The organism is Caballeronia arvi, from assembly GCF_001544695.2.
Taxonomy (GTDB): domain Bacteria; phylum Pseudomonadota; class Gammaproteobacteria; order Burkholderiales; family Burkholderiaceae; genus Caballeronia; species Caballeronia arvi.
On record NZ_FCOM02000028.1, the window covers coordinates 1 to 96,570 of the forward strand.

At 62.9% G+C, this 96,570-nt stretch carries 83 protein-coding genes and 1 pseudogene; 47 read left to right on the top strand and 37 right to left on the bottom strand.

Annotated elements, in window-relative coordinates:
* Nucleotides 1–216: pseudogene (locus tag AWB74_RS25850) on the top strand (ATP-dependent zinc metalloprotease FtsH); the annotation flags it as partial.
* Between the two features lie 200 nt (nucleotides 217–416).
* Here AWB74_RS25850 and AWB74_RS25855 read toward each other — a convergent pair.
* Nucleotides 417–1,883: a UvrD-helicase domain-containing protein gene (locus tag AWB74_RS25855; protein ID WP_061149519.1), complete on the bottom strand. Its 1,467-nt coding sequence runs from the start codon at nucleotides 1,881–1,883 to the stop codon at nucleotides 417–419.
* A 257-nt stretch (nucleotides 1,884–2,140) separates the two neighbouring features.
* Nucleotides 2,141–2,350: a hypothetical protein gene (locus AWB74_RS45765; RefSeq protein WP_143749311.1), complete on the bottom strand. Its 210-nt coding sequence runs from the start codon at nucleotides 2,348–2,350 to the stop codon at nucleotides 2,141–2,143.
* Nucleotides 2,351–2,604: 254 nt separating this feature from the next.
* Between AWB74_RS45765 and AWB74_RS25865 the strand changes: the two genes are divergently transcribed.
* Entirely contained in the window at nucleotides 2,605–3,219 is a 615-nt protein-coding gene (locus tag AWB74_RS25865; RefSeq protein WP_061149521.1) for a hypothetical protein, read from the top strand.
* Nucleotides 3,220–3,244: 25 nt separating this feature from the next.
* Here AWB74_RS25865 and AWB74_RS25870 read toward each other — a convergent pair whose 3' ends face one another.
* From AWB74_RS25870 to AWB74_RS25880, 3 genes are all read right to left on the bottom strand, one after another.
* A complete protein-coding gene (locus tag AWB74_RS25870) occupies nucleotides 3,245–3,865 on the bottom strand; it encodes an SEL1-like repeat protein (RefSeq protein ID WP_061149522.1) in 621 nt (206 codons plus the stop codon).
* 184 nt (nucleotides 3,866–4,049) lie between these two features.
* Nucleotides 4,050–4,526: a transporter substrate-binding domain-containing protein gene (locus AWB74_RS25875; protein WP_061149523.1), complete on the bottom strand. Its 477-nt coding sequence runs from the start codon at nucleotides 4,524–4,526 to the stop codon at nucleotides 4,050–4,052.
* Nucleotides 4,527–4,883: 357 nt separating this feature from the next.
* Complete coding sequence (locus tag AWB74_RS25880) at nucleotides 4,884–5,459, bottom strand: TetR/AcrR family transcriptional regulator (protein ID WP_061149524.1); 576 nt, start codon at nucleotides 5,457–5,459, stop codon at nucleotides 4,884–4,886.
* Between the two features lie 129 nt (nucleotides 5,460–5,588).
* On the opposite strand from AWB74_RS25880, the gene AWB74_RS25885 reads away from it, so the two are divergent.
* From AWB74_RS25885 to AWB74_RS25900, 4 genes are all read left to right on the top strand, one after another.
* Entirely contained in the window at nucleotides 5,589–5,921 is a 333-nt protein-coding gene (locus AWB74_RS25885) for a carboxymuconolactone decarboxylase family protein (RefSeq protein WP_061149525.1), read from the top strand.
* A 35-nt stretch (nucleotides 5,922–5,956) separates the two neighbouring features.
* Nucleotides 5,957–6,505 carry an OsmC family protein gene (locus tag AWB74_RS25890; RefSeq protein WP_061149526.1) on the top strand — a complete coding sequence of 183 codons (549 nt, stop codon included), beginning with the start codon at nucleotides 5,957–5,959 and terminating at the stop codon, nucleotides 6,503–6,505.
* A 35-nt stretch (nucleotides 6,506–6,540) separates the two neighbouring features.
* On the top strand, nucleotides 6,541–7,362 hold the full coding sequence (locus AWB74_RS25895) for an enoyl-CoA hydratase/isomerase family protein (protein ID WP_061149527.1): 822 nt from the start codon (nucleotides 6,541–6,543) through the stop codon (nucleotides 7,360–7,362).
* Nucleotides 7,363–7,458: 96 nt separating this feature from the next.
* Nucleotides 7,459–9,108, top strand: coding sequence for a long-chain fatty acid--CoA ligase (locus tag AWB74_RS25900; protein ID WP_061149528.1), 1,650 nt, complete (start codon nucleotides 7,459–7,461; stop codon nucleotides 9,106–9,108).
* Nucleotides 9,109–9,134: 26 nt separating this feature from the next.
* On the opposite strand, the gene AWB74_RS25905 is transcribed toward AWB74_RS25900, so the two are convergent.
* From AWB74_RS25905 to AWB74_RS25925, 4 genes are all read right to left on the bottom strand, one after another.
* On the bottom strand, nucleotides 9,135–9,497 hold the full coding sequence (locus tag AWB74_RS25905; protein ID WP_087039195.1) for a MaoC family dehydratase: 363 nt from the start codon (nucleotides 9,495–9,497) through the stop codon (nucleotides 9,135–9,137).
* A gap of 330 nt (nucleotides 9,498–9,827) precedes the next feature.
* Entirely contained in the window at nucleotides 9,828–10,565 is a 738-nt protein-coding gene (locus AWB74_RS25910; protein ID WP_061149589.1) for an SDR family NAD(P)-dependent oxidoreductase, read from the bottom strand.
* A gap of 34 nt (nucleotides 10,566–10,599) precedes the next feature.
* Nucleotides 10,600–11,397: an isocitrate lyase/PEP mutase family protein gene (locus AWB74_RS25915; protein ID WP_061149529.1), complete on the bottom strand. Its 798-nt coding sequence runs from the start codon at nucleotides 11,395–11,397 to the stop codon at nucleotides 10,600–10,602.
* Nucleotides 11,398–11,908: 511 nt separating this feature from the next.
* Nucleotides 11,909–12,811 carry a LysR family transcriptional regulator gene (locus AWB74_RS25925; RefSeq protein ID WP_268811203.1) on the bottom strand — a complete coding sequence of 301 codons (903 nt, stop codon included), beginning with the start codon at nucleotides 12,809–12,811 and terminating at the stop codon, nucleotides 11,909–11,911.
* Nucleotides 12,812–12,910: 99 nt separating this feature from the next.
* Between AWB74_RS25925 and AWB74_RS25930 the strand changes: the two genes are divergently transcribed.
* Nucleotides 12,911–13,414, top strand: coding sequence for a DUF1993 domain-containing protein (locus AWB74_RS25930; protein ID WP_061149532.1), 504 nt, complete (start codon nucleotides 12,911–12,913; stop codon nucleotides 13,412–13,414).
* A 6-nt stretch (nucleotides 13,415–13,420) separates the two neighbouring features.
* Here AWB74_RS25930 and AWB74_RS25935 read toward each other — a convergent pair whose 3' ends face one another.
* Entirely contained in the window at nucleotides 13,421–14,299 is an 879-nt protein-coding gene (locus AWB74_RS25935; protein WP_061149533.1) for a LysR family transcriptional regulator, read from the bottom strand.
* Between the two features lie 186 nt (nucleotides 14,300–14,485).
* On the opposite strand from AWB74_RS25935, the gene AWB74_RS25940 reads away from it, so the two are divergent.
* The 10 genes from AWB74_RS25940 (at nucleotide 14,486) to AWB74_RS25985 (ending at nucleotide 23,101) form a co-directional block, all read left to right on the top strand.
* Nucleotides 14,486–15,286, top strand: coding sequence for a sulfite exporter TauE/SafE family protein (locus tag AWB74_RS25940; protein ID WP_061149534.1), 801 nt, complete (start codon nucleotides 14,486–14,488; stop codon nucleotides 15,284–15,286).
* Between the two features lie 58 nt (nucleotides 15,287–15,344).
* The gene (locus AWB74_RS25945; protein WP_061149535.1) at nucleotides 15,345–15,626 is read left to right on the top strand and encodes a UxaA family hydrolase; all 282 of its coding nucleotides are present in this window, start codon (nucleotides 15,345–15,347) and stop codon (nucleotides 15,624–15,626) included.
* A 52-nt stretch (nucleotides 15,627–15,678) separates the two neighbouring features.
* On the top strand, nucleotides 15,679–16,854 hold the full coding sequence (locus AWB74_RS25950) for a UxaA family hydrolase (protein WP_061149536.1): 1,176 nt from the start codon (nucleotides 15,679–15,681) through the stop codon (nucleotides 16,852–16,854).
* A 159-nt stretch (nucleotides 16,855–17,013) separates the two neighbouring features.
* Nucleotides 17,014–18,285, top strand: a complete 1,272-nt coding sequence (gene dctA, locus AWB74_RS25955) for a C4-dicarboxylate transporter DctA (protein WP_061149537.1) — start codon at nucleotides 17,014–17,016, stop codon at nucleotides 18,283–18,285.
* 99 nt (nucleotides 18,286–18,384) lie between these two features.
* Nucleotides 18,385–19,104, top strand: a complete 720-nt coding sequence (locus AWB74_RS25960; RefSeq protein ID WP_061149590.1) for a succinate dehydrogenase/fumarate reductase iron-sulfur subunit — start codon at nucleotides 18,385–18,387, stop codon at nucleotides 19,102–19,104.
* Nucleotides 19,104–19,451 carry a succinate dehydrogenase gene (locus tag AWB74_RS25965; protein ID WP_061149538.1) on the top strand — a complete coding sequence of 116 codons (348 nt, stop codon included), beginning with the start codon at nucleotides 19,104–19,106 and terminating at the stop codon, nucleotides 19,449–19,451. The genes AWB74_RS25960 and AWB74_RS25965 overlap by 1 nt, the downstream gene beginning before the upstream one ends.
* Entirely contained in the window at nucleotides 19,451–19,804 is a 354-nt protein-coding gene (gene sdhC / locus AWB74_RS25970; RefSeq protein WP_061149539.1) for a succinate dehydrogenase, cytochrome b556 subunit, read from the top strand. Before AWB74_RS25965 ends, sdhC begins: the two co-directional genes overlap by 1 nt.
* Before the next feature lie 48 nt (nucleotides 19,805–19,852).
* Nucleotides 19,853–20,728 carry a fumarate hydratase gene (locus AWB74_RS25975; protein WP_061149540.1) on the top strand — a complete coding sequence of 292 codons (876 nt, stop codon included), beginning with the start codon at nucleotides 19,853–19,855 and terminating at the stop codon, nucleotides 20,726–20,728.
* 4 nt (nucleotides 20,729–20,732) lie between these two features.
* Nucleotides 20,733–21,347: a fumarate hydratase C-terminal domain-containing protein gene (locus tag AWB74_RS25980; RefSeq protein ID WP_061149541.1), complete on the top strand. Its 615-nt coding sequence runs from the start codon at nucleotides 20,733–20,735 to the stop codon at nucleotides 21,345–21,347.
* Entirely contained in the window at nucleotides 21,344–23,101 is a 1,758-nt protein-coding gene (locus AWB74_RS25985) for an L-aspartate oxidase (protein ID WP_061149542.1), read from the top strand. Before AWB74_RS25980 ends, AWB74_RS25985 begins: the two co-directional genes overlap by 4 nt.
* Nucleotides 23,102–23,149: 48 nt before the next feature.
* Here AWB74_RS25985 and AWB74_RS25990 read toward each other — a convergent pair whose 3' ends face one another.
* Nucleotides 23,150–23,908: a GntR family transcriptional regulator gene (locus tag AWB74_RS25990; RefSeq protein WP_061149543.1), complete on the bottom strand. Its 759-nt coding sequence runs from the start codon at nucleotides 23,906–23,908 to the stop codon at nucleotides 23,150–23,152.
* 250 nt (nucleotides 23,909–24,158) lie between these two features.
* On the opposite strand from AWB74_RS25990, the gene AWB74_RS25995 reads away from it, so the two are divergent.
* The 5 genes from AWB74_RS25995 (at nucleotide 24,159) to AWB74_RS26015 (ending at nucleotide 29,501) form a co-directional block, all read left to right on the top strand.
* Nucleotides 24,159–24,428, top strand: a complete 270-nt coding sequence (locus AWB74_RS25995; protein ID WP_061149591.1) for a UxaA family hydrolase — start codon at nucleotides 24,159–24,161, stop codon at nucleotides 24,426–24,428.
* 60 nt (nucleotides 24,429–24,488) lie between these two features.
* Nucleotides 24,489–25,664: a UxaA family hydrolase gene (locus AWB74_RS26000; protein ID WP_061149544.1), complete on the top strand. Its 1,176-nt coding sequence runs from the start codon at nucleotides 24,489–24,491 to the stop codon at nucleotides 25,662–25,664.
* 145 nt (nucleotides 25,665–25,809) lie between these two features.
* Nucleotides 25,810–27,111, top strand: coding sequence for a C4-dicarboxylate transporter DctA (dctA, locus tag AWB74_RS26005; protein WP_061149545.1), 1,302 nt, complete (start codon nucleotides 25,810–25,812; stop codon nucleotides 27,109–27,111).
* A complete protein-coding gene (locus tag AWB74_RS26010) occupies nucleotides 27,108–28,142 on the top strand; it encodes an Ldh family oxidoreductase (RefSeq protein WP_061149546.1) in 1,035 nt (344 codons plus the stop codon). Before dctA (AWB74_RS26005) ends, AWB74_RS26010 begins: the two co-directional genes overlap by 4 nt.
* An 87-nt stretch (nucleotides 28,143–28,229) precedes the next feature.
* The gene (locus AWB74_RS26015; protein ID WP_061149547.1) at nucleotides 28,230–29,501 is read left to right on the top strand and encodes a cation:dicarboxylate symporter family transporter; all 1,272 of its coding nucleotides are present in this window, start codon (nucleotides 28,230–28,232) and stop codon (nucleotides 29,499–29,501) included.
* An 8-nt stretch (nucleotides 29,502–29,509) separates the two neighbouring features.
* Here AWB74_RS26015 and AWB74_RS26020 read toward each other — a convergent pair whose 3' ends face one another.
* On the bottom strand, nucleotides 29,510–30,565 hold the full coding sequence (locus tag AWB74_RS26020; RefSeq protein ID WP_061149548.1) for a LacI family DNA-binding transcriptional regulator: 1,056 nt from the start codon (nucleotides 30,563–30,565) through the stop codon (nucleotides 29,510–29,512).
* A gap of 237 nt (nucleotides 30,566–30,802) precedes the next feature.
* On the opposite strand from AWB74_RS26020, the gene hpsN reads away from it, so the two are divergent.
* From hpsN to AWB74_RS26040, 4 genes are read left to right on the top strand one after another with little or no spacing between them, the layout of a single operon-like run.
* Nucleotides 30,803–32,116, top strand: coding sequence for a sulfopropanediol 3-dehydrogenase (gene hpsN / locus AWB74_RS26025; RefSeq protein ID WP_061149592.1), 1,314 nt, complete (start codon nucleotides 30,803–30,805; stop codon nucleotides 32,114–32,116).
* A 41-nt stretch (nucleotides 32,117–32,157) separates the two neighbouring features.
* On the top strand, nucleotides 32,158–32,925 hold the full coding sequence (locus AWB74_RS26030; RefSeq protein ID WP_061149549.1) for an SDR family NAD(P)-dependent oxidoreductase: 768 nt from the start codon (nucleotides 32,158–32,160) through the stop codon (nucleotides 32,923–32,925).
* Between the two features lie 58 nt (nucleotides 32,926–32,983).
* The gene (locus AWB74_RS26035) at nucleotides 32,984–34,339 is read left to right on the top strand and encodes an MFS transporter (protein WP_061149550.1); all 1,356 of its coding nucleotides are present in this window, start codon (nucleotides 32,984–32,986) and stop codon (nucleotides 34,337–34,339) included.
* Complete coding sequence (locus tag AWB74_RS26040) at nucleotides 34,336–35,346, top strand: alcohol dehydrogenase catalytic domain-containing protein (protein ID WP_061149551.1); 1,011 nt, start codon at nucleotides 34,336–34,338, stop codon at nucleotides 35,344–35,346. Before AWB74_RS26035 ends, AWB74_RS26040 begins: the two co-directional genes overlap by 4 nt.
* A 165-nt stretch (nucleotides 35,347–35,511) precedes the next feature.
* Here the strand turns inward: AWB74_RS26040 and AWB74_RS26045 are convergent, their stop codons facing one another.
* Nucleotides 35,512–36,888, bottom strand: coding sequence for an aminotransferase-like domain-containing protein (locus tag AWB74_RS26045; protein WP_061149552.1), 1,377 nt, complete (start codon nucleotides 36,886–36,888; stop codon nucleotides 35,512–35,514).
* Nucleotides 36,889–37,007: 119 nt separating this feature from the next.
* On the opposite strand from AWB74_RS26045, the gene AWB74_RS26050 reads away from it, so the two are divergent.
* Genes AWB74_RS26050 through AWB74_RS26065 form a run of 4 tightly spaced genes read left to right on the top strand, consistent with a single transcriptional unit; the run spans nucleotide 37,008 to nucleotide 41,158 of the window.
* Nucleotides 37,008–38,348 (top strand): hydroxymethylglutaryl-CoA reductase, degradative, encoded by a 1,341-nt coding sequence (locus tag AWB74_RS26050; RefSeq protein WP_087039199.1) that lies wholly within the window; start codon nucleotides 37,008–37,010, stop codon nucleotides 38,346–38,348.
* Entirely contained in the window at nucleotides 38,341–39,279 is a 939-nt protein-coding gene (locus tag AWB74_RS26055) for a hydroxymethylglutaryl-CoA lyase (protein ID WP_061149554.1), read from the top strand. The genes AWB74_RS26050 and AWB74_RS26055 overlap by 8 nt, the downstream gene beginning before the upstream one ends.
* Before the next feature lie 23 nt (nucleotides 39,280–39,302).
* Nucleotides 39,303–39,773 carry a hypothetical protein gene (locus tag AWB74_RS26060; protein WP_061149555.1) on the top strand — a complete coding sequence of 157 codons (471 nt, stop codon included), beginning with the start codon at nucleotides 39,303–39,305 and terminating at the stop codon, nucleotides 39,771–39,773.
* Entirely contained in the window at nucleotides 39,773–41,158 is a 1,386-nt protein-coding gene (locus tag AWB74_RS26065) for a tripartite tricarboxylate transporter permease (protein WP_061149556.1), read from the top strand. The genes AWB74_RS26060 and AWB74_RS26065 overlap by 1 nt, the downstream gene beginning before the upstream one ends.
* 100 nt (nucleotides 41,159–41,258) lie before the next feature.
* Here AWB74_RS26065 and AWB74_RS26070 read toward each other — a convergent pair whose 3' ends face one another.
* Genes AWB74_RS26070 through AWB74_RS26095 form a run of 6 tightly spaced genes read right to left on the bottom strand, consistent with a single transcriptional unit; the run spans nucleotide 41,259 to nucleotide 58,534 of the window.
* Nucleotides 41,259–42,092: a hypothetical protein gene (locus AWB74_RS26070; RefSeq protein ID WP_061149557.1), complete on the bottom strand. Its 834-nt coding sequence runs from the start codon at nucleotides 42,090–42,092 to the stop codon at nucleotides 41,259–41,261.
* A 27-nt stretch (nucleotides 42,093–42,119) separates the two neighbouring features.
* Nucleotides 42,120–44,213, bottom strand: a complete 2,094-nt coding sequence (locus tag AWB74_RS26075; protein ID WP_061149593.1) for an HlyD family efflux transporter periplasmic adaptor subunit — start codon at nucleotides 44,211–44,213, stop codon at nucleotides 42,120–42,122.
* The gene (locus tag AWB74_RS26080; RefSeq protein ID WP_061149558.1) at nucleotides 44,213–45,562 is read right to left on the bottom strand and encodes an efflux RND transporter periplasmic adaptor subunit; all 1,350 of its coding nucleotides are present in this window, start codon (nucleotides 45,560–45,562) and stop codon (nucleotides 44,213–44,215) included. The genes AWB74_RS26075 and AWB74_RS26080 overlap by 1 nt, the downstream gene beginning before the upstream one ends.
* A gap of 10 nt (nucleotides 45,563–45,572) precedes the next feature.
* Nucleotides 45,573–46,358, bottom strand: a complete 786-nt coding sequence (locus AWB74_RS26085; RefSeq protein WP_061149559.1) for an efflux RND transporter periplasmic adaptor subunit — start codon at nucleotides 46,356–46,358, stop codon at nucleotides 45,573–45,575.
* Complete coding sequence (locus tag AWB74_RS26090; protein WP_087039200.1) at nucleotides 46,339–47,982, bottom strand: TolC family protein; 1,644 nt, start codon at nucleotides 47,980–47,982, stop codon at nucleotides 46,339–46,341. The genes AWB74_RS26085 and AWB74_RS26090 overlap by 20 nt, the downstream gene beginning before the upstream one ends.
* A 22-nt stretch (nucleotides 47,983–48,004) precedes the next feature.
* Nucleotides 48,005–58,534: a VCBS domain-containing protein gene (locus AWB74_RS26095; RefSeq protein WP_061149560.1), complete on the bottom strand. Its 10,530-nt coding sequence runs from the start codon at nucleotides 58,532–58,534 to the stop codon at nucleotides 48,005–48,007.
* Nucleotides 58,535–58,971: 437 nt separating this feature from the next.
* On the opposite strand from AWB74_RS26095, the gene AWB74_RS26100 reads away from it, so the two are divergent.
* The 3 genes from AWB74_RS26100 (at nucleotide 58,972) to AWB74_RS26110 (ending at nucleotide 63,100) form a co-directional block, all read left to right on the top strand.
* Nucleotides 58,972–60,657: an arylsulfatase gene (locus tag AWB74_RS26100; protein ID WP_096032032.1), complete on the top strand. Its 1,686-nt coding sequence runs from the start codon at nucleotides 58,972–58,974 to the stop codon at nucleotides 60,655–60,657.
* Between the two features lie 18 nt (nucleotides 60,658–60,675).
* A complete protein-coding gene (locus AWB74_RS26105; RefSeq protein ID WP_061149561.1) occupies nucleotides 60,676–61,959 on the top strand; it encodes an anaerobic sulfatase maturase in 1,284 nt (427 codons plus the stop codon).
* A 184-nt stretch (nucleotides 61,960–62,143) separates the two neighbouring features.
* Complete coding sequence (locus AWB74_RS26110; protein ID WP_061149596.1) at nucleotides 62,144–63,100, top strand: amidohydrolase family protein; 957 nt, start codon at nucleotides 62,144–62,146, stop codon at nucleotides 63,098–63,100.
* A gap of 42 nt (nucleotides 63,101–63,142) precedes the next feature.
* Here the strand turns inward: AWB74_RS26110 and AWB74_RS26115 are convergent, their stop codons facing one another.
* Both AWB74_RS26115 and AWB74_RS26120 read right to left on the bottom strand, forming a co-directional pair.
* Nucleotides 63,143–64,030, bottom strand: a complete 888-nt coding sequence (locus AWB74_RS26115) for an NAD(P)-dependent oxidoreductase (protein ID WP_143749313.1) — start codon at nucleotides 64,028–64,030, stop codon at nucleotides 63,143–63,145.
* Between the two features lie 33 nt (nucleotides 64,031–64,063).
* Nucleotides 64,064–65,104 (bottom strand): LysR family transcriptional regulator, encoded by a 1,041-nt coding sequence (locus AWB74_RS26120; RefSeq protein WP_200822028.1) that lies wholly within the window; start codon nucleotides 65,102–65,104, stop codon nucleotides 64,064–64,066.
* Between the two features lie 34 nt (nucleotides 65,105–65,138).
* Between AWB74_RS26120 and AWB74_RS26125 the strand changes: the two genes are divergently transcribed.
* The 7 genes from AWB74_RS26125 to AWB74_RS26155 all read left to right on the top strand — a co-directional run bounded on the left by AWB74_RS26125 (nucleotide 65,139) and on the right by AWB74_RS26155 (nucleotide 75,439).
* Nucleotides 65,139–66,461: an L-fuconate dehydratase gene (locus AWB74_RS26125; RefSeq protein WP_061149563.1), complete on the top strand. Its 1,323-nt coding sequence runs from the start codon at nucleotides 65,139–65,141 to the stop codon at nucleotides 66,459–66,461.
* 55 nt (nucleotides 66,462–66,516) lie between these two features.
* Nucleotides 66,517–67,824 carry an MFS transporter gene (locus AWB74_RS26130; RefSeq protein WP_061149564.1) on the top strand — a complete coding sequence of 436 codons (1,308 nt, stop codon included), beginning with the start codon at nucleotides 66,517–66,519 and terminating at the stop codon, nucleotides 67,822–67,824.
* A gap of 38 nt (nucleotides 67,825–67,862) precedes the next feature.
* Entirely contained in the window at nucleotides 67,863–68,891 is a 1,029-nt protein-coding gene (locus AWB74_RS26135; RefSeq protein WP_061149565.1) for a 4-hydroxythreonine-4-phosphate dehydrogenase PdxA, read from the top strand.
* 181 nt (nucleotides 68,892–69,072) lie between these two features.
* The gene (locus AWB74_RS26140; protein WP_061149566.1) at nucleotides 69,073–72,681 is read left to right on the top strand and encodes an AAA family ATPase; all 3,609 of its coding nucleotides are present in this window, start codon (nucleotides 69,073–69,075) and stop codon (nucleotides 72,679–72,681) included.
* A gap of 57 nt (nucleotides 72,682–72,738) precedes the next feature.
* Nucleotides 72,739–72,996, top strand: coding sequence for a DUF4242 domain-containing protein (locus tag AWB74_RS26145; protein WP_061149567.1), 258 nt, complete (start codon nucleotides 72,739–72,741; stop codon nucleotides 72,994–72,996).
* A 247-nt stretch (nucleotides 72,997–73,243) separates the two neighbouring features.
* The gene (locus AWB74_RS26150; RefSeq protein WP_061149568.1) at nucleotides 73,244–74,629 is read left to right on the top strand and encodes a GntP family permease; all 1,386 of its coding nucleotides are present in this window, start codon (nucleotides 73,244–73,246) and stop codon (nucleotides 74,627–74,629) included.
* Nucleotides 74,630–74,662: 33 nt separating this feature from the next.
* A complete protein-coding gene (locus AWB74_RS26155; RefSeq protein WP_061149569.1) occupies nucleotides 74,663–75,439 on the top strand; it encodes a maleate cis-trans isomerase family protein in 777 nt (258 codons plus the stop codon).
* Nucleotides 75,440–75,550: 111 nt separating this feature from the next.
* Here AWB74_RS26155 and AWB74_RS26160 read toward each other — a convergent pair whose 3' ends face one another.
* The 4 genes from AWB74_RS26160 to AWB74_RS26175 all read right to left on the bottom strand — a co-directional run bounded on the left by AWB74_RS26160 (nucleotide 75,551) and on the right by AWB74_RS26175 (nucleotide 80,219).
* Nucleotides 75,551–77,101, bottom strand: a complete 1,551-nt coding sequence (locus AWB74_RS26160; RefSeq protein ID WP_061149570.1) for a purine-cytosine permease family protein — start codon at nucleotides 77,099–77,101, stop codon at nucleotides 75,551–75,553.
* Nucleotides 77,102–77,263: 162 nt separating this feature from the next.
* Nucleotides 77,264–78,217, bottom strand: a complete 954-nt coding sequence (locus AWB74_RS26165) for a LysR family transcriptional regulator (RefSeq protein ID WP_061149571.1) — start codon at nucleotides 78,215–78,217, stop codon at nucleotides 77,264–77,266.
* 28 nt (nucleotides 78,218–78,245) lie between these two features.
* Nucleotides 78,246–79,718: an NAD(P)/FAD-dependent oxidoreductase gene (locus AWB74_RS26170; protein ID WP_200822029.1), complete on the bottom strand. Its 1,473-nt coding sequence runs from the start codon at nucleotides 79,716–79,718 to the stop codon at nucleotides 78,246–78,248.
* 153 nt (nucleotides 79,719–79,871) lie between these two features.
* The gene (locus tag AWB74_RS26175) at nucleotides 79,872–80,219 is read right to left on the bottom strand and encodes a cupin domain-containing protein (protein WP_061149572.1); all 348 of its coding nucleotides are present in this window, start codon (nucleotides 80,217–80,219) and stop codon (nucleotides 79,872–79,874) included.
* A 214-nt stretch (nucleotides 80,220–80,433) separates the two neighbouring features.
* Here AWB74_RS26175 and AWB74_RS26180 point away from each other — a divergent pair, with 214 nt between their 5' ends.
* The 6 genes from AWB74_RS26180 (at nucleotide 80,434) to AWB74_RS26205 (ending at nucleotide 86,304) form a co-directional block, all read left to right on the top strand.
* Nucleotides 80,434–81,279 carry a helix-turn-helix domain-containing protein gene (locus AWB74_RS26180; protein WP_061149573.1) on the top strand — a complete coding sequence of 282 codons (846 nt, stop codon included), beginning with the start codon at nucleotides 80,434–80,436 and terminating at the stop codon, nucleotides 81,277–81,279.
* 111 nt (nucleotides 81,280–81,390) lie between these two features.
* Entirely contained in the window at nucleotides 81,391–82,341 is a 951-nt protein-coding gene (gene speB, locus AWB74_RS26185) for an agmatinase (protein WP_061149574.1), read from the top strand.
* A gap of 19 nt (nucleotides 82,342–82,360) precedes the next feature.
* Nucleotides 82,361–83,824, top strand: a complete 1,464-nt coding sequence (locus AWB74_RS26190; RefSeq protein ID WP_061149575.1) for an aldehyde dehydrogenase family protein — start codon at nucleotides 82,361–82,363, stop codon at nucleotides 83,822–83,824.
* 194 nt (nucleotides 83,825–84,018) lie between these two features.
* Nucleotides 84,019–84,453: a hypothetical protein gene (locus AWB74_RS26195; protein WP_061149576.1), complete on the top strand. Its 435-nt coding sequence runs from the start codon at nucleotides 84,019–84,021 to the stop codon at nucleotides 84,451–84,453.
* Nucleotides 84,454–84,468: 15 nt separating this feature from the next.
* Complete coding sequence (locus AWB74_RS26200; protein ID WP_061149577.1) at nucleotides 84,469–85,821, top strand: NAD(P)/FAD-dependent oxidoreductase; 1,353 nt, start codon at nucleotides 84,469–84,471, stop codon at nucleotides 85,819–85,821.
* 240 nt (nucleotides 85,822–86,061) lie between these two features.
* A complete protein-coding gene (locus AWB74_RS26205; RefSeq protein WP_061149578.1) occupies nucleotides 86,062–86,304 on the top strand; it encodes a hypothetical protein in 243 nt (80 codons plus the stop codon).
* Nucleotides 86,305–86,358: 54 nt separating this feature from the next.
* Here AWB74_RS26205 and AWB74_RS26210 read toward each other — a convergent pair whose 3' ends face one another.
* From AWB74_RS26210 to AWB74_RS26255, 10 genes are all read right to left on the bottom strand, one after another.
* Complete coding sequence (locus tag AWB74_RS26210) at nucleotides 86,359–86,673, bottom strand: porin (RefSeq protein ID WP_327362444.1); 315 nt, start codon at nucleotides 86,671–86,673, stop codon at nucleotides 86,359–86,361.
* Nucleotides 86,674–86,696: 23 nt separating this feature from the next.
* Nucleotides 86,697–87,152 carry a DUF3788 domain-containing protein gene (locus tag AWB74_RS26215; protein WP_061149580.1) on the bottom strand — a complete coding sequence of 152 codons (456 nt, stop codon included), beginning with the start codon at nucleotides 87,150–87,152 and terminating at the stop codon, nucleotides 86,697–86,699.
* 47 nt (nucleotides 87,153–87,199) lie between these two features.
* Nucleotides 87,200–87,706, bottom strand: coding sequence for a YkgB family protein (locus AWB74_RS26220; RefSeq protein WP_061149581.1), 507 nt, complete (start codon nucleotides 87,704–87,706; stop codon nucleotides 87,200–87,202).
* Between the two features lie 14 nt (nucleotides 87,707–87,720).
* Nucleotides 87,721–88,206: a GNAT family N-acetyltransferase gene (locus tag AWB74_RS26225; RefSeq protein ID WP_061149582.1), complete on the bottom strand. Its 486-nt coding sequence runs from the start codon at nucleotides 88,204–88,206 to the stop codon at nucleotides 87,721–87,723.
* Between the two features lie 35 nt (nucleotides 88,207–88,241).
* On the bottom strand, nucleotides 88,242–88,661 hold the full coding sequence (locus tag AWB74_RS26230) for a cupin domain-containing protein (protein ID WP_061149599.1): 420 nt from the start codon (nucleotides 88,659–88,661) through the stop codon (nucleotides 88,242–88,244).
* A gap of 103 nt (nucleotides 88,662–88,764) precedes the next feature.
* Nucleotides 88,765–89,682 (bottom strand): NADP-dependent oxidoreductase, encoded by a 918-nt coding sequence (locus tag AWB74_RS26235; RefSeq protein WP_061149600.1) that lies wholly within the window; start codon nucleotides 89,680–89,682, stop codon nucleotides 88,765–88,767.
* A gap of 62 nt (nucleotides 89,683–89,744) precedes the next feature.
* Entirely contained in the window at nucleotides 89,745–90,290 is a 546-nt protein-coding gene (locus AWB74_RS26240; protein ID WP_061149601.1) for a carboxymuconolactone decarboxylase family protein, read from the bottom strand.
* Between the two features lie 88 nt (nucleotides 90,291–90,378).
* Nucleotides 90,379–91,014, bottom strand: coding sequence for a nitroreductase family protein (locus tag AWB74_RS26245; protein ID WP_061149583.1), 636 nt, complete (start codon nucleotides 91,012–91,014; stop codon nucleotides 90,379–90,381).
* A gap of 198 nt (nucleotides 91,015–91,212) precedes the next feature.
* Nucleotides 91,213–92,172 (bottom strand): AraC family transcriptional regulator, encoded by a 960-nt coding sequence (locus tag AWB74_RS26250; protein ID WP_061149584.1) that lies wholly within the window; start codon nucleotides 92,170–92,172, stop codon nucleotides 91,213–91,215.
* A gap of 92 nt (nucleotides 92,173–92,264) precedes the next feature.
* Entirely contained in the window at nucleotides 92,265–92,549 is a 285-nt protein-coding gene (locus AWB74_RS26255; protein WP_087039201.1) for a DUF3331 domain-containing protein, read from the bottom strand.
* Nucleotides 92,550–92,763: 214 nt separating this feature from the next.
* Between AWB74_RS26255 and pdxR the strand changes: the two genes are divergently transcribed.
* Nucleotides 92,764–94,173 carry a MocR-like pyridoxine biosynthesis transcription factor PdxR gene (pdxR, locus tag AWB74_RS26260; RefSeq protein ID WP_061149585.1) on the top strand — a complete coding sequence of 470 codons (1,410 nt, stop codon included), beginning with the start codon at nucleotides 92,764–92,766 and terminating at the stop codon, nucleotides 94,171–94,173.
* Between the two features lie 16 nt (nucleotides 94,174–94,189).
* Here the strand turns inward: pdxR and AWB74_RS26265 are convergent, their stop codons facing one another.
* A complete protein-coding gene (locus tag AWB74_RS26265) occupies nucleotides 94,190–96,133 on the bottom strand; it encodes an AAA family ATPase (protein ID WP_061149586.1) in 1,944 nt (647 codons plus the stop codon).
* A gap of 228 nt (nucleotides 96,134–96,361) precedes the next feature.
* A partial coding sequence (locus tag AWB74_RS47380) for a hypothetical protein (protein ID WP_235024683.1) occupies nucleotides 96,362–96,570 on the bottom strand: 209 nt, incomplete at its 5' end.

Genomic DNA, 96,570 nt, shown 5'->3' on the forward strand with positions numbered 1-96,570 from the left:
GAAGACAGCCGCGACAAGGTCGAGGCGATGACCAAGGCGCTGCTCGAATGGGAAACCATCGATGCGGACCAGATCAGTGACATCATGGCGGATCGTCCGCCGCGTCCGCCGAAGAACATGCCGCCGCCGTCCGGCGATACGCCTCCGGGCGGCAGCAGCGGCACCGAGGTCAAGCCGGGCAACGCGCCGGAACGGCCTGATGTCCACCGCGGCTAGCGTTATCTGGGGTTCGTACCTCTCGTGCAAATTCTGGCGTTGAGTTAGCGCAGACCATTATCCAGTAGGGCTTTGCCGCGCACTGGCATTTATCGAAGCTTAAACTTGCGTGCCATTGGTCAGGAAGGCATTTTCGAAACAAACCGCGAGAATATGCGCGAAAAGGTACGACTATCCCAAGATGATGCGTACTCGCAAGTTCATCGATGACCGTTGAACAACCTCAAGAGTGGTTCGCGAAGGTCGGAAATATCGAGCACGTGCTGTGCTCGCGTCACCGCGACATAGAGGAGTCGCATCTCGTCTTCGTCCAACGTGAGTCGACCATCAGCGATCATGAAGCGAAAATCGTTCACGACTTTGACGCGCTTCCATTCAAGCCCCTTGGCGCGGTGCACCGTCGAGATGACGTAATCGGCCTCGCGTTCGGGCGTTATGCGCCGCGCGAGGGTGCGAAGATAATCGGTGCCACGTTCGTCGACAATCTGGACGATCGGCAGTAAGTCTTGGCCGGCCGCGCAGCGCGCGAATGACTGGACGTCGTTCCAGCTTTCGAACAACGCAAAGGCCAGTGGGCGAAACGCACGCCGACCTGCGAGCAGTTGATCGGCGCCGTCCGCGAACGCGACGATCTCGCCGGCACTCATGCGAATGGCGGGTCGATGACCCATCTCGAGGCCTGCAGCCAATTGCCAGATGGCCGTCGCGTTCTTTCGGCACAGGATGGCATCGACCGGTGGCGAAAGCGCCGGATCTTCAACCATGATCGAGCCAATGCCTGGCTGGCCCCGGATGGGCGTGGGTTCACCCAGCAGCGCGAGCACGCGACTCGCGAGCGCCGCGAGCGTCGGTCCAAAGCGGAATGATTCAGTGAGGGGGCGCTCCGGTGCGTCGATCTGCGCCATCGCATTGATCGCACCGCGCCACTCATAAATCTGCTGATAGGGATCGCCGACGTAGATGATCTGGGCGTGGCGCTGCCGGCCGAGCACCGACAGCATGACGCCATCACTGTCCTGCGCTTCGTCGAAGAGGATGAAATCGGCGTTGATGCGGGGTTTTTGCTGCGCCCAGACTTTCAGATAAACGTCCGGCAGAATCGCGCTGCGCCCACGTGGATCGATGCTCTCGTGCCACAAGCGCACCACGCTTTGCAGCAGGTTATCGCGCAGCCAGTCGGCAGCCTCTTGTTGCACCTTCTCGTCGACCGGAATGTGCGAAGGGCGCGGAGTCGTATCCGGCGAGCGGCAAAACCGGCCCAAGCCGTCGACGATCATCCTTCCGATCTCGAAAGGCGCGATCTCGACGTCTTTGCCGGCAATGGTCGGAACTTCGATCGCACCCACTCCGTAGCGTGCGGATAACTCGTGGAGCGGCTCGGCGGTTAGGTTCACACGAGCCGTCAATGACCGGGCTACGCCCGCGTACGCAAGCGAATGCACGGTGCGCGAGCTGACGTTGGGCGGAAATCCGCGGCGCGCCGAATCTGCGATCTCCTTGTTGAACGCGAGGTACGCTCCCCGCTTGCCCGTCAGTTGATGGGCGACCAGTCGCAACGTCGAGGTCTTGCCGGCGCCGGCGTAGGCTTTGACTTTGAGATCACCGCCGCCGATGACCGCTTCCACGACTGCGCGTTGCTCAGTTGTTGGTTTGAAGGAGGTGGACATGGAGGTTGAGGCTTACGGTGCGCGCATAGTCTACAAGAGATTCTGCCCTCAAGAATTCATCACGGACGACGCAAACGAACAGGGCATCGCGCCGGGGCGAACGGCAAAACTGCCCCTTCATCTCGTCTTAATAGAAGCGGCCCAGTCGTTGGGACCGGTGCGGCAAGTGAAACGCCCGCAACTACAGTTCAATCGGCGATGTTTCAGAGAATCATTGCGTGCTGCGTGTCACGTCTTCCCCTGCGCTTTGCGGGACATCAAAACGCGGCAGCCCCATTGATTTTGCGGCGCGAGGTGCGAAAGCAGCCTAGCGCTTGCGAACTCGAGATTGGCGCAGCGGGTCGGACGAAGGCATGCCGCATCCAGGCGATCGACGCCGCGCGAATCCACATCCGCTTTTCGCGGTCGCTCAATCTCAATTCACGCTGCATGAGTCGTCTGCCGGAGCAGAAGGTGCGGTAGCTCATTGATCGGCTCTTCAACGTTGGGGAAGCGCCTCGCTTCATTGCATTGCACGGCTTTGAGCGGCGCGAGGCGAAACAAGCACGGCCGCTTCACATGATTATTCACGCGTGGGGGACGGCGGTCTCGTTGATAGCTTCGCGTTTGACCAGCGCAAGATATAGTTGATGGCGAGGAATTTATCCCGGTCCGAACGCTAACCGACGTGCATCACGGGATTGAATCAACGCCTCGAAACACCCACAACAGGAGCATCGCAATGACGATCAATAAAAAGATTGCTGACGACTACGAGACCTATGTCCCACGAGGCGAAAGCCGGCTGGCGACACATCCGGAAGGCGCCTTTGGCGGAATCGACAACGCGGCCTGGCGTGAGATGAATATCAAGTTGACGGATGTGCGGAAGGAAACATATGAGGCGTGGGTTGCTGGCTTGGTCAAACGATTCAAATCGGGCGAGTTCGATTTTGACGACATAAATACGCCGGCAGCCTTCGAAGACTTCCACGCTTCGCTGGTCGAAGACATTGTGGCGTATTGGGCGTCGCGTGGCTTGGAGGCACAGTCGCAGCACGTCGTCCTGCTCATGGTTGACTCGGCGATCAAATTCTTTCGGCATACAGAAAACAATCGCTGGCCGGTGCTGCATCAGGCCGTTCGGATGTACGGCCACGCCGTGCTGAACCAGTCGTGTCAAGGTCTGCTCAAGGAACTCTTCCCCGACGAGAAGCGCTACACGTCAGTCGGCACACTCGACGAGATTGATAAGTCTTACAGAGCACAGCAAGCCCGCATCAGCGACTTCTGCGGTCAGTATGGCGGCAGCCCGCTCGTCGTCAACGCGTATGCCCGTGATCGCCAGTCCAAATGAGATGCTGTCACCGAGGTGACGGGGTCTATCGCGAAGCCTGAATGCGGCGTTGACACCGCGAATCATCGCCCCCGCGTCGGTACATCTGTATCGCCCTTTGGCGATCTGGCCGGACGTCGGCAGACGATGAGCCCCAGACGCCTTCCCAGAAAAGGCCCAAGTTGTGGGCGGATGCCTTGTGGCCAAGATCGACGGCTCGTTCGTAGAGTGAGCGGGCGTGGTCTGCATCAGCTTCCATTCCTCGTCCCAGGCGAGCGCTATCTGCGAGGGCCGCGGCCGCGATGCCGCGGAGGGGACCCTCCGCGGTGTCATCCTTCATGACGTCGTCAAGGATCGCGTTTCCCGTTGCAAAGTCGGCGTCACCGCCCGTTGGTGTGACGAGCGAAATGGCGAGCGCAACACGCAACGTAGGACGGCGGTTTGCGCCGACGCGATCGAGCAGGCGGCGACCGAGGTGAGGCGCCCCGGGAATGGCGCTGGTCAAAAGCGCATTCGAGATAGCGGCCAGTGACTCCGCCGACAGAAATCCTGTTTTGTTCGCAGCGATCACATGTCTGAAGAATTTCTCCACATCAAGCGTGTTGTCGGCGCTGCGAAGCTGTCGCCATTCGCGCTCAATCTGTCCAACCCAGCTTTTCACCTGCATGGTGAGCGATCCTCCGGTGAAGACTGCACCTTATTCTAACTCACCTGTCGTCGCGGGAGGGATGACGGACCACGGCCGGCAGCTGGCTAAACCTGTGCGCCACCGCCAATTACTGGGGTGGCGAGACGGACGTCCGTGGTGCTGGCTCTATCGAACATCGTCCGCCACGAACTCAGCAAGCGTGTTACGGAATCCGATGCGGGCAGTCGGTACGTCCAGCGATGTCGTTCAACGCCCGGCTCAACGGAGCGCGCCCTAAGCATGTTGATGAACGCCCGCGGCCCATTGCTGCTAGGGGATGGAAAAGTCCAAAACTTTTATCCGTTCCCCCCGTCGCGGCCATACTGTTCACTACGAGATCGTATTTTCCTGTACGCAGATCATCAACGAAATTCGCCAATGTATCGGCGACAAACTGCACCTTGCCGATTCCGATCCTGAGTGCGATCTCGCGTGCCACATCAACATCGTAACCGGCCGGCTGATTATTATCGTCCAGCTGATTCCATGGCGGGTTCGATTGCGTGTTCGCAATCGGGACGACGCCCGAACCCTTTAGTATGTGAAACGAGTTGACCTGAGCGATCGCAGAATGGCCGGATAACAGGAAGGCAGCGCAAGCGGCAGCGCCGGCGAGATAACTCTGGAGAACGAAACGCATATAGCAGCCTGGGATCCTTCGCAGAGGGACGACTGACAGTCGCAGCACACTGAATGAATTAATGGGCCGAAAGCCCGGCGTGCCCGAAGCCGAAGCAGTCGACGCGTTCGCGCGATACCTGGATCCCGTCAGCGACTAGATCGAGTGCAGACGCGCCCCGAACTAAATCAACGGAAAAGATCGCGATCGGTTTCTGGTGGATCGGAACGCCACCGCGCGTGCGATGGTTCAGGCAGCGCTCTTCCCCGAAGATCGATAATCGCCGCCATCACGCTGCAACGACTTAAATCCACGCCTGCCAATGCGAGCAGGCGATTTCGTCACGCGTTCAGCGCGGAATGACGCTGCGACGACGCATCACCGCGTCTTGCAGCTCCACATCCGGACCAGCTCGTCGAAGCTCACCGTCACCAATTCGGGCTTGCCGAGCGCCCACGCGACCACCGCGCCGCCTTCGATCGCATTGAGCAGGATAGTCGCCGCCTTCCGCGCGGTAGGCGCGCCGTCCAGTTCGCCTACTTTCTTCCCTTGCTGCACGACGCGTTCGAGCCAATCCAGATGAATCTGGAAGAACGTCTTCGTCTGATCCTGCATTCGCTCGGGCAGGGCGGCCAGTTCGGCCGCGAGCGCAGTGCATAGCGGAAATGTGCCGTCGAACAGCGACGCGCTGAACAGTTCCGCATACGCGCCCAGTCGTCGCGGCGCGCTCTGGTGATGCGCAATAATTGCTTCAAGCTCTTCGCCAAAGCGCGCGAGATAGTCCGCGACCACCTCCACGCCTAACTGTTCCTTCGTCGGAAAGTGATGGTGGATGCTCGCTTTGCGAACGCCCACTTCATCGACGAGATCCGCATAGCTGAAGTCAGCGTATCCGCGAGTGCGAAGCAGCCGCTCGGCGAGCGAAAGAATTTTGGTGCGCGTGGTGATTTCCATATTCGCAGGTAGACGAGTTTTCGCGCACTGTACCATCCAGGTGGTAGGTTTGCAATTCGCGCTTTCATTCATCGACCTACCAACTAGAAGGTTTAGAATTCGCTTCACGCTACTTCAACAGGGGCTCACATGTTTGACTGGAACAAGTACCGGGGTGATCTGAACGAACGACTCGCTCAGCTCGGCAAGCTCACGCCTTCGACGATGCAAGGCGTCGCGTCGCTCGCGCAGGCCGGTGAAAAAACGAATCATCTCGATGCGAAAACGCGAGAGCTGATTTCTCTCGCGGTTGCCGTCACCACGCGCTGCGATGGATGCATCGCATTCCACGCAGCCGAAGCCAAGAAGGCGGGCGCGACCAAGGACGAACTGGCCGAAGCCCTGGGCGTCGCGATCAATCTCAACGCGGGCGCTGCGCTGGTCTATTCCGCGCGCACGCTGGACGCGTTCGACAAGGCCTGAGTGCTGCACGACAACCCTATTTTCAGGAGCGAATCATGAACATGAACGGCATTGACGTCGACGCATTGGGCGCATTCGCGAACGATGTCAAACAACGAGCCGAGACCGGAACGGCAGGCTTCAAGGTCACGACCAAGTGGGCGAACCAGACGAAGACCTCGGCCACGGTTTCGAGTTATCAGCTCGGCGGCAAGACCATCGAACGTAGTTTCGATATCGCCGCCGACGAACCGGTCGAACTGCTCGGCACCAACTCGGCGCCGAATCCGCAGGAGCTTCTGCTCGCGGCGCTGAACGCGTGCATGTCGGTGGGCTACGCGGCCAATGCGGCCGTGATGGGCATCAAGCTGGAGAAGCTCGAAATCGAGAGCTTCGGCCAACTCGATCTGCGCGGCTTTCTGGGACTCGATGCATCGGTGAAGCCGGGATACAAAGAGGTTAGCTACACAGTGCGCATCAAGTCGAATGCGCCGCGCGAGAAGCTGGAAGAGCTTCACGCCATCGTGATGAAAACATCGCCGAACTATTCGAACTTCGCGACGGCGATCCGCATGGTTCCCCGGCTCGTGGTCGAGGGTTCCTGAAAATATCCGCAACCGTTGCTCACAGGAGATGCGTCATGCAGGAAGATGCAAACGAAGTCATACGCTGTGACGTGCGAGAGGGTATCGCATGGCTCGCCATCAATCGCCCGGACAAGCTCAATGCCTTGTCGTCCACGGTGGTCATCACGATGCGGCAGTGGATTCAAAAGCTGAACGAGGACGACGCCGTTCGCGTGATCGTCATCAAGGGCACGGGCAAGGCGTTTTCGGTCGGCTACGACATCGCCGAGGAGGTCGCGGCGGGCATCGAGCGGCCGGAGGACTGGCACAACGCGCTCACGCGCAACGTGGATCTGTCGATGTCCGTCTGGGCCTCGCACAAGCCGACGATCGCCGCAGTCGACGGGTGGTGTCTCGCTGGCGCATGCGAACTCGCGATGGCCTGCGACATGATCATCGCGACCGAGCGATCCCAGTTCGGCGAGCCGGAAATCCGCTTTGGTTCGGGGCCAGTGACGATCCTGATGCCGTTTCTCATCGGCCAGAAAAAGACCAACGAACTGCTGCTAACCGGCGACGTGATCTCCGCAGCGGAGGCGGAAAAAATCGGGCTGATCAACCGCGTCGTTTCCACGGATGAACTGATCGAGACAGTCGAGAAGCTCGCGCGGAAGATCGCCGTGACACCGAACATCACGTTGAAGCTCACGAAGATCGCACTGACGCGCGCGTATGAGGCGATGGGTTTGCGTCAGGCCGTCAATGCAAACCTCGACGTCGCCGCGACGCTCAATGCAGCCTATTCGCCGGAGAAGCTCGGCTTCGCTCAGCGCGTGAAGGAAGAGGGTCTGCGCAAGGCGCTCGACTGGCGCGACTCGCGCTACGGCAAGCTTTGATCATTCGATACCCGATGTGCGGGGGGCGATCATCCGACGCCGTCCGCGTTCGATCGCGTCAAAAATAGTACGTAGTACAAATCAGCGGAGACAACGATGAAAAGTACGATGCAGGCGAATCAGCTCGGCCTTGCGCTGCTGCTGCGTCATGCGTGCCGCGTGAATGGACGGTCGCGGATCGTATCCGTCACGGCCGATGGCCTTCGCGTCGAACAGACTTTCGCCGACCTGGCGCAGCGTGCGGGACGGCTCGCGCACGCGCTCGATCAGCGTGGCTTTCCGACGGGAACGGTCGTCGGCACGTTGGCCGGGGCATCGCGCGAACATCTGGAGGCGTATCTCGGCGTGCCCGCGAGCGGCCGCATCCTGCACACGATCAACGTGAGGCTGCACGCGGATCAGCAGGCCTACATCGCGGAGCATGCAAACGACGAAGTCATCATGCTCGATAGCCAGAACCTCGAAACGTTCGCATCGTTCGCGCATCGGCTGCCGAAGTTGCGGCTCGTGGTCACAGTGGGACCACGAACGCCGAGCGCCGCGCCGCTCATGCCATGCGAAACCATCGACTACGAAACGCTCATTGCCGATGGCGTGCCGCGCATCGACTGGCCCGACATCGACGAAAACGAGGCGGCCATTATCTGCTTTACCGGCGGCACGACAGGATTGCCGAAAGGTGTCGCCTATAGCCATCGCTCGATCTGGCTTCAGGCGATGAGCATCTGCACCGCGAACTCCGTGGGCCTCAGCAGCAACGACTGTCTGCTGCCCGCCGTGCCGCTTTATCACGTGAACGGCTGGGGCCTTCCGTTCGCCGCGTTGATGGCCGGTTGCGATCTGATTCTTCCCGGCGCGTCGATGCAGCCATCGGCATTGATCGCGCTCATCAAAGCCGAAGCGCCGACGATCGCGGCCGGCGTGCCGACGATCTGGTCCGATGTCCTCGCCGAGATGCGCACGCGCGGCATGAGCGGTCTCGGCCGCCTCAAATCGGTGAGTTGCGGTGGCGCGCAAGTGCCGCAACGGCTCGTCGACGACTACGCGGCGCTCGGCATCCGAATGGTTCAGGCGTGGGGCATGACCGAGACCTCGTCCATGTCCGCGATCGCGCAAACGCCGGCGTGGGCCAGCAGCGCGGACGATCGGCGGCGTTGCGCATCGGCGCAGGGGCGAGTGGTCTGCGGGCTCGAAGTGCGCGTGTCCGATCTCGACGGCGCCACGCTGCCGGCCGACGGCGTCGCGGTCGGCGAGATCCAGATTCGCGGGCCGTGGGTCACGCAGTCATATCTGGATGTCGAAGAACGGAATCATCTGCAGGATGGCTGGCTGCGCACCGGCGACCTCGGCACCGTGGATGCCGATGGCTTCATCTGCCTCACCGACAGACTGAAGGACGCCATTAAATCGGGCGGCGAATGGATTCCGTCGCTGGCGCTGGAGAACGCCATTCGCACGCATCCATCGGTGCTGGATGCCGCCGTGATCGCGGTCGCGGACGAGCGCTGGCAGGAGCGGCCCGCCGCCATTGTCGTATTGAAGCCGGACGAGACGGCGAATGCATCGGAGCTTCGCGCGCATCTGCTCGGCCGCGTCGCGAAATGGTGGATTCCCGAGCGCTGGGCCTTCATCGATGCGATTCCCCGAACATCGGTCGGCAAGATCGACAAGAAGCGCATTCGGCAGATCGCGGGCGCGTCGATGGCGTGGACGCTCGACGCACCGGCGGCTTGCGCCGCGCGTTGATCTTTCGCGAGAACGGGCCTGATGCCTCAGGTCTGCTTCAACGGCATGGTGTAAGTCGTCGCGGTGCCGCTCAAACAAACCTCACCCTTCTGATTCGTGACGGAGACTTCCACGTTGCCGATGGGCTTGTCTTCGCGCACGGATTTCACTTCGACGCGGCCAGTGACTGTATCGCCGACGAGCACGCCCTTCGAAAACTTCAGCTCCATTCCGAGGAACACGGTGCCGGGACGGGGCAACGCCTCCGCGACGATGGCGTTCAACATGCCCGACGTGACACCGCCTTGCACGATCAGACCGCCGAGAGGGGACTGCTTCGCGAGCGCTTCGTCGTAGTTCAGCGGATTGCGATCGCCCGTGATTTCCGTGAACAGTTCGATGCTGATCATAGGCGCCGCATTCGCTGACGCGAAGCATCCAACGGCAGGAAACGCAACAGGAGCCGCCTCACGACGAGTAACGCCTGAGCGTCGCCATGACCGAGGCTACAGCAATCATCGTGAGCTAGGGCTTGGCGAGGAACAGCCTTCAGGACTTTCTCGGCAAAAAGCCCGATCGTGAAGCAGCCACGTTGTTCGTCAAACGTACTGCGTTGCCACTAAGCGCGATACCAACGATCCGAATAGAACAAGCCTGAGTGATTCAACCATACCCTCTGGAGTGAGGAGGCCGCTCGCCGGCGGTGAAACGGCCTGACCGGCAGCATGCCGCCAACGTCCTCAGGCGTTGGCGCCGCCGTCGACCGTGAGCGTTGCACCGGTGATATAGCTCGCGTTGGCGCTCGCAAGAAAGACCACCGCTTGCGCAATGTCTTCGCCTGTTCCGTAGTCGCCGGTGGCCGTCAGCGCTTTCAACGTCGCCCCGAACGGGCCTTCCACGGGGTTCATTTCCGTATTGATGGAGCCGGGCTGTACCAGGTTCGCCGTAATACCTTGCGGGCCGAGCTCTCTCGCCAGACCCTGAGTGAATGCAACGAGCGCGGACTTGGAGGCCGAATAGACACCGAGCATCGAAGCGGGAACCCGGTCGGCAAAATAGCTGCCGATCGAAATGATGCGTCCGCCCGCAGCGAGATGGGGAATCGCGGATTTCGCGGCCAGAATCGGTGCGCGTACATTGACGTCGAGCGTCGCGTCGATGTCTTCTATGGAGATGTCCTTCACATCGCCCATCCGGAGAATGCCGGCGTTGTTGACCAGAATATCGAGTCCGCCCAACGCCTCGACCGTCTTCTGCACGGACGCCTGAACCGCCGTGGCATCGGCGCTATCGGCCTGGATCGCGATACCGCGGCGGCCCTCGGCTTCGATCGCGTTCACGACGTGCGTCGCCTGTTCTGACGACTTTTCATACGTGATCGCTACATCCGCGCCGGCAGCCGCCAAACCCTTTGCGATTGAAGCTCCGATCCCGCGACTCGCTCCGGTGACCAAAGCGCGTTTTCCTTGAAGCATCATGACACTCTCCATTGTGTGTTCGTTGATACAGAATTCAGGCGAAAAGTTGCTGAATCTCGGAGTACGGCAACGGCCCGTCATCGAGTGCTTCAGAACGACCATGCGCCAGGAAGTGCTTTGCCATTGCCTTCGCCCTGCCGAGCACGACCTGCGCGATGCCGCTGCCTGCGCTGAGTCGGCGCACTCCGAGTTCTCCGAGGGCCTCCGCATCGGCCAGGCCCGGGAGCGCCATGACGTTCAGAGGCAGACGGGTTGCGCCGACAATTGCCTCGATATCGGAAGGCCGCACGAGCGCGGGAAGAAAAAGACCATCCGCGCCCGCCGATGCATACAGCTTCGCGCGCGCAATCGCTTCTTGCGGCTGCCTCGCCTTCGCGACGAGGCTGGCAAGAAATACGTCGCTGCGCGCGTTGACGAAGAGGTCGAGGCCGGCTTTCGCGAGGGCATCCTTGATCGCCTCGATCTTCGCTGCCAGAAGCGACGGGGCGTCCCGGCCATCCTCGATATTGATGCCGGCGATGCCCCGATCCACCAGTTGCATCACCTGATGTGCGACGACCTTCGGATCGTCGGAGTAGCCGTTTTCCACGTCGACCGACAAGGGCACTTCAAGGACCCGAACGATACGTCGAACCGAAGCGACGACTTCATCGAACGGAAGCATGCGCCCGTCGGGATAACCCAGCGCCCACGCAAAGCCTGCACTCGTCGTCGCAATTGCGGATGCACCTTGCGCCTCGATGAGACGCGCGCTGCCTGCATCCCAGGCATTCGGTAAGCGCAGAGGTGTCGATCGATCGTGCAAATGACGGAAGATGTTTGCTTTGGACATCACGGTTTCCTTAAAGCTCGAATGAACGGTAAATTGGACTCTGTTTTCATTGCATTGCGTGACGAAACTATAGGGGAGCCAACCGGATCGCACTACCGACCGAAACCGGGAAGCTGTTCCCCGCAAAGTGGTTAAGTTGCATGAAGCAACTTAAGTTAGGATGCGTCCGTCATGTACAGAAAACGATTCGACGCAATGGATCGCTCGATCGCTCGCGCCCTCGACGAGGTGGGCGAGCGGTTGATCGAACTGGAGATTCTCGAACGCTTCCCGATTGCGGAACGCGCGAATACATGCGGTTACCGCCTGTCGAACTCGTCGAACATGCGAGCGGAAGCCCCGTGGAGGCGATGGAGGTTCGCGGACAGGGCGGACAAGCGCTGGCCTATCGGGACGTTCGCTTCGCTGCCGGCCCTGGCGCGACGAAGAGAACGCGCGCTGTCATCGAGAACCGCAATGATCGGGTGCTCAGCGAAGAGCGCGAGGACTCATGAGCGTTATCGCCCGCGCGTTAGTGCCGTTTCTGCTTGCCGAATCGGGACAAGGATTCCCTTAGTTTCGGCGCCGCGAAATCGATGAAGTGCCGCAATTTGATCGCCATGAGGTTTCTGGACACATGAACCAGATGGACCGGCACTGGTTCGATCTCGAACTGTGGTAGAAGTACTTCGAGTCGTCCATTGCTGAGCGCTTCGTCGGCGTCGTGCTCGAACACATAGGTGATGCCTGCGTCGTCCGCTGCGGCACTCACGGCGGCGTCGGGTGACGTGACTTCGAGCCGGGGCTTCACTTCCAGCAGGTAGACCCTTTGCGTCGACGGAAGCCGAAATCGCCAGGGCGACAGGTACGGGCTATTGAAGACAACGCACGCGTGCTTCACAAGGTCGTCGGGTTCGTGCGGCGGCGTGATTCTGGCGAGGAAGGCCGGACTCGCGCACACGATCGGGCGCAATGAACCGATGCGCGTGGCGATCATATTGCTGTCCGGCAGTTCACCGATTCGCACGGCGAGATCCGCGTGCGAATCGATGAGGTCGATATTCCGGTCGGAGAGAAGGAGCCGAACCGTGATGTCCGGATACTGTGCGAGGAACTGGTTGATGACCGGTAATACATGGAGGCGGCCAAGCTGCACGGGTGCGGTGACTACCAGCTCGCCTCGCGCGGTCGCAAACTCACCTGTGGCTTCGTGTTCCTGTTCGCGCACGAGTTCGAGGATGCGGCGCGCCGCCGCGACGTAAGCCATGCCCGCGTCTGTCAACGTTAGTTTGCGCGTGGTTCGTATGAGCAGCCGGGTCCCGAGCAGCTCTTCGAGATCGGCGACCTTGCGAGTGAGCGTGCTGACAGGAATCTTCAGTTCGCGCGCTGCCGCCGACAGGCTTCCCCCGTCCGCCGCGGTCACGAGCATTTCCATGGCTTCTAGTCGGTCCACCGCGTTTGCTCACGTGGAATCAGGTTGCATATTGTAGGGGAAGTAAATTGCGAAGGTTCGCTCTCTCTCTGGAGATTCACAATGTATGCACGGGCTATCGCGCAATGCACGGAAGCAGTCAGAACGATGGAGACGTATCTCGACAAGGCGGACCGCTTCGCGCATGCGAAGAAGTTCGATGTCGCCGTCCTGCTGTCGACGCGCCTCGCTCCGGACATGGGCGGTCTGCTCTATCAGATCCAGAGCGCTTGCGACTATCTCAAGGGTGGCGCCGCGTGGCTGTCGGGACAGCAGCCTCCGCGACACGAAGATAACGAGCAAACGCTCGAAGACGCGCGTGCGCGCATCCGCAAGACGATAGAGTTTGTTGAAAGCGTTGCGGCCGATCGATACGACGGCGCGGCCAATCAGGTCGTGAAAGTATCGTGGGTGCCTGGAAAGCTCTCCGGCGAAAACTATCTGCTGCAAATCGTGATTCCGAATGTCTACTTCCATGTCGCCATGGCTTATGCGATCTTGCGCACCAATGGCGTCGACGTCGGAAAGAGAGACTTCATTGGTCCGATCGATGCCTTCGACGTTTGATGGTCATCAGCCTTGATCGAAATATTTCTTTATCGCGCCTGTGAAATTCATGCGCCCATGACTGGCGCGCTCAAGCAAACCTACATGCCGCCGAACGTCCACGCCCTCCAGCGGGAAGAGTTCGAGTGCGTCGTCCTTGTCCCATGCGACGTTCGCCAGTTTGGGAACGATCGAGATGCCGAAGCCTTGACGTACGAGGGCGATGATCGCTTCTATCGAATTCAATTCCATGGCTTCGTTCACTTGCACAGCACAACGCTTGAGCACATCCTGGACGAGGATGCCAGTCCAGGTGCTTCGCTCGAACCTCATGAAAGGCGCTGCCTCGAGCATCTGTTGCGGGTTCCCTGGGAGCTCGAAATGAGGAGACCTAGGCACGATCAGGACCATCGGCTCGGAATAAAGCGGGCACCAGTTGAGACTCGATGGAAGCGGTCTGGGTGACTGCGTGACGACGGCGGCGTCCAGTTCGCCACTCTCTACCTTGAGCGCAAAGTCGCTCGACATCCCTGCCAGCAAATGTACGTCGAGGCTCGGGTATCGGCGCCTGATGGACCATAGAGCGTCCGCGAACGCGCCCATGAGTGCGGAGACCAACGCACCAATGACGACGGTGCCGGACATCTCGCCACCGCTGACAGACGCCTCTAGCAGTTCATACTGACTCACGACCTGCTCGGCCCGGCGCACCAGCGAGCGACCAACCGGATTCAACACGACGGCCCGTGCGCTTCGGTCGAACAGTTGAACGCCCAGTTCGTCTTCGAGCGAGCGAATCTGCAATCCAACGGCGGCCGGCGTCAGCCCTACCTGGTCTCCCGCAGACGCGAAGGTGCCGCTGCGGGCGACGGTGAGAAAAATCTTCAGCGTTCTGATCGACGGCATCCCGCACCTCGCAGCGAGTTGAGCGATGCTAAAGCAAGGCTTTTGCTAAGGCCAATAATTACTCGGTTTTTCTTTATTGGCGTCCCGATCATAATCCTTCCAACACAAGAGCAAAAGCCCTACGACACTCGGAGACACCGACATGAATACACATTCCGCCTGCGCCGCCCAGCGCTCGGCACGGCCGTGATCAGCGCGCTCTTCAACACGGTCGACTCGCTCGTGTCTGCATGGCCGGGGTTCACATCAGGTCAACTGCTAATCGCGGGCTTGAGCGTCTCTGTCGGCTATTTCGTCTACGGATTGACTGGTTTCGGTTCTTCAATCGTTGCAATCCCAGTGCTCACGCAAGTCATAGCGCTCCGAACCGCGACGCCTGTGATGTTGATACTGGACCTGGCCGCTGGAGTACTCGTTGGGATGCGAGGCATTCGGCTCGTCTCAACGTCGGAACTCCGTCGATTGATGCCGTGGTTGGTGATCGGCTTGTTGTCGGGCGTGTTCGTCCTCGTCGCGGCGCCTGAGGGACCGCTGAAGTTACTGCTGGGAGGGACGCTCCTCATTTATTCGACGTGGCGTTTGGTGTCGCGCCAGAGCTTCGGCACGATCCGACCGGCGTGGTCGGTGCCGTTAGGCCTCGCCGGCGGCTGTCTGACAGCTATCTTCGGAACAGGCGGGCCGTTGTACACAATTTACCTGGCCGGTCGGCTGAGCAACGCAGACCAACGCCGGGCAACCATCAGCACGCTCATCACGATCACGGCGTTGCTCAGACTGCTCTTGTTCAGCGCATCAGGTCTGTATCAAAACCCGGAAGTGCCGGTGTTGGTGCTCTGTCTGCTTCCTTGTGGTGCGATTGGCCTGGGTCTGGGCACGTGGTTTCGTGGAAGAGTCTCGCCGACACGACTGCTCAAGACGCTGTGGTTGGTATTGCTCGTATCCGGCATAACCCTCTTCGCGAGAACCGCACTCAATCTTTTCCTTTGAGAGAAGACGCTGGAAGAAATTGAATTTGGCTAACATTTAATACGATTAGGAAAATGAAATGATTCACGCCGTTTTGCATGAAGCTAAAGATACGGTCGGTGTTGCTGTCGTCGAAGGCATCACCGCGGGGATGACGCTCAATGCCTGGATTATGGATGAGGACGAAGTCATCCGGGTAGTGGCGAAGCAGGATATTCCGATTGGCCACAAGGTCGCGCTCAAGGACATGGCCGTGGGCGACACCGTGTTCAAGTATGGCGTCGACATCGGCAAGGTGGTCGCTCCGATTACCGCTGGCGAGCATGCCCACGTGCACAACATCAAGACCAAGCGCTGGTAATCCAACCGACGCCGGATCGGATCTCACTCCCTCAATCAATTCGAGAAACACCATGAGCGTACTTCAACTGGACACTACCTTCCGTGGTTATCGTCGTGAGAACGGCCGCGTCGGCGTGCGTAATCACGTCATCATCCTTCCCGTGGACGACCTGTCCAACGCCGCCGCGATGGCCGTCGAAACCGCGATCAAAGGCACGATGGCGATTCCGCATCCGTACGGCCGCCTGCAGTTCGGCGCGGACCTCGACTTGCATTTCCGCACGCTGATCGGCGCGGGCTCCAATCCGAACGTCGCGGCGGTGATCGTGATCGGCATCGAGGAAGGCTGGACCAAGCGCGTGGTCGACGGCATCGCCAAGTCGGGCAAGCCGGTGATGGGCTTCGGCATCGAACTGCACGGCGATCACGACACGATCATGCGTGCCTCGAAGGCCGCGAAGGAGATGGTCCAGTACGCGACCGCGCTGGAGCGCGAGGAATGCCCGATCAGCGAGCTGTGGGTCTCGACGAAATGCGGCGAGTCGGACACGACTTCCGGTTGCGGCGCGAACCCGACCGTCGGCAATGCATTCGACAAGCTCTATGGTCTCGGCAACACGCTCGTGTTCGGCGAGACGTCGGAACTCACCGGCGGCGAGCAGATCGTCGCGGCGCGCTGCGCGAATGACAGCGTGCGCGAGCGCTTCCAGTTCATGTTCGACCGCTATCAGGACATGATCAACCTCTGGAAGACGGACGATCTCTCCGAATCGCAGCCGACCAAGGGCAACATTGCGGGCGGCCTCACGACCATCGAAGAAAAGGCGCTCGGCAACATCCAGAAGATCGGCAAGAAGTGCATGGTCGACGGCGTGCTCGACAAAGCGGAAGAACCGACGCATTCGGGCCTGTGGTTCATGGACTCGTCGTCGGCCGCGGCGGAAATGGTGACGCTGTGCGCGGCATCGGGCTTCGCGGTGCATTTCTTCCCGACGGGGCAGGGCAACGTGATCGGCAATGCGATCGTGCCGGTCATCAAGATCTGCGCGAATCCGCGCACGGTGCGCACGATGGGCGAACACATCGATGTGGATGTGTCCGGCATCCTGCAACGCGAGCAGAACCTCGATCAAACCGGCGACAAGCTGCTCGAATGCATGCTCGCCACGGCCAACGGCCGTTGGACCGCAGCCGAAACGCTCGGCCATCGCGAGTTCGTGCTCACGCGCCTGTTCGAAAGCGCGTAACGAAAGCGCATCAGCCCGCATTGTTCACGAGGAACATCCCAGCTAAGGTCGCGCGCCTGCGAACCGCACCGCCCTGGAAGAGGCGAAGGAGGCGCAGCACCCATGAACGCGCTCATCGCATCTCAGAGACATCGAGAGCGATGAGCCGAAGGAGACACAATGCTTCGCCGCAGCTTGAGACACATCTATGTGCAGGTGCTAATCGCGATCGTAATTGGTGTTTTGATCGGGCATTTCTTTCCGAACTTCGGCCAGTCGTTGAAGCCGATGTCCGATGCGTTCATCCGACTCGTGAAGATGATCACGCCACCGCTCATCTTCACGACGATCGTATGTGGGGCATCCCAGATCGGGGACCTCAAATCGTTGGGCAAAGTCGCGGGAAAGACTTTTATCTATTTCGAAGTGGTCACCACGCTGGCGTTGCTGGTCGGCATGCTCATGGTGAACCTGCTTGCTCCGGGTGAAGGATTGAACTTGCAGGTCGGCACGACCGACACGCATGTCCTGGCCCAGTATCAGAGTTCAGTGCAACACGGAAGCGGTGGTCTTGTCGATTTCCTGCTGCACATGATTCCCAGCAGCTTCCTGGGGCCGTTCGCTTCGGGTGACATGCTGCAGATAGTGGTAATCGCTTGTCTCTTTGCAATCGGCCTGTCGTATCTGGGCCCGAAGGGAAAGCCGCTACTTTCTTTTTTCGAGTCCGTCTCCGACGTCTTGTTTCGTATCGTCGCGTTGATCATGCGTCTCGCTCCCCTAGGGGCGCTCGGCGCGATGGGCTTCGCGGTCGGAAAATACGGTCTGTCAGCGTTGCATTCACTGGGCATGCTGCTGATCACGGTCTACGTTGCGACCATCTTCTTTCTGGTTGTTGTAATAGGAACCATCTGCCGGATGAGCGGCTTCAGTCTCTGGAGACTGATGGGCCATCTGAAGGGTGAAATCCTCCTGGTGCTCGCGACCACTTCGTCTGAATCCGTCTTTCCTCAACTCATCAAGAAGCTGGAGGCGCTGGGCTGTCCAAAGCAGGTGGTCGGCATCGTCATGCCGATGGGCTACTCGTTCAATCTGGATGGAACGTGCGTCGCTCAGGTGATCTGCGCCATGTTCATTGCGCAGGCGTATGGCGTGCCGATGTCCTGGGACCAGCAGATCGCGCTCATGGTGCTTTCCATGATCAGCTCGAAGGGCGCCGCCGGCGTATCCGGCGCGGGATTCGTCACCCTGCTCGCGACCTTGACGGCTTTCAAACACATCCCGATAGAAGGCGCGGCGTTGATTCTGGGCGTCGACCGCTTTATTTCGGAGATTCGCGCCGTGACCAACATGATCGGCAACGCCGTGGCGACGCTGGTCATTTCGGGGCTGGAGAAGGAGCGCGATGAAACAAAGATGGCGTTCGTGCAGAAGCGGCGGGCTGCGGAAACGTAAATAAAACCTTTATCTAACCCGCAGGATTATTCGCTTTTTCTTTGCAGTCCGTGCGCGCAGACTTCTTCTCAGGCGATGCACAACAATACCAGAGACGACATGAGCAACAAGACACTCCGTGTAAAGGTTTGGAGGGGGCGGACCTCCGGCGAGCTGATTGCCTACGATGTGCCACGGTTCGACAACCAGACCGTGCTGGACGTGGTGATGTACATCCAGCGCAATCTTCAACCGGACCTGGGCTTCCGATACGCCTGCCGGGTCGGCATGTGCGGATCGTGCGCGATGAACGTGAACGGCAAAGCACGGTGGACTTGCCGGACCCATGTATCGAAGGTGGCCGCCGACGGGGAGCTGGAAATCACGCCGCTCTCCAATTTGCCGGTCATCAAGGATCTGGCGACGAACATGGAGGCCTTCTTCGACAAATGGGCGGAAGCGAAGGGCCAGTTCAAAGGCGAACGAACGCGCAAAGATGACTTCAGCCGAGTCTCGCCGCAAAGCAGGAAGCGTGAGGCGGCCGATGCAGGTATCGAATGTATCGGTTGCGGAGTGTGTTATTCGTCTTGCGACGTCGTGACCTGGAGGCCCGACTATCTTGGACCTGCGGCGATGAACCGTGCGTGGACCTTGATGAATGACGAGCGAGACATCAAGGGAGCTGAGCGGCTACGCGCTGTCGCGGGAGACGCCGGGTGTCACTCCTGCCACACCCAGGGTTCCTGTACGGAGCGTTGCCCAAAACAGCTATCGCCGACCGCGAGCATTGCAGGACTGAAGCGGCTCGTGATGAAGGCTGCGATCGAGGGAGATCTTTGATGCAAACACTCACTTTGCGAACACAGGCTCGCCTGTGGTACTGGCAACGCATGAGCGCGATGGTGCTTGCCGGGTGCGTCGTTCTGCACATCGTCGTCATTATTTACGCCGTCCATAGCGGGCTTAGCGAACAGGCGATTCTCGGGCGCACTCACAGGAACTGGTTCTTCGCCGGCTTCTACTCACTTTTTGTTCTGGCGAGTGCAGTTCATGTGCCGATCGGCCTGCTAAGGATTGCAGAAGAGTGGCTCGGATGGCGCGGTCGTTCGGCTCACGTTGCCTGCCTCGTTGTCACACTTGGCTTGCTCGCGCTCGGCCTGCGAGCCGTGATGGGAGTCATCCTGTGATGAGAAAGAACGATTTCCGCGCCAAATCTCACCCTGCGTACTGGGCCTTTATCGTCCATCGCCTGTCCGGACTTGCGCTTGCCTTCTTCATTCCAGTGCATTTCTGGGCCCTCGGCAAAACGCTCTCGCATGACGGCTCGCTGGATGGCTTTCTGCACTTCACCGACAAACCGCTATTCAAGTTCGCCGAGTGGGGTCTGGTCATCCTCCTCTCACTTCATCTGATGGGCGGCTTGCGCTTGCTGGCTATCGAGTTTCTTCCGTGGAGCGGTCTGCGAAAGAACTGGCTCGCACTGGGCGCAGGAGCGAGTGCATGCACCGGGTTGGCTTTCCTCCTGGCACTCGTTCATTGATGTTCGCCTGAACCGGTACACCCCACAATCAAAGTAGGAGACGAGAACATGAGACTCGACCTGAAAGCTGTCGAGGAGACGGCCAAGGAACTCTACATTCGCGCGTTGAAGATCCTTCCGCCGGATGTCAAAGCAGGAATCGAAATGCTCGCATCGAGCGAGACGTCGCCGGTCGCGCAACGCGTGCTCGGGACGATGAAAACCAATATTCGCGTCGCGGAAGAAACGAACAATCTCCTTTGCCAGGACACGGGGATTCCAATCTATAACGTGAGCATCGGGCGCCATGTGAATTTCGACGGGGTCGAGTTGAAGGAAGCGATTCGCCGCGGTTGCGAGAGAGCGACGAAGGAACATCCGCTGCGCTCATCGGTGGTTCATCCGCTCTCGCGGAAAAACAACCATACGTCGTGCGGCATCGAGGTGCCGGTGATTCATATCGATTTCTCGGCCGAGCCGGATCATGTGTCGCTGGAAATGGTGCCGAAGGGAAGCGGCTCCGAGAACAACTCCTTCCTCAAGATGGCCGTTCCCGCCGAGGGCATCGACGCGATCAAAACGTTCGTGATCGACTGTGCCGTTTCTGCCGGTGGGAAGACCTGCCCGCCGACGATCGTCGGTGTGGGACTTGGCGGAACGTCCGACCTTTCGATTGCGTTGGCCAAGCGGGCCGCGACTCGCGAGTTGGGGACGCATTGCGAGGATCCGGAGGGCGCCGCGCTGGAAAAAGAGCTGTCTGCAGCTGTCAACAAACTCGGCATCGGGCCGCAGGGACTGGGCGGCGACAGCACGGCGTTCGCGGTGCATATCGAACTTGCGTCCACGCACATCACGATGAATCCGATCGCGGTGAACATGCAGTGCCACTCGGCTCGCCGCGCGAAGGCGGTGTTTTCAAACGAAGGCATCACTTACGGATTCTGAGGCCATGGCCCACTACGAACTCGCCACCCCGGTTGACGAAGCCACGATCCGCAAGCTGCGCGTCAACGACACGGTCACGCTGGAAACGACGCTCTACGGCATCCGCGATGCAACGCAGATTCACCTGTTCGACAAGGGACGAACGACGAACTTCGACCTGCGCGGACACGCGGTCATTCACACCGCTCCCAATGTTCGAAAGGTTCCGCCGAGCGCCGAGTATCCGGCAGGCTATCAGCCGGTCTGCATCGGAACGACTACTTCGGATCGCATGGAGCGCTTTACCCGACCGCTCATGAAACAGTACGGCGTCCGAATGATCGTGGGAAAAGGCGGCTTGCGCGACGGATCGAAAGCGGCCTTCAAAGAGCTCGGCGGTGTCTACCTTGCCATCATTGGCGGCACGGCGGCGCTGGAGACGACATGGATCGAGCGCATCGAGGCGGTGGATCTCGACGATCTGAATCCCGAGTCGCTGTGGCGATTCAAGATCAAAAGCTTCGGGCCTTTGCTCGTCGCGATGGATAGTCAAGGCACCAGTCTTTACGATGCCGTCAAGGACGAGACCGCCAGGCGTCGGGCGGCTGCCCTCGAAAGCCTCGGAGTGCATGCATCATGAACCTCAAACGAATCCAGACCGATATTCTCATTCTCGGCTCGGGCGGTGCGGGCCTCTTTGCCGCATTGCACGCACATCAGAACGCGCCGCAATTGTCGATCACGGTCGCCGTGAAGGGTCTTTTAGGCAAATGCGGCTGCACCCGGATGGTCCAGGGCGGCTATAACGTGGCGCTGGCGCCGGGAGACTCCGTCGAACGTCATTTCATGGACACGATCGAGGGCAGCAAGTGGCTATCGAATCAGGAACTGGCGTGGACGTTGGTGAGCACGGCGGTCGAGCGGGTCCGCGAGCTGGAAAACGAACTGGGCTGTTTCTTCGACCGAAATCCCGATGGGTCGATACATCAGAAGGCATTTGCCGGGCAGACCTTCGACCGGACCGTGCACAAGGGCGACTTGACCGGCATCGAGATCATCAATCGCCTTGCCGAACAAGTATGGAGCCGGGGGATCAACCGGCTGGAGGAGCATCGCGCGATCGAACTGATCAAGACGCCCGGCGGCGATGGCCTGGCCGGCGTGCTCATGATCGACATGCGAAGCGGCGAGTTCGTGTTCGTGCAGGCCAAGGCAGTATTGCTCGCGACCGGCGGCGGCCCGACCATGTACAAATATCACACGCCCTCGGGTGACAAGAGCTGCGATGGACTTGCGATGGCGCTGCGTGCGGGGCTGACGCTGCGGGACATGGAGATGGTGCAGTTTCACCCGACCGGGCTTCTTGCGGGCAGCCACACCCGGATGACCGGCACGGTCCTCGAAGAAGGACTCCGGGGCGCAGGCGGCCATCTTCTCAACGGTCGGCACGAGCGCTTCATGCATTCGTACGACGCGCGCGGTGAGCGGGCAACCCGCGATATCGTCTCGCGCGGGATCTATTCGGAGATGCGCGCCGGCCGCACCTCGCCCAATGGCGGCGTGTTCATCAAGATGAGCCATCTCGGTCCCGATAAGGTCCGCAAGCAGTTCAAAGGCATGGTCGAGCGCTGCGGCGACTGTGGATTCGATCTGGCCGGAGGCGAAGTCGAAGTCGTTCCCACGGCGCACTATATGATGGGCGGCATGGTGTTCAAGGCGGACTGCCAGACGGACCTGACCGGGCTTTTCGCCGCCGGCGAGGATACGGGCGGCGTGCATGGCGCGAACCGTCTCGGCGGCAACGGGGTTGCGAATTCGACCGTGTTCGGCGGCATCGCGGGCGACAGCATGGCCCGCTGGGTGCAGGCCAATAACAGCTATCGGGCACCCGATGAGCCGTCGATCCTCGCCGCGATCAGCGAGGCAGAGCGACCATTTGGCAAGAAGGGCAAAGATCTCGAGTTGATCCGCGAGTCGCTGTTCGAATGCATGTGGAAGGATGTCGGCATCATCAGAAGCGACGAGGGCCTCATCAAAGCCCGGGATAGCCTCTCTGGCATGCAGGCTAAGCTGATGGATACTGGCGTCGTCGATGGCGACCGCGCATTGAATGCTCAATGGCATGACTGGTTGAATCTGAGAAATCTTATCTCCGTCAGCCGCGTGATCACGGAAGCTGCGCTCGCCCGAGAGAACTCCCGCGGGGCGCATTTCCGTGAAGATTTTCCGGCCGCGGGGGATCTGGAATCGTCGACCTTCACGACCGTGAAGCTGTCGGGCGGACAAATAGAAATCGCAAAACAGCCCGTGCAGTTTGTGATCGTAAAGCCCGGCGAAACAGTGCTTGAGGACGAAGATGCCGCGGCTTCGACGCCGCCGGTCCCGGCAACCTGAGATTCGTGGGGCGGCCGTGACCGCCCCACGGCATGCAGCGCTGAGACATCATGCGTTTTCGCTGGCCTTTGTCGTATTCGCAATGTACTCGTAATGCTCCGTATTGATGCGTGTGAGCCGATACTCGACGGGTTTCTGATTGAGCGAATACGCGACCCGTTCGACTTCCAGCACCGGCGCGCCAACGTCGACTTCGAGCAGCTTGCTTTCGAGTTCGCTCGCATACGCCACGCGCAGGCGTTCATCCGTGCCCGTTACGTTGATGCCGAACGCATCCTGATAGAAGTTATAAAGAGTGTTGGAACGGCTGCGCAACATGCTCTCGGTCAGGCCGGGAAACTTCGTCTCAGGCAGCATCACCGTATCGACCACTACGACTTTTTCGTGCAGTGCAAGCGCGTTCGTGAAGACGAACAGCCGCGTGCCGTCGTCGATGTTCAGACGCGCCGCAACCGCCGGCGTGCACTTCGCGCGCTTGAAGTTGACGAGCGTGACGACCGGATAGGTCTGGTCGCCGTCGCGTCTCGCCACGCGGAAAAAGCGGAAGAAATGCCGGTCCCGCCGATGCTGGGCCACGAACGTCCCGAGCCCCTGATGGCGAATGAGGATGTTCTCCGCGCATAACTCGTCGATGGCTTTACGCAGCGTGCCGATCGACACGCCAAAGCGCTCCGCGAGCTTCTTCTCGGAAGGAATCACTTCGCCGCCTTTCCACTCCTGAGCGGTCAGCGCGGCCAGCATGGCTTCCTTCACTTCCTTGTACCGCGTTCCGCCCGGACCGACCGGCATGGCTGTGACTGTGCTCATCACGCCTCCCTCGACTTCTCTTTTTGGATGACGCCCATTGTACCCGTCCGCGACAAACATGTAACACATATAGATGAGTTAGTTGACATGGATGATATCGAAGCCTACTATTCATCTCAACGAACGGCGCCGGGCCGATCTGGCCGGTCCCTTCGGTTCATCACTAAAGGAGGAGCACATGAGTCACGCAGCGGCGGGAGCAAGCAGTGCAACGAAGGCGGAAGGCGGCGAGCGCAGAACGATCCATATCGTGCTGCATGAGGCAAAAGACACGGTGGGCGTCGCGGTCGTCGAAGGCATCAAGGCGGGATCGCAACTGAACGCGTGGATCATGGACGAGGACGAAATCGTCACGGTCCCGGCGAAGCAGGACATTCCCATCGGTCACAAGGTCGCGCTCAAGGACATGAAAGTGGGTGACACGGTGTTCAAGTACGGCGTGGATATCGGCAAGGTCGTGCAGTCGATCACGGCGGGCGAACACGCACACGTGCACAACATCAAGACGAAGCGCTGGTAATCAGCCTCGCGCAATCAGCGCTATGTCAGGCCCACTTCACCCCACATCGAGAGAAACACCATGAGCGTACTTCAACTGGACACTACCTTCCGTGGTTATCGTCGTGAAAACGGCCGCGTCGGCGTGCGTAATCACGTCATCATCCTTCCCGTGGACGATCTGTCCAACGCCGCCGCGATGGCCGTCGAAGCCGCGATCAAAGGCACGATGGCGATTCCGCATCCCTATGGCCGACTGCAGTTCGGCGCGGACCTCGACTTGCATTTCCGCACGCTGATCGGCGCGGGCTCCAATCCGAACGTCGCGGCGGTGATCGTGATCGGCATCGAAGAAGGCTGGACCAAGCGCGTGGTCGACGGCATCGCCAAGTCGGGCAAGCCGGTGATGGGCTTCGGCATCGAACTGCACGGCGATCACGACACGATCATGCGTGCATCGAAGGCTGCGAAGGAGATGGTCCAGTACGCGACCGCGCTGGAGCGCGAGGAATGCCCGATCAGCGAGCTGTGGGTATCGACCAAATGCGGCGAGTCGGACACGACTTCCGGCTGCGGCGCGAACCCGACCGTCGGCAACGCATTCGACAAGCTCTATGGTCTCGGCAACACGCTCGTGTTCGGCGAGACGTCGGAACTCACCGGCGGCGAGCAGATCGTCGCGGCACGCTGCGCGAATAACGGCGTGCGCGAGCGCTTCCAGTTCATGTTCGACCGCTATCAGGACATGATCAACCGCTGGAAGACGGACGACCTCTCCGAATCGCAGCCGACCAAGGGCAACATTGCGGGCGGCCTGACGACCATCGAAGAGAAGGCGCTCGGCAACATCCAGAAGATCGGCAAGAAGTGCATGGTCGACGGCGTGCTCGACAAAGCGGAAGAGCCGACGCATTCGGGCCTGTGGTTCATGGATTCGTCGTCGGCCGCGGCGGAAATGGTGACGCTGTGCGCGGCATCGGGCTTCGCGGTGCATTTCTTCCCGACGGGGCAGGGCAACGTGATCGGCAATGCGATCGTGCCGGTCATCAAGATCTGCGCGAATCCGCGCACGGTCCGCACGATGGGCGAGCACATCGATGTGGATGTGTCCGGCATCCTGCAACGCGAGCAGAACCTCGATCAAACCGGCGACAAGCTGCTCGACTGCATGCTCGCCACGGCCAACGGCCGCTGGACCGCCGCCGAAACGCTCGGCCATCGCGAGTTCGTGCTCACGCGTCTGTTCGAAAGCGCGTAACGAAAGCGCATAAGCGGCAAAAGCAATCCGCAGTCCCCGCCCGGTGCGCGCGCCGGTTCGCGAGCCGTCGCAGAGCGGCCCCGGACCGGGTCCGCGCGCCCGTCGTCATCTTGCAGCAGCGAGTGGAGGAGGCACCATCTTGCGCATGCTCAAGCATCTGTACGTCCAGGTTCTGATCGGCCTGGCCGCCGGCATTCTCGTCGGCTATCTCGCGCCCTCGCTCGGCGTTCAATTCAAGCCGCTCGGCGATACCTTCATCCGTCTGATCAAGATGCTCATCACGCTTCTGATCTTCTGCACGGTGTCGGTCGGTATCGCGCGCATGGAAAGCCTCAAGCAGGTCGGGCGCGTCGGCTTCAAGACGATTCTGTATTTCGAGGTCGTGACGACGATCGCGCTGATCATCGGTTTGATCGTCGCCAACGTCGTGCATCCGGGCGCAGGGCTCGATATCGATCCGAAGACGCTCGATGCCGGCGCGGTCTCGCATTTCGTCACGGAAGTGCATACGGCCGAGCACAGGAGCCTGCTCGAAGAACTCGTGCCGAATTCGGTCGTCGGCGCGTTCGCGCGTGGCGACCTGTTGCAGGTGCTACTGTTTTCCGTGCTGTTCGGCGTCGCGTTGTCGCTGATGTCCGAGCGCAGCAAGGTGCTGGCGCTTGGCATCGAGCAATTGGGCGACGCGCTGATGCGCATCGTCGAGATGATCATGCGGCTCGCGCCGCTGGGCGCATTCGGCGCGATCGCGTTCACGGTCGGCAAGTACGGCATCGGCGCGTTGCAGCAGCTCGGCTTGCTGATCCTGTGCTTCTATGTGACGAGCATTTTGTTCGTCGTGCTCGTGCTCGGCACCGCTTGCCGATGGGCGGGCGTGAGCCTGTGGCCCTTGCTGCGCTATCTGCGAGAAGAGCTTCTGATCGTGCTCGGCACCTCGACGACGGAATCCGTGCTGCCGCGTCTGATGGAAAAACTCGAACGGCTCGGCTGTCCGAAATCGGTCGTCGGTCTCGTGCTGCCAACCGGCTATTCGTTCAATCTCGACGGCGCCGCCATCTATCTGACGATGACCTCGCTCTTCATCGCGCAGGCGACCAATACGCATCTCACGCTCACGCAGCAACTCGGACTGCTCGCCATCCTGCTCGTCACGTCGAAGGGCGGGGCGGGCGTTGCGGGCGCGGCGCTGGTCGCACTGACGGCCACGCTGTCCTCGCACAACATCATTCCGGTGGCGGGCATCACGCTCATCATCGGTATCGACCGGGTGCTCAACGAGATACGCGCGCTTGTCAACATGATCGGCAATGCGGTCGCGACGCTCGTGGTCGCGCGCTGGGAAGGCGTGCTGGACGTCGACACGGCGCGTGCCATACTCGCCGATCCACGCGCCGCTCGCGAAGAGGAGGCGCGCATTCTGATCGAACCCGTGCAGGACATGCAGAAATGAACGCAACCGACGACATCATCCTCAAACCCACGGCACTGCACACGCTTGCGCGCAGGGCCTTGCTCGCAGCCGGTGCGACCGACGCCGGCGCCGAAGCCGCCGCGAAAGCGCTCGTCTATGCAGACGCACGCGGACTCTCGTCACACGGCGTCGCGCGTTTGCCGATGTACCTCGCGCAGTTGCGCAACGGCCGCGTGGATGGGGCGGCGAAGCCCGTCATCGTGCGCGACAAAGGCGCTGCGTTTCTCGTCGATGCCGCCGATGGCCTCGCGTTCGGCGCATGCGAACTGGCCGTCGCGACCGGCATCGAGCGTGCGCGCACCTTCGGCACGGCGGCGGCGAGCGTGACGCGCAGTCATCACTTCGGCGCGGGTGCGTACCACCTCGAAGCGGTCGGCGCGGCGGGACTGGTCGGCCTCGCGTTCAGCAACGCGCCCGGTTCGATGCCCGTGTGGGGCGGCACGCGTCCGTTGCTCGGCACCAATCCGATCGCCGCGGTGTTTCCCCGTGCCAACGCCGCGCCGCTGATGATCGACTTGTCCTTGTCGCAGGTCGCGCGCGGCAAGATCATGGTCGCTGCGCGCGACGGCAAGCCGATCCCCGAAGGCTGGGCCACGACCGCCGACGGCCAGCCGACCACCGATGCCCGCGCCGCGCTCAACGGCATGATGCTGCCCTTCGGCGGCGCGAAGGGCGCGGTGCTTGCCCTGATGGTCGAACTGCTCGCGGCGGCGCTGTCGGGCGCGCAATTCGGTTCGGAAGCGGGCTCGTTTCTGACCGAAGACGGTCCGCGCTCGGGCGTCGGGCATCTGTTCTGGCTGCTCGACCCGGACGCGCTCGCGGGATCACGCGTCTATCAGCAGCGCATCGAAACGCTGATCGAACTGATGCTCGTGGACGACGACGTCCGCTTGCCGGGCGATCGCCGCCATGAGATCGCGGCGGCGAGCGAACGCGACGGCATCGCGCTCGACCGCAAGCTGTTCGAACAACTTCAGGCGCTCGCCAGCAACAACGCCGACGCGATCTGAAAGCACGACGAGATTACGCACGACGCATTCATCTTCTTCCCCATAGCGACATCGATACAGGCGCCTTCAGGACGCCCGGAGACAAGCATGCGCAAGATCTTTCGTCAGATTTACGTGCAGGTCCTCATCGCAATCGTGGCGGGCGCGCTGCTCGGGCATTACTTTCCTCACGCGGGGCAGAGTGTCGCGCCTTTGAGCACGGCGTTCATCAAGCTGGTGAAGATGGTGACCGGGCCGTTGATCTTCGTGACTATCGTGCTCGGCGCGAAGGAAATGGGCGGCGCGGGCGCGCTGGGCCGCATCGGCGGAAAGTCGATCATTCTGTTCGAAGTCACGACGACCATCGCGCTGTTGATGGGCCTTTGGGCCGTGAACACCATTCAGCCGGGCGCGGGGCTCAATCTGACGCCGGCTTCCATCGACGCGAGCGTGCTGTCGGGCTATGAACGCTCGATGCACGACACGGGCGGCATCACCGGCTTCCTGCTGAACATCATTCCGGATAGCGCGGTGTCGGCGTTCGCGCATGCGGACATGCTCCAGGTCGTGCTGTTCTCCGCGCTGTTTGCGATCGGCCTCTCGCATGCGGGCAAGGCCGGCGAGACCGCGTACAAGTTCTTCGAAGGCATCGGCGCGGCGCTGTTCGGCATCGTGCGCATCGTCATGCGGCTCGCGCCCATCGGCGCGTTCGGCGCGATGGGCTACGCCGTCGGCAAGTTCGGTTTCGGCACCATGAACTCGCTGATGATGCTGCTTCTCACCGTCTATGCCGCGACGCTCGCCTATATCGTGCTGGTGCTCGGCGGCATCTGCATGATGTGCGATGTCAGCCTGTGGCGCCTGCTCAAGTACATTCGCGGCGAAATCCTGCTGGTGATCGCGACGGTGTCGTCCGAAGCCGCGTTTCCGCAGCTCGTCAGAAAGCTTGAAGCGCTTGGCTGCCCGAGCGGTGTCGTCGGTGTCGTGATGCCGATGGGCTATACGTTCAATCTCGCGGGCACGTGCGTGGCGCAGGTGATCTGCGCGGTGTTCATCGCGCAGGCGTTCGGCATTCAGTTGTCGGTTGCGGAGCAGGCCGTGCTGGTCGGCATTTCGATGCTGACGTCGAAGGGCATGGCGGGCGTCGCGGGCGCGAGCTTCATCACGCTGCTCGCTACGCTTGCGGCGTTCAAGCACATTCCGATCGAAGGCGCGGCCATCGTGCTGGGTGTCGATCGCTTCATCGCCGAAGTCCGGGCGACGACGAACATGATTGGCAACGCCGTCGCCACCGTGGCCGTCGCGCATTGGGAGCGTCAGCGCGACGACGTCTGCATGCGCGAAACGCTGGGCATGCCGCCCAAAGCGGTCACGCGATGAAGCGGAGTTCAGTTCGGCGCGGGTCCGCTCGTGCCGCGCACGACGAGTTCGATCGGCAGGCACGCATTGTCCGGCGCCTGTCCCGTTGCGAGCCATTCGAGCAAGGTGGACGCCGCGCGCTGTCCGAGTTCGTAGGTCGGCAAGAGCACGGTGGACAGGCCCGGCGTGATCTGCGAGGAAATCGGCAGATTGTCGCAACCGACGATGGACAACGCATGCGGCACGTCGATCTTCATCGATTGCGCTTCGAAGAGCGCGCCGAGCGCGAGCACGTCGTTGCCGCAGAACACGGCAGTCGGACGCGGCCGCAGTTGCATCAGATGCTTGAGCCCGGCACGGCCGCCGTCGAAGCCGAAAGGCTGTTCAATGAGGTTGGCCTCTGGCAAGCGCACGCCGGCTTCGGCCAGCGCGGTGCGAAAGCCATCGACCCGATGCCGGGCCCGATCGTTATGACGGGTCACGCCGGAAATCATGCCGAACGTCCGATGGCCGAGCGAAAGCAAATGCTCTGCCGCGAGCCTGCCGATCAACCGGTTATCGAAACCGATGAGCGGCGCCGTGGTGGTCAGTATCTCGCTCGCGGCAGCGGTGTTGGTCCAGGTGATCAGAACCGGAATCCGGCTCGCCCGCACCATGTCCCATGTTTCATGCGCGTGCTCGGCGCCGACGAGAACGAGCGCATCGACGGCGCGTTCGAGCAGCGCTCGCGCCGCTTCCGTCTCGGACGCGAGGCTGTACTCGTGCGCGGAAATCAGCAGCTGGTAGCCCGCGTTCGACAGCGTGCTCTGCAGCCCCTGAACGGCGCGCGCGAAGATGGCGTTGTCGAGCGTCGGCACGATGGCGCCGACCATGCGCGCGCGGCCCGAAGCCAGGGCGCGGGCCGCGCCGTCGGGCACGTAGCCGAGCCGCGCGATCGCCTGCAGGATGCGCTCGCGCGTGTTGCCCTTCACCATGTCGGGATTCGACAGCGCCCGGGAGACGGTCGCCGTGGACACGCCAGCGAGTGCGGCTACGTCCGAAAGTCTCGGGCGTTCGACGCTGTTCGTTTCCAGTGCATCGTTCATCGAAAGAGTCCTGCGGTCATACGGTAATTGCCAGCATCACATCGACGGGCGGGGAACGCTTCTAGGTATCAATACCGATTCAATGTTCCACCAGAGTTTTTATTATAGATGCAAGCGCTTGCATTTTCATCCGCAGGCGACATGAGCTGCCGGAACGAGACCGGCTTATTTTTCTCCCAAAAATGCAAGCGCTTGCATTTCGGTGCGACCCAGGCGATCCCAACTCAGGAGCAGACCATGACGGCGTTTTATCTGAAGAAGGCCACCAAGACCCCGGAGACCGAAACCGCGACCGCGCAGCGCGTCGTCACGGAGATGCTCGCGGAAATCGAGGCCAGCGGCGAAGCGGCCGTGCGCGCCTATGCCAGCAAGCTGGACCACTGGAACGGGGACATCATCGTGCCGCGCGAGGAGATCGAGCGGCGCGCGCGTGAAGTGCCGCAGCACATTCGCGATGACATCGATTTTGCGGTGAAACAGGTGCATGACTTCGCGGTGGCGCAGCGGCGTTCGATCGAAGATTTCTCCGTCGAGCTGCATCCCGGCGTGACGGCCGGTCAGCGCGTGATTCCGGTCAATGTGGTCGGCTGCTATGCGCCGGCCGGACGGTATGCGCATATCGCATCGGCGTATATGGGTGTGGCGACCGCCAAGGCAGCGGGAGTCAAGACCGTGATCGCGTGTTCGAGCCCGTTTCGTGGCGGCGGCATTCATCCCTACGTGCTCTACGGCTTCAAGGCGGCGGGCGCCGATGTGGTGATGACGCTCGGCGGCGTGCAGGCAATCGCGTCGATGGCGTTCGGTCTCTTCACGGGCAAGGCCGCCGATGTCGTCGTCGGGCCCGGCAACAAGTTCGTCGCGGAGGCCAAGCGCGCGTTGTTCGGCAAGGTCGGCATCGACGTGTTCGCGGGGCCTTCGGAAGTTGCCGTGATTGCGGATGACACGGCGGACCCGGCCATCGTCGCAAGCGATCTGGTCGGGCAGGCCGAACACGGCCATGAGTCGCCGGCATGGCTCTTCACCACGTCGAAAGCGCTTGCCGCCGAAGTCATGGCGCTAGTACCGCGCCTGATCGACGACCTCCCGCCGACCGCGCGCGATGCCGCGGCCGCAGCCTGGCGCGATTATGGCGAAGTGATCGTCTGCGACACCCGCGAGGAAGTGGTGGACGTGTCCGACCGTTACGCTTCAGAACATCTCGAAGTGCATGCCGCCGATCTCGACTGGTGGCCCGAAAACCTGACGTGTTACGGGTCGCTGTTCCTCGGCGAAGAAACCACCGTGGCTTTCGGAGACAAGACCAGCGGCCCCAATCACGTTCTGCCGACAAAGGGCGCGGCCCGCTACTCGGGCGGCCTTTCCGTCCATAAGTTCGTCAAGACGCTGACGTGGCAGCGCATGACGCGCGATGCGGCTCGTCGTATCGGCGAAGTGACCGCGCGGATCTCACGGCTCGAAGGCATGGAAGCCCACGCGCGCACGGCGGACGACCGGCTCCGGAAGTACTTCCCGAACGAACAGTTCGAAAAGGGCGATGCCGTACAAGTCTGAGCCGGATTCGAGGCCGAAATGCACTTACGATGGAGTGATCGATGGAACTCGCAGGCATGTTCAGTCTTGAAGGACGGGTTGCGCTCGTGACCGGAGGCAACGCGGGCATTGGCCTCGCGATTGCGAACGCTTTAGGGCGTGCCGGTGCGCGCGTCGTGCTGGCCGCCCGGCGTGAAGGCGCTTTACGCGACGCCGCGGCCACGCTCGCGACACGGGGCATCGACGCGGGTTTCATCACCGCCGACATAAGCTTGCCCGAAGCCGCGATGCGTTGCGCGGACGAGGCGCTCGCGCAACACGGCCCGGTCGATATTCTGGTGAATGCGGCCGGCGTGAACCTGCGCCAGTCCTTCGCCGATGTCACGCCCGAGACATGGCAGACGCAGCTCGCGCTCCATCTGGGCGCGCCGTTTTTTCTCACGCAGAAGCTCGCGCCGCTCATGAAAGCACGCGGCTGGGGACGCATCATCAATATCGCGTCGCTGCAGTCGTATCGGGCGTTCGCCAACAGCGCGCCGTATGGCGCGGGGAAGGGCGGCGTCGTTCAGCTCACACGGGCGATCGCGCAGGAGTGGGGGCGGCACGGCATCACCTGCAACGCCATCGGTCCGGGCTTTTTCCCGACTGCGCTCACCGCTTCCGTATTCGCGGATGAAGCGCTCGCGAACCGGCATGCCGAACAGACCTGCCTCGGCCGCAACGGAAGACTGGAGGATATCGACGGTCTCGCCGTATTCCTCGCAAGCGATGCGTCCGGCTTTATCAGCGGTCAGACAATCATGATCGACGGCGGCTACACCGCCCGTTGATCGACAGGTGGAGACAAGCATGTTGATACAGGACAGTCAGAGCCTTTCGGGTCAGGAAATGGCGCGCCGCGCGAGCCCGGGCTCGGAGAATCTTCGGGCCGTCACGCTTTCGAGCGTGCTCGGCGCGGTCATCGAGTGGTACGACTTTTTTCTCTATGGCGTGGTCGCGGGCGTCGTTTTGAACCGGCTGTACTTCCCGCAAGCGGACGCCGTGGTCTCGACCATGCTCGCTTATTCGACGTTCGCGCTCGGATTCGTGGCAAGGCCGATCGGTGGCGTGATTTTCGGGCACTTCGGCGACCGGCTCGGCCGAAAGAAAATGCTCATGCTGACGTTGCTGCTGATGGGCGGCGCAACGGTCATGATCGGGCTGGTGCCGACGTATTCATCCATCGGCATTGCGGCGCCGTTGCTGCTGCTGGCCTGCCGCATCGTTCAGGGCATCGGACTGGGCGGCGAGTGGGGCGGCGCGGTGCTGATGACCTACGAATCCGCTCCCGTGGACAAGCGCGGCTTCTACGCAAGCCTTCCGCAGATCGGCATGTCGCTCGGACTCGTGCTGGCGTCGGGCGTGGTTGCCGTGCTGTCCTACACGCTGGACGACGCCCAGTTTCTCGCCTGGGGCTGGCGTTCAGCCTTCATCGCGAGCGGCGTGCTGGTGATCGTCACCTTCTATATGCGCAAGCACGTGGCCGAAACCGACGATTTCAGCAAGGCGAAAAAGACGAAGCACGATGCGCTGCCGATCATCGATGTATTCCGCCGCTATCCGCGCACGGTGCTGGCCTGCATGGGCGCGCGTGTCATCGACGGCGTGTTTTTCAATGTGTTCGGTGTCTTCTCGATTCACTACCTCACCGAGACACTCCACTTCCCGCGCACGACCGCGCTGCTGGGCGTCGTGTTCGGCGCGGCGGTGATGTCGTTCTTCATTCCCTTCTGGGGCCGCGTCTCGGACAAGGTGGGTCAGCCCATCGTCTACGGTATCGGCGCGTTGCTGGCAGGGCTTTCTGCCTACCCCGCCTTCATGCTGATGCACGGCTCGAATGGGTCCGCATTGCCGGTCTGGATCGCGATCATCATCCCGTTCGGGGTGTTTCATGCGGCGGTGTTCGGCACGATGTCGTCGCTGTTCTCCGAGGCCTTCGAACCCGATGTGCGTTATAGCGGCATTTCCTTCGTGTATCAGTTTGCCGGCGTGTTCGCGGGCGGTCTGACGCCAGTGGCCGCGACTTATCTCACGGGCCTTCAGTCCGGCAAGCCGTGGTATCTGTGCGCGTACGTACTGGCAGCCGGAACGCTGAGCGCCCTGTGTTGTGCGTGGCTCGCACGGCACCGGAAGTCGCCGCATTGCGAGCGTGCTCGTGCACGCGACCTGACTGCAACCCGACAACACCGCATGGAGACGCTATGAAAGCGCTGGTCTATACGCAACCCAACGAGATGCAGTTGCTCGAACGGCCGGAACCCGTCGCAGAGGACGGCGAGGTCGTGTTGAAAATCGATGCTGTCGGTATTTGCGGGTCCGACATGCACGCCTATCATGGGCACGATCCTCGTCGCAAGCCGGGTCTGGTTCTGGGGCACGAATTCGCCGGCACGATTGCACAGAGCCGCGATGCGAAGTGGCAAGAAGGCACGCGAGTGACCGGCAACCCGCTAATTACATGCGGTACATGCGAGTATTGCGTGCAGGGCCGCGACAACTTGTGCGCAAACCGCACCATGGTCGGCATGACGCGCCCGGGCGCTTTTGCCGACTACATGTCGATTCCGGCGACGTGTCTCGTCGCAATTCCGTCCGGGATGCCGGCGCATGTCGCTGCGGCTACCGAACCGGCCGCCACCGCGCTGCATGCGGTGAACCTGACCATGCGCGCGTTGAGTCGACCTCTTCCCGAATGCCGGGCGCTGATCATCGGAGGCGGTGCCATCGGGCTGTTTTGCGCGTTGCTCCTGCGATCGTACGGTTGCCGTGACGTGACCGTCGCCGAAACCAATGCCACGCGACGAACATCAGCAGAGCACGAAGCCACGTGCACAACCTGCGATCCGCTCGTGCAAGAGGAACAGCCAAACCGCTTCGACTTTGTGATCGATGCCGTGGGCGCCAAGGTAACGCGGAACAGCGCTCTGGCTGCCGTCAAACCCGGGGGTGTCGTGATGCACATCGGCCTGCAGGACTGGGCCAGTGAAATCGACATGCGCAAACTGACGCTCGCCGAAATCACTTTGCTCGGCACCTACACATACACGATGGCCGACCTTCGGGCGACCGTAAACGCACTGCACGAAGGCGCCTTCGGTACTTTGACGTGGCTCGAGCATCGACCGCTCGCGGAGGGCGGGCAAGCCTTCGCTGATCTGCATGCCGGCTTGGCGAAGTCCAGCAAGGTGTTGCTCATTCCTGAAGCTGCCTGACGAACGTCACAGCGCTCGACTCTGCCTCAGGCCGCGTTCCTCACGTTGGGAGCGCAGGGAACCGGGACTGCAACGCAGTCTCGACTTTCCATGCGCGCACTCAGCCGTTTCGCGCCAAGGACGTCCAGCTCTCCGCGGAAAAAGCGCTTCGCGCGCAGCGACGTCTCAAAGCACCAGCGTCTTCTCGAATCGCGGATCGCCAAGATAAGCGACGTTGAAGCGAAACCAGGGCGACACACTGTTCGCATGCGCCGAAAAGATCGTTCCCGGCGCGAGGATCACATGCTTCTCCAGCATCTCCTTGGCGAATGCGATCGAATCGTCGCGCCCCGGCAGTCGCGCCCATAGATAAAGACTCTGATCGCTGACCTTGAAGATGGTCGCATTCAGTCGCGCCAGCGCTTCGACGCCTGTGGCCGTCGCGCGTTTGAGCCGGTCCTGCAGGCGATTCGTGTGACGCAGAAAGTGACCGTCGCTCACGATGGCATCGAGCGTGCGCTCGCAATACTCGCTGCTGCTCACGTGCGTAAGCATCTTCACATCGGCGAGATCGCTCGCGAGGTCGGCATCGCAGGCCAGAAAGCCCACACGCAGTGCCGCCGACACCGATTTCGAAAAGCTGCCGATATAAATCGTGCGGCGCAACTGATCCAGCGCACTGATGCGCGTGGCCGAGCGCGGCTTGAGATCGGCGAGCGCGTCGTTCTCGACCACGATCAGATCGTGCGCCTCTGCCAGCTGCAAAATGCGATGCGCCTTCGCCGCGCTGATGTCCGTCGCGGTCGGATTGTGCCCGACGGATTGCGTGAAAAAAAGCCGCGGCCGATGCGTCTTCAGCCGCTCTTCGAGCGCGGCGATATCCGGCCCGTCGACACCGCGCGGCACGCCGACGATATTCGCGCCCGAGAGCTTCAGCTTGCCGAACAGCGCGTAATAGCCGGGATCGTCGACGAGCACGGTGTCGCCCGCGCGCACGAAGTAGCGCACGACCATGTCCATCGCCTGATTCGCGCCGTGCGTGAGGACGATCTGCTGCGGCGCGGCTTCGATCTCGTAGCCCGCGAGCTTCTGCTGCAGATGCTGACGCAAAGGCAGATAACCGAAGCGGCTGCCGTAGCGGAACAGCGATGCGACACCGGTACGCACCACCCGCTGATGAAAGTGATCCAGCCGGGTCTCTTCGAGCCACGCGACGGGCGGAAAACCTTCGCCGAGATTGAGAAAGCCCGGCTTGCTCTGCAACTGTTCGCGCATGAGCCACACGGAATCCATCGCGCGGTCGAGCGTGGGCGCGTCTTCGTCGTGCTGCTGCGGCGTCGTCACACTCGCGACGTAGAAGCCCGCGCCGCGCCGCGGCTCGATGAGACCGTTCGACGTCAGCATGTCGAACGCGCTGATGACGGTGTTCTTCGAGCAGCCGTTCGCGTCAGCGTATTCCCTTATCGACGGAAGTTTGTCGCCTGCGCGCAGCACACCTTCGGTGATCTGTCTGGCGAGATTGTCCGCAAGTGTCGCCGACAGGCTCGGCTTCTCGTGCCGCATCGTATTGATCCATTTTGAAAGTGAACCCGCCGTATTGGGTACAGCCAGGCCACTGTTTGCCGGAATTGTACCTTTCCATTGGGTACAGTCGGCCTATTATTCGCCCATCCGATGCGTCGTTGCAAGCGGCGCGAAGAGACAGACGGAATACGCATCCATACAGCAGAGGAAGACACATGATCGATTCGAAGTTGCCGAATTTCCGCGCGATGTCGCCCGCGCAGCGCCTGACGCATGTCGCGCAGGCCGCGGGCCTCGACGACGCCGAGCACGCGCTGCTCGCAAAGCCCGGCGCGCTGCCGCTCGATACGGCGAACGGCATGATCGAAAACGTCGTCGGCACCTTCGAACTGCCGATGGCGGTCGCCGGGTACTTCCAGCTGAACGGCCGCGACGTGCTGGTGCCGATGGCGGTGGAGGAACCGTCGATCGTCGCGGCGGCGTCGTACATGGCGAAGCTCGCGCGTGAGGCAGGCGGCTTCCGCACGTCGAGCACGGGCCCGCTGATGCGCGCGCAGGTGCAGGTCGTCGGCGTGTCGGATCCGTATGGCGCGCGGCTCGCCATCCTCAAGCATCGCGACGAGCTGATCGAGATGGCCAACGCGCGCGACAAAGTGCTGATCGGACTTGGCGGCGGCTGCCGCGACATCGAAGTGCACGTGTTTCCGGACACGCCGCGCGGCGCGATGGTCGTCGCGCATCTGATCGTCGACGTGCGCGACGCGATGGGCGCGAACACGGTCAACACGATGGCCGAGACGGTCGCGGGCCGCATCGAGGAGATCACCGGCGGCAAGGTGCGCTTGCGCATCCTGTCGAACCTCGCCGATCTGCGCCTCGCGCGCGCGCAGGTGCGCTACAGCGCGGCCACTTTGCAGACCAAGGCGTATTCGGGCGAGGACGTGATCGCCGGCGTCGTCGATGCGTATCTCTTCGCGGCGATCGATCCATACCGCGCCGCGACGCACAACAAGGGCATCATGAACGGCATCGATCCGGTGATCGTCGCGACCGGCAACGACTGGCGCGCGGTCGAGGCGGGCGCGCATGCCTACGCGAGCCGCGGCGGGCGTTATACGTCGCTGACGACGTGGGAAGTCGCGAACAACGGCGATCTGGTCGGCACGATCGAAATGCCGATGCCGGTCGGTCTCGTAGGCGGCGCGACCAAGACGCATCCACTCGCGCGTCTCGCACTGAAGATCATGAACGTGAGTTCGGCGCAGGAACTCGGCGAGATCGCGGTCGCGGTTGGCCTTGCGCAGAACATGGGCGCGTTGCGCGCGCTCTCGACCGAAGGCATCCAGCGCGGCCATATGGCGCTGCACGCGCGCAACATCGCGCTGGCGGCGGGCGCGAGCGGCGCGGATATCGACTGGGTCGTCAAAAAGATGGTCGCGGCGCGCAACGTCAGCGTCGACTACGGCATGAGTCTTCTGCAAGGACCGCGCGATGAATGACATGCCGAAGCGCGTACGCATCGTCGAAGTCGGGCCGCGCGATGGCTTGCAGAACGAGCCATCGCCTGTGTCGGCGCAAGTGAAGGCGGATCTGATCGAGCGTCTGATCGATGCGGGCGTGCGCTATGTCGAGGCGGCCTCGTTCGTGTCGCCGAAATGGGTACCGCAGATGGCCGATGGCGCACAAGTGCTCGAACGCGTGCGCGACAAGGCGCGCGCCACGCGCACGACGCTCGCCGCGCTCGTGCCGAACATGAAGGGACTCGAAGCCGCGCTGGCATCGTGCGCCGATGAAATCGCGGTCTTCGCGGCGGCCTCCGAGTCGTTCTCGCAGAAGAACATCAACTGCTCGATCGACGAGAGCATCGCGCGCTTCGAACCGGTGATCGCCGCCGCGCGTGCCGCGAATGTGCGCGTTCGCGGCTATGTGTCGTGCGTGCTCGGCTGTCCGTTCGAAGGCGAGATCGCGCCGCAGGCCGTTGCGCGCGTGGCGAAGAAACTGTTCGACATGGGCTGCTACGAAATCAGTCTCGGCGATACCATCGGCGCGGGCACGCCATCGAAGACGCAAGCGATGCTCGACGCATGCAGCGCGCGCGTTCCCGTCGAGGCTTTGGCCGGCCATTTCCACGATACGTGGGGCATGGCCGCAGCCAACGTGCACGCGGCATTGCAACGCGGCGTCGCGGTGTTCGACAGCTCCGTGTCGGGTATCGGCGGGTGTCCGTATTCGCCGGGCGCGACGGGCAATGTCGCGACGGAGGATATCGTCTATCTGTGCGAGGGCATGGGCATCGAAACGGGCATCGATCTGAACAGGCTCGCAGAGGCGGGCGCGTTCATATCGCAGGCATTGAAGCGCGAGACGTCGTCGCGTGTGGCGCGCGCACTCGAAGCGAAGCGCCGCCGGCAAGCAACGCAGTGCATCTGATAACTCCAGCAAAAGGAGGGGACATGGAACAGCAACTCACCGCGCATGAACGCGGCCACGCGCCATCGCAGAGCGCGGATCGGGCGGACTACAGGCTCGTCGAGATCTGGGGCGATACCGTCGATACGCGGCATCTCGCGTGGTCGGTCGTGCTCGGCATCGCGATCAGCTATGGCGCGTTCGCGATCGCGAATCGCGTGCTCGCCGCCTACGTGCCCGACGTCGCGATGGCCCGCGCCTACGCGATGCTCGTCGGCCTCGGCGGCTGTCTCATCGCGGGCGCGGTGTGCGCGAAGCTCTTCAGGCCGAAGCGCGAAGTGATCGAGGAAGCGCACGGCGCGGCGGGCCGCGAGGAAGTGCTGAAGCAACTCGCGGGCGAAGCAGGCGGACTGGGCCGCGTCGCGGACTTGCCGCCCTCGGTCGTCGCCGAGATGAAGGAGCTCGGCTTGTACGAGCTGTTCGCAGAATACGAAAAGCGCGAAGGAGCACATTGATGGAACCGTTCGTCACTCAACTGCTGGTCGCGCTCGGCATGGCGCTCATCGGCGCGATCGTGTTCTCGGGCATCGGCCTCATTTCCGGCACCGACGAAACCACGACGCTCGCGCCGCTCACCTTGCTCGTCGTGCTGCTCGGCGTGCCGCCCGTCGGCGTGTTTTCGTTCTTCATGGCGGGCGCGGTATCGAAGCACATGACGCACGCGATTCCCACGGCCTTGCTCGGCATTCCCGGCGATACGCTCGCCACGCCTCTGCTGCAACAGGCGACGATGCTGCGCAATCTGGGCGTGCCGCACATCGCGCTGCGCAAGATGATTTCGGGCGCGATCGTCGCGGCGTTCGTCGCGGTGCCGCTCGCGGTGTTGTTCGCCGTGCTGCTCGCACCGTTCGGTCCGGCCATCACGAAGGCGGCGCCGTGGGTGTTTCTGGCGGCATCGATTCTCATCGCGTATTTTTCGTCGGGCCGATGGGCTTCCGTGTTCCTGCTCGTGCCGTTCGTGCTGGTGATCGTCGGCTTGCAGGCGCTGACGGGAAAATACGGCGTGAAGCTTTCCGTGAGCTACTTTCTCGGCATCGCGATCGGACCGCTCATCGCCGATCTGTTCTCGATTCTTTCGCCCGCCGATCGCGCCCGCATGCGCCGCGACCGCGTGCGCACGTTCTCGCTCGCGCCGGACATGAAGGGCTGGAGCGGCTATTTCCCGAATCCGATGAAAGTGCTCGACGGACAGCAACGCGGATGGGTCGCGGCCACTGCCGCCGTATCGAGCGCGACCTTCGTGTTCAGCCCGGTCGCGATGACGGTCGTGCTCGGCGAGCTCGTCGGCTCGCGCGTGAAGCATGCATATCATCGGTTGACGACCGTGATCTCCGCGCGCAACGGCGTGACGGAAGCGACATACATCGCCGAAGCGCTGATTCCGTTGATCGCATTCGGACTGCCGCTGAGTCCGGTTGCGGCGGGACCGGCCGCGCCGCTTTTCAACGCACCGCCGCGCTTTTTCGTCGATACGGCCACGGGCCACATCAACAACCTGCACACGATGATGACGACGTGGCAGTTCCTCGGCTTCGGTTTGCTTGCGGTCGTGCTGGCGGCGCTCGTCGCGTATCCGCTGTCGATGAACTACGCGCATCGCGCGGCGTCGTTCGTCGCGCGCAAGCTGAGTCACGAAGCGATCATCGCGACGTTCGTCGGCCTGATCGTCGTGATCAGCGTCTGGGAAGGGCAGTTGCTCGGGCTTCTGGTGATTCTGAGCGTGGGCTTGCTCGGCGGTCTGTTGTCGCGCAATTTCGGCTTCAATACCGGCGTGCAGTTCATGGGGTATTACACGGCGGTGTTGAGCGTGCCCGCGCTCACGAAGGCGTTCGGCGCGTGACGCAGCAATGTGGCGGGGCCGTCGACGCACGATTGCGCGCTCTCGCGAGCCTCGGCCGAGTCCGCCGCGGTGGCATTGGCTTTACATCCGCGAGCGGACATCAGAACCGGAAAGACACGTTGACGCTCGGCCCATTGAAACGCAGCGTCTGTACGAGCTGATCGCCGGAACCGTAGAAGGCGAGATACCGGTAAGTCAAACTGACTTCACCCCAACGGGCGCCGTAGCCGATGCCACCGGACGCCTGCCAGGTAAAGCGGGAAGTTCCGGTGCCGATGTCCAGATAGAACGGCACGTACCAACTGCCATCGCCGGTGAGGGACACGCGCCCGCGCACGCCGGCGAAGCCGTCGAATATGTTCTGGTTTTCGGATGCATGGATCTCCGGATTCAAACTGAGGCCGCTGTTCAGACTCGCAGAAGAAGACGCATCGAGGGCGGCGCTTACGCGGAGATAGCGGATGCCTATGATCGCGTCCACGCTCGCCCGTGTCAGAGACGCTATGGTGTATCCGCCACCCAGCTGAACCAGCGTTCCCCGCAGGCTGGTCTCGAAGTCTCGCTGCGTCGTCCCGGTGCCGAAGACGCCGTCCGTCGCGTTGACCGAGCTTTCGTGCCGTCCGAATTTCAGATAGATGGTGTCCGCGAACAGGCTCCAGGGACCCTTTCGCGCCTCACCTTGCAGCATCAATGCAAATTTCAGATGCTCCAGGTAGTTGTACGGTCCGGTCGAAGCGTCGGCTCCTCCTCCGGGGAGGGTGAATCGGAGGGAGCCGCCTACGCTCGGTAACCACAGATACGGAGTGACGGCGAACTGCCAATGATCGTTCGCATTGGCCGAGCCGGGCGGCTCATCGGCTAGCGCTCTGGTTGCTATCAGAGTGGCAAACAGAGCGGTAAGCAGAGCGGTGGCCATTTCCTTGCTGAATTTCATGGTAGGCGTCCTGCTGGCAGTCGTTTGTCAAAAGCCGCTCTGGCGAATCAGCGCGCCGATCAGATGCGTTCCGCCTTCGATCAGCAGGCTGCGCCGCGCGCCGTCGATCTGGAGTTGGCCGCGCGTTTCCCACAGACCCGGCGGCGGCCCGTCGAGTTGCACGAGCACATGAAAGAGCGCCGGATTGGGCGTCAGCGCGTCGCGCTCCGTGGACACGGTGAGCGGCCCTTTGTAACGCGACGCCAGCATCGGATGATCGAGTTGCCGCACGCGCGTGGTGTCGATGGCGAGCACGTGCCCGTGTATCGGCGCGATCTGCCCGATGGGATAGAAGCGCGCCGCGTCGCCCACCGCGATGCGCTGCACCGCATCCTGCCGCACGTAGGCGTCCGCCTGCCAGTTGCGCGGATCGATCAGCACGCCCACGGCGACCTTCGGATTGATCCATTGCCCGGCGCGCCATTGCGGATCGACATCCATCCAGCGGCCCGCAAACGGCGCACGCAATCCCAGCCGCGCGATCTCCGAATGCGCCGCCGCCGCCTCGCCGTACTCTACTCGCAGCCGCTCGCGCACGGAAGTCTCCTGGTCGAGGCCGTTCGCATCGGCGATCAGGCCCGCGAGGCGCGCCTCGTAACCGCGAATGCCCGCTTCGCTGCGGCGCATCTGCGCGGCGATGTCGGGTTCGTCCATCTCCATCAGGATGTCATCGGGCTGAACCGCGCCGGCTGGATGGATCGTCCGGATGCGCGCGGGAAACGGCACGAATACGCGCAGCGTGCGCTCGGCGCGCGCGACACCTTCCGCGTGTATCTGCATGCGCCATGGTAGCGCCAGCAGCAGCAACGCGAGCGCGACGAAGGCGCCGATCGCCAGCCGCCGTCCGCGCCGCACGCGCTTGCGGTTCGCCCACCAGTAGCCGAGTTCGCGCCACACCGGCAGCACGATGAACCAGCTCACCTCGACGACGAACAGCGCGATACCGAGCAGCTTGAAGAAGAATAGATACACGGTCACCGCGATGCCCAGAAAGAGCACGAGCCGATAGAGCCAGGTCACGAACTCGAAGGCGACGAGCAAGCGCCGCCGTGTCGCGCCGAAGGCCTCGGGCCACGGATCATCGAGGCCGAGCAGCGTACGCCGGAGCGCGACGCGCGCCAGCGCCGACGCCCGGAAGTGCAGATTCGGAAAGTCGAGCAGATCCGACAGGATGAAGTAGCCGTCGAAGCGCATGAACGGGCTGGCGTTCAGCGCGAGCGAGAGCACCCAGCTCGTCGTCGCGAGATAGAGCAGCGCGTTGCGCAGCGGCCCGGCGTCGCACAACGCCCAGGCGAGCGTCGCGAGACCCGCGAGCGACAGTTCGCACAGAATCCCCGCCGACGCGATGGCGAGCCGCTCGCGTGCGCGTCTGAGCTTCCAGCTTTCGCCCGTGTCGGTATAGAGCATCGGCCAGAGCACGACGAACGCCACGCCCATGTGCGCGACCTTCAGGCCGAGGCGCGTCGCGACGATCGCATGCGCGAGTTCATGCAGCGTCTTCGCGACGATGAGCGCGAGCGCGAAGCTCAGCAGACCGTCGAACGAAAACGATTCGACGACGGCCTTCGTGAACACATCCCATTGCTGCAGCACGAGCACGATGCCGGTGAGACTCGCGAGCGCGATGACGGCCGGTGTGACGGGTGTGAACAGCCAGTCGAGACGCTTCGCGACGAACGCGAGCGCGCGCTGCGGCCGCACGAGCGGAATGCGGAAGAACAGGTAATGATGCAGCCACCAGCGCCACGTGAGCCAGTGCGCGCGATGCGCGTGGCGCAGGCGGTCCAGTGATTCCGGACTCGGCTTCAGCAGTCCGTGCCGTTCGAGAAAGGCGCGAAACGCGACGATCTGCTCGATCACCGGCCTGAGCGCGGTTTCATCCGCGATCTCGCTGCAGATCTGCGCGGGCGGCTTGTCCCAGCGCAGCAGGCATTCGAATTCCAGCCAGCCGATGCGATAGAAGCGATTCACGACGATGTCCTGAATCACCCAGGCGGGCTCGCCGTCCCTGCCCGGCGACGCTTCGCAAAGCCGCAGATCGTCGCGCAGTGCGGGCGCGGGGTGGTCGGTGTCGGCTGGCATCACAGGCCCGTCCACGCGCGCAGCGCCGCGAGCGGTCGGCGCAGCAGATAGTACGCGAGGCTCACCGGCTTGCCATAGAGCTTCGCGGTGCCGTGCAGGCCGAGCCGCGCGTGCTCGCGTTCGCCGGCGGCATCGTCGACGCTCGCGAGCAGGCGGTACGCGACGATGTCGTCTTCGGTCGGCCGGGCTTCGTAGCTCGTCTCCACGATGCGCCCATGCAGCGGCGCGAGCGGCCACGCGGTCAGATAGAGCGTGACCTCATCGCCGGCGTCGAGCGCGATCGCGTCGGCGACGGCGAGATGCACCAGGATCGCGGGCTTGCCCGGATCGGCGAGTTGCAGGATGCGCTCGCCCGTGACGACCGGTTTGCCGATCCAGTCGTTCGGATCGCTGAACACGGCCACGCCGTTTTCCGGCGCGAAGACGCGCGTGCGCTGCAACTGTGCCGTCACCGCCGCCAGTTCGGCGCGGCGCTGTTCCGCGACGCCGTTGAGCACTGTCAGCTCGTTCTTGCTCTGCACGTTGTCGAAGGCGCGCTGGCTCGCGGCCGTCAGTTCCGCATCGGCGACGGCGACCTGTCGACGCAACACGTCGACGCGGCTTCGCAGCGAGGTTTCATCGAGCGAGAAGAGCAGCGCGCCCGCGTTCACGCGCTGATTCGGACTCACCGCGAGCGAAGCGATGACGCCATCGATCGGCGAGCTGACGATGCGCGCGTTGCTCGACACGATTTCGGCGGGCGCGAGCACCGTCTGGCGCACGGGCACGAACAGCAGCAGCGCGACGAGAGCGCACGCGATCAGCACCTGCCGCCGCGACGGGCGCCAGCCGAAGCGCCAGTTGCGCCGCGCCAGCGCCCACCAGCAATAGCCCCAAGTCTTGACCACGCCGCGCAGCACGGTCGCGAAGGCTTCGCCGGGCGGATCGTCGAGCAGCACGAGCAGGAGCGCGAGCCGCCTGCCGTCGGGCGCGTGAACCGGCACGCACCAGACGCCCGCGGGCCACCATTCGGCCCAGCCTTCGGCGATGTCGGCGGGCGGCTCGACGGCATCGCGTGCGAGCCAGCGCGGCGTCTGTGAATCGAGTTGCGCCGCGACCCAGGCGCTCGCGCGGTTCAGCCAGACGAGATAGGGCGAATCCTCGTCCGGCAGCGCGAGGCCGGAGACGCACAGCAGTTCGCGCCGCCGGCCGTGCTCGGCGAACACGAGCGCCTGACGAAAGGCCTGCACGGCGTGCAGGTCGTTGGCCATCGTGAACGCGAGCGCGTCGATCGACTCGGCGGCCATCGCGCGCTCGCGCAGCGCGTCGAGATACATCAGGAGCGGCGCGGGCGGAAAAGGCTCGTTCATCGCGGCGCGCTTAAGGGTTGCCCGCGATGCGCGCGACGCCGCTCATGCCCGGCACGAGATCCTGCGGCCCGCCGTCGAGCTGCGCTTCCAGTTCGACCGTCTGCGCGACGGCATCGACGCGCGCGTTGACCGCGCTCACATGCGCGGGATAGGTCTTGCCGGTTTCGTGAATCGTGATGTCGATACGGCTGCCCGCGCGCAGCTTGACGAGCATCGCCGAAGGCACGTTCAGACGCACCTTGAGCGCGCCGTCGCCGACCAGATCGACGATCGGCGTGCCCGCGCTCACGGTCTGATAGGGCTTCACGTACACCTTGGCGATGCGCCCGCTGAAGGGCGCGACGACCTGGCAGTAGCCGAGCTGCGCCTTCGCGAGCGAGAGCGCGCCTTTGGCTTTTTCGACATCGGTGGACGCCATCGCCACTTCTATGTCGCCTGCCGCTTTCAGCTCGCGCAGGCTGCGCTTGGCGACGAGATTCTGGTTCGCCATGCTGAGTTCCGCCTTCGCGACATTCGCGCGCGCCTGCACTTCGGCGCAATTCATCTGCGCGATCACGGCGCTCTTGGCGATCGGCTTGCCGAGCGACGCGCGCAGATCGACGACCGTGCCGTTCATCTCGCTCGACAGCGTCGTTTCGAGATTGGGCGCGAGCAGCACGCGGATCGCAGTGGGGTCGTCAGGGGCGCTGGCGCTGTTGTCGCCGCTGGCGGGCTTCGCGGCGTGCGCAGGCGCGAGCGCGAGCATCGACAGAAGGGCGGCGAGACGCGAACGGGCCTTAGCGCAACGAAGTGACATCGCTCGCTCCGGCAGGTCGTGCGACAGGTGCTTGCGGTGCGGCGGCGGGTGGGGCAGGCGTGGCAGGCGGGAGCGGCTGCCCTTGCCCGAACGGCGCGAGCGGCGCCGCCGAATCCGGGGCGGGCAGCCTCGGCAGATACGCCTCTTGCCGCGCCATCGTGCGCCTGATTTCGAGCGCGAGCGTATCGACGTCGTCCTTCGCGATTGCCTCGGGCATCACGTCGTAACCGAGCGAGTTGTAGAGCCGGCCCCAGGCCGCCTGGCAATCGGAATAGGCGGCCTCGCGCAGATAGCGCGACAGCAGGTAGCGTCCCTCCGCGCGTATGACTTCCAGTTCGGAGCCGAGTGTGACGGTGCGCGCGGCGTTGGCGTAATCGAGCAGATCGTGATCGACGCGCAGGCTGTTGTCGGCGAAATCGAGCTCCTGAAGCGCAAGCTGATAACGCAGCGAGCCGATTCGCACCTGCGTGAGAATCGCCATCGACAGCGCCATGCGCCGCGCGTTGTCGGTCTGTTCCTGCGAGCTTTGCTGCGCGTTCAGCGCGGGCAGTTGCAGCAGCCGGAACAGGTTCAGCGAGACCCGCACGCCGATCGCGGCCCAGTAGTTGTTGTAGAGATAGGCGTTGGAGTCGTAGTTCACGTTCATGTCGATGCCGATGTTCGGCCACAACTGCGCCTTGGCGATCTTGATGTCGTTCTCGTTGACGCGCTTGCGATACCACTCTTCCATGATTTCCGGCCGGTTCTGCAGCGCGATGAGTTCGAGCGTCGCTTGCGGCGCGGTCAGCGGTGGCAGCGCGCCTTCGCCCGTATCGGCGAGCACGAGCGGCAAGCCGGGCGGCAGCGACATCAGCGCGACCAGTTCGGCCTGCGCGAACTCCAGATCCTGCCTGCGCACGGTCAGCAGCGAAATGGCGTCGAGCAGCGCGCGCTGGTACGCGAGCACGTCCTGACGCGGCATGAGACCGCGGTCCTGCGCCTCGTGCGCGGTGCGCAGCGCGGCCTGTGTGCGCTCGATCAACTGATCGACTTCGGGCTTCAGCCGTTGCGCGGACAGCGCGCGCCAGTACGCGTTGCGCACGTCCTGCAGGACGTTCTGCGCGACCTTGCGGCGCCGTTCCTCGGCCATGAGCATCTGATCGGACAACTGCTGCGTGCGGTAATAGGCCATGCCGAAATCGATCAAATTCCACGTCATGCCCAGCTCCGCCACCTTGTGATAGCGCTGCTCCGAGGTCGAGGGCCGCAGGCTCACCTGGCCGTCCTCGATGCCGATCGACGTGCCGCCCGAGTCGTTGCTGCGATCCGAGTAGCCCGCCGACGCGACGAGCTGCGGCAGGAGCGCATTGGTCGAGACATCGCGCAGGTTGGAGGCGAGCGCGGCTTCCATCAGCTTGAGCCGGTAATCGAGGTTGTACTTCAGCGCGCGCGCCGCCGCCTGATAGAACGTGATCGGGCCATTGACGGGTTCCTGCGCTTCATACATCGAAAGTTGGTCGGTGACGACGCGGTCGCGAATCTGGTCGGTCGTCACAGGCTGCGGCTGGAGGGACGAGCAGCCCGCGAGGATGAACAGCGCGCAGGCTGCGGCGGCTCCGGGCAGATGCGCTTGATGTCGTGGCATGGCGCGAATCCTCGTTCGAGTGCTAACGGCCGGCGGGGTCGCCGCGCATGGCGGGCAGCTTGCGTGCCGCTTTATGCAATTGCGAAGTGAAGCCTTCGGCAGTCTTCGATGCCTCCTTCTCGACGGGCGGATGCATACCCTCGGTCAGATGGCGCGGGAGCGCGGCGAACACCGATGGATCGGCGAGCAGGCCGTCCGCATCGAGACTCACGCGGCCGTGCCGGCCGAAGATCCACGCGTGATCGAACGTGCTTGCGATCTGGCTGTCGCGGACCGCCCGGCCGACGAACTGCCCCGGCACGAGCGTGGGCGGCGTGCTCGACACGAACGCGGCGCCGGAACGTTCGAGCGGCCAGTCGACCTGACTGCCGTCCGCCTCGCGCGAAAGCTGGGTGGCCCGCAGCGCATCGGCTTCGACCACGGGCGTCACGAACACGACCGGAACGAACCGTTGCGCCGGCTGCGGGGCGGTGGTCCACGCGAGCGCCTCGCCCCAGTGCGGACCTTCGCCCGACGGCGGAATGTAGGGTGACGAAATGTCGAGGCGAACGTTCAGATTGGCTTGCGCGGTCGCGCCCGCCGTGTCGCGGACCGTGTAGGTGAACACATCCTGAAGCACCTGACCCAGGCCCGCGGCCGCGAGCACCTGCGGATTCGTCAGGTCGATCGAATAGCGGTAGCTGCCGTCCGCGTTCAGGTCGAGCGTGCCGTAGCGGCCCGCGAGCGCCTGCCCGGGCGTCGTCGCGGCGCCGCCTTGCGCCGCTACGCCGGTCACGCTGAGACGATCGTTCGCGTCGACGTCGCCATCGTTGGGAAGCACGTTGCCGCTCGTCTGCGGCGCGGGCGTCTGGTCGCTCGCAACGGCGTTGTCGTCATGCGCGACGGGTGCGTCGTCCGCGCCGTGAATCGTGATGCGCAGGCTCGCCTGCGAGGCCGCACCCGCGGTGTCGCGCATGCGATACGTGAACGTCTCGGCGAGCGTCTCGCCGTTCGTGCGCAGCGCCTGCACGGCGGCGTTGTCGTTGTCGACGACATAGCGGTAGCTGCCGTCCGCGTTCACCACGAGCGTGCCGTAACGTCCCGCGAGCGCCGTCGCCGCGCTTGCGCTCGCGCCCGTTTCGCTGGCGATCCCGACGACCTGCTTCGTTTCGCCGTTGGCGGCGCTGTCGATGTCGGTGTCGTTGGCGAGCACGTTGCCGTTCGCATCGCGCCCCGGCGTGCCGTTGGCGACGCCGCCCGCTTCGAGCCCGTCGGCGGCATCGTCATGCGCGACGGGCGTGTCGTTGCGGCCGTCGATGGTGACGCGCAATTGCGCCGTGCCTTGCGCGCCCAGAAAATCCTCGACGGCGTAGGTGAAGACATCCTGCAAGGTCTGGCCGCTCGCGCGCAGCGCCTGCACTTCAGCCGACGCGTTGTCGACGGTGTAGTGCCAGGCGCCGTCGGCATTCATCGTCAGGACGCCGTATAGACCCCGCAACGGCGCGCCGGCCGTGACGGGCGCACCGTCGCCGCTCTGCACGGTGCTGACGTGCATGGCGTCGCCGTCGGCGTCCGTGTCGTTGGCGAGCACGTTACCGGTCGGATCGACGCCGGGCGTCGCGTTGTTCAGGCCGCCCGCCTCGACGGCGGTCGCTGTGTCGTCGCGGGGAACGGGCGCATCGTTGCGTCCGCGCACGACGATCGTGAGTTGTCCCTGATCGGTGAGGTCGTTGCGGTCGCGCACCTGATACGTGAAGACATCGTTGACCGTCTGCAGCGGACCCAGTGCGATGACCACGGGATTCGTCGTGTCCACGCGATAGACGTACGTGCCGTTCGCGCCGATGAAGAGCGTGCCGTACTGCCCTTGCAGGACCGTGGCGTCGACCGTGCTGCTGCTGCCCGGCAGGAGCGTCGTGAGCGGTCCACCCGGTCCGCCTGGTCCATTCGGGCCGACGTGCACCGCGTCGCCGGTCAGCGTGTCGGTCTGATCGACGTCGGTATCGTTGGCGAGCACGTTGCCGGTCGCGTCGAAGGGACGGCCATTGCCGTTGTTCGCCGCGGCGATGGCGAAATCGTCGTGCGCGACGGGCGCGTCGAAGGCCCCGGCGATCTGCACCGTGATCTGCGCCGTGTCGCTGGCGCTCGCCGCATCGTGCATGCGGTAGGTGAAGGTTTCCTGCACGCTCTGGCCGAGGATCAGTCGCTGCACGGCGGGCAGGCTGTTGTCCACGGCGTAACTGTAGGTGCCGTCCGGATTGATCGTGAACGTGCCGTAGACGCCCGTAACAGAGGTCGCACCCGCGACGGCGATGAAGCTGCCCGGCGTGGCTTCGGCGCCTGCGCGCACGCCATCGACGGTCTTGGTGTCGCCGGCGTCGACATCGGTATCGTTCAGCAGCACGTTGCCCGCCGGATCGATGCCCGGCGTTTGATTGAGCGTGCCGCCCGCCTCGCGCGCGCCCGCGAGATCGTTCTGCGCGACCGGCGCGTCGTTTTGCCCGGTGATCACGATATCGAGTTCGGCCTGCGCGGTCGCGCCGTGCGTATCGGTGACGGTGTAGGTGAAGCGCTCGGTCAGCGTGTCGATCGTGCGGCGCAGCGCCTGCACCTGCGCGTTGGCGTTGTCGACGGTGTAATGCCACGCGCCGTCCGCGCCGAGCGTCAGGCTGCCGTATGCGCCCTGGAGCGCCTGGCCCGGTGTGCCCGCCGTCCCCGTGCCCGCCGCCGCGCCCGTGCGGATCGCGGTGACGGCGAGCGCGTCGCGGTCGGGGTCGCTGTCCGGGTCGCTGTCATTCGTGAGCACGTTGCCCGACGGATCGACGCCCGGCGTGCCGTTGCTCACGCCGCCGGCTTCCACCGCGCGGCCGATGTCCGTCTGCGGCGTCGGCGCGTCGTTCGCGCCGGTCACGGTGATGACGAGCTGCGCCTGATCCGTGAGGCCGCTCGTATCGGCGATCCGGTAGGTGAACGTCTCGGTGAGCGTCGCGCCCGCCGCGAGCGCGCGCACCGCCGCGTTGTTGCTGTCGACCGCGTAGTCGTACGAGCCGTCCGCGCCGATGCGCAGCGTCCCGTAACGCCCCGCGATGCTCGTTCCGCTCGCGGCGGTCGTGCCCGCCGCGACTGCCGTGAGCGTGCCGCCCGCCGCTTCGGCACCGCTGCGCGCGCCATCGACATGAAGCTGCGTGTTCGGGTTGTCCGTGTGATCGACATCCGTGTCGATGCCATTGCCGCCCGGCTGCGTCGGCAGGCCGGAACGGCTCGCCTGCGTGACGACGTTGCCGGTTGCATCGACGGGAATCACGCCGGTGCTCGCCGATCCCGCGCTCGCCGCGCCCGCGTCGTCGCTCGCGACGGGATTGTCGTTCGCGCCGTGAATCTGGATCCTGAGCTGCGCGAGGTCGGAGAGGCCGCCCGCGTCCGCGAGCGCGTATGTGAAGGTCTCGACGAGCGGGGCGTCGGCGGGGACGAGCGCCTGCACCTGCGCGTTGTTTTCGTCGATGACATAGCGGTACGAGCCGTCCGCGCCGATGGTCAGCGTGCCGTATGTGCCCGCGATGCGCGTGCCGCTTGCGCTCGTCGTGCCCGCCGCGACCGTCGCGAGCGGGCCGTTGACCGCGCTTTCCGGCAGATTCGTGATGCCGGTGACGCGATGCGTCTCGCCGTTGGCCGTGCTGTCGACGTCGGTGTCGTTGACGAGCACGTTGCCCGTCGCGTTGCTGCCGGGCGTCGCGTTGCGCACGCCGCCCGCTTCCGTCGCCGAGCCGGTGTCGTCGACGCCGACCGGCGTGTCGTTCGCGCCGTGGATCGTCACGGTGAGGGTCGTGCTCGCGCTCGCATTCGCGCTGTCGTCGATCGTGTAGGTGAAGCGCTCGCTCAACGTCTGGCCCGTGAGGCGCAGCGCCTGCACGGCGGCGTTGGCGTTATCGACGACATATTGATAGCCGCCGTTCGCGCCCACGTTCAACGTGCCGTATAGCCCCGCGATGAAGACGCGCCCCGCGTCCGGCACCGCGAGGCTCGTCCCGCTCTGGTTGCTGACCTGCACGACGCGCAGCGCGTCGCCGTTGGTCGCGATGTCCACATCGCTGTCGTTGGCGAGCAGGTTGCCGGTCGGATCGACGCCCGGCTGATCGTTGGCGTTGCCGCCCGCTTCGGTCGCGCTCGCGGCATCGGGCACGGCGACGGGCGGATCGTTCACCGCGATCACCGTGACGCGCAGCGTGCTGGTGGCGACGCGCGCATCGCTGGCTTCGCCGGGGATGCCGTCGCCGTCGAAATCGCCGAAGTTGCCGCGATCGTTGGTGGTGAGCGTGAGCGTGTCCGCGCCGTTGAAGTTCGCGTTGCCGAGATATTGCAGGTTGGCGAGCGCGCTGTTCAAAGCGGTGAGGGTGCCGGTCAGCGTGAGCGTCGCGGTGTGCTCGCCTGTTTCCGTCACGCCCGCGGGCAGGGCGCTCAGCGACAGCGTGCCGTGCAGCACGTTGAGCGCGACCTGAAGCGTGCCGCTGCCCGCGTCGACGTCGCTCACCGAGATGCCCGCGAGGCCGAAGGTCGTGTCTTCGAGGCCGATCGGCGCAATGGCCGGCAGCGTGTTCACGGGCGCATCGTTCTGTTCGACGTAACCCGCGTTGGCGCTCGCCGTGCCGCCATCCGCGAGCGAGATGCCGACGGTGCCGAGCGGCGTGGCTGCGTCGCTGTCGATGCGCACGGCGAGCGCGCCGACCGGCTGCGGATAGCTGATCGGGCCCGTGGGCGACACGATCCGGTACACGCCCACCGGCAGCACGCCGAAAGCGTAGTGTCCGGCCGCGTCGGTGGTGGCTGTGTAGGTGAGATTGTCGGCGGCGGTGGCGAGATCGCCGTCGACGCCCGCCCACGTCAGCGTGACGCTCTGGCCCGCGAGGCCGGGTCCGTCCGGCGTGGCGGACGCCGTCGCCGATGCCGTGTCGTCCCACAGCGTCCCGCCGATCACGCCAAGTCCCGCCGCGCTCGTGCGGATGTAGGTGTTCGGGCTTGCGCCCGCGCCGGTGCGCTCGCCTGCCGCGCTGCCCGCCGCGCCGACGCCCGATCCGCCCCAGTTCGTGAAGCTGTCGGGCAGGCTCGTCCACGTGAGGGTCGCATTGGTCGGCGCGACGGGCGCGCTGTTCGGCACGTCGGCGGAATAGAACACCTGCACCTGGCTGTTCGCGCCGAGTTCGGCGAAGGTGAGCCGCAGGCCGCCCGCCGTGTTCACGGCGGCGCCGATGCTCGCGAGCTGGGCCGCCGTGTAGGTCGTGCCGTTGAGCACGAGATGGTCGAACGCATAGCCCGTCGCGCCCGTGAAGCTGTCGGTCAGCACGACGTCGTAGGCGGGCGACGTGCCGCTTTGCGTGAAGCGCACGTCGACGTTCGCGGTGCCGCTGCTGCCGCCCACGCCCGGATCGAAGCCGTAGACCTGCTTCTGCACGCCGGTGAAGGTCGGTTCGACGACATCCTCGCGCACCGTGTCCGCGCTCGACAGCAGGTTCGCGCTGGAGCGATCGACGGCGCTCGTCGTGAGCGCGACGCCCGCGGCATTGGACGCCTGATTGGCCACGCGCGTATTGAATTCGAGCGAGATGCCTTCGAGGTCGGCATCGTTGTCCGGATTGACGATATTGCCGAGGCGGAAGGTGATGATCTGATTGCCGTTCGCGTCGGTGGTCACGGCGATGTTCGCGGCATTGAGCACGCCGGTCGGCGCTGCGCCGGAGAGGTCCGGGGTGATCGGCAGCGCTTCGGTGCTGGTTTCGTTACCGGTCTGGTTGAGTGTGCCGCCGGTGACGAGATTGGCGATATCCGTCTGGATGCCGTTGTTCGACAGGAACACGATGCGCGCCGTGCCGTCGTTGATGAATTGCAGGCCGTTTTGCAGCGTGATCTGCAGCGAGTAATCGTTGGTCGCGCCTTCGGCGAGCAGCGAGACCACGCGGTAACGAATCACTTCGCCGATGGTCACGCTTTCGTCCGCTGCGTCCGTGGGCGAGGGCGCGGGCGTGTCCGTCAGGCCGCCGACGCGCGAAATGGTCACCACCTGCGCGACCGGCACGGTCAGCGTGGCGCTCGAGCGGTAGTCGTTGAGCGTGCCGCCGTTGAGGAGACCGTCCGCGCCGGTGCGCTCGCCGGCCGGATCGGCGGCGCTCGAAGTCGCGCCGTCGAGACTCGTCCACTGCGCTGTCGCCGTGTTGTCGAAGGAGGGCACGCTCGCCGCCGACGCCAGCACCGTGCCCGACACGCGGATCGTGATGCTGCCGCCTTTCGCGATATCGACGTTCGCGCCCGCTGCCGTGCGCAACTGTCCGTTCACCAGCTCGAAATCCGGGCCGCCGTGATTGGTCGCGCCGTTCTGATACGTGACGCCCGCGATCGCGAGGCCGCCGAGCTGCGAAGGCAGCGCATCGAGAAAGCCGATGTCGAAGGCGTCGAAATCCGTCGCTGCCGTGCCGTTGCCGATCGTGATGTCGTATTCGACGGTGTCGCCCTCGTCGACGCCGAAACGTGGCAGCGCGGGCGTCGTCTGCGTCACCTGGAGCGTCGGCTCGCGGATCACGACGGTCGGCGACGCGCCGCTCTGCGCGACCGTGCGATCGAGCGCCGCCGCGCCGTTGGGCGTGTCGCCGTCCGGATCGCTGTAGACGAGCCGGCCCGGATTCGCGAGCGTCACGCCCGCCTGATTGCTTTGCGTATTGCTCGCGACCAGATGCACGCGGATCACGAACGAATCGTTGGCGGCATTGTTGTCGGCGGCCGCGCTCGAGGTCGTGAAGGTCCAGCGCGCGCCTGCGCCGTCGCCGCCGAGCTGGCCGTTGAGCGCCGCGAGGCTCGCCACGCTCACCGCACCGTTGAAGTCCGCGCCGAGCGCGGCGCTGCCCGCCGCCGTCGTGATGATCTGATAGCCCAGGCCGCCGTTGAAACTCGTGTCGAGGCGCAGGCCTGCCGGAATCAGATCGTCGATGCGCAGATTGCGCGTGCTGCCTTCGGGCAGGGTCACGACGATGTCGTAAGTCATCGATTCGCCGATCACGACATCGCTGCCCGCCGTGTGGCTCGCGCTCGAATCGGCGTCGCTGAGTGCGCCGCCGCCGTACTGCACGCTGACCGCTGGCGCGCGGATCTGCTCGTTTGCGGTGTCGGTGAGATCGGTCGGCGTGAAGTCCGTGCCGCCCTCGACGCTCGCGTAATGCGTGATCGCGGCGCTCGTTTGCAGTGTGCTGCCCGCCGCGATGTTGCCGACGACCGTTGCATCGTAGGTGATGACGACGACGTTCGAGCCCGCCTGATCCGCCGCCGTGCCCGCGCGTCCGGCGAGGAGCGTGGCGACGTTGCCCGCGTCGAGGAAGGTGATCGTGTTGCCGGCGACGCTGTAGTCCACGCCCGCGACGAGCTGCGTGCCGTCGCCGCGATAGATCGCGAGATTGGCCGCCGCGAGACTGCCGCCTGCGAACTGGAGTCCCGGCGGCAGCGTCACGCTGGTCGCGGCATCGAATGCGCCGCCGCCGCCCGAGTTTTCGATCGCGGTGGCGAGGCGCAGCGTATCGCCCGCATCGATGCCGCTCACGCTGCCATCGACCGCGGCGATATCCGTCACCGATCCGGCGAAGGGCACGCCCGTGGTGCCGGGCGCGCTCCATGTGCCGGTCGTGCCGGTGACCGTGCCCGCGCTGCCGGAGACGACGCCTTGCCGGATCGCGAGCACCGGCTCGGCGACGGAAGCGACCACGGCTGCGTCGGACGACACGAGCGGCGTATGTGCGATCGTCGTGACCTGGCTCGACTGCGCGAGCACGTCGAACGGGCGTTGATCGGCATAAGGCTGATCGCCGACACGCATCGTGAAAAGCACCTGAATGGTGCTGCCACCAATGGTGTTCGTCGCGAAGCCGCCGAAATTGAAGACGACCGAATTGCCGCTGCCTTCGCCGATGCTCACGAGCCCGCCGGGATTCGTGTTGGCCGCGCCGAACGACCACTGGCCGACGCCGCTTCCCTGCGTCCAGTTGATGCCCGACGCGCTCAGGAGCGGCAGCGGCAGATAAGCCGCGATCGAGAACTGCTCATAGTCGCCGGTCACGAGGTCATAGCGCAGGCTGAAGGTGACCACGTCGCCGGGATTGAGCTCGCCGCTCGCGGGCGGCGCGGCGCCGTTGACCGAGGTGAGTTCGATATCGACCTGATGCGTCGGCACCGTGCTCGTCGTCGACGAATCGTCGCTCACGGAACCGCCCGTCAGGTTGAGCCGGTCCAGCAGCAGCGTCGCGGCGAACGTCGCGTGATTGCCGAAGGTGTCGCCCTCGTTGATGTCGCTCTGCGCGTAGCTCGTCGCATAGCGCTGGCCGACGACCGCGCTGTAGCCGATGCGCGCCGTGGTCGCGCCCTGCCGGACGCCGTCGGAGACGATGTCGCCCGCGAGCGCGCCGGGCTGCAGTGCGCCCGCGGCGGCAAGCGACGCGCCGATGTCGAAGGTGAGCGTCGTCACGCCGTTCGCGCTGACCGTGCTCGACGAGACGAGCGCGATCGTGTGCGCGACGCCGTCCTGGTTGTAGGTGAGCGTCGGCGTGCCGGTGAGCGTCTGGCCGTCGCCGAGCTGGTCGGTGACGACGAACTGGCCCGCGCCGAGCTGCGTCTTGCCGAGCGCGAAGTAATCCGACAGATCGATGTCGAGCGCATAGCCGAGCGTGTCGCCGGGCGTGACGCCCCCCGTGCCGGTGTCGTTCTGCTCGCTCACCTGCTTTTCGAGCGTCGCGGCCTTCGCGACGAAGGTCGTGCCGGTGCCGTCCGCCGCGCCGGAGAACGCGACGCTGGTGTTCGGCGGCGTGAGATCGCGCGGATCGAGCGGCACCCACTGGCCGCTTCCCGACGCCGTGCCGAACGCGATCGTCACCGGCGCGCCCGAAGCCGGATCGATGACGCTGCGGCCCGAGGCATCGACCTGTGGCACGTGGAAGCTCACGACCGTATCGGCCGAACCCGTGATGCTCGCGTACGACACCGAGTACGAGCGGATGAACACGCTGTCGCTATTGATGGCGGCGCTGATGAGCGCCGCGTTCGTCAGGACGCTGCCGTCCTGCAGGGTCAGCGACGTGATCGTGCCGCCCGCGCCCGGCGTGATCGCCGTGACTTGAACGTTTGCGGGGATGTCCTGATTGATGATCACGTCGGTGAGCGTCTGGCCCGGCGCGGCGCTCGCCGTCACGGTTTCCGTGCGCACGAAGTTCGGGCCGGTGGCCGTTTCGCCTTCGGGCGTATTGACGGTCTGCGTGAGCGAAACGACCGTCGGATGCACGGTGAAATCCTGCAGCGCCGCTTCGACGATCGCCGGATCGGTCGTGGGATTGTCGAGCGAGTCGTTGCCGAACTGGAATCCGCCGCGCGCGCCGATCGTCAGATCGGGGCTGCCGTTGGAGAAGGCCGTGTCGGCGAGATTGCTCAGTTGCGCGTTGACCTGCACGCTGACCGCAGGCTGTCCCTGCGCGACGCTCGCATAGGGCAGTTGCAGGACGACCAGCGCGTCGCCGGCGCGCAAGCCGTAGTCGGCCGCATGGATCACGAGCGCGTTGCCGCTCGCGTCCTTCGCGAGTGGATGCACCGCGTTGCCGTTCGCATCGAAGGTGACGTTGAAGGCGGTGACCGCCTGACCGAGATAGGTCGCCGAGACGAAGCTCACGCCGTCGTTGCCGTCGCGGCCGGTAGCGGGCATCAGCAGATCGACGTACGGCCCGTAACCCACCTGGCTCGATGTGTTCGTGAACGAGACATTGAAGGTGAACTGATCGCCGAGCAGGACGTCCTGACGCGCGGTCGATAGCGTGACCGTCGGGCTGGCGTCGGCGAGCAGATGATCGTAGTGCGCGAGAGCGTAGCCGGAGAGCGCGATCGCATGGTCGAGCGTGCCGCTCGTCACTTCGAGCGTCCAGTCGCCGCCGAGCGCCGCGCTGCCCGTTGCGTCGTCCGATGCGCCGACGGCCGCGCCCGTCGCGCTCGCGAGCGTCTGCACGAGCGCCTTGCCCGACGCGCCCGCGCCGATGTCGCAGCCATACAGTTCAATATCGGCATCCGGCTTCAGATGGTCGCGCCACGCGCGCAGGGCGTCCGACATCTGGGACAGCGTCGTGCTCGTGAACACCTTGTCGCCGAGCGTGAATTGCCCCGCCGCGCCGTGCGAGAAGATCTGCACCGAATCCGCGCGGCCCATGTTGGCGAGCGCGACGTTGATGGCCGCGATCGCGTCCTGGCCCGGCTGGACGATCAGCACTTTGGTGCCGGCGGGCGCCTGCGCGAGCAGTTCGCCGCCGTTTTCGACGCGGGCATCGACCACGACAAGATTACGCGGCGTGACGGGCGCTGCGCTCGTGTGCTGCGCCGCGCTGCGCGTGTCGGATGCTTTGACGGCTTCGGATGTGTCGGCGGCGTGCGCGGGATCGGTGTGATGCTGCTGATGATCCGCTGCGACGGCGGCCGCGCCATCGAACAGAATCCGTTGCTCGAGCGCGAGCGCATGGCTTCGCGGGCGCAGGTGTTGACCGGAATGCGACGAATGCAAGAGATCGTTCATTTTCGTTCGCTCCGCAGAGCTTGACGAGTTCGAACCAGCACCCCGGATTTGATTGTTTTTTTGAAGCGGCGACCATTTCGATACGTTGAACGAAGCGGGTGCGCGTTTCGCTGTGGTGTTTTACTGATCGAATGCCTTTCGTAGAATCTACATACAAAATATATTACGATCGCCTGATCATGCAATCAGTTACGCTAATTATTCTTATTTCGGCCCCGTTTTACGATTAACGCGGCGGCATAGGACTGAAGAATATTGCTTCGAGCCTCTTCAGCCTCGGGAAAGCGTGCCAACGCGCGTCACTTTGCGCATTAATAACGCGAACCCTTAAAAAACACTTGCCACGCGGCGGCAGAACCTATATCGATTCGTATTTACGAATGCGGTGGGCTCTCGCGCGTCTGCGCGCGTGTCGGTTGATCTCTAGGGGAACGGGCATGAACCTCGGAACTTTCTTCACGACATTGGCGAGGCCCGTTGCACGGGCGCCATTCGCGCTGGTGGCCGCCGGCTTGCTGAGCGTGGCGATCAGCGGGCACGCGCAAGACAGTGCTCAACAGTCGACCAAGCCCAATATCGTATTGATCGTTGGAGATGACGTCGGCTGGGGCGATCTGGGCGTCTATGGCGGTGGCGAAGGCCGTGGAATTCCTACGCCGAATCTCGACCGAATGGCTGACGAAGGCATGACCTTCTTCGATTTCTATGGTCAGCCTAGCTGTACGCCGGGGCGAGCCGCACTCCAGACGGGCCGCAATCCGAATCGAAGCGGCATGACGACGGTTGCCTTTCAGGGTCAGGGCGGCGGGCTGCCACACGCCGAGTGGACGTTGGCGTCGGTCTTGAAACTCGCCAACTACAAGACCTATTTCACGGGCAAATGGCATCTCGGCGAGGCGGACTACGCTTTGCCAAACGCACAAGGCTATGACGACATGAAGTACGTCGGCCTGTACCACCTGAACGCTTATACCTACGCGGATCCAAAATGGTTTCCAGAAATGGATCAGCAGACACGGGACATGTTCACGAAGGTAACGACAGGCATGCTCTCAGGCAAGGCAGGCGAAAAGGCGCATGAACATTTCAAAATAAACGGGCAGTACCAGAATGAACCGGATAAGCGGATTGTTGGCATCCCGTTTGTCGATCGCTATATAGAAAAGGCTGCACTCGACGACATCGACGAGGCCGCACAAAGCGGCCAGCCGTTTTTTATCAACGTGAACTTCATGAAAGTTCACCAGCCGAATTTGCCCGATCCCGACTACATCGGAAAATCGCTGGCGAAATCCAAGTATGCGGACTCGCTCGTCGAACTCGACGCACGAGTCGGCCGCATACTCGACAAGCTGCGGGAGAAAGGACTCGACAAGAACACACTGGTACTCTTCACGACCGACAACGGCGCCTGGCAAGACGTCTATCCCGACGCTGGTTATACGCCATTTCGAGGTACGAAGGGTACGGACCGCGAAGGGGGCACGCGTGTGCCGGCGATCGCCTGGTGGCCGGGCAAAATCAAGCCTCATTCGCGAAACTATGACATTGTCGGCGGCCTCGACTGCATGGCGACATTCGCCGCAGTGGCAGGGATCAGCCTGCCAAAAAATGATCGCGAGGGTAAGCCTATTATCTTCGATAGCTATGACATGTCGCCCGTCCTGTTCGGAACAGGCAAGAGCAAACGGACTGCATGGTTCTACTTTACCGAGAACGAACTGACTCCGGGTGCGGTACGTGTCGGCCAGTTCAAAGCTGTATTCAACTTGCGTGGCGACGCTGGTGTGAAGACGGGTGGCCTCGCAGTAGATTCCAATCTGGGCTGGAAGGGGCCGGAGAGCTATGTCGCGACGGTACCCCAGGTATTCGATCTCTATCAGGATCCGCAGGAGCGCTACGACATCTTCATGAACAACTATACGGAGCATACCTGGACGCTCCCGACCTTGAGCGGCGCGGTAAAAGAAGAGATGCAGACGTACGTGAAATACCCGCCTCGTAAAGTTCAGAGCGAGTCGTACTCGGGCCTGATTACCCTCAGCCAATACGAGCGATTGAAGTACGTTCGCGACAATCTGGAGAAGAACGGCTTCAATATTCCGCTGCCGACTGGAAACTGACGCGCCAAAGGAATCGACATGCACGATCCCACCGGCATGGCATCGATACAGCCGATCTCATTCTATAAGGCGCAGCCATCACTAGAACCGGTGGCGCCCGACCAGAAAGGGCGATTTCATACGATGGCCAAGCCCATCGGTTCTACGTGCAATATCGATTGCACATACTGCTATTACCTTCACAAGGAACATCTCCTCAACCAGCAACGTGGCCGCCGCATGGAGGTTTCGATGCTGGAGCGCTACATACGTCAGTACATCGAAGCGCAAAACGGTGACGAGATCATATTTTCGTGGCAGGGTGGCGAGCCGACGATGCTCGGAATCGACTTCTTTCGAGAAATCATCGAAATTCAAAGAAAGTACGCGCCTGAAGGGCGGCGCATCTCGAATGATCTCCAGACAAACGGCACCATGCTCGACGACGACTGGTGCCTGTTCCTCAAAGAGCACGATTTTTTGGTGGGCGTCAGCATCGACGGGCCGCGTGAGCTGCACGACGCGTTTCGCCTCGATCGCAAAGGACAGCCGACGTTCGACAAAGTAATGCGTGGCATCGGCTATCTGAAAAAGCACGGCGTCAAGTTCAACACACTCACTGTCGTCAACCGCGTCAACGCGCGGCGGCCGCTCGACGTCTATCGCTTCCTGCGCAACGAACTGGATTCCCGCTATATCCAGTTCATTCCTTGCGTCGAGCCAAAGGATTTCCATAGCGTCGCGCCCCAGCACTGGCCGGCGGAATCCATGCCGATGCTCGGAAGCAGCGCGGCCAAACCGGGTAACGCAGACTCTGTCGTGACGGACTGGTCAGTCGATCCGGACGACTGGGGCTACTTTCTATCGAGAACTTTCGATGAATGGCTCAAACGGGATGTGGGCCGCGTGCTGGTCAACCTGTTCGAGACGGCCGTAGTTCAGACCAACGGTCGCGCGGCGCAGACTTGCGTAACAGCCGAGTTTTGCGGCAAAGCGCTGGCCATCGAACACGACGGCGAAGTCTACGCATGCGACCACTATGTATATCCTGACTGGTCGCTCGGTAACATCCGCGATGTGCATCTGGGAGAGATGGCCTTTTCCACGCGGCAGCAAACGTTCGGCTACGCCAAGCGCGACACGCTTCCAACATATTGCCGACAGTGCAAGCATTTGAAGCTGTGTTGGGGCGAGTGTCCAAAGAACCGTTTTGTACGGAGTCCGGAAGGCGAGCCAGGCTTGAACTATCTGTGTTCCGGCATCCGCCGCTTTCACGATCACGCAGGCCCAGAACTACGGAGGTTGGCAAAAATCGCTGTATAGCTCCGTGACCAACCGCGGAATCTGTCGAGGTTAGCCTGGCCCCGACACATATCAAATCGGATATACATCGTTAAGTTTTGACAAATGTTCGCAGGTCTCGAAGATCTGTAAAGTCACCATCGCGGCGAGAGTGAACGCGATAACACATGACTTTCAACGAGATCGGCGAATACCTATGCGAGTCATGAACAGCACGGATATCGAAACAGCGCGCGAGCGCTTTCTCGACAGCGGGGACGATCGAGACTTGCCGATCGTCGATGCTCACCATCATTTTTGGGATCTGACCGGCAATTACCATCCGTGGTTATGCGACCTGCCTCGTATTCCGTTTCGCTATGGTGATTACGAGGCGATTTGCAGAGATTTTCTGCCGCAGGATTATTTTGATCAGGCGCGCGGCCATCTCGTCGTGAAAACAGTGATGATGGAGGGCGAATGGAACCCTCTTGACCCTGTCGGTGAGGCGCGTTGGGCGACGGATCTGAATGAGCGCACCGGTTCACCCAATGCGATGGCCGGTCAGATCTGGCTCGATCGCGATGACGTGGGCGAGGTACTGTCTGCCTATCATGACCTGCCAATCGTGCGAAGCGTTCGCCATAAGCCGAAGACAGTGCCGCGCGACCAGCATCGGAACGACTTTGCCCCACCTGGATCGATGCGTTGCTCACGTTGGCGTCGCGGGTTCGAGATGCTCGCGCGAACAAGGCTCTCGTTCGAGTTGCAGGCACCGTGGTGGCACTTTGGTGAGGCTGCCGAACTGGCGAGGGATTTTCCGGGTACGAAGATCATCGTCAACCATGCGGGGTTGCCGGCAGATCGCAGCGCCGCAGCGATCGCTGCATGGGGAGACGCGCTGGAACTGCTCGCGGCTTTTCCGAATGTATGGCTGAAGATCTCCGGGATCGGAGAACCCGACGTGCGCTGGAGTGTTGAGCGCAATGGTCGGATTGTCCGTGATGCGATCGAGCGCTTCGGCGTCGAGCGTTGCGTTTTCGCAAGTAACTTCCCCGTCGATAGCCTTGTGGTTACGTTGGACGAACTCTTTACAGGCTTCAAAGAAATGGTTGCGCACCTTCCGCGCGAACAACGGCTGGCGCTCTTCCACGACAACGCGAGCAGGTTATATGGGCTATGACTGCCTTTGCATGCGGCAATTCGGTTGGAGAATCATCTGAGATCAGGTGCTGCGATAGAACTCCATGGTCGCGGCAATATCGGCATCGCCGAGACCACGCGACACCAGCCACCGGTTCAGATCCGTTGCAAGGCTTGTGAATGGCAATGGCAGTCCGACCGATCGCCCCAGATCTTGTGCGTTTTGCATATCCTTGAGCATGTTTGCGATTCGTCCCGTCGGCGTGTAGTCGCGGTTCGCAAACTTGACGAAAAACTCGCGAAGTATCACCGAGTCGGCGCGGCCGCCTGTCAGCGCGTCGACCACCCGTTGCGGGTCCAGGTTCGCAGCGCCGGCGAGCGACGCCGACTCGGACAAAGCGAAAAGCCCAATGCCGACCAGAACCTGATTGATGACCTTGACCGTCTGACCGGAGCCGGCCGGACCGAGATGCGTCATGCGGTTCGAAAGGCTCGACAAAATCGCCGTCGCTTTTTCGACATGCGACGGCTCTCCGCCGAGAAAGAGCGTAAGGCGGCCTTCCCGTGCGGCGGGCTCGCCGCCGGACAGCGGCGCATCGACCCAGCCCATGCCCAGTTCTGCCGCGCGTGCAGCGAAGGCGACGGTTTGATCCGGAGCGATCGTGGACATGTCGATGACGAGCAACCCGCGTCCGCCCGCGCTCGCCAGACCGTTTTCGCCAAACACGATGCTCTCGACTTGCGATGCATTGTTTGCGCTCACGATCACGGCGTCGCAGTTCGCCGCGATGCCGGCTGGCGATTCAGCCCACTGTGCGCCCGCTTCCAGCAACGCGGCCGCTGCCGCCGGACGGCGCGACGTGATCGTCACCGTGTGCCCGCATTGCAACAGACGCTGCGCGATCGCCGTCCCCATTACACCCAGTCCGCTTACACCAATACGTTGATTCGTCTGTCCGGTTTGTTCCATTTGAGTCTCTAAAGGATTGTTCGGTGTTTCGATTCAGCATGAGCTGCAATTGCCTTGCTCACGCAGGTGCTGCACGAGGCTCGCCACCGCGGCCGACATGGTACGCCCGCGCAGCGTCAACAGCCCCAGGTTGACCATCGGGACCGGCAATTCGACCGGCAGCATCGCCACCATCGCGTAGCGGGCATAGTATTGCGCAACGTCATCAGGGACGACGGAGACCATGTCGGATGCTTCGATCATCGCGGTCGTAGCGAGCAGGTTGGCCGTTTCGATGACGTCCAGCGTTTCCGTCATGCCGGCGAGCGCCAGAATGTTTTCCACTCTCAAGCGCATCGGACTGCCGACGGGATGAAGAATCCACGTCAGATTCACGAGTTCCTTGAGCGTCAGATTCTTGATCCGGATGGCAGGGTGCTGCGGGCGGCCGATGACGCGCATGTGCTCGGCCATGCCGAACAGTTCCACGTTGACTTCCGGATGACTGTTCCGGTCGGGCAGACGGCCGATCACCACATCGAGATCTCCGCGGATCAGCAATGGCAACAGCGTATCGCTAGTCCCCACGTCGATTGAAATTCTGACGCGCGGGTGGTTCGCCTTGAACGCCAGCAGGCTGCGCGTCACAAGCGACGGCACCGGACCGACCACGGTCCCGATGCGCGCCAGCCCCGCCGCCCCCGCCGCCAATTCCTTGATTTCGGATTCGGCATGGCCGAACTCGTGCACCACACCCTGTGCGTACCGGATGAGCACTTCGCCGAACGCAGTCGGCTCCATGCCGCGCGGCAGGCGCGTGAACAAGGGGACGCCCATGCGCTCTTCGAGTTGCTGAAGCAGAAGGCTCGCCGCCGGCTGGGTGGTATGCATTGCCGCCGCAGCCTTGCGAAGGTTGCGGAACTCATCCAGCGCATTGATCAACGTGATCTGACGACTGGAAATCTTCAGCGGCGCATGCGTCTGCGTCGCGGTGCCGGTCGGCGGGCGGAGATCCTCTGACATATCGAATTTAGTATCGATGGATATGAATCGGCAATTATTCATATATCGAGCAGAGATGTACAGTCGGTTCACTCCTTCTTCGAAACGACTTGTCTGAGTTCCTGCCATGACCACGCGAATTACCCGGATTTCGGTACACGATCTGCGCTTTCCCACGTCGAAGTCCCTCGACGGCTCCGACGCGATGAATTCCGCGCCCGACTACTCGGCGACCTACGTGGTGCTCCATACCGATTCCCCCGATGACCTGCAAGGGCACGGTCTGACGTTCACGATCGGGCGCGGCAATGAGATTTGCGTAAAGGCCGTGGAATCGCTTTCCGCGCTTCTCAAGGACCTCACGCTGGAAGAAATCACCTCCGATATGGGCGCTTTCTGGCGGCGGCTCACAGCCGGCGACAGTCAGTTGCGCTGGCTCGGCCCCGAGAAGGGCGTCATTCACCTCGCGACGGCGGCCATCGTCAACGCGGTCTGGGATCTGTGGGCCAAATCGGCAGGCAAGCCAATCTGGAAACTGCTCGTCGACATGACGCCGGAAGAGCTCGTGCGCTGCATCGATTTCAGCTACGTCACCGATGTGCTGACGCCGGAGGAAGCGATCGCGCTACTGCGAAAGCAGGTGCCCGGAAAGAGGCGGCGCGAAACCGAGATGCTGGAGCAGGGCTTTCCCGGCTATACGACTGCGCCGGGCTGGCTCGGCTACTCCGAAGAGAAGATGCGTCGGCTGGCCCGCGAAGCCGTTGCCGATGGCTGGCTGCATGTCAAGCAGAAGGTCGGCGGGAACCTAGAGGAAGACATGCGGCGTGCCGCAATCCTGCGTGAGGAGATCGGCTGGGACCGGTCCTTGATGATGGACGCCAACCAGGTTTGGGAAGTCGATCAGGCGATCGAGGCCATGCGTCGGCTGGCTGTTTTCGAACCGATGTGGATCGAGGAACCGACGAATCCCGACGATATCCTCGGGCATGCGCGTATCCGCGAGCGCATCGCGCCCGTGGGCGTTGCCACCGGCGAGCACTGCCACAACCGCGTGATGTTCAAGCAGATGTTCCAGGCGCGCGCACTCGATTTCTGCCAACTCGATGCCGCACGGCTCGGCGGCCTCAACGAAGTTCTGATCGTGTTGCTGATGGCCGCGAAGTACGGCATTCCGGTCTGTCCTCACGGCGGCGGTGTGGGCCTTTGCGAGTACACGCAGCATATCTCACTGTTCGACTATATCGCCGTAGCCGGCTCGCTCGAAAATCGCGTGCTCGAGTATGTCGATCATCTTCATGAAAACTTCATCGACCCCGTGACGATCCGCAATGGCCGTTATATGCCGCCAGGCCGCCCCGGCTACAGCATCGAGATGAAGCGCGAAACGCTCGCACGCTATCAGTATCCCGATGGACCGGTCTGGTCGGACATCGAAGCGGGCCGGGGATAACTGGATCGCGCCTTGATGCGACGACCAGATAAAACAGAAATGGACAGGAGACGAGATGACAACCCCAATCGCAGAGGCCGCTTCGGCAGCACCGGAACACGCGGCAGACGCCGCACCGACATCGGTGAGATGGCGGATCTTCGCCGTCATCTTTGTTCTGGTGATGATGAATCTGCTGGACCGCATTTCGCTGTCCATCGCCATGCCGACGATCGGCAAGGAGTTCATGCTGCAACCCGCGATGCAGGGGCTCATCCTCAGTAGCTTTTTCTGGGCATACGCAGCGCTGCAGATTCCGGGCGGATGGCTGATCGACAGATTCGGGCCGCGCAGGATTCTCACGGGATCGACGCTCCTGTGGGGGCTGTCGCAGACGATCGCGGGCTGCGCCACCGGCGCGGTGTCGTTGCTTGCTACCCGCTTCGCTTTGGGTGCCGCCGAGGCGCCGCTTTTTCCGTCGGGCGCCAAGTTGAACGCGCTCTGGCTCGCGCCGGGCGAGCGCAGCCGGGGTGCCGTGCTGGTCGATGCCGGCGGGCTGTTTGGCGCGGCGCTGGGCGGCATGGCCATTTCATGGCTGATCGTGTCGTTTCACTCGTGGCGGACGGCGTTCGTCATCGCCGGGCTCGTCACGACCGCGATGAGTTGGCTGGCCTGGCGCCAGGTGCGCGACGATCCGGCACGTCATCCCTCCGTCAACCAGGCCGAGATCGCACACATCCGTCAGGCCAGCGCGGTTTCCACGGCAAACGGGCAGGGCGACACTGCGGCCGTGCCGATGCGGGTCCGCTCCTGGTTCGGGCTGACTGTTGGACGCGCGAGCTGGGCCATGGTGAACTTTGGACTCCTGACATGGGGGCCGAGCTATCTGGCGCACGCCCGCGGCTTCGATCTGAAGCAACTCGGCATGGCCACCTTTTTCATCTTTATCGCCGGTGCGCTCGGTTGTCTGGCGAGCGGCTTTGGCGCCGATGCGCTCATCCAGCGAGGCTGGCCGAGAGCGCGCGTGCTCAAGTCCATATTGACTTTTTCGGGCCTGTGCATTTTCGCGGTTTTCATGTTGCTGCCGCACGTGGCGGATTCGGTGGAAGCGGTGATTCTGTTGTCCGCCGCGGCCTTCGTGGTCAGCTTCGGCAGTCTGTACTGGAGCATGCCCGCCATTCTCGCGGACCGCTCGCGCGTGGGCATCGTGGGCTCCATCATGAACTTCGCCGGAAGCCTCGGAGGCATGCTGATACCGATTATCGTCGGCCTGATTCTCCAGTATGTCGGCACCTACGACACCGTCCTTCAGTTCCTCGCCGGATGCGGCGTGGTGTACATGCTCTGCACGCAGTTGATCGACCTGAAGCATGCGAACGGTTAAATCTTCTTCTTGAATCCAACCTTTGATTTTCGGCGAACATGAATTCATCCACCACACGTCCGCGTATCGCGGTATTGCTCGGAGATCCCGCGGGGATCGGTCCTGAACTGATCGCCAGGCTGTTGTCGATCGACGAGAACAGGCAACGTGCCGATCTATTTCTGATCGGCGATAGAAGCGAAGTCGACGAAGGCATGCGCATTGCCGGCGTGCGCTTTCCATATGTCGAGTCTGCGACCTTCGAGGCGGCGCGGTTCGAGCCGGGCGTACCGGTTCTGATGCACTTTCGCGGCAGTGCGAAAGCCTCCTTTGACCGCGCGCTGGCAAGCGGGAACAACGGCGCTTATAGCCTCGATGCCTTTCGCGTAGCGCTGAAGCTCACGTCCAGCAACGATACCCAGGGCATGCTGTTTGCCCCGGTAAACAAGACGGCCTTGCACATGGCGGGCATGGAAACCGGCGACGAGATGGAATGGTTCGCCCGGCAACTCGACTACCGCGGCCCTTGCAGTGAATTCAATGTCATCGAGGAGCTCTGGACTTCGCGGGTGACCTCGCATGTCGCATTGAGGAGCGTGGGCGACCTCATCACCGAAGAAAAGATCATCGCAGCCATCGAACTGATCACGGAAGGCTTGCGTCACGCGGGAGTCGCCCGGCCACGCATCGGCGTGTGCGGCCTGAATCCGCACAACGGCGACAACGGCTCGTTCGGACGTGAAGAGCTCGACGTCATCGCGCCCGCCGTGGTTCGCGCGCAAAGCCGGGGGTTGCCGGTTGAAGGGCCCTTGCCGGCCGATACGATTTTCGTGCGCGCGCTCAGACGTGGCGAGTTCGACGGCGTGGTGACGATGTATCACGACCAGGGCCAAATTGCCATGAAGCTGATGGGTTTCGAGCGCGGCGTCACGGTGCATGGCGGCTTGCCGATCCCGGTGACTACGCCTGCGCACGGCACGGCCTTCGATATCTACGGCCAGGGCAAGGCGCATGTCGGCGCCACGCAGCATGCGTTCGACATCGTGTGCCGGATGGCTGCGAGCCGGATCGTTTGCACCGCTCCGTGACGCCGACGTCTCCGGATGGTCTCGGCGAGGCAGCGAATGGCGCAGTGTTCTTCGCGCATACTTAACACATCGCTTCACCTCGCCACCCGCCCGGACATTCCCCGAAACTGACGCGAAGAAGCGTGACAAGTCTCACGACCGCGCGGATGATAAACGTTGGACGGACTGCAGAGATCCAGCGATGACCGACGATCTGGCGACATGGCTGGCGCAGATTGGCCTCGGCGCGCATGCTGCGAAGTTCATCTCGCAAGGAATCGACTGGGACGTGCTCGGAGACCTGTCCGAGCACGATCTGGAAAGCCTCGGTCTTACGCTCGGCGATCGCAAGCGGCTCGCGAAAGGGCTTGTGGCGCTGACCGACACCCAGGCGTGTTCGCATCGGAAAGACTCCTCTCTGTCCTCGTCACCCGGAGCGCTCGAGGCCGAACGGCGGCAGGTCACCGTGATGTTCGTCGATCTCATCGGCTCGACAGCGCTGGCCGAGCGCTTCGATCCAGAGGATATGCGACGCCTTCTGGGCGGCTACCATCAAGCGTGCGCCCGCGCGATCGAAGCTCATGAAGGCCGTATCGCGCTATATCTCGGCGACGGCCTGCTCGTTTATTTCGGTTATCCCAACGCGCACGAAGACGATGCCACCCGTGCGGTCCTGGCCGCGCTCGCCGCCATAGCGGCGCTTCGCGAGGCGAACGATCACATCGAGAAAGAGTACGGCGTGCGCCTGCGCGTGCGGATCGGAATCGAAACAGGACTTGTCGTCGCCGGCGCGATTGGCGCTGGATCGTCGCTGGATCACCAGGCGATCGTCGGAGAAGCGCCGATCATCGCCGAAAGGCTGCAATCGCTGGCTCCGCCCGATGCGATCGTCGTGGGGCCGACGACGCAACGTCTGATCGAAGGAACGTTCAGGCTTGAAAATCTCGGCTGGCGAGAACTAAAAGGAATCACCGGTCCGGTCCGGGTCCAACGCGTTCTGGCGCAGATGGATGCGATCGATCGCTTCGAACTCAGGGCTGTCCACGGTATAACGCCGCTCGTCGGCCGGGCTGCGGAACTCGACATGATCTGCCAGCGCTGGAGGCAGAGCGTCGCGGGCGAAATGCGCTGCGTATTGCTGACCGGCGAGCCGGGTATCGGCAAATCCCGATTGCTGCGGGCGCTCTGCGACACCATCAGCGAGGAGTCGCACGCGATCGTTTCGCTGCACTGCTCCGCGTACTATCGCAACAGCCCTTTTTGGCCGGTACTGCGCTGGCTCCAGCGCGCTCTCGGGATCGGCCAGGATGTATCGGATGCGTCGGATGGCGAGCGGCTGAAAGTCGAAGTCGCAAGACTCGGGATCGATGTCGACGAGACGCTTCTGGTGATCACGAACTTGCTCGGAATCCCGGCAGGCACGCGGTTTCCGGCAGTCGACACCTCTTCCCCTTCCTTCAAGCGCCGGACGCTCGACGTGCTCGTCGCCATGCTCGAAGCGTCAACGCGCGCTCAGCCGGTGCTCGTCGTTGCCGAGGACGCGCACTGGATCGATCCGTCATCACTCGAGTTTGTCCGGCTCGTGGTCGAACGGCTGGTTTCGTCCAGGCTGCTTGTCCTGCTCACGGCGCGACCGGAGTTCGAAGCGGGATCGACTTTCCCGCATCTCGTACAACTCAATCTCGATCGGCTCTCGCGCCGCGACTGTGTGGCGATGATCGAGCGGCTGACCAGTGGCAAGCGGCTTCCCGAACTCGTGCTCGATCAGATCGTCTGCAAGACGGACGGCGTGCCACTCTTCGTCGAAGAGCTGACCAAAGCCGTTCTCCAGGGGGATTTTCTGCGCGACGCCGGCGTCGGTTACGAGTTGAAGGGCACGCCACAGACGATCGAGATTCCGGACACGCTGCAGGGCTCGCTACTGTCGCGGCTCGATCGCCTCGAGCCGAGGATCAAGGAAATTGCACAGGTCGCGTCCACAGTGGGGCGGGAGTTCGACAGAAAGCTGCTCGGCCTGATTGCATCGAAGCCGGAGAACGAACTGCAGGAAACGCTCGATCGACTGATTGCCGCGGAAATCATCGTTCCTGCGTCCGCAAAGCTCGATGACGGCGACGCCTATATGTTCCGACATGCATTGATTCAGGAGATTGCCTATCAATCGCTCCTGCTGGCGGCCCGGCGGCAATATCACGCGCGGATCGCCGCGGCCTTTGAAGAACATTATCCGGAGATCGTCGAGCGGCAGCCCGAATTGATCGCACAGAACTTCGCCGCGGCCGACCTGCCGGATCGCGCGATCGACTATTGGCAGCGTGCCGGCGAGCGGGCGCTTGCAGGTGCGGCCTACGACGAGGCTATCGCCCATGTGCAACGCGGACTCGAACTGGTCAGGCGATGCGCCCATGGTGAGCCTGACCGGACGAGCCGCCTGCTGCCGCTGCTGCTCACGAGAGGCAGGGCCGAACTTCGACTGGCACGGCGCGAGGCGATTGCGACATTCCGCGAGGCGGCTCGGATCGCCCGCGAGCAAAAATCCACGTCGTATCTCGTGAAGGCAGCGCTGGATTTCGACACTGCCGAGACGTTCCTCGAAGGCTCCGGCGATGCATCGCTTTCGTTGCTGAAAGAGGCGCTCGCCCTGACGGGCGCCGAGGAATCGGTCGACCGTTGCCGGCTGCTGAGCCGGTTCGTTCGCACCGTTCACATGACAGGCGCCCACGAACCAAGCAACGAGTTCGCCATGAAGGCCGTCGCCCTCGCGCGACGTCTCAACGATCCGCCGAGCCTGTTCGACGCATTAGCGTGCGAGTTGATGCATGTCGGCGCTCTGCCTTTGCCCGCGCAGGGGTTTGCGGAGCGCGAAAGCGTGCTGCTGGAGTTGAGGCAGATAGCGGAAGATCTCGGCGATGCGCATTCCATCGGTCATGCCTGCGCTCGATGTCTCGCAGGGTACCTGGAGATCGGCGAAGCAGACCGGTTCGAGGACGCGCTGGAGCGGTATCGGCAGATCGCCGCGAGCGGACAGCACTTCGTCGACAAGTGGTGTGTGACAGGAGCGCAGGCGATGCGGGCCATACTCGTCGGTGACTTCGCCGAGGCGGAGCACAAGACGCGCGACTCGCTGAAGATGGCTCAGAGCGCCGACGCAAATCTCGCAACCGGTGTCTACGGGATGCAGATGTTTTCGATCCGCCGCGAACAGGGCCGGCTAGCGGAGGTGGCGCCGATCTTCAAGCGTTTCGTCGATACGTATTCCGAGGATGCGACGTGGCGGCCAGGTTTCATGTTGATCTGCAGCGATCTCGGCTTCGAGGCGCAGGCCCGCGACAATCTCGACCGCCTTGCGGAATCGGAACACGGCGTCCCGATGGACAGCAAGCGGCTGGTCACGCTGACGTATCTGGCGGAGGTTGCTGCGCGCCTGCAGAATCTCAAGCATGCCGAACGAATTTACTCGCTTCTTCTGCCATTTCGGGATCAGGTCGTCACTGTTCCGGTCTTCACGCTTTGCTGCGGATCTGCCGCACGTTTTCTCGGCATGCTCGCCCATGCGCTCGGCGACTGGACAGCGGCCGAACAGCATTTCGAATACGCATTGCAGATGGACGAGCGCTTGCGAGCCTGGCCCTGGCTCGCCCATAGCCGACACGAATATGCGCTCATGCTGGCGGCGCGCAATCGAATCGAAGACAAAGCCCGAGCGCAAGATCTGCTCTCGATGGCGGCGGACGTTGCCAGGAAACTCAAGATGTTTGCGCTGGTCGAGCGCATCGGTGGTGGGCAGACCGGCGCACACACCAGAAACTAGCACGGACTATCGCACGGCTTCACGTACAGCGTGCCGTCACTATCGGAGGAGGATGCCATGCCACGTTTCATGATTGAACGTAATTTCGCAGAACAACTCGAGGTCACGGCCGACAGTGCGACGAACGTGAAGAGAATCAACGACGAGGAGGGCGTCGAGTGGCTTTTTTCGTTTCTCAGCGCGGACAAGAAGAAGACTTACTGCCTGTACGAGGCACCCAATGCCGACGCTATTCGCGCCGCCGCACGCCGGGCTAATTTGCCGGCCGATGTGATCATCGAGGTAAGCGATTTGCGGCCCGAGATGTTCAGCTAGATGACGCGGCACCGATTTCCTGAACGCAGTTGCACACCCCGCCGGGCAGGGTTGGCGAAAGCTTGATGCAATAGAATTCCAATCTCTCAAAAAACGCCGGGACCGGAATACCGGTCGCGTCACGACATGGCTGGCGCTGTCATGAGACGGCGCTTCTCCTATCGACCTTGCATCGCGGCGACGGCGACCGCCTGTAGCCGGAGCATGCATGCGCGCCGGGAAAACCAGCCCAAACCGAGAGTCATTCATGACCCATCTGGACATACAGTTGTTGCTGACCGCGCTGGTCAGCGTGTTGTTGTTGGTCGCGCTCATCGTGTCGCGCGTCAAGATGCACCCGCTGCTCGCGTTGCTCGTCGTTTCCGTTGGCGTCGGCTTTGCAACCGGCATGGAGCCGGGAAGCATCGTCAAGCATTTGATCGATGGCGCGGGCAAGACATTGGGCGCGGTGGGCGTCGTCATCGCATTAGGCGCCATGCTGGGCAAGATCCTGGCCGATGCTGGCATCACCGAGCAAATCGCCGAAGCCATTCTGCGACACGCTTCCGATCGGATGATCCCGTGGGCCATGACGCTGGTGGCCTTTATCGTGGGCATTCCGATGTTCTTCGAGGTGGGTCTGGTGGTCATGTTGCCTCTGATATTCAGCGTGGCGCGCAAGCTGGAAAGCCACGCTCGCTTCAAAGGCTCGGCTTACGTGTACGTCGGCGTTCCCGTGATCGCGGCGCTCGCCGCCATGCATGGCATGGTGCCGCCTCACCCCGGGCCTTTGACAGCCATCGCCACCCTCAAAACGTCGGTGGGCCCCACCATGCTGTATGGCTTCCTTGCAGCCATTCCGGCGATGATTCTGGGCGGCCCGCTCTATGGCGCGCTCATTTCGCCTCGCATGAGCACCAAACCCGATCAGGCTCTGCTGGACCAGTTCACCGTCACCGGGAGGGCCGACGGCGGCGAGCGGCCCGGCGTCGCGCTCGGCGTGCTGGCCGCCTTGCTACCCGCCATCCTGATGCTGGTTCATGCCGTCGCCGAAATGGTGCTGCCGAAGGGCACCGCGGCCATGCATGTGGCCAGCTTTCTGGGCAATCCTCTGATCGCCATGCTGCTGGGTGTGCTGTTCGCCATCGTGGCCCTGGTCATCGCGCGCGGAGGCGATGCCGACAAGCTGCGCGACGCGCTCGGCCAGAGTCTCAGGCCGATCGCTTCCATCATCATGATCATCGCCGGAGGCGGCGCCTTCCAGCAGATGCTGACCAGTGCCAAGGTGGGCGATGCCATCGTGCATCTGACGCAGCAGTTCGCCTTTCCCCCGCTGATCCTGGGCTGGCTGATCGCCATGCTGCTTTCCGTCTCCACCGGCTCGGCCACCGTGGGTATCGTGGGCGCAGCCGGCCTGCTCGCGCCGCTGGCCGGCGTCGACCCGAGCCTGAACCTGCCTTTGCTGGCGTTGTCCATTGGCTGCGGCTCGCTGTTTTTCAACTATGCCAACCACGCTGGCTTCTGGATGGTCAAGGAATCGTTCGGTATGACCATGGGCGAAGCCACCAAAACAATCTCGGTGGTTCAGTCCATCGTGGCTGTGGTGGGATTGATCATGGTGCTGGTTTTCAACGCGGCGCTTCCTGTTCATTGAATCGTCGGCGAGATCTAACTGGAGGAAAGGCTCATGTGGCAGGCTGATGGTTTCAGCACGACGCGCATCGGTGTTCTTACCCCGCACGCAGACGTGGTCCCCGAGTCGGAATTCAACGCGATGAGGCCAGAAGGCATTTCTATTCACGCTGCCCGAGTGCCTCTGGGGGTGTACAAGCCCGGAGGCGTTATGGACACCGAAATTGCCGATGATCCTGTTCGTGCCTTCGCTGAACCGCCGCTTGTTGACGATGCTGCAGAGATGCTCGCATCAGCGCCTCTGCATGCAATCGTCTATGCGTTCACCAGTAGCAGCTACGTGCGGGGCCGCCCCGATGACGCCAGACTGAAACAGCGGCTGGAAGCTCGCACGCGAGGGATTCCTGTTGTTATTTCCAGTGCGGCCGCGGTCGCCGCCCTCGAGAATCTCAACGTCACCAGGCTTGCGTTGATCAGTCCACCTTGGTTTTCGGCGGAAATGGACCGGCAGGGCGCCCGATACTTTCAAACATGCGGGTTCGACGTGGTAAGCAATGGACCCGCCGGATTACCATCCGACCAGCACGCGATTCAACCCGGCGAGCTATTCGAATGGGTCCGCACCCATACGGCCAAGAGCGCGCAGGCTGTGTTCATCGGTGGCAATGGCTTCCGTGCCGTTGGCGTCGTCAAGGCTCTTGAAGAAGCGCTCGGGATTCCAGTTCTCACCGCAAACCAGGTCTCGTTCTGGCAAGCCCTCATCCAATCGGGTTCGCAGGCGTCAATCACGAATTATGGGCACATATTCGGCCTTCGACCGCCCGCTCATTAGCCGAAATAGCTCGTTCTGAACGGCTCATCTGTCGATGTCGAATGTGAAACGCGCTGGACGGAGCGCGAGACGCGCGTCGCGCGCCCGCGCTTCTGGTTTTGAACTGCAGTGTTACTCAGCCTGCTCGCGACTGCCCGCGAGGTTATGCACGCGCGGGCTCATGGCGACCGGCACGGCGTTGCGCGCACGCTGTTGCTGTGCGCCGAAGAACCGGCGTCCTTGCGGGCCGTACACGGCGTCGGGTTCGGGAAAGCACCACAGCATCGCCAGATACAGCACGCCGCCGACGGCGAACGAGACCGGCACGCTCAGATCGCAGCCGCCCGCGAGCGCGCCGAGCGGCCCGACGAACTGCCCCGGCAGGTTCACGAACGCGAGGCCGACGAACGCCGCCGGCAGCCACGCGCCCATCGCGCGCCAGTTCCAGCCATGCGTGAACCAGTAATGGCCGCCGCGGCCGCCGCGGTTGAACACCTGCAGATCGTCGGCGAGATAGAAGCCGCGGCGCTGCAGGAAGCCGATCACCATGATCGCCATCCACGGGCAACTGAAGGTGCAGATGAGCGTCGAGAACGTCGCCACGCTTTCGACGAGATTGAACGCAAAGCGGCCGACGAAAATGAAGCCGATGGCGAGCGTGCCGATCAGCATCGTCGCGCGCACGCGGTTGAGGAAGCGCGGAAACATGCTCGACATGTCGAGGCCCGTGCCGTAGAGCGCGGTCGTGCCCGTCGACATCCCGCCGATGATCGCGATGAGGCACATCGGCAAGAGGAACCAGCGCGGCGATACGGCCAGCAGGCCGCCCACGTAGTCGTTCGCGCTGATGTAGCTCGGCGCCTTCGTCGCGATGATCGTCGCGGTGACGAGGCCGAAGAAGAACGGCACGAAGGTCGCGATCTGCGCGACGAACACGGCGCCCATCACGCGATGACGCGGCGTCGCTTGCGGAATGTAGCGCGCCCAGTCGCCGAGCGTCGAAGCGAACGAAACCGGATTGCTGAGCGCCACCAGCGCCGCGCCGATGAACGCGGCCCAGAAGCCCGCGCTGCCGTGCCGGAGCGTGCCCGCGTAGTGCATGTCGAAGGCGTTCGCAAAGGCGACCGCGCCGAGCACGAACATGAGGCTCGCCGCCCATACCGCGATTTTGTTCACCCACAGCATGAAGCGAAAGCCGTAGATGCACACGATCAGCACGAGCACGGCGAACACCATGTACGCCGTGCCGAGCGTCCACGGATTGACCGGCAGGCCCACCATGTCGTGCGCGCCGCCCACGAGCGCGTCGCCCGAGCTCCACACCGCGAGCGAGAAGAACGCGACCGAGGTCAGCACCGCGAGAAACGAGCCGACGATCCGCCCGTGAATGCCGAAGTGCGCGCCCGACGAAACCGGATCGCTCGTGCCGTTGCGCGGTCCGAACAGGCTCATCGGCGCGAGGATGCAGGTGCCCGCGAGCACGCCCAGAATGATCGCCCACATGCTCGCCTCGAACGACAGGCCGACGAGGATCGGAAAGCTGCCGAGCACCGAAGTAGAAAACGTGTTGCAGCCGCCGAACAGCAGCCGGAATAGATCGATGGGCCGCGCATATCGCGACGCGTCGGGAATGCGCTCGAAACCGAATGTCTCGATCTGCGTGATGCTCGTGTTGTCAGCCATCTTGTCTCGCTCCTTTAGGTGTCGTCCGGCGCGTCGTGCCTGCGTCACGTCTTGCCGGCTGCCGCACTGTCGTTATGTGGCGGTCACTCTAGTGCACTCGAATGCGCGCCATATTGCGTATTCGATACGTTCACATCGGGCATGGCCGATGTTTGGCGATGCTCATGCTTCCACTGCGTTGTCAGGCTGCTTCACGCGGACTTCGCGCTCGTGCGAGCGCGTGCCATAGACATCGAAAAGGTCTTCACAGAAGGCCCGGATGATCGGTTGGTCGGCCATGCCGCGCTTCATCGCGAGATGCAGCGGCACGTCGAAGCCGAACGCGGCGCGTCCGAGCACGCGGATCAGGCCGCGCTGCTCGAAGCTTTGCGCATGATGCGCGGGCAGATAGCCGATATGACTGCCCGACAGAATCAGCACGGTGGCCGCATCGATGCTGTCCGCGATGGCCGTCACCCTGCGCTCGCCGATGCTCGCGAGTTCTTCGGGCACGGGATAGCTGCGCCAGATCCAGTCGTGCGCGCGCAACGGGTCGATCGTCACATCCGGACCGCCATGAAAGAGCGGATGGCCGCGCCCGCAGCAGATCACCTGCCGTTCGCTGAAAAGGCGGGTGTACGACAGCCCCGCGACGCGATGCCAGAAGTACCCGATCGCGAGATCGAGTTGCGAATTGACGAGGCTCTCTTCGAGTTCCTGCGGCGGCGCGACGTGCATCGCGAAACGCACGGCCTGATCGCGCTTGCGGAACGCGCCGATCGCCTCGGCGAGCCGCGCGTTCTCGACGTGCGACGCCTGGCCGATCAGCCCGATCGACAAGGTGCCCACGAGCTTGCGGTCGATATCGCGCACCTGCGCGACGAACTGCGAGGTCGCGGCGATCAGCGCGCGCGCCGATGCGACGAAGCGCTCGCCCTTCGACGTGAGCCGGAAGCCGCCGCGCCCGCGCTCGCACAGCCTGAATCCCATGCGCGCCTCCAGCGCGGAAAGCTGCGAGCTGATAGTCGACTGGCGCACGCCGAGCGTCGCCTCGGCGGCGGTGATGCCGCGCGCATCGACCACGGCGAGAAAGACGCGCACGAGGCGCAAGTCGAGATCGGAAGTGTTGGAGAACATGCGGATGGCTCGCGTCAGATCGCCGCGCTCACATCGGGAAACCCATCGCCTTGATGCCCTTGATCCACGCGCGCTTCCAGCCGCCCTCGGCATCGGCGCCGTCGAACGCGTGGAAGGTCACCTTCGCGGCCAGCCAGCGCACCGGCTCGGGCGGAATGTACGTGGGGCTCTGATTGGCGATGTCGAGCGCGCGCTCGGGGCTGTCGCGATCGAACAGGATGTTCAGGCCCATGAACGCGCCGAAGCGGCTCGCGGCCACGCCGAAACCCGTGTACCCCGCGACGAACACCGCCTTGTCGCCGAGATAGCGCTTCGCGAACACCGAACCGCGCGAACAGTAGTCGATGGGGCCGCCCCATGCGTGCGAGAAGCGCACGTCGCTCAGTTGCGGGAAGGTCGTGTAGAACGCCTGCGCGAGCCGGTAGTAAGTGTCGCGGTTCTGGTCGCTAGGCGGATTGGGATCGCCATCGAAGTGATAGCTCACGAGGCCGCCGAAGATGATGTTGTTGTTCTTCGTGAGACGGAAATAGTTGAGCTGCGTGCGCGTGTCGTAAATACCCTGACGCTGCGCCCAGCCGATGCGCGACAGTTGTTCGTCGGTGAGCGGCTCGGTGGCGAGCACGTGGTCGCGCACCTGCAGCACGCGCCGGTTGATATCCGGAATGCCGACCTTCGCCGTGCCGCTGCCGAACAGCACGCGCGTCGCGCGCACCGTGCCCGCGGGCGTTTTGACGAAGACGCTCGCGCCTTCGTCGCTCACGCTCATCAGCGGCGTGTTTTCGTAGAGCCGCACGCCGAGCTGGAGCGCCGCGCGCTTGAGACCCCACGCGAGCTTGGCCGGATGCACGATGCCGCTGCGGTTGCGCGACCAGAGCGCGCCCGCGAACAGCGGCGAATCGAGCTGCGCGCGCGTGGCCGCGGCGTCGAGCAGCACGACATCGTGGCCGTATGACGTGTGCAGATCGTAATCGGCGCGCAGATGCTCGACGTGATCCGGGTCGACCGCCACCGTCATCTCGCCGTTCCATTCGATATCGGCGTCGATGCCGTAGCGCTCGAGCGTCGCCTCGAAGCCATCGAGATTGCGCTGGCCGAATTCCTCGAGCTCGGCGATATCGTTCGGAAACACGCGCACGGCGTTCGGCAGGCCATGCATCACCGATGTCGAAATGATGCCGCCTGCGCGCCCCGACGCGCCATGCGCGACCTGTCCCGCTTCGATCAGCACGACATCGAGTTCAGGCATCTGTTCCTTCGCCTGCACCGCGGCCCACAGACCGGTGAAGCCGCCGCCGACGATCAGCAGATCGGCGCGCGTCTCGCTCGTGAGCGCAGCTTCGGCGGGCGGCTCGGCGGGGTTGTCGAGCCAGTAGGGAAAGAGCTTCGTGTGGGCGAGCGCTTCTTCGACGCTCAGTCCGACGCTCGCGCGGTGTGCCTCACGCGATGCGCGGGCCGTGGGCGCGGTGACATCCGCTTCGAGAAATTGGGCGCGGTCATTCATGATGGGCTTCCTCTTCGGGCGCCGTGCGGATACCGGCGTTCGACGTATGGATGAGCGACGCCGGCGCAAAGCAGCGATGCGCGAAGATGCTCATGGTGGATTTCACTGCTGCTCGGAAAGACGCCGCATCGTGTGCCGACGACAGTGCGGCGCTTATTGCTGCGGTTCGAGCACGATGTAGAACTTCTTCGCGTCCTCGATCGTTTCCCAGCGGCCCGCGAAGCCAGCCGGCAGCAGATAGCCTTGCCCCGCTTCGAACTCCTTGCGGCAGCCGTTCACGTCGGTCAGCGCGATCCTGCCTTCGACGAGCCACACGGCTTCGTCGGCGGTCGTCGCGGGAAAATCGACGGCGCCGGCCTTGCCTTCCCACCAGCCGATCACGTAGTTGCCGTTCCGGCCTTGCGCCGCGCGCCAGTCGCTTTCGTCCATGCCGTAGTCCAGCTTCGTGAACTGGCCAATGCCTGCGCCCAACGGCGCGATGTCCTGAATCAGCTTGCTCATGTGCGTCCTTGATTGCGTCGGTTTTCAATTGAATCGGTGAAAGAAAGTTACAGATTCACGGCGCCCCGGTATGCCCCCCCTCAGGGGAGGCAAAACGTGTTTCCCGATTCGCGGGTAAACACTTAGCGCACGCGAAGCATTCGCTGGAAACCTCGTCTGGCGGGCGTTGCGGCGCATGGGCTAGAATCGGACAGTCTTTTTTCCGGGGCGCGCCATGCTGCACAACGTACCCCCGCTTAACCGCGATTCCGCCGACTTTCCGCTCTCGTTCAAGGCGCTCGGGCAAGTCATCGAAGCGGTCGGCACACCTGATTTCGTGCCGCGTCTCACGCTGTTTCTCAATGACATCGTGCCGCTCAATGTCGTGCACATCGAGCGCTCGCGCGTCGACCACAGCAGGCCCTCGGGCTTTCGCCGCGAATGGATCGGCAGCAGCGGCGTAGGCATGGACAGCGGCGTGATCTCCGAAGTCATGACGCTCTACTACGACCGCTTCTACGACAGCGATCCGCTCTTCGCCGGCATTCGCGGCAAGATCGGCACGCTGCTCGTGGTGCGTGACATCGGCGCGATACCGCCCGGCGAATTTCGTCAACGCCTGTTCGACGAAGCGCTGATCGCGCACGAATGCGTGCTCGCGCGCGGCACGCCGCACGCGCAGGATTCCATCGCGCTCGAACGCGCGCTCGATGCGCCGCCGTTCACGCTCGCCGAGATGAACCGCTTTCGCAACGTGAGCGAATTCCTGTTCCCGTTGCTGGAGTTGCACGCATCGACGAGCGCCGCGCGGCGCGTCGCGCATCCGACCTCGTTCCTGCATCCGCTCGCGCAATTCGATGCGCGCATCGCCGCCGATCAGGTGCGGCTGTCCAAGCGCGAGTACGAAATCTGCGCGCATCTCATCACGGGCCGCACGGTGCCCGAGGCCGCGGAGATCATCGGCGTGCGCATCGGCACGGCGGAGTCGTATGTGAAGCGCGCGTTCGCTAAGCTCGGCGTGCGCACCAAGCGCGACCTGATCGCGTGGGGCCAGACTTGCTCGCGTCTGCCGGCCCTCTGAAGACCCGTTCACATAGACCGGGTTCGATGTAAACATTCCCACTTCGTGATTCGCGCGGCAAAGCCGTCGCCTAAGATCGCCCCGTCCACATAACGATGACGGGAGACCCCCATGCAGCGCGAACTCAACCAGCCGCTCGGCGGCAACGACATGCCGCGCTTCGGCGGCATCGCGACGATGATGCGCCTGCCGCAAGCGGCGAGCACCGCGGGCCTCGATGCCTGTTTCGTCGGCGTGCCGCTCGATATCGGCACCTCGAACCGCTCGGGCGCGCGCTTCGGGCCGCGCCAGATCCGCTCGGAATCGGTGCTGCTGCGCCCCTACAACATGGCGACGCGCGCTGCGCCCTTCGATTCGCTGCAGGTGGCCGATATCGGCGACGTCGCGACGAATCCCTATGACCTGAAGGACTCGATCCGCCTGATCGAGTCGGCTTACGACGAGATCGTCGAGAACGGCTGCCGCCCGATCACGCTCGGCGGCGATCACACGATCGCGTGGCCGATCCTGCGCGCGCTGCACAGGAAGTACGGCGAGGTCGCCGTCGTGCACGTGGACGCGCATGCCGACGTCAACGACACGATGTTCGGTGAGAAGATCGCGCACGGCACGCCGTTTCGCCGCGCGGTCGAAGACGGCCTGCTCCAATGCGACAAGGTCACGCAGATCGGTTTGCGCGGCACCGGCTATCACGCCGACGACTTCGACTGGTGCCGCGAACAGGGCTTCACCGTGGTGCAGGCCGAAGCATGCTGGAACCGGTCGCTTGCGCCGCTGATGGAAGAAGTGCGCGCGCGCGTGGGCGACGCGCCCGTGTATCTGAGCTTCGATATCGACGGGCTCGATCCCGCGTTCGCGCCCGGCACCGGCACGCCCGAAGTGGGCGGCCTGACCGTGCAGCAAGGCCTCGAAATCGTGCGCGGCATGAAGGGGCTCAACGTCGTGGGCGCGGATCTCGTCGAGGTCTCGCCGCCTTACGATCAGGCCGGCACGACCGCGCTCGTCGGCGCCAATCTCGCGTTCGAGATGCTCTGCGTGATGCCGGGCGTCGCCTACCGTTAAAGCCCGCAAAAGGACGATCATGTTCAATCACACTTCATTCGTGCTGCCCGCCGCGACGATCGCGGGCATGCGTGTCGACGCGTCGAACCGGGAAGCGGGCAACGCGATTCACAATGCTTCCACGGGCGAGATCATCGGCTGGCAGGAACACGCCGATGCCGCGCAAGTCGATGCCGCCGTGCGTGCCGCGCACGGTGCGCTCGATGCATGGCGCAACCAGCCGCCTGAAGCGCGCGGCAAGGTGTTGCGCAGGATCGCCGAGCTGCTCGCGGCGAACCGCGCCCAGCTCGCGTCGATGCAGCAGCAGGTAAGCGGCAAGCCGCCGCTCGAAGCCGACACCGATGTGAGCGACGCCATCGCCACGTTCGATTACTACGCAGACCTGTGCGCCGACGCATCGCTCTTCGCCGCCGCTACGCTCGCCTTGCCCGACGACACCGTGACGGGCGAGCGCCATTACGAAGCGGTCGGCGTGGCCGCGCTGATCGTGCCGTGGAATTTCCCGATGGTCACGACCGCGTGGAAGCTCGCGCCCGCGCTCGCGGCCGGTTGCACGGCGGTGCTGAAGCCGTCCGAATTCACTTCGCCGGTCGAGCATCGGCTCGCTGCGATCATGACGGCGGCGGGCGTGCCCGACGGTGTCGTGAATCTCGTGAACGGCGGCGGCGAGGTGGGCGCGCTGCTCGCCGCGCATCCGCTCATCGACAAGATCTCGTTCACCGGCAGCACGGCGGTAGGCCGCAAGGTCATGCAGGCCGCCGCGCAGGACATGAAGCGGCTGACGCTCGAACTCGGCGGCAAGTCCGCGCTGATCGTGCGCGCTGACGCGGACATCGGGCATGCGGTCGCGCTCGCGGTGGGCGGCGCGTTCACGAACGCGGGGCAGATGTGCTCGGCCACGTCGCGCATCATCGTGCACGACGATGTCTATCGCAAGTTCGTCGCGGCTTTCGAAGCGGCCGTGCGCGCGCTCGTGGTCGCGCCGCCTCACATCGACCATGTCGCGATGGGGCCGCTCGTGTCGCGCGCGCAGCGTGACCGCGTTCAGGCGCTCGTCGAGCAAGGCATCGCGGGCGGCGCGGCCGTCGCGTTCAGCGGTGCGCTCGAAAACGCCTGCGCAGAAGGCTTTTTTATGGCGCCGGTGGTCATCGCGGAACCGGATACCGCGAACGTGCTATGGACCGAAGAGGTGTTCGGGCCGGTCGCGTGCGTGAAATCCTTCCGCACCGACGACGAGGCCATCGCGCTCGCCAACGACACGCGTTATGGACTCGTCGCAACCGTCGTGACGCGCGACGACGATGCCGCGCGCCGCTATCGCCACGCGCTGCGTGCGGGCCTCGTGTGGATCAACACGCCGCAACTGATCTTTCCGCACGTGTCCTGGGGAGGACTCGGCCTGAGCGGCATCGGCCGCGAACTCGGCGTCGCCGGATTGCGCAGCTATCAGGAATTGCGCCACGCCATCGTGTCGCGCGGATAGCATCGCGCGCATTCGCCTTCGACCCTCGACTGACGGAAGGTGATCGTCTTTAACATTAGTAAAAACTTATGAGTCGGTTATAAATGCTAAATAGCGCAAATATTTTCAAGACCTTATAGTTTTTCTCACGATGTCGTCAATAGCGCTCAGGCCTCTGGCGACACACGCATTCAACGACTCCGGGAGACGAACAAATGGCAATCGACGCGATCGTGGCGAACATGGACTCCGTGTGGACCGCCAGCGGCAAGGACACGAAGCGAGCGACGCAACGCACGAATGGCGCGGCGCTCAAACGTTTCCTGCAAACCCTGCGTGACGACGGCTATCCGCTTCTGCTCGTAAGCGACCTCGATGCCGCCCGCCTGAACGACGCCATCACCGACAAGCTCGGCGACGAAGGTATTACGTACTTCTCGTCGATTCTGTCATCGGGTGCGCGCGCGTCGCGCTATGCGGTGGCGCTTCATACGCTCGCGACGCCCGCGCATCGCGTCGTCGCGGTGAGTGCGGAGGAACACGGCTTCGAAGAGGCGCGCAGTTCGGGCATCACGCAATGCGTCGCGCTGAGCGATGCGCTGCGCCACACGTCGGCGCCCTTTAGTCGCGCGTATTCGTACGATAGTTAGCCGATACCGGGAGCCATGATGTTGAACTCATACGCGCAACACCAGGTTGATGCGCCGCATCGCATCCTCATCGTCGGTGGGGGCGCTGCCGGACTGGAACTCGCAACGCGGCTCGGCAACGGCGTGGGCAAGCGGCGGCGCGCCGAAGTCATCCTGATCGACCGCCATCCGACGCACTTCTGGAAGCCGCTCCTGCATGAAGTCGCGTCGGGCCAGATCGATGCGTCGAGCCATCAGATCGATTACGCGGCGCATGCGAAGTGGAACCACTTTCGTTTCGAGCAGGGTGCGCTCGCGGGCATCGATCGCGGCCGCCGCGAGATCGTCATCGACGAGACCACGGACATCGACGGCCGTCCGCTGCTGCCGCGCCGAACCCTCGCGTTCGATACGCTCGTGCTCGCGCTCGGCAGTGTCACCAACTTCTTCTCGATTCCGGGCGCGGGGCAACATGCGCTGACGCTGGAAACGGTCGAGCAGGCGGAAACGTTCAGACGGCGTCTGTTGTCGAGCCTGCTGCGTTCGAGTCACGCGCGGCAGGTGAGCCCCGACGCGGCGAAGACGCCAGTCTCGGTGACGGTGATCGGCGGCGGCGCGACGGGCGTCGAGCTGGCCGCCGCGCTGCGCGGATCGGCGGAAATGGTGCGCGACTATCATCTGGCGTCGCTTGACCCGGCCAGCGATATCTGCATCCGTCTGCTCGAAGGCGCGCCGCGCGTGCTGCCGGCGCTGCCGGAGCGCATCTCGACGCGCGCTCAGGACGTGCTGGCCGCGCTCGGCGTCGAGGTGAGGCTGGGTTGCCGCGTGGGTTCGGTCGGCGCGGATTCGGTTTGCACCGCCGACGGCGAAACGCTCGCTAGCGACATCACCATCTGGGCGGCCGGCGTGGAAGGACCGCCGGTCCTGCGCCGGATGGAAGGACTGCCTCTGAACCGCCTCGGGCAGGTCGTCGTCGATGCGACGCTGCAGGTCGAGGCCGGCTCGGGCATCTACGCGATGGGCGATTGCGCCGCGTGCGCGGCATCGAAGGGCGACGCGCTCGTGCCGCCGCGTGCGCAGGCGGCCTATCAGCAGGCCGTCTACCTCGCCGATGCGCTCATGCGGCGTCTCGACGGCCGCGCCGTGCAGGGCTTCTCCTATCGCGATCAGGGGACGCTGATTTCGTTCGGCCGTGCGGGCGCGGCGGGCGCGCTGATGAGCGAACTGCTGCGCGGGCCGGTTTTCATCGAAGGATGGTTGGCGGCTTCGTGCTACCGGCATCTGTATCGCCGGCACATCATGGGGCTGACGGGCGTCAAGCGGGCCGTGATGTATGCGGCGAGTCAGTGGCTTCGTGAGCGTGTGCGGCCGACCGTGAAGCTGAACTGAACTGAACGGCAGCGGAAGGGAAATGTCTGGCGTATGCCGACATCGAACGATCGGACTGTTGTTCGCGTCCAGCGCGTGAGGGCAAAGACATGCGCGGATTCGAGTTCGAAGCTACCCGTATCCGCTCATAAATTCGACGCAAACCGGTGATTGCCGTTTTTCACGTATTGGCACGGCCCATGCAGAAGACCGGGTGGCGACTTTCACGCCACTCACCTTACTTTTGCCAGGAGACCCGCCATGACTACGCTGACCATCACCGATCTGCCGCGCACCGACACCCTGCATCGCGACGCGATGTCCTCCATTCGCGGCGGCATCGCCACGATCACTTTGCCGCCGAACGGCAACCCCGGTCCATTGCCGCCGTCCATTCCGGCGTCGTGGTCCGGCGTCGCCGCCGCGATCCTGAAGGATCTCCACATTCCGGTGCCGTGGCCTGGGCAACCGGTTCCTCAGACGCAGGACCCGCGTCTGCTCTGAACGCGAAACGACAAACGGCGGGCGCGTGCGCCCGCCGTTCGCGCCTGCTTCGGATCAGAATCGGTGACGCAAGCCGACCGTCGCCGAGACCTGGCTGTTCGTCGACGATGCAGACAGGCCGTTGATCGCAGCCGTGATGCCCGAATCGCCCGTATCGCTCACGTGCTGATACACGCCCTGCAGATACACGTCGGTGCCCTTGGACAGCGCATACGCGGTTTTCAGGCTGAACTGATTCCACTTCGGATCGGTGCCGTCGAGATGGCCATCGGTGAAGATGTAGGCGCCGGACACCGTCCACGCTGGCGCACGGAATCGTACTGACGGCCGAACTCGCGCCCGCATGCAATTGACTCCGATGTCCACCACGGGTCTCAGGACTTACACGACATTCAACTAAACGAGCGCCCAGGGCGCTTCATACTCATAAGGTCTGTCACCTCATGCCGATCATCGGCGGACGTGATGGGAATAGTCAGCCATTTTCCGTCAGGGTATGCCCGGGCTTCATCGTAGAGTTTGACGAACTTTGGGCTCCAGGAATAACGCCGCGCCTCAAACTTCTCGCGCTCAGCACGCCCCAGGACCACCAGAACCGAAAACAGCCTGTATGCCGGCAGCAGGGTGCAGAAGGCCCTAGTTTTTTTGTAGCGCAGTGACCAACCGCGTTTCTCGCCACCATATAACCAGTCTGGCGCGAAAACATCGGGGTAGAACGCCTCGATCCAGTTCCGCAATCCGACCCAATGTTCAAACGCCTCTGGCCCCATCCAGTCGCGGACCGTCCGCTCATCGGGCTGTGACGATTTGTCGGTGATTCTGTCGCCGATTTGGGTGAACTGGTTCATGTCGTTTTCCTCTCTTAAAAGAACTTCACACGCTTATCTATCTCAGGTCACGACTTCCGGGCGTCAGGCCGCGAGGTCTGGACAGATGCCAGAAGGAGAGAAATCGATGCGGCAAGCAGAACGAGATCCTTGAGAAGGAACTGTCCAGGGATAGCCGAAATAGCCGGAAATCCACCCGCCGTCGCTTCGGCGACCCCTGGCGTGCTGAAGAAGAAGGTGAGCGTTATCAGATACGTCGCAGCTGACATCGCTGCTCCCAGTGCGGAGAAAACGGGCTGGACGGCTCCAATGATCAAAGCTGCTGCCGTCGACAATTCAAGCACGCCGATAACGTAGCTTGCCCCTTGAACTCCAAATAAGGAGTGCAACCAACTCATGATGGGGCTGTTGATGATGAACGGAGCAATACCGTTGGCTTCGTAGGCGGTGAATTTCATGGCACCGAACCAGAGAAACACAACGACCAACGCCCATCTGAGCAAGGCCAGACTAGAGAGCGATCCGACGTTCCTTTCGGCGATTTGAAAAGGGCGCTGATTTGCGTGAATTTTCATTTGGAGTATCCAGTTCAGATTGTTCGTCGGTCTTCGGGAGCCTCGAATTCAGGGCCGACCCGACCCCGGTACTGGACGAAACCCGAGCGATCACCGACGCTGTCGTATAGCCGCATGCCGGTATGGTTGGTTTCGCGTGTCAGCCAGTGCACACGGGACACCCCGCGACGGTTCGCATCGGCATAGACATGCTCGATCAGCTTGCGGCCGATACCGCCGCCACGCGCATCAGCCGCAACAAATAGGTCCTGAAGATAGCAATAGTCGCTTGTTGTCCAGGTGGATCGATGGTAGATCGAATGCACCAGCCCAAAGGCATGTTCGCCCACCAATGCAAGCGCTGCATGCATGGGCTCAGTCGGGTTCAAGAATCGCTCCCATGTTTCGAGCGTCACGGACTCCGGAATATCTACTTCGTAGAATCGCTGATAGCCTTTCCACAGAGAAAGCCAATTATCGAAATCGCTGTTTTCAACGGCTTTGATCTCAACCAATTGCATAGCCTGCTCCTGATAATCTATAAGTGAGCTTCTGTCTATTTGATCGGCGTGGTCAGCGCTTTGTCATTGGTGTCCAGGATGAACACGGCGAGCAGCTTTGCCGGCTCGGTTTTGCTCGCGTTGCGGCTGATCGAATGGATAGCGCCCGGCCGTTCCGACCAACTCTCGCCTGCCCGATAGGTGCGCATCTCGCCGCCATCCACTTTCGACTCGATTGCACCCTTGATCACGTACGCGTAAATGAAGGCCGACTTCGCGTGGGTGTGCGGCAATGAGGCCGCGCCCGGCGCGTAATCGACTTCCACCGCAATCAGCGATTTGCCGGGAACATTGGGGATAACCGCATCGAAGTTCTTCGTGACGGTTTGCCCTTCGCCGTCATGGGCCGAGGCGGCGCCCGCCGTCACGATGGCGAGTGTCGCGTAGCTGGCAGCGACGATGCTTCGGATCTTCATGGTCTTGTCCTTCTGAGTGTCGGCCAATCTTTGTTCATCTCTGTTTCGTACCAGCCTTGCGGATGCGCAGGGGAGGGCAGAACTGCTTGCCCCCGCTGCTTTCTCAAGGACGAACGCGAATAATCGTCTTCCCGTGGTGCCGCTTGGTTCCGTTGAAGGTGGCAACGGCGTCGTCGAGCATTGCGATGTTGCCGATGTGTGTGCGCAACCGTCCGTCCCGCACCCGCTGGACGATCTCTCTGAGCTGCGCGCGATCGGGCTCGACAACGAAGTCGACCGTCATGCCATTGGCAGGCCGCGCGTCGATCGGCCCGGCGATTGTCACCAGCGTTCCTCCGGCTCGAATCAAGCCTGCAGACCGCCTGGCGATGCCGCCGCCGAAGACATCGAAGACCAGGTCGACGCCACCAACGTCTTCGAGGGCGTCGCTCTCGAGATCGACGAATTCCTGCGCACCGAAGTCGAGCGCCATCTGACGGTGGGCAGCGCGTCCGGTACCGATGACGTAGGCACCGTGCTCACGTGCGAGCTGAGTTGCCATCGATCCGACTACGCCCGCCGCGCCATGCACGAGGACGCTCTGTCCCGCCCGAAGATGGCCGTGCTCGAACAGTCCCTGCCACGCAGTCAGGCCCGGCATCGGCAGGCTCGCGCCCACCGTGAAGTCGACATCGCCCGGCAGCGGCGCGAGATTGCGTGCCTCGACCGCCACATACTCTGTCAAGGTGCCGTTGCGATACCAGTCCGTGACGCCGAACACGCGCTGTCCCACCGATAGCCCCGTTGTGCCATAGCCGAGAGCGGTGACCACGCCGGCCAGCTCGTGCCCGGGTATCGATGGTGTTCGGTCGTTGCCTTGACGATCGGTCCAGGTCGAGGGCCACGTCAGTTCATCCCAGGTGAACCCTGACGCATGGACCTGAACGACGACGTCGTTTATTCCCGCCTCCGGCTCGGGCCGCTCTGTCAGTTGCATCCCGGCCGTTCCTGCGGCCTGGTCCGTCACAATGATCGCCTTCATCGTCCATCTCCTCGTGAGTGGTATGCCGTCCTGTCCAGACTCCTTCAAAGGATCGATGGTGTTCAGATCGAGCCGGCAGGCGGGACAGCGGGGAAGTCCTTCTCGGGATCGAACACGTTATTGAAGAAGTTCGTCAGCGAGTACATGGCCACCAGCGCGATGACTTCCGTCACGTTCGCATCCGTGTAGCCGGCATCGCGAACAGCCTGCAAATCGGCATCACTGACCCGGCCTCGGTTTTCGATGACTTTTCGCGCAAACTGGATGGCGGCGTCCCGCTTCGGATCGGTTGCATGCCCCTTCCGAGCGAGGATGATTTCATCGGCCGGCAACTTCGCCATGTGCTCCGCCGTAAAGCTGTGAACCGTCAGGCAGTAGTTGCACCCATTCACTTCGGAGACGACCAGGCCGATGCTGTCGCGCGTTTTCACGTCGAGTGCCTTGCTCAAGGATCCGAGCAGGGTCGCCCATGCGTTGAACGCGATCGGACTCTGGGCGAAGGCCGTCATCATGTTCGGGGTGAATCCGATGTTCTTGGTGAACGCATCGAGTGTCGGCTTCGATTCGGCCGGCAATTGATCCTGATTCAAGATAGTAGTCCTTGTCATCATAGTCTCTATAAGTTGCGGTATCACTGCTTGGAAATAGTGCCTGCCGCCTGTTTTCGCGGCCTTATGGTTATTCTGTACGACGCGCCTATACGAGCGCCAACACATCGTCCACGGGACGGCGCGGCTTCTGCGCCCAGTTTCCTGCTCGCTCCGGTCCTACGGACAACAGCAGGACGGGCACTTCGTCTGCGGCGAGTCGGAACTCGCGGTGAACTGCGTCGGCATCGAAACCAATCATCGGTGTCGAACCCAGACCCAGTGAGCGGGCCGCATAGATCATCGCCGACGCGCCGAACGAGGCCGTGCGTACGGCTTCGTCGCGCCGGCGCTGCGGATACGCCATGTACAGATCGCGTGCGGGGTTCTCCCACTCCGACACCATCGCGGCCGGCATGATGCCCGCCTTCACCAGCGGAGCCAGGCGCTCCGGTATGACGCTCGTATCGACCAGCTGTCCACACACGATGAAGGTAACAGCGGCATCGGTGATGGCGGGCTGGTTCCAGGCGATCGGACTCAGCCGTGCTTTGGCTTCAGGCGTGCGTACGGCGATGAAGCGCCAGTTCTGCAAGTGAAAGGATGTCGGCGCACTGGTGCCGATCCGCACGAGCTCGCGGATCTGGTCGTCGCTCAAGGTAGCAGCGGGATCGTAATACTTGGCGGCGCTGCGGCTCAGGATACATTCGATGACTGCATTGGTCATGCTTGCTCCATTGTTCATGGTGTTTCCTATCGGTGCGGATGCATCAGGTGGCTGGGAGTCTCTACTTTAGGGCTACGCAAAAGCAATTTCACGACCGCATTTGCTCAATAAAATGTCCAAAAGGATCAAGTCAACGGGAAGGGAGCATTCCGTCTCGTCGAGATCGAAGTGAAGATGACGCGGGTATCACACCGGAAGCGAAGCGAGGGTTCTCGGCTACTGCTGATCTTCGCGCGCAAGGCGGCGCCATTGACCCGCCGTCATGCCCATTCTGTCGGCGAACAGGCGCCGGAATGAAGAAACGGATTGATAGCCTACCGATTCCGCGACCGCTTCGACTGTCGTCGCAGGCTTCTTCAGCTCGTTTGCAGCCAGGCTCATGCGGATATCAATCAGCAAATCGATAGCCGAACGGCCGAGCGTGTCCTGGAAGTGACGCATGAAGGTAGCGCGTGACATGCTGCACAAGCCGGCCAGATCAGGCAGCGTCCATGCCCGAGCGGGATCGGAGAACATGGCTGAGAGGGCAGGCGCCAGCCGTGGATGACCGGCCAGTGCCAACAATCCAGCCGGCGCCTGATCAGACTTGCTCGCTTCGCGAAGTACGAGGGTGAACAGCGCCGAACTGAGCGCGTTCAGGATCGCGCATCCTCCCACTTTTTCGCCCGTGGCCTCTTCGCGCATCAGCCTGACAAAGCTGGCGAGATGGGTCGAAGCGGACTCGATACCCGTTTCGCCGCCGCCATCCATGGTCCGTATCACCATATTGGTGGGCAGGTAATTGCGAATCAGCCGATCATGAGGCGGTCCAATGTGAAATCGCCCGCACAACATATCCAGATGCTCGCCGTTGCCGTCATTCTCGCTGAACGTCAAGCCAGCAGAACTCTGGCGTTCATAGGTCGGCCCCGGGACACGTCCGCTGCCATCGTGCAGAATATGCGCCGCCCCGTCAGGGATCAGCAGGATATCGCCGCCCACCAGTTCCCTGGTCGTCCCTGTCTGCGGATCTTCGACGATGGCGCGTCCCTTGAGCACGACGTGATACGGGATCTCGCGCGCTTCGGCCTGCGGCCACGCCACACGCCACGGCGCACCGTAGGAGCAACGGACCTCCAGCCGTCCGGTGACGGAGACCATTTGCAGCAGCTGACTCAGCCAGTCGACTTGGGACATACGATTCCGTTAGACCTCGGCATGGGAAGGGTGTGTTGGGTGAAACGCTTTCCGATGTATATGCCTGCGTTGTTCACCCGCTTTGATCTGGTTCAAGGCGTTGGTGCATGGAGAAAGCCGGATACTGCAGAAGCCAGAATCATCCGGTGCCGGTTGATCGGAACCTGCGATCCATGTGCACGAGGACGAAATATCGAATCCCCGCGGCGAATCGGCTTACCGGAGAGGACACAAATGGCATCCGCACGCGCAGAACCGATACCCCAGATCTGATTCGCGTAGTGACCCAGACAAGGATCGCTCCAGCGAATGCTGATCGTCGTCGACGACAGCTTCTCCACAATCGAGACGTGCAAGGGTGAACGTTCGTTTTGCATGTTCGGGCATCGCTTTTCACAGAGACGGCCAGGCCGATGCTGTCTCGCGTCTAGAGCCAGGCAAGGGCGCGCTTGCGTTGAACGCAACAGGTTCCGAGCAAAGCCGCCATCATATTTGGCCTTACGTTTCGATCAATGATGATGCAAATATTCTGTACCATCGATGGTGCAAATAGAAGGACCAAGATCACCCAATTCTGTGTGTACTAAGAACATGGATTCAGACTTCCAGATTCAGCTCGACCGGACAGCGAAGCTTGCTTTGGCAGAACAGATTCGAGAGAGCATCAGCAAGGCCATAGAGTCGGGCGTGCTTGCACCTGGCACCCGGTTGCCCTCGTGGCAGGACCTCGCCGCACAGCTCGGCGTGGCGCGCGGCACAGTTCAAGCGGCATATGAACGGTTGTCCGACGCTCAGATGATCGAAACATTCGGGGCAGGGGGCACCCGTGTGGCCCCGCGGCCCTACGTGGCGGCGACTCAACCCGCAGCGCCGCGGCTTGGAACGTTCATGAGGGCCTATGAGGAAATGAACGCTGGGCCGGCGATCTTTCAGCTCGGCGTTCCTGCGTTTGAAGGATTACCGGATAAGCTTTTTTCGCGGGCGCGCTCATCCAATCTACTGAAGACCGGATGTTTATCGTCCTTGCTCTATCCCGATCCCAGAGGGGAGTTCGAATTACGCAGGGAGATCGCGGGCCATCTCTCCATTGCCAGAAACTTCCATTGCCACCCTGAGCAGGTGTTTATCACTTCGGGGTATAGCTCCGGCTTAGGCCTGGCACTGCGGGTGTTGAGTCTGGACGGTAAGAAAGTCTGGATGGAAGAGCCCGGTTTCATGGTCACCCGAAAAGGTCTGGAGCTCGCTCGCTTGAATATCGTGCCGGTGCCGGTTGATGCAGACGGCCTCAATGTCGACTACGGCCTGGAGATTGCCGAAGACGCTGCGTTAGCCGTCTTGACGCCCGGTCAACACGCTCCGCTGGGTCCGACCCTGTCGTTGAGGCGACGTCTTCAGCTACTTGAATGGGCCGCCTCGAGCGACGCATGGATCATTGAAGACGACTACCTCGGCGAGCTACAACTACAAGGTAGGCCGGCGCCTGCGATGGCATCGCTGGGGGAGGGCAAACGGGTCATCCATATCGGTTCGTTCAGCAAGACGGTTAGCCCGGCTCTGCGGCTTGGATTCATCGTGGCGCCGACCGAACTGGCTAACGCATTCTCCGAGGTGGCCGCAACACTTGCGCCTGCTCCGTCACCGGTAATTCAACTAGCCATGGCTCAATTCATGCGTGACGGCCACTACATCCGCCGGGTGCGTCGGCTCAAGCGTCTATATTCGGCCCAGCGTGACGCACTCTGCGAGCAGTTGCGAATGCGCGACGCGGAATGGGTTCATGCCGGCCTGGCCGTACTTCTCCGTCTCCCTGATGGAGCGCCCGACGTGCGGATCGTTCGCGAAGCGATGACCGTCGGCATGGCGCCATCGCCTTTGTCCGTGTGGTTTGCGAATCCGGCCTGGACTCGGTCCGGCCTCTTGCTCGGGGTTGCGACGGCGCCTCAACAGCACGTCGCCACGTCGTGTCAGCGACTGTTCGAGATCATCGATAAGTATCGCTAATTAAATCTGAAGGGCATCATGCGCGTGCTTCCGCACCACACGCCGCAGCACTGAAACACACCGCTTCCCGCTCGCGCAATGGCGTGACTCCGCTCTTGCGGATGAGTTCGTAGACATATGCGCCGGGCACCGTCTCGGTCTCGGTGAGCGCGCGCGTGACATCTTCCAGAATCGACCGATTCCGCCTGAGGAGGTCGAAGCAGCGCTCGTTCATTTCGTTCAATAGCGCGTTGGCCTGTTCGATCGCGCTGTCGAGTTGCCGTCCTGCAATCTCGCGAGGCAGCGCGGCGAGACTGAACAGATTGCCTTCGCTGCCGAATCCGAGCCGCGACACCATCTCCAGACTGATGCGCGATGCCTCCTGCAAGTCCTGCGCCGCGCCGCTCGACGCCTCGCCAAACACCAGCAACTCCGCATTGCGTCCGCCGAGCAGCACGATCAGTTCTTTTTCCAGCTCGCTGCGGCGATACAGATGCTTGTCCTGCGGCTTCGTGATGAGTGCCATGCCCAATGCGCCGCCGCGCGGCAATACCGTCAATTCCTCCAGCACGCCCGCGCCCAGCAGCGCCGCGATGATGCCATGGCCCGCTTCATGCACGCCGACGCGACGCACTTCGTCCGCATCGAGCGCCTTCTGCGCGCCGCTCACATCACCGATGCGCACCACCTTGACCGCCTCGCGCAGATGCCCGGCGCATACCATGCCCGCGCCTTGCCTGCGCGCGATCAGCCCGGCCTGATTGACGATCATCGACAGCGACGCGGGCGACAAACCGACCGTCAGCCGCGCGAGCTGATCGCAGTCGATGTCCGCCGAACGCGATGGCAGCTTGCCCAGGTAATACTCGAAAATCTTCACGCGATCCACTACGTCCGGCAGACGCACCGGCACGATGCGATCGAAGCGGCCCGGACGGCGCAGCGCCTCGTCGAGATGGTCGGGGAAGTTGGTCGCGGCGACGACAATCACGCCTTCGTTCTTCTCGAAGCCGTCCATTTCCGCGAGCAGCTGATTGATGATGCGGTTGCTTTCGCCATCGGCGGAACCGGACGCGCCGCTGGTGCGCGCGGCAAGCCCGTCGGCTTCGTCGATGAAGATCACCGCCGGGCCGTGCTTGCGCGCCGTCCTGAACAAATGCTTGACCTTCTGAATGCCGACGCCGTAATACTTTGCGCTGAAATAGCTTCCCGTGATGGCGATGAAATGCGCGCCGCATTCACCCGCCAGCGCCTGCGCGAGCCGTGTCTTACCGACGCCGGGACCGCCCGTCATCAGCACGCCGCAGGGCGGCCGGATGCCCATTTTCGTGAACGACTTCGGATCGCGCAGATAGGCCTTGATGTCGTCGAGCGCGGCCTTCGCTTCGACCGCGCCGATCACGTCGTCGAAGCACATGTCGGGCGGCGCGTCGATCAGCGTGGCTTCGCCCTTCATCTCACGGCGCATGTACCAGAGCATCAGAGCCAGCATCAGCACGTACACCAGCATGCTGGCCCAGTCGCGAAACATGCCGAGCAGCGGGCCGACACCCGCTTGCGTACCGACAGAAACGTTCGGCAACCACGCGATCTGATAGTCCGGCGCGCTGTCGCCCTTGGTCGGATTGAGCAGCAGCGACTGGGAGAACACCGCGAAGCGATCGGTGACGAAATAGCGCGCGCCGCTTTTCGTCGAAACGAGGATGGCATCGACCGTCACGCCGATCGCGGCCACGCGCTTTTCGCGGATATCCGCGAGCATGCGTGAGGCGTCCTCTTCGGTATGCGTCCATGGCGACGGGTCCTGCCGCATGTGATAGACGATGCTCGTCGCCTGCAGCGCACTGTCGTGCCGGTCCGCCTTGACATGTCGCAGCAAGCCCGAGCCGATCGCGATCAGCACGGCGACGAGCGCAGCGAGGGCGATGAAGAGCCGCCGCCGGCCACGCCGGGTCCATCGTCCGTTCTTTGCCGGTTTCATGCGGTTCTTCCCCGTATCGCGTAGAAATGCGTCCCTCTCGTGCGGGGACTTGTCTCTCATGCGCAGAGCCTTGCATCCTCCATGCATTGGCGGCGACGCACGAGCGCAGGCTACGGATGTTGCACGCGATGAAACTTCGCGTCCGTGCGCGCGACCGCCTTGGCGGGCGGTGCGCCCGGCGCGGGTGGGGCAGCAGATGCGAGGCCTTGCAAGCTCGCCAGCGTGATTTCAGGCAGGCCGGCGCGTGCGGTCTCCACAGCGATCCGCATGTCGCACGCAAGCGCCAGTTCCAGTTCCAGCCGCCGCCATGACCGGATAGCCAATCACAATTGACATAATACTTATTAACGCATTTTCGTATGTAGGTCCCAGATAGAAATGTCGTGTTTCTGCCAGATAGAAATGTCGTGTTTTGACGTAGGTTCGTGGCCAGACGA

Coding starts and splice junctions, on each gene's coding strand:
- AWB74_RS25855 (WP_061149519.1), bottom strand. CDS start 1,883: ATGTCCACCTCCTTCAAACCAACAACTGAGCAACGCGCAGTCGTGGAA.
- AWB74_RS45765 (WP_143749311.1), bottom strand. CDS start 2,350: ATGAGCTACCGCACCTTCTGCTCCGGCAGACGACTCATGCAGCGTGAA.
- AWB74_RS25865 (WP_061149521.1), top strand. CDS start 2,605: ATGACGATCAATAAAAAGATTGCTGACGACTACGAGACCTATGTCCCA.
- AWB74_RS25870 (WP_061149522.1), bottom strand. CDS start 3,865: ATGCAGGTGAAAAGCTGGGTTGGACAGATTGAGCGCGAATGGCGACAG.
- AWB74_RS25875 (WP_061149523.1), bottom strand. CDS start 4,526: ATGCGTTTCGTTCTCCAGAGTTATCTCGCCGGCGCTGCCGCTTGCGCT.
- AWB74_RS25880 (WP_061149524.1), bottom strand. CDS start 5,459: ATGGAAATCACCACGCGCACCAAAATTCTTTCGCTCGCCGAGCGGCTG.
- AWB74_RS25885 (WP_061149525.1), top strand. CDS start 5,589: ATGTTTGACTGGAACAAGTACCGGGGTGATCTGAACGAACGACTCGCT.
- AWB74_RS25890 (WP_061149526.1), top strand. CDS start 5,957: ATGAACATGAACGGCATTGACGTCGACGCATTGGGCGCATTCGCGAAC.
- AWB74_RS25895 (WP_061149527.1), top strand. CDS start 6,541: ATGCAGGAAGATGCAAACGAAGTCATACGCTGTGACGTGCGAGAGGGT.
- AWB74_RS25900 (WP_061149528.1), top strand. CDS start 7,459: ATGAAAAGTACGATGCAGGCGAATCAGCTCGGCCTTGCGCTGCTGCTG.
- AWB74_RS25905 (WP_087039195.1), bottom strand. CDS start 9,497: ATGATCAGCATCGAACTGTTCACGGAAATCACGGGCGATCGCAATCCG.
- AWB74_RS25910 (WP_061149589.1), bottom strand. CDS start 10,565: ATGATGCTTCAAGGAAAACGCGCTTTGGTCACCGGAGCGAGTCGCGGG.
- AWB74_RS25915 (WP_061149529.1), bottom strand. CDS start 11,397: ATGTCCAAAGCAAACATCTTCCGTCATTTGCACGATCGATCGACACCT.
- AWB74_RS25925 (WP_268811203.1), bottom strand. CDS start 12,811: ATGGAAATGCTCGTGACCGCGGCGGACGGGGGAAGCCTGTCGGCGGCA.
- AWB74_RS25930 (WP_061149532.1), top strand. CDS start 12,911: ATGTATGCACGGGCTATCGCGCAATGCACGGAAGCAGTCAGAACGATG.
- AWB74_RS25935 (WP_061149533.1), bottom strand. CDS start 14,299: ATGCCGTCGATCAGAACGCTGAAGATTTTTCTCACCGTCGCCCGCAGC.
- AWB74_RS25945 (WP_061149535.1), top strand. CDS start 15,345: ATGATTCACGCCGTTTTGCATGAAGCTAAAGATACGGTCGGTGTTGCT.
- AWB74_RS25950 (WP_061149536.1), top strand. CDS start 15,679: ATGAGCGTACTTCAACTGGACACTACCTTCCGTGGTTATCGTCGTGAG.
- dctA (WP_061149537.1), top strand. CDS start 17,014: ATGCTTCGCCGCAGCTTGAGACACATCTATGTGCAGGTGCTAATCGCG.
- AWB74_RS25960 (WP_061149590.1), top strand. CDS start 18,385: ATGAGCAACAAGACACTCCGTGTAAAGGTTTGGAGGGGGCGGACCTCC.
- AWB74_RS25965 (WP_061149538.1), top strand. CDS start 19,104: ATGCAAACACTCACTTTGCGAACACAGGCTCGCCTGTGGTACTGGCAA.
- sdhC (WP_061149539.1), top strand. CDS start 19,451: ATGAGAAAGAACGATTTCCGCGCCAAATCTCACCCTGCGTACTGGGCC.
- AWB74_RS25975 (WP_061149540.1), top strand. CDS start 19,853: ATGAGACTCGACCTGAAAGCTGTCGAGGAGACGGCCAAGGAACTCTAC.
- AWB74_RS25980 (WP_061149541.1), top strand. CDS start 20,733: ATGGCCCACTACGAACTCGCCACCCCGGTTGACGAAGCCACGATCCGC.
- AWB74_RS25985 (WP_061149542.1), top strand. CDS start 21,344: ATGAACCTCAAACGAATCCAGACCGATATTCTCATTCTCGGCTCGGGC.
- AWB74_RS25990 (WP_061149543.1), bottom strand. CDS start 23,908: ATGAGCACAGTCACAGCCATGCCGGTCGGTCCGGGCGGAACGCGGTAC.
- AWB74_RS26000 (WP_061149544.1), top strand. CDS start 24,489: ATGAGCGTACTTCAACTGGACACTACCTTCCGTGGTTATCGTCGTGAA.
- dctA (WP_061149545.1), top strand. CDS start 25,810: ATGCTCAAGCATCTGTACGTCCAGGTTCTGATCGGCCTGGCCGCCGGC.
- AWB74_RS26010 (WP_061149546.1), top strand. CDS start 27,108: ATGAACGCAACCGACGACATCATCCTCAAACCCACGGCACTGCACACG.
- AWB74_RS26015 (WP_061149547.1), top strand. CDS start 28,230: ATGCGCAAGATCTTTCGTCAGATTTACGTGCAGGTCCTCATCGCAATC.
- AWB74_RS26020 (WP_061149548.1), bottom strand. CDS start 30,565: ATGAACGATGCACTGGAAACGAACAGCGTCGAACGCCCGAGACTTTCG.
- hpsN (WP_061149592.1), top strand. CDS start 30,803: ATGACGGCGTTTTATCTGAAGAAGGCCACCAAGACCCCGGAGACCGAA.
- AWB74_RS26030 (WP_061149549.1), top strand. CDS start 32,158: ATGGAACTCGCAGGCATGTTCAGTCTTGAAGGACGGGTTGCGCTCGTG.
- AWB74_RS26035 (WP_061149550.1), top strand. CDS start 32,984: ATGGCGCGCCGCGCGAGCCCGGGCTCGGAGAATCTTCGGGCCGTCACG.
- AWB74_RS26040 (WP_061149551.1), top strand. CDS start 34,336: ATGAAAGCGCTGGTCTATACGCAACCCAACGAGATGCAGTTGCTCGAA.
- AWB74_RS26045 (WP_061149552.1), bottom strand. CDS start 36,888: ATGCGGCACGAGAAGCCGAGCCTGTCGGCGACACTTGCGGACAATCTC.
- AWB74_RS26055 (WP_061149554.1), top strand. CDS start 38,341: ATGAATGACATGCCGAAGCGCGTACGCATCGTCGAAGTCGGGCCGCGC.
- AWB74_RS26060 (WP_061149555.1), top strand. CDS start 39,303: ATGGAACAGCAACTCACCGCGCATGAACGCGGCCACGCGCCATCGCAG.
- AWB74_RS26065 (WP_061149556.1), top strand. CDS start 39,773: ATGGAACCGTTCGTCACTCAACTGCTGGTCGCGCTCGGCATGGCGCTC.
- AWB74_RS26070 (WP_061149557.1), bottom strand. CDS start 42,092: ATGAAATTCAGCAAGGAAATGGCCACCGCTCTGCTTACCGCTCTGTTT.
- AWB74_RS26075 (WP_061149593.1), bottom strand. CDS start 44,213: ATGCCAGCCGACACCGACCACCCCGCGCCCGCACTGCGCGACGATCTG.
- AWB74_RS26080 (WP_061149558.1), bottom strand. CDS start 45,562: ATGAACGAGCCTTTTCCGCCCGCGCCGCTCCTGATGTATCTCGACGCG.
- AWB74_RS26085 (WP_061149559.1), bottom strand. CDS start 46,358: ATGTCACTTCGTTGCGCTAAGGCCCGTTCGCGTCTCGCCGCCCTTCTG.
- AWB74_RS26090 (WP_087039200.1), bottom strand. CDS start 47,982: ATGCCACGACATCAAGCGCATCTGCCCGGAGCCGCCGCAGCCTGCGCG.
- AWB74_RS26095 (WP_061149560.1), bottom strand. CDS start 58,534: ATGAACGATCTCTTGCATTCGTCGCATTCCGGTCAACACCTGCGCCCG.
- AWB74_RS26100 (WP_096032032.1), top strand. CDS start 58,972: ATGAACCTCGGAACTTTCTTCACGACATTGGCGAGGCCCGTTGCACGG.
- AWB74_RS26105 (WP_061149561.1), top strand. CDS start 60,676: ATGCACGATCCCACCGGCATGGCATCGATACAGCCGATCTCATTCTAT.
- AWB74_RS26110 (WP_061149596.1), top strand. CDS start 62,144: ATGAACAGCACGGATATCGAAACAGCGCGCGAGCGCTTTCTCGACAGC.
- AWB74_RS26115 (WP_143749313.1), bottom strand. CDS start 64,030: ATGGAACAAACCGGACAGACGAATCAACGTATTGGTGTAAGCGGACTG.
- AWB74_RS26125 (WP_061149563.1), top strand. CDS start 65,139: ATGACCACGCGAATTACCCGGATTTCGGTACACGATCTGCGCTTTCCC.
- AWB74_RS26130 (WP_061149564.1), top strand. CDS start 66,517: ATGACAACCCCAATCGCAGAGGCCGCTTCGGCAGCACCGGAACACGCG.
- AWB74_RS26135 (WP_061149565.1), top strand. CDS start 67,863: ATGAATTCATCCACCACACGTCCGCGTATCGCGGTATTGCTCGGAGAT.
- AWB74_RS26140 (WP_061149566.1), top strand. CDS start 69,073: ATGACCGACGATCTGGCGACATGGCTGGCGCAGATTGGCCTCGGCGCG.
- AWB74_RS26145 (WP_061149567.1), top strand. CDS start 72,739: ATGCCACGTTTCATGATTGAACGTAATTTCGCAGAACAACTCGAGGTC.
- AWB74_RS26150 (WP_061149568.1), top strand. CDS start 73,244: ATGACCCATCTGGACATACAGTTGTTGCTGACCGCGCTGGTCAGCGTG.
- AWB74_RS26155 (WP_061149569.1), top strand. CDS start 74,663: ATGTGGCAGGCTGATGGTTTCAGCACGACGCGCATCGGTGTTCTTACC.
- AWB74_RS26160 (WP_061149570.1), bottom strand. CDS start 77,101: ATGGCTGACAACACGAGCATCACGCAGATCGAGACATTCGGTTTCGAG.
- AWB74_RS26165 (WP_061149571.1), bottom strand. CDS start 78,217: ATGTTCTCCAACACTTCCGATCTCGACTTGCGCCTCGTGCGCGTCTTT.
- AWB74_RS26170 (WP_200822029.1), bottom strand. CDS start 79,718: ATGAATGACCGCGCCCAATTTCTCGAAGCGGATGTCACCGCGCCCACG.
- AWB74_RS26175 (WP_061149572.1), bottom strand. CDS start 80,219: ATGAGCAAGCTGATTCAGGACATCGCGCCGTTGGGCGCAGGCATTGGC.
- AWB74_RS26180 (WP_061149573.1), top strand. CDS start 80,434: ATGCTGCACAACGTACCCCCGCTTAACCGCGATTCCGCCGACTTTCCG.
- speB (WP_061149574.1), top strand. CDS start 81,391: ATGCAGCGCGAACTCAACCAGCCGCTCGGCGGCAACGACATGCCGCGC.
- AWB74_RS26190 (WP_061149575.1), top strand. CDS start 82,361: ATGTTCAATCACACTTCATTCGTGCTGCCCGCCGCGACGATCGCGGGC.
- AWB74_RS26195 (WP_061149576.1), top strand. CDS start 84,019: ATGGCAATCGACGCGATCGTGGCGAACATGGACTCCGTGTGGACCGCC.
- AWB74_RS26200 (WP_061149577.1), top strand. CDS start 84,469: ATGATGTTGAACTCATACGCGCAACACCAGGTTGATGCGCCGCATCGC.
- AWB74_RS26205 (WP_061149578.1), top strand. CDS start 86,062: ATGACTACGCTGACCATCACCGATCTGCCGCGCACCGACACCCTGCAT.
- AWB74_RS26215 (WP_061149580.1), bottom strand. CDS start 87,152: ATGAACCAGTTCACCCAAATCGGCGACAGAATCACCGACAAATCGTCA.
- AWB74_RS26220 (WP_061149581.1), bottom strand. CDS start 87,706: ATGAAAATTCACGCAAATCAGCGCCCTTTTCAAATCGCCGAAAGGAAC.
- AWB74_RS26225 (WP_061149582.1), bottom strand. CDS start 88,206: ATGCAATTGGTTGAGATCAAAGCCGTTGAAAACAGCGATTTCGATAAT.
- AWB74_RS26230 (WP_061149599.1), bottom strand. CDS start 88,661: ATGAAGATCCGAAGCATCGTCGCTGCCAGCTACGCGACACTCGCCATC.
- AWB74_RS26235 (WP_061149600.1), bottom strand. CDS start 89,682: ATGAAGGCGATCATTGTGACGGACCAGGCCGCAGGAACGGCCGGGATG.
- AWB74_RS26240 (WP_061149601.1), bottom strand. CDS start 90,290: ATGACAAGGACTACTATCTTGAATCAGGATCAATTGCCGGCCGAATCG.
- AWB74_RS26245 (WP_061149583.1), bottom strand. CDS start 91,014: ATGAACAATGGAGCAAGCATGACCAATGCAGTCATCGAATGTATCCTG.
- AWB74_RS26250 (WP_061149584.1), bottom strand. CDS start 92,172: ATGTCCCAAGTCGACTGGCTGAGTCAGCTGCTGCAAATGGTCTCCGTC.
- AWB74_RS26255 (WP_087039201.1), bottom strand. CDS start 92,549: ATGCAAAACGAACGTTCACCCTTGCACGTCTCGATTGTGGAGAAGCTG.
- pdxR (WP_061149585.1), top strand. CDS start 92,764: ATGGATTCAGACTTCCAGATTCAGCTCGACCGGACAGCGAAGCTTGCT.
- AWB74_RS26265 (WP_061149586.1), bottom strand. CDS start 96,133: ATGAAACCGGCAAAGAACGGACGATGGACCCGGCGTGGCCGGCGGCGG.